Origin of the sequence: Parahoeflea alexandrii (assembly GCF_027214025.1) — a bacterium.
In the GTDB taxonomy this organism is placed as follows: domain Bacteria; phylum Pseudomonadota; class Alphaproteobacteria; order Rhizobiales; family Rhizobiaceae; genus Hoeflea; species Hoeflea alexandrii_A.
Window position 1 is genome coordinate 415,615 of sequence record NZ_JAPWHB010000005.1, and the last position, 114,284, is coordinate 529,898.

Here is a 114,284-nt window from a genome sequence, read left to right on the forward strand (position 1 = left end):
GGCCGATGCCAATTCCGGCAATACGGCCTACACATCCCCCTTGGCTAGGCCGGAAGTCGCAAAACGCAAGACAGGGCCCCGGTTGTTTGGCCGTGCGGCCGAAGCTGCGCCATCTATCAACGATGCGGTGCAGCAGCGCCAAGCTTATCAGCAAGCGCGGAAAATCCAGTCGGGCGCCTATTCAGATCGTCGCCGGTTCCTGTCCGATCCGCCCCTGGCCTATCGCCAGCCGGCAGAGACCGCCCCGATAGGCGAACTCGGTGAATCCGAGCGCGCGAAGGAGAAGCGTTGGAAGGAAGAGGCAGAGAAGGCCGGAACCGGCAAGCGGAAATGGTGGCCCTGGTAAGCTGCCAATAACCTTTTCAGCGGCGATCCCGGAAAAAGCCTTTCAGCAGTTGCATGGCGTCGTCCGAAGCGATGTCAGGATAGATCTCCGGCGTGTGGTGGCACGTGGGCTGGTTGAAAAACCGCACGCCGCTCGTCACTGCCCCGCCTTTTTCATCTTCTGCTCCGAAATAGACCCGTCTCAACCTGGCAAACGAGATCGCGGCCGCGCACATGGTGCAGGGTTCCAGCGTGACGTAGAGATCGGCATCGGTCAGACGTTCGCTTCCCAGCTTGGTTGCCGCCTCTCTGATTGCAAGGATTTCGGCGTGCGCCGTGACGTCGTTGAATTCGCGCGTGCGGTTGCCGGCGCGCGCCAGCACAACGCCGTCGCGCACGATCACTGCGCCGACCGGAACCTCGCCACGCTCTGCCGCTGCCCGCGCTTCTTCAAGCGCCAGATCCATATATCCATTGCTGATCATCGAAAGTTCCGCCGCGACGAGACCATGCATGAAACCCCTTAACCCGGCACGTCCAACCTGCTAGACAGCGATCTAGGCGGCCATACCCCATGACAACAGAACCGATCTGTCGAACGACGTATCGCCAAACCAAACATGTTACAGTGCCCGTGCGATCCCGGAAGGAACGCGGAACGCGCTGCAGAGGCAGGCAAACAACAAATGACAGAACAAGACAAGCCCAAACGCGGCAAGCCGAAGTCGGACAAGACAATACCGGAAGCGGCAGACAGCGCCACCGAAAGCGGCCGCATTGCCAAGATCCTGGCGCGTGCCGGCGTCGCATCGCGCCGCGATGCCGAGCGCATGGTTGCCGAGGGGCGGGTCAAGGTCAACGGCAAGACGCTCGATTCTCCGGCAGTCGTGGTTTCGCTGTCCGACCGCATTGAAGTTGATGACGAGGAGATCGCCGGCATCGAGCGCACCCGGCTGTGGGTCTATCACAAGCCTGCCGGGCTGGTGACGACCAACAAGGATCCCGAGGGCCGCGAGACGGTGTTTGACAGGCTGCCCAAGCATCTGCCGCGCGTCATGACCGTTGGTCGTCTCGATATCAACACCGAGGGCCTCCTGCTCCTGACCAATGATGGAGGTCTCGCCCGGACGCTTGAACTGCCGCAGACCGGCTGGCTGCGGCGCTACCGGGTTCGCGCCTATGGCGACATCGATCAGGCAAGGCTCGATGAGCTGAAGGACGGTATCGCAGTCGAGGGCGTGCTCTACGGCGCCATTGAAGCCACGCTTGACCGCAAGCAGGGTCACAACGTCTGGATCACCATGGGGTTGCGCGAAGGCAAGAACCGCGAGATCAAGAATGTGCTCGGTGCGCTCGGCCTCGACGTGAACCGTCTGATCCGCATCTCGTTCGGACCTTTCCAGCTGGGCGATATCCGCGAAGGCGAGGTTGTCGAGATCAAGAGCCGGACGCTGCGCGAGCAGCTTGGTGAGCGCATGATCGAGGAATCCGGCGCCAATTTCGATGCGCCGCTGAGCGAGCATATGGCCCCGCCCAAGGCCGAAGCCAAGCCCAAGCCCGCCGCCAAACCGGCGCAGCGCGAATGGATCTCGAGTTCGGAGAAAACCGAGCGCGCCCGCGCCCGCCTGGACACCAAGCCGGGGCGTCCGGCCCGCGACGGCAAGCCGTTTGGCAAGGATCGGGATCGGGCTCCTGACCGGGAGCGCGCAGACCGCAAGCCGTTTGGCGCGCCAAAGGGAGAACGGCCCGCGGCAGGCCGCAACGAGGAGCCCGGTGGCAAGCCCGCCAAGCGCAGCTTTGTGCAGCGCAGCCGCGCCTCCAATGTCTGGATGGCGCCGGGCGCGCGCCCGGTCAACGAAAAGAACAAGGCCGACGCCGAGAGCGGTCCGGAACAATCCGCGCGCAAGCAGGGCCGCGCCGATGAACGTGCAGACAAACGCCGCGGCAGCTTTCCCAAGGGGCGCGCCAAGCCGCGCCCGCCAAGAGAGGCTGACGAGGCCGCTCCGGCGCGCGAGTTCAAGAAGCCCGGCGGCAAGCCGGGCATGAAGCCAACCGGCAAATCATCCGGAACCAGGGCCTTCGATGGTCCGTCGAAGACCAAGGGCAAGCCTTCATCGGGCGGACGTCCATCTGCAGACAGCCGCTCGGGCAAGCCCGCCTCCGGCAAGGGACGTGGACCCGGTGCGGATCGTCGGCGGTGAATTCCGCGGCAGAGCACTTGCCGCACCGAAAACGATAACCATCCGGCCGACGACCGACCGGAGCCGCGAAAGCCTGTTCAACATCCTGAGCCACGCCTATCCCGAAGCCCTTGCCGGGACCCGCGTGCTGGACCTGTTTGCCGGCACCGGGGCCGTGGGGATAGAGGCGTTGTCACGGGGATGCCGGAGCGCGCTGTTTGTCGAGAGCGGCGTCGAGGGACGTGGGCTGATCCAGAAGAACATCGAGACCCTCGGACTGCAGGGCCGGGCGCGGATCTTTCGCCGCGATGCCTGCAAGCTCGGCGCGGCCGGCACGATGGGCCCCTTTGATCTCGTTTTTGCCGACCCGCCCTATGGCAGGGGTCTTGGCGAGCGGGCGCTGCAATCGGCGGCGCGCGGCGGCTGGATCGGCGATGGCGCCGTTGTCGTGCTCGAGGAAGAGGCCGCCGCGGAACCGGATCCGGGACAAGGATTTCAGCTTCTCGACAGCCGCGCATTCGGTGACACGGTGATGCGGTTCTTCCGCTATGATGTCGCCGCGACCCTGTCTGATGATCGAGCGCCACCGCACCGGCCTTTGGAAAGCAGTTTCGACAATGAGCAAGACCAAGACAGCTGACCCTGACCTGCCAGCCCGTTTTTCCGAGCCAACGGTTGCCATCGCCTTTGGCGGCGGCGGCGCGCGCGGAATAGCCCACATCCATATCATCGAAACACTCGATGCGATGGGGGTCAGGCCGGTGGCGATTGCGGGATCCTCGATCGGCGCGATCATGGGTGCGGCCATGGCCTCGGGGTTGTCCGGCGAGGAAATCCGCGCCCACACCCTGGAGACCATCGGAAAGCCGACAAAGGCCTTCAGCCGCATGTGGCAGGCGGCCCGTCCCCGCGGCGTCAAGGACGCCATGGAAGGCGGAATGCGTCTCGGGCAATTCAACGTCGAGCGGATCCTTGAGGCGTTCCTGCCCGATACGGTGGCGCGGACCTTCGAAGACCTGATCATCCCCGCAAGGATCATGGTCACCGACTACTACGGGCATTGCGAAGTGGTGTGCACCAAGGGTGAACTGCGCCCGGCGATTGCCGCGTCCGCCGCCATACCGGCGGTGTTCCGGCCGGTGATGCTTGACGGGACGATCATGATCGACGGCGGTATTTTCAATCCGGTGCCGTTCGACCAGCTGGCCGGGCTCGCAGACATTGTCATCGGCGTGGATGTGGTCGGCCTGCCATCCGGAGTCCCCGGGCAGGTCCCGACAACCATCGACATGATGTTCGGCGCAAGCCAGCTGATGATGCAGTCCATCATCGAAATGAAGCGCCGGGCGCACCCGCCGCAGATTCTGCTCAGGCCGGAAGTCCACCAGTTCCGCGTTCTCGATTTCCTCAAGGCCCGGGAAATCCTTGCTGAATCGCAAGGCGTCGCAGAGCAGCTCAAGCGCGATCTCGACGCCGCCTTCGCATTCTTCAAATAACGTCCTACAGCGTCGAAGCCTTGCCGCTGGTAAACGCCGACTGCCCTGCCGGTGGCGTATGCACCACCGGTTCGTCGGGTCCGCCGCCGTCCCTGTCTTCGATTTTCGCAATCACCCGGAAGCAGACGATGATCGAGGCGAGGCCGAACACCACGGCGCCGAGGCCGTATCCGGCCAGTGCGCCTTGCGCACCGTACCAGAGCGATCCGAGCCAGACGAATGGGATCACCCCGAGGGTGGAACGGCTCCAGTTGAACACCGTCGAGTAGAGCGCATAGCCCAGATTGTTGAAAGCCGCATTGGCCACGAACAGCATGCCGTTGAACAGGAAGCTGCCCGCCACGAACAGGCAGAAGAATACGATCACCTCCCGGGCCTCTCCGCTTGCGCCGAAGATATCGGCGATCTGGTTGCGAAACAGCGCCAGAACCGCCCATGTGACAAGCGTATAGATGCTGATGAACACCAGGCTGTCGCGCATCGTCGAGATCAGCCGGTCATAGCGCTTGGCGCCATAGTTCTGGCCGAGGATCGGGCCCACGGCGCCGGAGAGGGCGAACAACGCTCCAAAGGCCACGGGGATCAAGCGTCCAACCACCGCCCAACCGGCGACCGCGGCATCACCGTGCTCTGCCATGGTGGTGGTTACGAAGGTGTTGCCCACCGGAGTGGCGATCTGGGTCATCAACGCCGGCAGTCCGATTGCCAGGAACGGCCGGATTTCGCGCCTGATGATTGTAGCCGAAGGCATGGCGACAAGATTATGGATCCTCAGCAGCGAATAGAGACCTATGCCTACCAGTGCAAAGCGCGAGATCACGGTGGCGATGGCAGCACCATGGATGCCGAGGTCGAGGCCGAAAATGAACACCGGATCGAGCACCGCGGTCAACGCGCCTGCGCCGAGCGTCACGTACATCGCCCGTTTTGCATCGCCAACGGCGCGCAGCAGGGCCGACAGGCACATCCCGATCCCCAGAACCGGCAGCGACGGCAGCACGATCTGCATGAATTCCGTTGCGAGCTTCGCAGTCTCGCCTTTCGCACCCATCATCAGAACCAGATCGCCAAGGAAGGGATAGGTGAGCGCCACGGTGCTGGTCATCAGGATGATCATGTAGACGATCGAGGCGCCGGCGATCTCGCGCGCCTCGGCCCGGTTGCCGCGTCCAAGCGCGCGTGCAGTCAGGGCGGTCGCCGCGATCGACAGGCCGATAGCGATGGAGGTGCTGAAGAACAGCAGCGTTCCCGCGTAACCGATCGCAGCCGCAAGCTCCTGCTGACCCAGCAGCGAGATGTAGAACAGGTTGAGCGCGTCGACGATGAACACCGCCACAAGCCCGATCGAACCGGTGGCCGTCATCACCACGACATGCCGCATGGTCGAACCGGTGACGAATTTCGCCTGCTCGCCGCGCCGGGGGGGCTGTCCCCCGGCTGGCACCGGCTTTTCGGCCGTCACGAGGCGAACACCTGTCCCAGGTCGGCAAAGCCCTTGAATTCGAGCGCGTTTCCGGATGGGTCGCGCAGGAACAGCGTCGCCTGCTCTCCCGGCTGACCTGCGAACCTTATGGTTGGCTTCATGATCCAGTCGATGCCGTCCGCGGCCTCGAGCTTGGCCGCGAGATCTTTCCAGTCCTTCATCTCGAGCACTGCGCCGAAATGCGGGATGGGAACCGAGTGGCCGTCAACCGTGCCCGATGCGGCGCCGGTGCCGGCATCCGCCCGGACGTGGCCCGACATCTGGTGACCGAACAGGTCGAAATCGATCCAGCTGTCGGTGAAGCGCCCCATCGGGCAGCCGAGCACGTCGCCGTAAAAGCGGCGCGTCTCTTCGATATCTCTGATCGGGAAGGCGAGATGGAATGGCGTCATGATGCTTCTTTCGTTCAACCCGTCACGCCGGGTCCGATAAAGTGATATCGTCTTTGAGCGGTTTGTCCAGCCGCTCGGATTCGCGTTTCGGCTTGATCAGCGGTTCGGGCGTGACCGGTCGCGTGTGCAGCTTTTCCCTGCCGGCAAGCAAACCTTCCACGGCCTGGATTGCCAGCCGCTCCTCGTCGCGGTGGCGCACATCCTCGCTGATGGCGGCAGCCCGGTCTTCCGAGGTTCCGAGCGCTTCGAGTGTCTTGCGGCCGAAAAGCATGCCGGATTCGAACGTCTCCCGCGCCTCGTAATCCACGCCCCGCGCGCGCAGCGACAAGGTATGGGTTCGGTCATAGGCGCGGGCAAAGATCCGCGCTGTCGGGAAATCGGCCTGGATCATGTCGACGATCCTGTCGGTGATTTCCTGCTTGTGGGTGCAAACGGCAACGATCTTCGCCCGCTCGATGCCGGCTGCCACCAGCACCTCCTTGCGGGTGCCGTCGCCGAAATAGATCTTGAAGCCGAACTTCGAGGCCGATCTGATCCTGTCGGCCGATTGATCGATGATGGTTACGTCGGAGCCGCCGGCAAGCAGGATCTGCGAGGCGATCTGGCCAAAGCGCGAGAACCCGATCATCAGCACATCTGAACCGGCGCCGGCGAAATCCTCGTCCATCTGCTCGTCGGCGGCCTCCCGCATCAGCCGGTTGGCCAGAAGCGCGGCAAGCGGCGTCAGCGCCATGGAAATGGTGACGATGGCGACCAGCAGCGAGGCCGTCGACTGGGCGAATACGCCCGCCGCCGCCGCGGCGCTGAAGATGACGAAGCCGAACTCCCCGCCTTGCGGCAGCAGTCCCGCGATCTGGACGCTGTTGTTGTGGGTGGAGCCAAAGGCCCGGCATGCGCCGTAGATCACCAGGGCCTTGATGATCATGAGCACCGGCACGGAGATGAGGATGACGACGATGTTGTCGGCGATGACACTGAGATCGAGCGACAGGCCGACCGCCATGAAGAACAGCCCGAGCAGGATGCCGCGGAAAGGCTCGATATCGGCCTCAAGCTCATGCCGGTAGGAGGATTCAGCCAGCATGACGCCGGCGATGAACGCGCCGAGCGCCATGGAAAGGCCGGCAATCTGCATCAGCGTCCCCGACGCAAGTACGACAAACAGTGCGGCGGCGATCATCGCTTCCTTGGCGCCGGTCCCGGCAATCAGCTGAAACAGCGGATTGAGCAAATACCGGCCGGCGACCAGCAGGGCCACGATCGCCCCGATCGTGATGGCGACATCCGTGAGCATCGAGCCGCCGCCATTGTCGGATCCCGGTGCGACAAGCGGCACGAGCGCCAGGATCGGCACGATTGCGATGTCCTGAAACAGCAGGATCGAGAAGGATTGCTGGCCGTATCGCGTGTTGAGATCGCCACGTTCATTCAGGATCTGGACGCCGAACGCGGTGGATGAGAGCGCCAGTCCGAAACCGATCACGATGGCCGCCGTCCAGGGTTGCCCGCCAAGCGCCACCGCCACGCCGAGGATTGCCAGCGCCGAGACCACGACCTGCCCCAGCCCGAGCCCGAAAATGTCGCGCCGCAATTGCCATAGCCGCGATGGCTTGAGCTCCAGCCCGATGATGAACAGGAGCAACACCACGCCAAGTTCCGCGAAATGCAGGATCTCCTCGCCGTCGGTAATGACCCTGAGCAGCGGGCCGATGACAATGCCGGCGGCAAGGTAGCCAAGAACCGTTCCGAGCCCGATTTTCTTGAACAGCGGGGCGGCGACAACCGCTCCGCACAAGAGGACGAGGCTTTCGGTATACAGGGTGGCTTCGACTGCAGCCATTCATTGCGCTCCTTTGTCGTATAAAGGCCGGCTCTGACCATGTTGGGCTTGATGCTTGACCGCCGGGACAATACATGAGAGCCAAGCGAAAGGCCAAAAAACATGAGTGATACACAACAATCCGAAGGCTTGCTGGCGACTGCCGAACGTCTTATCGGGCGGGCTCGGTCCGCGGGTGCCGATCAGGCCGATGCGCTGGTGGTTCGCAGCCGCTCCCGGTCGGCTTCGGTGCGCAATGGCCAGGTCGAAAACACCCAATCCTCCGAATCAGATGATTTCAGCCTCCGGGTGTTCGTCGGCCAGAAAGTCGCGACCGTTCACGCCGGGCAGGGAGCCGATGAGGCAGCTCTGGCCGAACGCGCCGTGGCCATGGCGCGCGTGTCTCCCGAAGATCCGCACGCCTGCCTCGCCGATGCGGAGATGCTCGCCAAGACCTGGCCCGACCTTGATCTCTACGATCCGACCGAGCCGTCCGCCGAGAGCCTCATCGAAGCCGCCACCGCGGCCGAGGCGGCTGCGTTGTCGGTGCCGGGTGTTTCAAGTTCTGTCGGTGCGGGTGCGGGAGCCGGCCTTTTCGGCATGGTGCTGGCCACCTCGCATGGTTTTTCGGGCGCCTTCGAGCGCTCCGGCTTCTCGCGCTCCGTCAGCGTTATTGCCGGCGAGGGCGTCAGGATGGAGCGGGATTACGATTTCGACAGCCGCGTTTTCTTTGCCGATCTTGATGAGGCCGGGGACATCGGACGCCGTGCCGGCGAACGCGCCGCAGCGCGCGTCAATCCGCGCAAGGTCAAGACCGGTTCGAACGTCACCGTGGTCTTCGATCCCCGGGCTGCGCGCGGCCTGATCGGCCATCTGGTGTCCGCCATCAACGGCGCCTCCGTCGCCCGCAAGACCTCCTTTCTCAAGGACATGATGGGCAAGAAGGTGGCGATTGACGGCCTCACGCTGGTCGACAACCCGTTTGTTCGCCGCGGTTCGGCCTCTCGTCCTTTCGACGGCGAAGGCGTTTCTGTCGGTCCCTTGACCATGGTCGAGGACGGCGTACTCCAGCAATGGTACCTGACAACGTCTGTGGCGCGGGAACTGGGGCTCAAGAGCAACGGCCGCGCAAGCCGCGGTGGCGGCGTGTCTCCGTCTTCGACCAACGTCATCGTCAATCCCGGTTCGCAAGGCCCGCAGGATCTGATCGCCTCGGTCGGCACCGGGTTCTATGTCACCGAATTGATCGGCCAGGGTGTCAATGCGGTAACCGGCGAATACAGCCGCGGAGCATCCGGCTTCTGGATCGAGAACGGCAAGCTGAGCTTTGCGGTGTCCGAAGTCACCATCGCATCCAATCTCAAGGACATGTTCAAGCGCATGACGCTGGCCAACGACATCGACGCCAAATACTCGGTCGCCGCGCCGACCATCGCCGTTGAAGGCATGACCCTTGCCGGTGACTGAAGCGCCCGGCTCCAGACCGTATGTCGAGGATCTGGCGCTGATGCTTGAGGCGTCGCGCCTGGCGTCAGACATAGCCATGTCCCATTTCCGTCAAGATCCGGAAGTCTGGTTCAAGAACGGCGGCCGTTCCCCGGTCAGCGAGGCGGATATAGCCATCGATGACCTGCTGAAGAAACTGCTGCTGGAAGCCCGGCCCGACTATGGCTGGCTCTCGGAGGAGGCGGAAGATACCGAACACCGGCTCGCCCACAGGCGGGTGTTCATCGTCGATCCGATCGACGGGACCCGGGCCTACGTCGCCGGGCGGCCGGACTGGTGCGTGAGTGTAGGCCTTGTCGAGGACGGCAGGCCGGTTGCCGGGGTGCTCGCCGCCCCGGCACGTGGCGAAATCTGGCGCGCATGTGCGGGCGGTGGGGCCTTTCTCAACGATGTCCGTCTCGCCGCCGGCGAACCTGAGCGACCGGAGGCGCCGTTGCGGGTCGCGATTCCCGATATGGTTGCCAGTCAGATGCATCCCGGTGCGGATGCCGGCCTGAAGAAGGTCGCAGGCGGCCCCTCTTTGGCGTTGCGGGTCGCGGCCGTGGCGCGGGGCGAACTCGACGGTGTGTTCGTCCGTCCCCAAGCCAGCGAGTGGGATCTGGCCGCAGCCGATACCCTGCTGGCCGAGACCGGTCACGTCCTGGTCGACCGGACCGGCGCGCGCATGCTTTACAATGAGCCCGATCCTTCGCGTGGCCTTCTGCTGGCGGCGTCGCGCGGGCAGGTGCCGGGATTGCTGGCATTGTTGCACTCATCCGACGGGCATTGACCTTTTAATCGAATTGCCGCAAACCGCGCTCTGATCAATGACACCGTTTATTCTTGGAGTGGTCCCATGGCTGATGGCAACAACAAACAGCTTTTGCACCTTGTATTCGGCGGCGAGCTTGAGAGCCTGGAGTCGATGAACTTCAGGGACCTAGATGCACTGGATATTGTCGGCATATTTCCAAATTACGCCTCGGCCCTCGAGGCATGGAAATCGAAGGCGCAGATGACGGTGGACAATGCCCATATGCGGTATTTCATCGTTCACATGCACCGGATGCTTGATCCGAACAGCGAAAGCAAGACCGCGTCTTAAGGCCCGGGCGAAAGACGAGATGATAAAACCGGACGCTGACACGGCGCCAGAGTTCAAACAGCTTGGCGAGAAGAGGAACAGGCGGCGTCTGGGCAAGAGGCTGTTGCAGTCCGAATTCGTGCAGAGAACCGGTTCGGCCCTGATCGGCTGGGCATTGAGCTGGATCTGGCGCACCAACCGCGACAATGGAACCTCGACGGACTGGGCAGAGCTGTTGAAGGGGGAAGGGCCGATTATCGTTGCGCTGTGGCATGGCCAGCACCTGCTCGTTCCCTATGCCGCGCCTGCAGACCGCAAATTCACCTCGCTCGTATCGCGCAGCACCGATGCCGAGATCAATGCGCGGGTTCTTGAACGCGCCGGGATCGAGGTGATCCGCGGATCGGGAGGACGGGAACGCCGCGTCGTTGCGGGCAAGGGCGGAATCAGGGCTCTGTTCGCCATGCGTGACGCTCTCCAGCGTGGCGTCAGCGTCGTCATGATTGCCGATATTTCAAAAGGCGAGCCGCGCCTGGCGGGCGAGGGGATCGTCACCCTGGCACGCATCTCCCGCTGTCCGATCGTGCCCGTGGCGCTGGCAACCAGCCGCCGCCACGTGCTTGAAAAGACCTGGGACAAGACGACCATCGCGCTTCCCTTCGGTGTTCGCAGCATGAAGGTGGCCCCACCCATCCATGTTCCGCCCAAGGCAAGCAAGGAAGAGATTGCGCAGGCGCGCGCCAAGGTGACCGCGGAACTCAATCGCGTTACCGAAGAGGCGATGCGCGCCGTCGAGGAGAGCAAATGAGCCGTGGCTGGGCACGAGCGGCGTTGGTCGGCTACCGCTGGTTCGGAGCGGCAATCTATCCGCTGCTTGGACCTTACCTCGCCATTCGCGCGGCCAAGGGCAAGGAAGAGCGTTCCCGCCGCAACGAGCGCTATGGCCGCTCCAAGATAGACCGTCCCGACGGTCCTCTGGTCTGGTTCCATGCCGCCAGTGTCGGCGAAACCACCGCCGTGGTTCCCTTGATCAACGAAGTGCGCCGCCGCGGAATCGCCGTAGTGCTGACCACCGGGACGGTGACTTCGGCTGGCGTCGCGCGCGAACGTCTCGGCAACAACGTCATTCATCAGTACGTTCCCCTGGATCTCAAGCCTGCGGTATCCCGGTTTCTCGATCACTGGAAGCCCGATCTGGCGATCATTGCCGAGTCCGAAATCTGGCCGATGACCATCCTCGAACTGGGCGCGCGGCGCACGCCCCAGGTGCTGGTCAATGGCCGCCTGTCGGACCGCTCGTTTGCACGCTGGAGCAAACGCCCGAGCCTTGCCGATGCGTTGTTCGAGAATCTCTCGCACGTTGTCGCCCAGTCGGACCTCGATGCGGAGCGCTTCGTGGCGCTCGGCGCGCGTCCGGTTTCGGTCTCGGGAAATCTCAAGGTCGACACGACTGCGCCACCCTGGGATGCCGAAGAACTCGCCAGGCTCAGGGACCAGATCCGCAGTCGGCCGACATGGGCGGCAATTTCGACATTCGAGGGCGAGGACGAGATCGCGGCCGCGGTGCACAAGGCCCTGTCCCCGCGTCACAAGCAATTGACCATTCTGGTGCCCCGCCACCCGGATCGGGCGGATGCGATCGAAGCCATGCTGGCCGCAAGGGGGCTGAAGGTTGCGCGCCGCTCGCGCGGTGACCTGATCGACCCGTCGACGGATGTCTATCTCGGCGATACGATCGGCGAGATGGGACTCTACCTCAACCTCACCGACATCGCCTTTGTCGGAAAGTCGCTCAAGGGCGGTGGCGGACAGAACCCGCTCGAACCTGCCATGCTCGGCTGCGCGGTTCTGTCCGGCAGCAATGTCGAGAATTTCCGGGAAAGCTACGCGCGGCTGCTCAAGAATGGCGGCGCGCGCTATGTTCGTGACGGCGAGATGCTGGCAAAGGCCGTTCATTTCCTGCTGTCCAACCCGCAAGCACGCCAAACCATGGCGGAAGGGGGCGACAAGACGTTGCAGGACATGCGCGGCGCATTGAAGGCCACCATTCGCGCGCTTGAGCCCTACATCAACCCCCTGACGGTCAAGGCCCGGCTGCTGCCCCGCGAAAACGAGAACACGGAGAGCCGCGGAGGGGGGCAATGGTGAGCGAAGCCCCACCGTTCTGGTGGCAAGGTCCCGGCATCCAGTCCGCGCTCCTGTCCCCGTTTGGCTGGGTCTACGGACGCGTTGCGCGCCGCATCTTGGACCGCCGTGTCCGCAAGGCTGTCTCCGTTCCGGTCATCTGCGTCGGTAATTTCACTGTCGGCGGCTCTGGCAAGACGCCCACCGCCCTGGCGCTGGCGGAGGCGGCGATCATCCGCGGACTGAAGCCCGGATTTCTCTCGAGAGGCTATGGCGGCGGCGTGCACCACGCCAAGGTCGTGGACCTGTCCAAGGACACCGCCCGCCTCGTCGGTGACGAGCCGATGCTGCTTGCTGCCAGGGCTCTGACCGTGGTCTCCCCAAACCGGATCGAAGGCGCCGAATTGCTGGTCCGCGAGGGGGTCGATCTCATCATCATGGACGATGGCTTCCAGAGCGCCCGGCTGGTGTTCGATCAGGCGCTTCTGGTGGTCGATGCCCGCCGCGGCGTCGGCAATGGCTGCGTCTTTCCCGCCGGCCCGGTTCGTGCCCCGGTGATCGATCAGGTGCGCCACGCCGACGCGCTGATCGTGGTGGGCGAGGGGGATGGCGCCAATCCGATGATCCGCTTGGCTGCCCGCGCCGCAAAACCGATCCATCTGGCCCGGTTCCAGCCACGCAACGCGGCCCAGTTCCTTGGCCGGAATTGCCTGGCGTTCGCGGCCATCGGCGACCCGGAGAAATTCTTCAAGACACTCGAGGATGCGCATGTCCGGTTGGCGCGCTGCCAGAGCTTTCCCGACCATCATCCTTTCACGGAAGACGAGATCAATGATCTGCTGGCGGAAGCCGAGCTGTATGGTCTCGATCTGATCACCACCGGCAAGGATTACGTCCGCCTGCAATCGGGACACGGCCGGGCGCAGGAGCTTCTGGAAAAGACCTCCGTTCTGGAGATCGATCTGAGGTTCGACAGTCCCGATGTGCCAGATGCGATCATCCAGGCCGCCCTGACCGCTTTCGGCAGACGCCGCGCCGGGCGTTGACCGGTTATCTCACCGGCAATTGACCGGCGCGTTTTTCGGCAGCAACCGAGGCATGGACGTCGACATAAGGTTCCTGCCGCGCCACGCTCCAGTATTTCAGCTCTTCGATCGGGATGATTTCGCCGGTGACCGCGCACACCACGTGATTGCCCGGCATCAGTATCTGAAAATCGCCGTCCAGGTAGCGTATCTTGGCCGGTCGCTCGCCGGGGCCTTCAAAACGGTTCATCGGGAACTGCTCCGGTTTCGGTGTTGGCTGCTCTATGCCGTCTTGGCGGCCAAATTGCAAGATTTGACGCTCACGGCGCCGGCCGGAGCGTCCGCTCAGCGGCGGGAGAACAGTTTCTCGATGTCGCCGAGCTTCAGTTCGATATAGGTCGGACGGCCATGATTGCATTGCCCCGAACCCGGTGTCCGTTCCATTTCGCGCAGCAACGCGTTCATCTCTTCCGGCACAAGCCGGCGTCCCGATCTGACGGATCCATGGCACGCCATCGTCGAGGCCACCGCCTCGAGTCGGTCGCGCAAGGCACTGGAACTGTCCCATTCGGCGATTTCGTCGGCCAGATCACGTACCAGTCCCGCAACATCGGTGTCGCCGAGCATGGCCGGCGTTTCCCGCACCGCGATCGCGCCGGGGCCGAAGCGCTCGAGCACCAGCCCGAGCCCGGCAAGATCCTCGGCTCGTTCCGCCAGGCGGTCGCAATCGTCCTCCGGCAGGTCGACGATTTCCGGCAGCAGCAGGATCTGCGAAGCGACCTTGCCTGATCTGAGCGCCGTCTTGAACCGTTCGAAGACCAGCCGCTCGTGCGCGGCATGCTGGTCGACGATCACCAGCCCGTCGCGGGTCTGCGCCACGATATAATTCTCGTGGATCTGCGTCCGCGCGGCGCCGAGCGGATGCTCGATGACAGACGGGTCGGCTTCGGCGTGCTCCATGCGCGCCGAGGGCGTGGCGGCACCGCTGATCTCCGGCTGCGAGGATTCCGAGAAGCCCGGTCCGAATCCATCCAGTGGACGCGAGGGAGAACTTCCGGCTTGCCAGTTCCCTGCATGAAGCCCGCCGGAGGGTTGAAAGTGGGGAGCACGGGGTTGCGCAGCCATCGTGGAGAATTCCGGTGATCGGAATGCCTGGGCCAGCCCGGCGCTGGCAGAGGGCGAGGCGCGGTCTCCACCGGAAATCAGCGCCTGGCGGATGGCTCCGACGATAAGCCCGCGCACCAGCCCCGGATCCCGGAACCTGACATCGGACTTGGCCGGGTGCACGTTGACATCAACCAGGGCCGGATCAAGCGTGATCCAGAGCACGGCCACCGGATACCGGCCGCGCGGCAGGGTGTCTGAATAGGCGGCCCGGACTGCCGACAGGATCTGCTTGTCCTGCACCGGACGGCCATTGACGAAGGCATATTGCGACAGCGAATTGGCCTTGTTCCAGGTCGGCAACCCGATGTGGCCGGCAAGGGCGACATCCTCCCTGAAGGCGTCGAGTTCGATCGTGTTGGCGGCAAATTCCTCGCCCAGGACCTGGGCAATGCGCGCCAGCCTGTCTTCGCCCGTTGCCGGAAGATCGAGGGTCGACCGGTCCGGCCCCGAGAGCGTGAAGCGGACAGACGGAAAGGCGATCGCGATGCGCCGGACGGTTTCGGTGATCGCGGCGGTCTCGGCGCGGTCCGACTTGAGGAACTTGAGCCGGGCCGGTGTTGCGAAAAACAGATCGCGGACTTCAACCGTGGTTCCGTGATTGGCCGCCGCCGGTCTCAGCTCCGCCGGAATGCCGCCCGCCAGCGACACTTCATTGGCGTGTGGCGTATCTTTCGGGCGGGACCTGATGGTCAGGCGCGCCACCGAACCGATCGAGGGCAGGGCCTCGCCGCGAAATCCGAGGGTGCATATGTCATCGAGCCGCTGGTCGATCTTCGAGGTGCAATGGCGACGGATGGCAAGCTTCAGATCCTCGGCGTCCATCCCCAGGCCGTCATCGATGACCCGGATGAGCGCCTTGCCGCCGGCGGCAGTAGCGATCTCGATCCGGCGTGCGCCTGCATCGATGGCGTTTTCGACAAGTTCCTTCACAACGCTTGCCGGACGCTCGATGACCTCACCGGCGGCGATCTGGTTGATCAGGGTCTCTGGCAGTTGGTGGACGCGCATGGTGTCATGTTCAGGGATTCGGGCTTCAGCGCAATGTGTGTCAGGCAATTGAAGCAGGAAAAAGTCGATCCAGCACAACCCTGAATCCTCAGCGTTCGCATCTGCAGACATGATCATGTGCTATTTGCAGCAATTCGCGGTCTTGGTTAAGCGGGGCTTAACTCTCCATTGCGATAGTCATTTCAAGTTTTTGGCAGCAATTCCGCCGCGCGGTCGCAGGGCTGCTCAATGATGGTCGGAAGGGGCGCATCGTGCGGCCTTCAGCATGATCCCGCTCATCAGGTCGGGTATCGGATCGAAGTAGAATGGCGTTGAACGAAACCGAAGCACGACGATATTGCGAGGATGCCCGAACGATCGAGGCCCTGGCTTCCGCGCTTGATATCGGCATCATGATCTACGATCGAAACGACACGCTGATCGCCGCCAGTTCCCAGTTCCTGGATTTCTTCGATATCCCCCCTGATCTGCTGCAGCCCGGCGCCCGGCTGCGGGATCTCTTCAACGCGACATTCGATGCCGGCGCCCGGGTCCTGGGCTCATTGAATGGCAAGGCGCGTTACATTTCGCGCGAGGACTGGATTGCCGAAAGGATAGCCATCCATTGGCGTGAACGTTACGAAAGCGTCGAGAAACTCGCCGATGGCCGCTGGGTACGGCTGTGCAAGCGTCGGATGCCCGACGGTATTCTGATTTCCACCATCCAGGATGTAACCGAGCGGAAGCGCAAAGACGAGGAATTGGCCGAGGTCTTGAAAAAAGCGGAGCTGGTCCAGGTTATCCTCGACAATCTGGCGACCCCGGTGGTCGTCAAGGATTCCGAGTTGCGTTATGTCATGGTCAACGATGCCTTTTGCCGGATCCCGGCGCTGCATCGCAAGGAGATCGTCGGAAAGAAAGCCGCCGATCTGGTCGGCCCGGAACTTGCAGCGCGTTTCGAGAAAGTCGAAGGCGATGTCCTCAAGACCGGCATTCCCTACGAGGTGCTTGAGAATATACACAAATCCGACGGCACGGTTATGCATGCCGTTACGCGCGTAGGTCGCTCCGGTACGCCCGGGAATTACCACGTCACCATCTCATTCGATGACGTCAGCGCCTTGGCGGAAGGCGAAAAGGTCTCCTCTGACTACCGCAGGGTGAAAGAACCGGCGGCAGCGGTTGTCCGGGACAGTGCTGCTACGCCAGCCCCTGGGGAACCCAAGGGGCGCATTCTGGTTCTCGATGCGGATCGCCAGCGTTCGGCTGAACGTGTGATGGTCCTGAAAGAGGCGGGATATGATGCCGTGGCGACGGGGAGTGCAAGCGAAGCGATAGCCCTCCTGGATACCGCCAAATCGTTGAAACTCGATGTCGGCAAGGTCGAAGTAACGGCTGAACTGGCAAGGCTAATGTCGGGACAAGCCGATTCCGGCAAACATGCCCTGCTCAGGCAGGCGATAGAAGAACAAATTGCCAAGGAATCGATCGCCCGATCGGAAATAGCCTCTGCGTCAACTTTCGCAGAAGCTTCTCAAGCCCCGCTTCTCTCCGTCGTCGCCTCCTCACCATTGCCGGAAGCGACACGTTCTGCCGGCGCCGCAGCAACCACCCCGGCAGGTTCACTTGCCGGAGGCCATAACACCAACGCCGGGTCGACACGTGATCGTGTCCGGATCCTTGTCGCTGAAGACAATGACGTCAACCAGATCGTTTTCGAACAGATCCTCGAAGGAATTGGTGTGGACTTCCGCATTGTCGGCAATGGAAAGGAAGCCGTTACCGCTTGGAGTGCGGCGGCGCCGGATCTCATCCTGATGGATGTCTCGATGCCGATAATGAACGGCCTTCAGGCGACGCAGGCAATCCGCGATTCAGAGGCAATGGATCCGGACCGCGCCCTGCATGTGCCAATCATCGCCGTCACTGCGCACGCGATGACCGGGGATCGTGAACGCTGCCTGGCTGCGGGAATGGACGACTACCTGTCCAAACCGGTCAGTCCGGAAAAGCTCGAGGCGATCATTCAGAAATGGGTTGGCGGCTCGGAGCGGCTGCTGGCTGCCGGATAGGCTGTCAATGGCCGCAAGAATCGCGAGTGTTTTCTAGTCGGTGCCATTATAGGACAATGTTAAGACATCTCCCGCATTTTGTTTGAAAAAGTTACATTCTTTCCTGCGGACCTGCTTTTATTGATGACTCCTGAAGATTCAAATATGGACGCTTTGTCCCCTAACCCGAATGCCGTGGCCTACACGGACCCTTTGACGGGGCTGGGCAACCGTCGCCGTCTGATGGACAAGATCCGCAAGCTTGCTGCCGAACGCGCCGACGATCCTGCGCCCTTTACAATCGGCATCGCCAATATCGATGGCTTCAAGCCGATCAACGACCTCTTCGGTCACGCCGCGGGTGACGAAATATTGTGCCAGGTGGCGCACCGGTTGCGGGCCTGCTTGCCCGATGGCGGCTTTGTCGCCCGCATCGAAAGCGACGAATTCGCCTTCATCCTGCCGCTGGTTTTCGAGAAGAAGGGTGCCGAGAAAATCGGCCGCATGTTCAAGGACGTCCTGTCAGCCCCTTACGATCTGGGCGATCGCAATGTCCGCCTGTCGGCGTCTTTTGGCTTCGCCGTCTATCCGTTTGCCGGTGAGCAGTTCGCCGAATTGCTCAAGAGCGCCGATACCGCGTTGTATCGCTCCAAACGGCGCGGCCGTGGACAGATCACCGTCTATTCCGAGGAAATCGCAGAAGAAATGCGCCGCGGCACGCAGATCGAACAGGCGCTTCGCCGGGCGATCATTGCCGATGAGGTGGCGGTTCACTTCCAACCGATCGTTGATCTGGCCGATGGATCGATCCAGGGCTTTGAGGCACTCGCACGCTGGACCGACAAGGAACTGGGCTTCGTATCTCCCGCGGTGTTCATTCCGCTTGCCGAGGAACGCGGATTCATCGACTCGCTCACCGAAACGCTTCTGAAGAAGGCAGCGGAAACTGCCAGGCACTGGCCTTCCGGGATCTTCCTCTCGTTCAACCTCTCTTCCGCCCAATTGATCGACCCTGCAACGGCCTTCAATGTCCTTGCCGTGATCAATCGCGTTGGCCTCGACCCCCATCGCCTGGAGCTGGAGATCACCGAAACGGCGATGATGAGCGATCCGGAAGTTGCCGCCAAGGTGGTCACCGAACTCAGCAGCGTCGGAATCCGGGTGTCGCTTGATGATTTCGGCACCGGCCAGTCGAGCCTTGGCCGCTTGCGCGACTTTGCCTTCAACAAAGTCAAGATCGACCGCAGTTTTGTCAGCGAGATCACGGTCGACAAGTCAGCCGAACATATTGTCCGGGCCATCCTGGCCATGTGCGAAGGGCTCAATCTCAAGGTTATCGCCGAAGGCATTGAAACCGAGGAACAGGCCGCCAAGCTGAGGGAACTCGGCTGCAAGTCGGGGCAGGGCTGGCTCTATGGCAAGGCTGTCGATTCAACGGCGACCTTTGCTCTCCTTGAAGCCGAGGAAATTTCCCGCGCCCGCCGGGCAGGTCAGACCCAGCCTAACCGTTGACGTCCTGACCCTCTTTTGTCAGCCAGTTCAAAACCAGTTCCGTTTGCGCGGAGAGTGGGCGGCCTTTCGGCCAGATGACATGAAAGGCGGCGCCTGTGACCAGCCGGTGACCGGTCACTTTCTTGAGTAGTCCCGATGTCACCAGCCGCTCGGTCAGGTGCTGCCAGCTCAGCGCCACGCCTTGCCCCTCCATGACGGCCTGGATGACCAGAACGTAATCATTGATTGCCAGCCCGCGGTTCGCCGTTACCCCGTTGACGCCCGCGCTCATGAACCATTGCCGCCAGTCGCACGCGGTGCGAAACGGCTCCTCGAGATGGATCAGCTTGTGCTGCGTCAGGTGGGCGACGCTTTCCGGCATGCCGTGCTTTTCGAGATAGGCAGCACTTGCCACCGCCTCGATCACTTCCGGTGCGATCAGCGCGCTGTCATAATCGGCCCAGTCTTCCGGCCGTCCGCCGCGAACGCCGAGCTCGATGTTCTCGTTGCGAATGTCGAGATCCCGGTCGGCCGTCTGGATACGCAAGTCGATATCGGGCAGCTCGTCGCGCAGCCGGTGCAACCGCGGCAGCATCCACAGCGAGGCAAACGCGGTCGACGCCGCGAGCGTGACGGCGTTGGCCCGGCCACGCGCCCGGATGTCTTCCGCTGATTTCCGGATGTGGCTCAACCCCAGCGTGACATCCGCGTGGAACCGCCGCCCTGCCTCCGTCAGTGATACCGCCCGGTGCGCACGGTGGAACAGCGACGTGCCGAGTTGGCCTTCCAGCGACCGGATTGCGTAGCTCACCGCGGCCTGCGTCATCCCCAGCTCCTGCGCGGCCCTGGTGAAGCTGATCTGCCGTCCGGCCGCTTCGAAAACGATGAGATTGCCGGCAGAGGGCAACAGGTGGCGAAGGTTATCCATAAGCCCAGCTTATCCCAAGCCATGGAATTTTCCAGCATTACATCCGCTCGCGATGCTCCTAGACTTCTTCATCGGAGGACACGCCATGGACACCGCAGATATCACCGAAGCACGAGGTTCACAGGGGCGCAGGCGGGAACGGGCGGGCGGTCGCGACGGGCGCCGGTCCGGGCAGGGTGCCGCGCCGCCGCACCGCTCGGCCCCCTATATTGTCCGCAATATTCCAACCTACGACATTCTCGGCGAGGAGAACCTGGTCAGGATCGAGGCCGCCGCAGACCGCATCCTGGCCGAAGTCGGCATAGAATTTCGTGACGACCCGGTGGCTCTCGAGCACTGGAAGAGGGCCGGCGCCACGGTCGATGGTCTTCTCGTCCGGTTCGAACCGGGGATGTTGCGCGAGATCCTCAAGTCCGCGCCGTCGACCTTCACCCAGCATGCCCGAAACCCGGCCAACAATGTCGAGATCGGCGGCAAGAGCGTTGTCTTCGCCCCCGCCTATGGATCGCCCTTCGTCATGGATCTCGACAGGGGGCGCCGCTACGGTACGATCGAGGACTTCCGCAATTTCATCAAGCTGGCGCAATCGAGCCCCTGGCTGCATCATTCCGGCGGCACCATTTGCGAGCCTGTCGATGTGCCGGTCAACAAGCGCCATCTCGACATGGCCTATGCGCACCTGAAATACTCCGACCGGGGTTTCATGGGATCGGTCACGGCGGAAAGCCGCGCCGAGGAATCCATTGAAATGGCCCGGATCGTCTTTGGCCGCGATTTCGTCGACCAGAACTGCGTGATCCTCGGCAATGTCAACGTCAACTCGCCGCTGGTCTGGGACGGCACCATGACCAATGTGCTCAGAGCCTATGCCCGGGCCAACCAGGCTGCGGTCATCGTGCCGTTCATCCTCGGCGGCGCCATGGGGCCGGTGACCAATGCCGGCGCGATCGCGCAGTCGCTGGCCGAGACCATGGCCGGCTGCGCGCTGACCCAGCTCGAGCGCAAGGGCGCGCCGGTGATCTTCGGTAATTTCCTCTCGTCGATGTCGCTGCGCACCGGTTCCCCCACCTTCGGAACTCCCGAACCGGCCATCGGCTCGATGGTGATCGGGCAGCTGGCACGGAGGCTCAACCTGCCTTTGAGGTGCGCCGGCAATTTCTCCAATTCGAAACTGCCCGATGCACAGGCGATGAACGAGGGCACAATGTCGATGCTTTCGGCGGTGCATTGCGGGGCTAACTTCATCCTGCATTCCGCCGGATTCCTCGACGGGCTGCTGTCGATGTCCTACGAGAAATTCGTCATGGACGCCGATTTCTGCGGCGCGTTGCACTCCTATCTGGCCGGCGTCGTCGTCGATGACAACACGCTGGCCATCGACGCATTCCTCGAGGTTGGCATCGGAAAGCATTTTCTCGGTTGCGCCCACACGATGGAAAACTACCAGACCGCGTTCTGGGATTCCGAGATTGCCGACAACGAGCCGTTCGAAAAGTGGGACACGCTGGGCCGCACCGATGCGGCGACCCGCGCCAATCTGCGCTGGAAGCGGATGCTGGCCGACTACCAGGCCCCGCCGCTCGACGTGGCGCTCGACGAGGCGCTTGTGGATTATGTCGACCGCACCAAGGCGGGAATGTCCGACGCATGGTATTGAGAAGCAAAGTCCCTGTTGGAGCCGCTCAATGCTGAAATACCTTGTTGTCTTGTCCATGTTCGTAGCAGCCACCGCTCCTGCCGCCGCAGGCGATGCGAGCGACGTGGTGAGGGTCTTCTATGACGATCCGGCAGCCTTGTCTGACCCGGGCAAGCGGGCCTTGTTCACCGGGCCTGCACTCAATTTCCTCAATGCGGCGGACGCAGCCTGGGACCGGGATGAAACCGTCTGCATCGACTTCGGTTTCGCGGTCGACGCCCAGGATTATGATGACGCGGAAATCCTCAGGACGCTCCAGCTTGATGAAACCGTCAGCGGGAATACCGCCAGCGTGATCGCGCAATTCGACAATTTCGGTCAGCCCACCCGTATCGAGTGGACGCTCAGCAAGGACGCAGGCAGCTGGCTGGTATCCGACATCGCTTCAGAAGCCAATCAATGGCGTGTCTCGAACATGGTCTGCGAATGAACTGACAACGCTCCGGGGCTGGGATTTGCCGTCCCCGGACAATCCAATCCCGAGGAGCCGTCACCGATGGTGCAAGTCAACGATCCGCTGCTGCAACCCTATCAGCTCAAGCATCTGACGCTGAAGAACCGGATCATGACCACCAGTCACGAACCGGCCTATCCCGAAGACGGCATGCCCAAGGACCGCTACCGCGCCTACCATGTCGAACGTGCCAGGGCCGGCATCGCCATGACCATGACGGCAGGCTCTGCTGCGGTCTCGAAAGACAGCCCGCCGGTTTTCAACAACGTGCTGGCCTACAAGGACGAGGTCGTAGGCTGGATGAGGAAGCTCACCGACGAGTGCCACGAGCACGGCTGCGCGGTGATGATCCAGTTGACCCATCTCGGCCGCCGCACCCACTGGAACAAGGGCGACTGGCTGCCGGCGCTCTCGACCAGCCACCAGCGCGAGCCGGCGCACCGGGCCTTCCCGAAGAAGATGGAAGACTGGGACATCGCCCGGGTGATCACCGATTACGCCGACGCCGCCGAGCGCATGGCCGAGGCCGGTCTCGATGGCGTCGAGCTCGAATGCTACGGCCACCTTATGGACCAGTTCATGTCGCCGCTGACCAATGAGCTCGATGGACCCTATGGCGGCAGTCTGGAAAACCGCGCCCGCTTCGCCCTCGATGTGGTTGCGGCGATCAGGGCGAGGGTCGGCGAAAAGCTGCTCGTCGGCATCCGCTACACCGCCGATGAGACTGCGAAGGGCGGGATCAACGAGGAAGAAGGCGTCGCCATTGGCCACATGTTCAAGGCATCGGGTCAGGTCGATTTTCTCAATGTCATCCGGGGCCAGATCCACACCGATCCGGCGATGACCGATGTCATCCCGGTTCAGGGCATGCGTTCGGCCCCGCATCTCGATTTCGCAGGCCGCATCCGCGCCGAAGTCGGGTTGCCGACATTCCATGCAGCCCGCATCCCGGATGTGGCCACGGCCCGGCATGCCATCTCCGAGGGCAAGCTCGACATGGTCGGAATGACCCGCGCCCACATGGCCGATCCGCATCTGGTTCGGAAGATCATGGAAGGCCGCGAGGATGACATCCGCCCCTGTGTCGGCGCCACCTATTGTCTCGACCGGATCTACCAGGCGGGGGACGCGCTCTGCATCCACAATCCGGCCACCGGCCGTGAACTCACCATGCCGCACACGATCCCGCGCGCCGAGACGTCGAAGCGCGTCGTCATCGTCGGCGCCGGGCCTGCGGGCCTCGAGGCGGCCCGCGTCGCCGCCGAGCGCGGGCACCGGGTCACGGTGTTCGAGGCGCAGCCCGACCCGGGCGGCCAGATCCGGCTGACCGTGCAGAACCAGCGCCGCAAGGAAATGATCGGCATCATCGAGTGGCGCATGGCGCAATGCGCCGCCCGCGATGTCGAGTTCCGTTTCAACACATGGGCTGAAGCCGAAGATGTGCTGGCCGAGAACCCCGACGCGGTGATCATCGCCACCGGCGGCCTGCCGCACACCGAGGTTCTGGAAGCAGGCAACGACCTGGTGGTCTCAAGCTGGGATCTGATCTCCGGCGACGTCAAGCCGGGCAAGCAGGTCCTGATCTATGACGACGCCGGCGATCATGCCGGACTGCAGGCCGCTGAGGTGGCCGCTGCCGCCGGCGCCTCGGTCGAGATCATGACGCCCGACCGCAGCTTCGCGCCCGACGTGATGGCGATGAACCTGGTGCCCTACATGCGGTCGCTGCAGGACAAGGACGTGACCTTCACCGTCACCTACCGGCTGACCTCGGTCGAGCGCGATGGCAATCGGTTGAAGGCCATCATCGGCAGCGATTACATGCCGCTCGCCAAGACGCGCCATTTCGACCAGGTCGTCATCAACCACGGCACTTTGCCGCTCGATGAGCTCTATTTCGAGCTCAGGCCGCAGTCGTCCAATCTCGGACAGGTCGATTATGACGCGTTCATTGCAGGCAGGTCGCAGACCCTGAACGGCGGGCCCACGGATGGCCAGGGTTTCCAGCTGTTCCGCATCGGCGACGCGATTGCCGCGCGCAACACCCATGCCGCCATCTACGATGCGCTGAGGCTGATGAAGGAGATTTGACTTATAACGCATTGCGTTATGTAACGTGTTGCGTTATGCTGCTTCATGATCCTTGGGTTCGATGATCCGGAAGCTGAGTTGATTTGGGCAGGCACTCGTAGCCGTCGCCTTCCTTACGATATTCAAGCCACGGCCTTGCGAAAATTGCGTTTGCTCAATCAGGCCATGGTCCTGACGGACCTCCGAATACCGCCGGGCAACCGCCTCGAAGCGTTGAAGGGGAACTGGTCGGGTTGGCACAGCATCAGGATCAACAGCCAATGGCGCATTTGCTTTGTATGGGAAGATAGAGGACCCAGAGATGTCAAAATCGTCGACTATCACGACTGATCTGCTGCCCAACCCGCATCCGGGCGAAATCCTTCTTGAGGAGTTTCTCAGGCCTATGGGGCTTAGCCAGAATGCAGTGGCGCGTGCCGTTCATGTACCGCCGCGGCGGATCAACGAAATAGTCCTGGGCAAGCGCGCCGTCACGGCTGACACGGATCTGCGTCTTGCCCGGTTTTTCGGAATGTCCGAAGGGTTCTTTTTGGGACTTCAGGCGGATTTCGACATGATGGAACGCCGAAGGGTGATCGGCAACGAGTTGAAGCAGATCGAGCCTTACGCAGCGTGATTCTCATCCGCATGGCTGCTGCATTCGCACCTGTATGGGCCCTTTGTCCTCAATGCCTGTAGGTTTGGTCTGTTCCTAACTCCCAGTCCCCGAAGCAGGCATGATCGCAACCCCGGAAGGCTCCAGCACACGCTTGCCTAGCAGCAATTCTCCGCTCCAGCCCAGTTCCGCCAGGTCGAAGACCGTTTCGCCGTAATTAAACGCGAACACATGCCCGCCATGCCGCCTGAGCCGCACGCCTTCGGGGAGATCCGTGGTCGTCAGGCCAGCGTCGACCGCCATGCGCTGCAGGATGGTGCGCATCAACTCCGGATCCGGCCAGCCGCCAAGATAGTGGCGGTTTCCCCTGGCCACCAGCGCCGGCACGCCATCCTCGGCGATCAGGACCGTCCCGGTGTCGGCGCCAACCTCGAGATATTCGCGCCAGAACCGGATCGTGCCGCCGCCCTTGACCGGCACCGGCGTATCCGCGCGCAGCGTTTCGATCCGGGACACCCGTACGTCGAGTACGCCCTCCGGCAACGCCGGCGGCAGGGCCTCGGGAATGACGAAATCGGCGGTCTTCGAGCCTGAGCGCGGGCCGATCAGCACATGGCCTTCATGCGACCTGATCGCTTCGATCAGCGTTTGCGACCAGGTGAACAGGCCGGGGATCACGACCAGCCCGTAGCCTTCGAGACTCGGCGTATCGGCGGCAACGAAGTCCACCGAAAGGCCAAGCCGCCGCAGCGTGCGGTAGAAGTCGAACACCAGCCGGAAATAGTCGAACTCGCGGCCCTGCGGCTGGATCTCCCAGGCCCAGGCGGAAGCGTAGTCGAAGACGATCGCCACGTCTGCGCGCCCGATTTTGTCGTCGAGTTCGCCGCCAAGCTTTGCAAGCTCCTTCGCCACCTGCGCCGCCTCGAAATACCCCTCGGCCTCGACGGAGTCCGGGCGCAGCAGGCCCGCATGCATCTGCTCTTGCGCGAACGGCGCCTGCCGCCAACGGAAATAGCTTACCGTTTCGGCCCCGTGGGCGAAGGCCTCCCAGCTCCACAGCCGCACCATGCCGTCGCGTGGCGCGGGATTGTGCGGCGCCCAGTTCACCGGCCCGGGCTGCTGTTCCATCACCCACCAGCGCCCCTTCGAAGTAGCGCGGTAGAGATCATGGTGGAAGGCCTGGAAATCAGGATCGCCGGCGCGCGCGAACTGCCGCTTCCAGGCATCGTCCTGATCGGAGCGGTCTTCGAGAAAACCGAGCGGATAGGAATCCCAGCTTGAAATATCGAGATCGGCCCCGACTGCGAAATGATCAAACGCCAGCGTCCGGCCCATGAAATTGTGGATCACGTCGCGGCCCGGCGAATGCGCCCGGATGATATCGGCCTGCGCCTTGTTGAAGCGCACCACCATGTCAGAGGCGTAGCGGCGGAAATCCATCACATGTGCCGGATTGGCTTCCGTCACCGTCAGGTTCGGCAGCTCCACCTCGCCGAAATCAGCCACCTCCATCGACCAGAACACCGTACCCCAGGCACGGTTGAGCGCATCGGGGGACTGGTATTTCCGTTGCAGCCATTGCTGAAACCCGGCGCGTGCCGCGGCGGAATAGGACAGCGTGGTGTTGTGGCAGTCATATTCATTGTCGGTCTGCCAGGCGCATACGCCCGGATGCTCGCCAAAGGCCCTGGCCAGCTTGAGTGTGATGCGCTTGCTCTCTTCCAGATAGCCGTCATGGGAAAAATCATAGTGGCGGCGCGAGCCGAACCCGCGCACCGATCCGTCGACCCCCACCGGCAGCATGTCCGGCATCTCGTCCACCAGCCATTTCGGCGGCGTCGCCGTCGGTGTCCCGAGCACCACTTTCAGACCGGCGCCATGCAGGGTGTCGATGGCGCGGCGCAGCCAGTCGAAATCGTAGGCGCCGCGTTTGGGCTCAAGCCGCGACCAGGCGAATTCCCCGACCCGCACATGGGTCAGGCCGAGCCCCGCCATGCGCTCCGCGTCTTCCGTCCACTGGCTCTCCGGCCAGTGTTCCGGGTAATAGCACACACCGAGCGTACGGTTCATTTGGGCAGGCTCCGGACAGGGTCAGAGAATGTAGTCGGGCTCGAACCGGCCCTTGACCGGGTGATCGAGCAGGAAGATCGATCCGGCCTCGGGGTCGGCGGCAAGCGCTGCATCCGAGAGGCCTTCGCGTGCTGACGTCACCAGTAGTCTGTCAGCCTCGGCGCCGACGAAGGCGGGGCAGCTCGATTGGCTTGCCGGCACCTTGAGCGAGATGACCCGCTCGCCATCCGCCGAGTATCCGTCGATGCATCCCGCGCCCCATCTTGCATTCCAGATCATCCCGTCGTGGTCACACACCGCGCCATCGATCCCGCCGTCGCCGCCACGGTGATCGAAGAAGATTTCTGGCGAACCGGCGGGAAGGGCGGTTGTGGGATCGATAGCGACACGCATCAGCTTGCCCGCCATCGTGTCGGTGAAATAGGCGGTTGCGCCGTCGGGCGAGAAGCAGATCGCGTTGGGAATGGTGATGTCTGGGAACAGCGTTGTCACGTTGCCGCGCGCCACATGGTAGATTGCGCCGGCATGTTTTTCAGCACTCTTGCCCATGGTGCCGAACCACAGCGCACCGCAGGGATGCACCCGTCCGTCATTCGAGCGGGTTGCTGCGTTGTCTGCCTCGATCGCGGTGATGAGCTCCAGCTCACCCGTCGCCACGTGCCTCAGATGCAGCCCGGTCTCGGTGACAATCACCTGCCGGCTGTCATCGACCCGCGCACAAACGCTGCCCATCAGCGGCAGATCGTGAACTTTCACGGCATCGATGGCCAGTTCGTACTGGTAGAGCTTGCGGCCGAGGATATCGAACCACCAGGCCGTGCCGGTGTGCGGATCGTAGCTCGGCCCCTCGCCAAGCGTGCAGGCAGGGGCGTTCAGCTTGCGTCCCGAGAATGCGGTTGGTTCAGTGGTCAAGACCCGTCCTCCTTGAGCTGATCGAAGGCCGCAATGGCAGCAGCGCCTCGGCGCGTAACTTCTTCGGCCGGCATCCCGGCCTTGTAGAGACTGGAGCCCAGCCCGAAGGTTCTTACGCCGGCCTTGGCATAGGCGGCGAAATCCTCGTTCGAAACGCCGCCGACCGCACCGACCGGCACATCCTTTGGCAGGACCGCGCGAATGGCGCTGATGCCAGAGGGGCCAAGAACGCTGGCCGGAAAGAATTTCAGCGCCGAGGCGCCCGCGGCACACGCGGCCAGGGCTTCGGTCGGCGTGAACACGCCGGGCATGGTCACCATGCCATGCGACGCGGCCTGGGCAATGACTTCCCGCTCGACATTGGGGCTGACCATCAACCGCCCGCCGACACTTTCGAGGCGGTCGACATCATCCACCGACAAGACTGTCCCGGCTCCGATCAGCACCTCTTTCGGCGCGCGCTTGACCGCGATCTCGATCGACCGGAACGGGTCGGGCGAATTGAGCGGTATTTCGATCGCCGTGAAGCCCGCCTCGATAAGGCCGTCGACAATCGCGGCGGTTTCATCGGGCTTGATGCCGCGCAGGATGGCCACTAGGCTGCGCGTCATCGCAGGAAACTTGATCCGCATCATTGGTCTTGCCGATCCCCGTTGGTGTTGGAAAAACGCTGCCAGGATTCCAGTAGCCCGCGGCGGACGGCCACGTCGGCTTCAATGCCGCGAACCTTGACCCCGCATTCGGTGAGTGCCGCGTGGTATAGCCGTTGCAGTGCCCCGCTCGCCACCAGCCCGACTTGCTCGTCACCGCTGATCCCCGCGCCGGCGAACTCCGCACCGATCAGCAGCCCCGACAGCCGGGCCCGGTTGTCACTGGCCTGATGGTCATGGAGCAATTGTCCAGCCCGGATCGAAAACAGGTGGTGCGTGGTCTTCGCCGGCTGGTTCCAGCCATCGCGGACGCCGGTCAGAAAGGCCGGGTCATTGGCGTCGACGCTGCCGTCGCCGGTGGAATGCCTGAGGATGGTCTTGCCGCTGATGACGGAAAACAATTCTCCCGTCATGAAGGTCTCGAAGGCGGTGACCGTCGCGCCGTCCATGCTGACCCACTTCGAATGCGTCCCCGGCATGCAGTAGCGCTCGCCACCGGGCATTTCCAGATGCGCGCCAAGCAATTGCGTTTCCTCGCCGCGCATCACGTCGGGTTCGGCTTCCGAGCGCACGGCCAGCCCTGGAATAATGATGATCCGCCGCGCCGTGCCGGGCACGATGGTCGCTGTCTCGCCGATTGTGGTGACGTCGGCCGGGGTGTCGATGTAGCCGGCTTCGACCCACCCCTGGCGAGATCCTGCCATGCCGCAGATGACCACCGGCAGGTGATCGGCGGCAGAGAGAGCGGCGAGATGGGTTTCGAGCACCGGCTCAAACCCGCGCTCGGCAACCTCGCTCATGCCCTCGTGGCTGCGGTGTTCGGCGAGCACAGTTCCGTCCGCCGACATCAGCCAGAGACGGAAGCTCGATGTCCCCCAGTCGACGGCAACAAGGGCGGGTGTTTTGCTCACATCATGCCTCCATCGGCAATCAGCACCTGCGCGGTAATCATCGCCGAGGCGCCGGATGCCAGGAACAGGCAGGGCCCGACCATGTCTTCCGGTTCGATCGCCCGCTTGAGGCATTGCCGGTCGATCATCGCCGCAAGACCTTCTTCGGTGACCCAGAGCTCCTTCTGCCGCTCCGTCATCACCCAGCCCGGCGCGATGGCGTTGACGCGGATGCCGTCAGGACCAAGCCGCCCGGCAAGCCCCTTGGTCAGCCCGACGATCCCCGCCTTGGCGGCGGTGTAGGCGGGCATTGAACCGATGTTGAGCATGTAGGATGTAGAGGTGAAATTGACGATCGTGCCGCCGCCCGCCGCGATCATTCCCGGCGCCACGGCCTTGGCGGTAAAAGCCACCGGCCGCAGGTTGATAGCGTGGTTTTCATCCCAGTACTCGCCGGTCATGTCGAGCAGTTCATGCCGGTCGTCGAGCGCCGCATTGTTGACCAGTACCCGCGTTGGGCCATGCGCGGCTTCGGCCTGCGCAACCGCCCGGCTGATCGCCTCGAGATCCTTGAGATCGGTATGAATGAACAGGGGCGCGTGCCGGCTTGTGCCCGCCAGACGGTCGGCAAGCGCCCGGCTTGGCGCCTCGGCGATATCGATGAACGCAACCCGGGCGCCCTGTGCGGCAAAGCCCTCGGTCAGTGCCGCGCCGATGCCGCTGCCGCCGCCGGTGATCAGCACCGCCTTGTCCTTGAGGTCTGGAAATGTCGCTGTCTGCTCGCTCATCAGTTGTTCTCCGGATCGATTCGCTGCCCTTCGAGAACCGTCATGGAGGCAGGCACCGCGTTGGGCAAGCGGATACCTTGGTCCATCAGGAACGTACCGGATAGTCGCATCGTTTCCCCCTCGGCCAGAGTATTGACCATGCGGCGGTTGGCGAGCGGGCTCACATCTTCCGGGTTGACCAGGCGGATCTCGTAGATTGCCTCGGGATCGAGCCCTGCAGCGCGCAACGGCCTTTGGAAAATTTGCGCCGAAGCGCCGGCCTGGCCGGCAAACAGGATGAACCGGTCAGCCGCGCCGTCGACCGTCATCTCCGCGAACACCTCGGCGTCGTCGCTTTCCAGGCGGTGCAGTGCGCCCGAAAACAGGAAATCGCGGTTCTGCTTCCACCATGAGGTGACCCGGCGCAGCGTCCCGCCTTCTTCCTCGGTCAGTTCGCGGGGATCCATCTCGAAACCCATGTGCCGCTGTGCCGCCACCCAGGCCCTAAACGGCATCGACAGAACCCGGCCCGAGGTATGGCAATGGCGCGGGCCGACATGCGAGCCCTGAACCTCGGGCGCGATCCAGCGGCTGGCCTCGTGCTGCATCCGCAGGCGCTCCAGCGCATCGTTGGAGTCTGACAGCCAGACCCGGCTTGCCAGTTCCAGCACGCCGAAATCGATGCGCCCGCCGCCAGAGGAGCAGCTTTCGAAATCCAGGTCCGGGTGCGCGCGCACCAGGTCTGACAGCAGTGTCATGAAGCCGCGTGCCTGGTCCGGCCCGCCGCCGGTCAGCGGCCGGTTGTGGTCCCATTTGACATAGTCGATATCGTGTGAGGACAGGATCGCGTCGATCTGGCGGAACAGATGCGCCCGTACCTCGGGCCTGGCCATATCGAGCACATGCTGGTTGCGGCCGCTCGGCTGGTCGTCGGGGCCGAGCATGTAGTCGGAATGCGCCCGGAACAGCTCGCTGTCGCGGTTGACCATCTCCGGCTCGAACCAGAGCCCGAAGCGCATGCCTTCGCCGTGGACATGCTCGATCAGGGGGGAGAGCCCGTCGGGGAATTTCGCCCGGTCGATCTCCCAGTCGCCCAGACTCGAAGTGTCGTCGTTGCGGCCGCGGAACCAGCCGTCATCGAGCACGAAGCGCTCGGCGCCCAGTTTCGCGGCGAGCGAGGCGATGGATTTGAGCTCCTCGAGATCGTGCCGGAAATAGACCGCCTCCCAGCAATTGTAATGCACCGGACGCGGCTCGCGCTTGCGCCGCGCGTTGACCGGCGCCTGGATGGCGCGGAGGTGCCGGTGAAATGCATGGGACAATCCGTTGAAGCCCTGGTCCGACCAGAACAGGTGCAGGGTGGGCGAAGCAATTTCGCCGCGCGCCAGTCCGTCATCAAGTACGCCGAACTGCACCTGCCGCCGCCCGTCGGGCAGCTCCTCGGCCAGCATCCTATGCCCGCCGCTCCAGGCAAGCGTGGCGGCGAGGCAGGCGCCGCCGTGTTCGCCTGTGGCGCCGGTCGCCAGCGTTACGCCGGGAAAATGCGCGTGCCCGGTCCGCCCCTCGCGGCTCTCCCGGCTGTGCGCGCCGGTTCTGAATGGCACTTCCTGCCGCCGGAACTCCCCGCACCAGCGCCCGGAATGGTCGATGATACGGTCCATGCCGGCCGGTGCCGGGATAGCCGGGGCGGCAAGCCAGCTGCAGCTCCAGCCCTTGGGTATGGTCACCGTCTGCGACAGTTTGAGGATGCCGGTTTCGGGATCGAGACGGGCCGAGATAACGAGCCTGACGCCGTCCGGCTTGCCGCGATCGAGCAGCGTGAAACTTGTCCCTTCAGCGCCGTCGCTCTCGGTTTCGGCAAGCTTCGGATTGGCCAGGTAGTTCCGGCCATCAGCCGTCTGCAGGATCATGCCCGGGTGGCCTTGCCAGCCGGTGATTGCCAGCGGGCACAGTGTGAGCGGCAGGAACGGATCGATCTGTCCGGCGCCGACATTGGGTATGGTGGCGATCGCCAGCGCCGCGAGGTCATCTGTCGCGGGCAGGGACCGGCCGAAATGGATGAGGCATGGCGCGCCCTTGTTGAAGCTGGCGAAGACGGCTGTACGACCGCCTCCGTCAAGCCGGGTCACATCGATGACGGCAAAATCTGGCATGTCGGGGCGTGTCATCTTATCCCTTTGTCGCGCCGAGGGTCAGGCCGGCGATGAAGTGTTTCTGCATCAGGAAGAACATCAGCACCGGCGGCATCGCCGCGATGATCGATCCGGCCGAGACCAGTTGCCACTGCGCGATCCATTGTCCGTTGAGCGAATAGAGGCCGGCGGTGACCGGCTGGGTTTCGGCGCTGGTGGTCAGCACGGTGGCCCAGAAGTAATCGTTCCAGATGAAGGTGAAGACCAGCACCGAAAGTGCCGCGATCGCCGGACGCATCAGGGGCAGAACGATGTACCAGAAGATGCGGAACTCGGAGACGCCCTCGACGCGCGCCGACTCGATCAGCTCGAACGGCAGCCCCTTGATGAAGTTGCGCATGAACAGCGTGCAGAAACCGGACTGGAAGGCGATATGGAACAGCGCGAGTCCGGTGATCGTGTTGTAGAGCCCGGTCGAGACGGTGAGATCGCGCACCGGCACCATCAGGATCTGGAACGGCACGAAATTGCCGGCCACGAACAGGAAGAAGATCAACAGGTTCATCCGGAACCGGTAGACCGCCAGCGCGAAACCCGACAGGCAGGAAATCGCCACCGCTCCAATGACGGTCGGAATCGTAACCTTGAACGAGTTGAGGATGTATTTGGCAATCGGCGAATTGGTGAACACGTCGGCATAATTCGAAAACGCGATATAGCTCGGCAGCCCGAAATAGTTGCCGGCGGCAAGGTCGCTCGACGGCTTCAGAGACGTCATCGCCACCCCGAGCAGAGGCAAGAGCCACAGGATCAGGGCGACCGGCAAGGCCACCTTGTAGAGGACCTGGGTCGACGGCGCGGCGTGTTCGATGGGTTTTGGGACCATCACAGGCCCCTTTCGTCGCGGACCATCTTCCAGATGAACCCGGAGATGAAGACCATCATGATGGCGAACAGGATGACGGCGATCGCTGCGCCATAGCCCATGCGGAAACCGTATTCCGACAGCGCCTGCTCGAACATGTAGAACGACAGCACCCGGCTCGAACCGTAGGGACCGCCATCCGTCATGATCGAGACCAGGTCGAACGACCTCAGCGCGCCGATCACGGTGACCACGACGGCGATAAAGGTCGCGGGCCTGAGCTGCGGCAGGATGATGTGCCAGAGCATCTTCCAGCCCTTGGCGCCATCTAGCCGCGCCGCTTCGATCTGGTCGGGCGCGACATTGTTGAGACCGGTCAGGTACAGGATCATGCAATAGGCGATCTGCGGCCAGAGACCGGCGGCGATGATGCCGTAGGTCACGTAGCGGTCATCGGCCAGAACGGCGACGCCGGTGCCGGTCAGCCACTCGATCAGATTGTAGAACAGGCCGAAATTTGGCGCATAGAACCAGGAGAAGATCAGCCCGACCACGACCTGGCTGATGACGAAAGGGAAGAAGAACAGCGATTTGTAGATGCGGATGCCGGTGACCGTCTGGTTGAGAAACAGCGCCACGAACAGCCCCGCCGGAACGGCCAGCATGTAGAGCACCAGCCAGATGATGTTGTTGTAAAGCGAGGTGTAGAAGGCGTCATCGTCAAACAGCTCGACATAGTTTTCGAGCCCGAGCCATGTCTTGGCGCCGAGCCCGTCCCAGTCGTAAAAGCTCAGCCACATCGAGGCGACGATCGGGTAGATGACGTAGAGCGCGAACATCGCGATGCCCGGCGCCAGAAAAAGCCAGGGCGCCAATGCGCGCTGGTTCCGTTTCCAGATCCCCGGCCTTTGCGTTCGTGTTCCGGCGATGGCTGTGGTCGCTGAACCCGTCATGGCTGCCCTCCCGAGTGCGCCAGCGGCAGGCGGAGACATCGGTCTGCTCGCGCCCGGTTGTCAGGTCGTCGTGAAATGGCCGGGCAGCCGATAAAGCCGCCCGGCCATCACGCTTACTTGTAGATGCGCTGGCGGGCTTTCTCGAGCCGCTCCAGGATCTTGTCGACATTCTCCGGCTTGACCATGAATTCCTGGAAGCCTTCCATGCCGACCTTGGCCATTTCAGCCGGTGCATCGCGGTCGAAGAACTGGGCGATGCCGCCGTCAGCCGTCGAGAGCATCTTGAAACCGGCCTGCAGGAACGGATCGTCGCCGACCTTGGACTGGTTGTTGATCGGCAGCTGGCCCAGCGCTTCGTTCAGCTTGGTCTGGACGTCGGCAGTGGCGATGAAAGCCAGGAACTTCTTGGCGTCATCGACATTCTTGGCGCCCGACGGAATGTGGATCGTGTCGGTCGGCGCCTCTTCCCCGCGTGCAAGGCCCGGCGTGATTTCGGGGAACTGCATGAAGCCCAGCGTGTCGTTGGTCATGCCGCCGTCCTTGAACACGGCCACGGCGAAGTTGCCCATGACGTAGTTGGCGGCCTTGCCCTGGATCAGCAGCGATGCGGCATCCTGCCAGTCGAGCGCCGCATGGTTGGCCGTCACGTAGCCGGGTTCCACCAGCTTGGCCCACTCGGCGAAGGTGTTCTTCACCTTGTCGTCGGTCCAGGCCACCTTGCCGGCGGTCAGATCCATGTGGAAGTCGTAGCCGTTGGTGCGCAGGTTCATGTAGTCGAAGATGCCGGCTCCGGGCCACAGCGCCTTGGTGCCGGTGGTCACACAGTCGATGCCGGCTGCCTTGAACTTGGCGCAATTGTCGATGAACTGCGCCCAGGTGGTCGGCACTTCAACGCCGGCCTGCTTGTAGGCGTCCTTGTTGTAGTAGATGCCCCACTGGTAATAGGTGTAGGGTACGCCCCACTGCTTGCCGTCGATGGTCATCGAGCCCTTGGCCGAGGCCAGCGTTTCTCCGAGATTGTTATCGGTCCAGACATCGGAGACGTCCATGAACTGACCGGAGTTGACGAAGGGCGCCATGCGGTTGCCGGCGTACCAGTTGGCCAGATCCGGGGAATCCGCCGACAGGAAGTTGCGGATCGCGGTCTTGTATCCTTCGTGGTCGAAATTCTGCAGCACCACGTCGATGTCGGGATTGGCGGCTTCGAACTCCGCGATCGCGGCTTCGAAGGCAGCCAGCGGCGCCGGATCGAAATCGGCGTAATATTTCAGCGTGCGTTGCTCGGCCATGGCCTGCGTTGCCATCAGGGCAAATGCAGCCGTGCCGAGGAGCACGGATTTGCGTGAAAGCTTCATTGCGTAGTCCTCCCGGTTGTTGACGTCCCTGCCGTCCCGTTGGCGTGCCGGCCATATGGCGGGCGGTCCACCTGCTGGGCGGGCAATCCTCCAAGACCGCCCCGGCAGCATCAATTGAAGTTCCACTATATGGAATTCAATTTGACTATTTAGAATTATCGATCTATGGTGTAGAGCTTGTCAAGCTGGAAAAGCACCGCATCAGCCGCGGGCTTTGTCAGCAAAATGCGGACGAGTGGCGAGCGGGAGAGCCAACCGTTTGAAGCAAAGACGGTTTTCCGGACGCATTGGCAGCGGGCGTTAAAGCAGCGAGGGGAGGAGTAATGGACAATCCGGCAGACCATGAGGATGAGGCGCGCAGCGGGATCGGCCGCGAGGCGGTCCGAGGCCGTGCCGATACCGGCACGCTCGGCAAGGCCATAGCGGTACTCGATATCGTCGCGTCTGCTGACCAGCCGATGCGCTTTACCGATATCCTCGCCCGCTCCGATCAGCCGCGCGGAACGCTGCATCGCCAGCTTTCCAATCTGGTCGAGGAGGGTCTGCTGTCGCTCGGCCGCGATCATTCCTATTCGGTCGGAATCCGGCTCCTCAAGTTTGCCGCCAAGGCCTGGGCCGGCAACCAGTTCCGCGTCATTGCCGAGCCGCATTTGCGAAGGTTGCACGATCTCACCGGCGAAACGGTGCATCTCGGCGTGCTGCGCGGCAACGAGGTGATCTATCTCGACAAGGTCGAAAGCCGCCAGGCGGTGCGCATGTATTCGCAGATCGGCAACGCCTCGCCGGTCTATTGCACCGGCGTCGGCAAGGCCGGTCTTTCAGCGTTGCCCGACGCCGAGCTCCAGGCTGTTGTTGCCAGCATCAGGTTTCGCCGCTTCACCGACAGCACGCTGGTGACGCCCGAAGCGCTGTTGCGCGAGATCGAGGAGATACGCGCCAGCGGCAATGCCTATGACCGGGAGGAGCATGAGCCCGGCATCCGCTGCGTCGCCGCGCCGCTCCATTCGGCAGACCGAAGTTTCGTCGGCGGGCTTTCCGTGACCGGACCAGCGTACCGGATCTCTCCGGAATTGCTGGAAAGCTGGGCGGTGCTGGTCCGCAACGCGGCCGGCGCGATCATGGAAGATATGGGCGCGCGGCTGGGTCCGCGCACCTGATTTTGGGAGCGGCGCCCGCACGGACGCCGGGAGTGTGAGAGGGAATGTCATGGCAGGCCTTGAACTGCATCAAGTGAAGAAGTCTTTTGGCACTGTTGACGTCATCCACGGTGTCGATCTGACCATCGAAGATGGTGAATTCACCGTGTTTGTCGGCCCCTCCGGCTGTGGCAAGTCCACCTTGCTCAGGCTGGTCGCCGGGTTGGAAGCCACAACCGGCGGCACCTTGTCAATCGGCGGCAAGGATGTCACCCATGTCGAGCCGGCCGATCGCGGGGTCGCCATGGTGTTCCAGTCCTATGCGCTCTACCCGCACATGACGGTTGAGGAAAACATGGGCTTCGGCCTGAAGATGACCGGCCATCCCGCCGGCGAAATCAGCGAGCGGGTCAGCCGCGCGGCCTCCATCCTGCATCTCGAACCGCTGCTGCAGCGCAAGCCGAAAGCCCTCTCCGGCGGCCAACGGCAGCGCGTCGCCATCGGTCGTGCCATCGTCCGGCAACCCGACGTCTTCCTGTTCGACGAGCCTCTGTCCAATCTTGACGCCGAGCTCCGTGTGCAGATGCGGCTCGAAATCGCCAAGCTGCACAAGGAACTCGGCGCCACCATGATCTACGTGACCCACGACCAGGTCGAGGCCATGACGCTGGCCGACAAGATCGTCGTGCTGCGCGCCGGTGTCATCGAGCAGGTCGGCTCGCCGCTGGCGCTTTACGATGATCCGGACAACGCCTTCGTCGCCGGCTTCATCGGCTCTCCGCGGATGAATTTCCTTCCCGCGTCGGCCGTCGCTTCCAATGGCGAAACGCTGAAGGTCCGGCTCGATGACCTTGATGGCATCGAGGTGCCGATGACGATAAGAGGCGACCATCCGAAGCCGGGCACACAGCTGCAACTCGGGATCCGTCCGGAGCATTTTGATGCTGCCGGCAGCGTTCAGATGTCGATGCCGATCGATGTCATCGAGCATCTCGGCGGCTCGTCCTTCGCCTATTCCCGATCCCACCTGGAATTGCCGCTGACCATTGAGATTCGCGAAAACCGTGAAGTGCGCGAAGGCGACACGCTCAGGACCGGCTTCAACCCGGAACGGGCCTTTCTCTTCGACGCGCAGAGTGGCGCGCGCCTGCGCTGACATTTTCCCTCGCACAAGACAAAGGCCCGGACGCCATAGGCGTCCGGGCCTTTTTTCAGGCGTCGCTGCCGGCTCAGGCGGTTGGCAGGCGATAATCCTTGAGGGTTTCGCGCAAAGCCGTTTTCTGGATCTTGCCGGTTGCCGTGTGCGGGATCTCGTCAACGAACATCACATCGTCCGGCATCCACCATTTGGCGATCTTGCCTTCGAGGAAATCGAGAATGGACTGCTTGCTCGGGGAGCGTCCCTCCTTGAGCACAACGACCAGCAGCGGCCGCTCGTCCCATTTCGGGTGAACGACGCCGATCACCGCGGCTTCCGCCACATCGGGATGCCCGACAGCCAGGTTCTCGATGTCGATCGAGGAAATCCATTCCCCGCCGGACTTGATGACGTCCTTGGCGCGGTCGGTGATCTGCATGTAGCCGTACGGGTCGACATGGGCGACGTCGCCGGTGTCGAACCAGCCCTCGGCATCGAACTGCTCGGCGCCGCGGCCCTTGTAGTACGAGGACGAGACCGCCGGGCCGCGAACCTTGAGCCGGCCGAAGGTCTTGCCGTCCCACGGAAGTTCCTTGTTCTCGTCATCGGTGATCTTCATTTCGACCGTGAACGGAGGATGACCCTGCTTGGCCTGCAGATCGAGTTTCTCTTCCCCGGTAAGGTGGCTGTATTCCGGCTTGATGGAACACAATGTCCCCAGCGGGCTCATTTCGGTCATGCCCCAGGCATGGATGACCTCGACGCCGTAATCATCCTGGAACGCCTTGGTGATGGCGCGCGGGCAGGCCGATCCGCCGATCACCACGCGCGAAAGGTCCGGCAGGTTGCCGCCATGTTTTTCCATGTGCTGGAGAAGCATCAGCCAGACGGTTGGCACCGCAGCCGTGATCGTCACCTTCTCCTGCGTCAGGATTTCATAGATCGATGCCCCGTCCATGCCTGCGCCGGGCATGATCATGGAGCAGCCGGACATCGGGCCGGAAAAAGCCGTCGACCAGCCATTGGCGTGAAACAGCGGGACAACCGGCATCAACCGGTCGCGTGAGGCGAGGTTGAGCATGTCCGGCTGCAGTGCCGCCATCGCGTGAAGCACATTGGAACGATGCGAATAGACCACGCCTTTCGGGTCGCCGGTGGTGCCTGAAGTATAGCACATCCCTGCTGCCGTCCGCTCGTCGAACTCTTTCCAGGCGAAATCTCCGTCGGCTTCGGCGAGATAGCTTTCGTAGGACACCGCGTTTTTCAGCGAGGTTTCCGGCATGTGCGCGTCGTCGGTCAGGATCACCACTCGCTCGAGGCTCGGAACCTTGGGCGCGATCATCTCGACCAGCTTGACGAATGTCAGGTCGACGAACAGCATCTTGTCTTCGGCATCGTTCATGATCCAGGCGATCTGGTCGGGAAACAGCCGCGGATTGAGCGTGTGATAAATCGCCCCGATCCCGAGGATCCCGTACCAGGTTTCCAGATGTCGCCAGGTGTTCCAGGCCATGGTCGCGATCCGGTCTCCGATACCGCAGCCGTCACGCTCGAGGCGTTGCGCCAGCTTGAGAGACCGGGCGCGAATCTCCGCGTAGTGGGTCCGGTGGAACGGTCCTTCGACGGAACGCGAAACAACTTCTCTCTGGCCGTGATAAATCGCCGCATGGTCGATGACCTTGTGACAGAGAAGCGGCCATTCCTGCATCATTCCAAGCATATGATCCCCTTTGGATTTTTTCCTCTTCCTGCGCCGACAGTAACGCTTCGGAGGGAGTGGAGACAACATCAAATTGTCGCCGAATTGAGGTTTTGCATCCGTATGAATTTAGTATAATCTTAAATATACCAAAGCTCAGATTTTGGTGTTGAAGCCGGACTGCATGACCGCATTCTGGTTCGATGCGGGGTTGTTTGGGCCGGACTGGGGATTGGAACGGGGATTTGAAGCTGAGCGATATCGTCACAGCATATCGATACGGAAAAGTTGTCTTTCCGTTTCTAGCGGAATTCCGCGTTGCGCAAATGGAACGCATATGACCGCGCAGGGTCAGAAGAAGACGGAAGTTTTCAGCGTTGCCCCGCAACTGCAGGACTGCAAGACACAGTTTGATGTTCTCAGGCTGCTGCGGGAGATCTGCACAGCATTTGGCTACCAGTTTTTCTTTGTTGTCAAAGGGCCGACGACGGAGGCCAAGTCCTTCTCGCAGGCGATCGTCATTACCTCCGCGCCCTCCGAACTGGTTCAGGCCCATGAAGCCAGGGAACCCGTTTCAAGCAACCCGTTGGCGGACATACTCCGCCAGACCAGTGCGCCATTCGAATTCCGGCTTGACGATCCCGCATCGACTGCGCCAGCCGATTTCAGGTCGTTCGCCGAGGGGATCTCAAGCGCCTACAATCTGGATTGCGCGTTCATTGTCCCGGTCTATCATCCGGATCACGGGCCGGCTGCCGTGCTCTTCGTTGGCAAGCGCGCGCCCATGAGCATCGCGGAGACCGCCGAGTTGGCGCTCTACGGGCATCTGGTGCATGAGAAGCTGCATCACGTGTCGGCCAAGCCGGCAAAGCCCGATTCGCCGTTGACCGAGCGTGAACGTGAGTGCCTGATCTGGACCTCGGTGGGCAAGACCTCGGTCGAAATTGCCCAGATCCTCGGCTTGTCCGAACATACGGTCAATCACTATCTGAACAACGCTGCCCGCAAGTTTGATGCGGTCAACCGGACGCAGGCGGTCGCCCATGGCTTGCGGTTCGGTTTCATCGACTGATCCGCCGCCGGAGGCGTCATGGTGACTGGACTGCGCTCTATTGCGCCGCCGGATACCAGTAGCGCGCGTTGGCCTCTCCCCGGATTATCCTGACATGCTGGTTGGCGAAGACCCGGTAGGGATGGCTCCACTCGCCGTCCGGCCATTGAACCCGGATGGTCGCGCGCTCCGATACCCCGAGTCCGACATGGACGAAGCCGGTCCGCCCGGAGGCATGTCCGCCACCAATCTGGATACGGCGGGTCTGGGTGCGCGTCCCGGTGCGAACAGAGATCAGCGATCCCACCGCGGCAGGATTGATCTTGCCGTTGTCGAGTTCGATCTTCACCCAGTTGCCCAGCGGTCTGTGCCCCCAGTCCGTTGCGGCGCCGAGGTTCCGGAACAGGCTTGCCGGATGCTCGCGATTGACCACAAGCAGGTCGAGCATGCCGTCCATGTTGAAGTCCTCGACGACTGCGCCGCGGCCACGCGTGTTCAACGCGATCCCGGCCTCTGCGCCCTTTTCATGGAAGGTGTCGTCGAAACCGCCAAGCAGCAGATTGTCCGGATCGTAGCTGGCAAAATCCGGCATCGCCTGCACATTCCCCTTGGCGATGAAGAGGTCGGTCATGGTGTCATTGTTGAAATCGGCAAACGCGCTGTGCCAGCCGGTCGAGGGTTTCGGATCTCCGCCTGAATAGGGCCGGTGCGCGGTGGCGCCCTTTTCGAAGGCGATGTCGCGGTAGGTCGGCCTGTCTTCGCCGGCCTCTTCGTCGAGCTTCTGCAGCTTCGTGTCGCCCATCGAGGTCAGCGCGTATTCGGGCAGGCCGTCGGCGTCGAAATCGGTTTCGGCGATTCCCATTCCCCAGACGGTCAGCCGCTGCCATCCCTGCGATGCGGTGTAGAGCCGCGGGGCGCGTCCCTCCGACATCTCCCACAATTGCTCCTCACCTCCGCGGTAATACTGCCGGTCGTTGGTAATCCTGAGATCCGGCTGGCCGGTGCGGTTCCAGTCGGTGAACAACAGCGACAGGGCGCAGTAGCCGGGTTCGAGGGTGAGGGGGTCCGAGTAGTCCGGCGCATCGCCAGCCCGGGGGCGAAGCAACTGATTGGGCTCGCAGGTTCCAAACGGCGTCCCCGGCGCCGAGCGGTCGACATAATTGCCGATCGCGATGGTCGGGAATCTGTTGCCTTTTTCCCATATCGCCGACATGGCGGTCGACCAGGCGCGCCCGCCATCGATCGAGAAGCTGCGGTTGGCTTTTTCGAATTGGCAATCGGGTCCGCCTTTGAGCACGAGGTTGCGGCCGAGCCGCAACAGCACGAGGTCCATGTGCCGGTCGTTGTCGATATCGAGCGGATAGGCGCCCAGCACGCCGGTGAGATCCTCGGGCTTCAGTCCGGTATCGAGAGGCCTGAAGTCCAGCGCGCCGCCGGTCTGGCTCTCATTGACAAAGAACTTGGCCGGACCTGATCCGCCGGCAATCAGCAAGTCCGGAAGGCGGTCGCCGTTGCAATCAAAACTCGCGGCGCCGCCGCCGACAAAAAATTCCCACCCGCCGGTGTAGCTTTGATCGATGCCTGCAGTTGTCGCCTCCTCGTGCAGGATCGGGACATCTGCGGAAAAGCCGGTCTCTGCGTTAACGCCATGGCCTGACGTGACCAACCAGAGCGCGCCAAACGCAAGGAGTGAAAGCAATTTCATCATGGGACGATCACCAGGGTCTTGAGGAACGCGATCAGGGCGGATTTCTCCGCGTCCGATGCTGCCGCATAGGCATCGCGTGCCTCCCGGCCATTGCCGCCATGCGCAAGAATGATCTCGTCGAGGGTGCTGAAATCGTTGCGATGGCCAAAGGGCTGGGTCGAGCCCACGCCCCAGAGCTCTGCGGTCTGAAAGATATTGCGGTCGACAAACCGTTGCGACAGCAGTTCGTTGCCAAGGGCATCGATCTGGTTGTCGGTCATGGCGTGTCGCTTGAGGTCACCGTAAAGCGGCACCAGAACCCGTCCCTTCTCGTCGCGGGGCAGGGAGCCGGCCCAGTCCAGCAGCGCGATGTCGTAGACTGCCTTTGAGGAGACCTGCCGCTCGTTGAGCGTGCCTGCCAGATCGAACGGGCCGGGGTCGGCAAACGAGAGGCTTTCAAGCGGCAGGGCAGGGCGGTGGCAAACCGTACAGCCGAAGTCGGTGAAGCTTGCTTCGCCGCGATCTGCAGCTTCGGCCCAACCTGAGGCTTCGGGGATCATCTGGACCGGAGCCGGCAGCGTTGCCTGCCATGCCACCATGGCGGAAATGTCGGCCGCGGAGATCTCCCCGGACTTGCCATCGCCATCAAAGTCGTCCGTTCCGGTCCAGCGTGCGCCGAAGCGTTCGTCGGCCTGCATGCCATGGTGCTGGTTGAGCGCGTTGACCGTGAACTGCCTGAGCGAGGTCATCACGCCTTTCTGGCTGAACGGCCGGATCACAAGGTCCGTATCGACGCCATCGAGTTCATCCAGGTTGACCGAGCCATCAGGTTCGGCGGTTATGTATCCGAAATCCACCCCCTTGGCTTCAAGCGGCAGCCGCACCGCCGATCCTGCCGCCCGCGCCTGTGAAAGTGCCTTGCTGCGGACCGATTGCAGCTCAAGGCTCATTTCCCGCGCCAGCAGTTCGACCAGACCGGCGCCGAAGAGATGGTTGGTGCCGCGCTCACTGGAAAACTGTGGGTCGAGCGAATCGAAGTCGGCACTTTCGAACCCCTCGGAGGCAAACACGTTGGCGACAAAGTCGCCGGCGCCGCCGATGGCTGGCTGGTTGTGGCAGGCAGCGCAAGATCCGGCATCCGGGCCGGCGGTCCTGAAGAACACCTGCTCGCGCGGATGCTTGCGCCGCGTCGGGTCGATGGCCTGCGTTGCCCGCGGCCGGCCGACACCATCCAGTGTGGTGAAATGCGCGCCAAACAATGCCTCACCGTTCGTAATCAGTGTCTCGAGGTCGTCCTTTGACAGGACACCTGCAGGCATCTCCGCGATCGCACCCAGCGCCTGGGTGCGTTCAGCCCACGGCTCATCGGCTAGGGCAGGCGACGCCAACCCGCACATCACCAGCGCCGCAATCGATCCGAAGCGGCGCCTCCGTCGCCCCTTGTGTGATGAAGTCATCATGGCGTTCCTCCCTGCCCAAGGATCTTGGGCGCAATGACATCGCGGTCTATCGCCGACATCGTGTGGTTGAGATGGCCTTCGAAGACGAGGCGTTCCTCATCGAGCGAGGTCGACATCTCCGGCGGCCCCTCGATCTGCACGCCGAGTGAAGCCGAAAGGCCTTCATCGATACCCGGCCGCATCAGGTCGAAAAAGCGCACGCCCGGTCCCGTGAACACGACCGGCATCTTGCCGTGCAGGCTGATCAACCGCGCCAGGCCGTTGCCGATGGCGGTGCCCGCCTCACGGAACGCGGACTTCGCCAGCCGATCGCCCTGCCGTGCCTGAACCGCAATCTTCTCGATTTCGATGAACGGTACGAAGTTGGCGGGAAGTGTGCTGGGCGGGACTTTGAACGCAGATCGCAGGATGGCGTAGGACCCGGCATAGGCCTCGATGCAGCCATAGGAGCCGCACCGGCAAAGCGCGCCGCCATGGCTGTGGATCATGTGGCCAAATCCGGGCGCGCGGGCGCGCGGGGATTCATAGCTGTCGGCATGCACGACCCCGAGCCCGATCGAATGGCCGAGCGACAGGGCTGCAAGGCGCGGGATCGACTTTCCCTCCTTGCGGCTCAGCGACGTGTGCAGGGCGCTGGCCACCAGCAGGCTCTCGTGGTTCAGGGTGATCTTGGCCTGCCAGTCCGGCGCCAGCGTTTTGCGCATGTTGATCTGCTGGCTGCCCAGCACCGACGACCAGAGCAATGTGGTGTTGTCGTCTGCGACCAAGCCCTTTGATGAGATTGATATTGCCTTCAGGTCTCTTGGCGAGACGCGCGACTTCTCGGCCAGCCGGCCGAGCGCGGCGCGGATATCGGCGGCGAATGCCTCGACTTTCTGCCCGGCATTGTCGCGCTTCTCCTCGATCCGGTAGATCAGGGTCCCCGAATAGTCGACCATGGAATATTGCAGCACATCGGACGATATCCGGACAAAGGCCGCATAGGCGGCCGACCGGCGCTGCTTGAACAGGATTCGCGGCCGCCCCCGTCCGCCGGCTGGCGGCGCAACTGTCCGTTCGATGATATTCTCGTTCTCCAGTTCCTGCGTGATCGCCGTCACAGTCGCCGAAGCAAGCCCGGTCTCGAGTCCGAGATCGGTATGCGACTGGCCATTCCGTCGTCGCAGCGCCACCAGCACAAGTGCTCTGTTCTGCTGGCGAATGAGTTCTGTACTGGACTTCGTCAGCATTTTCGCCGCCGCCAGTTCATCGCTGCAATTCCACTCTCGTTCCTCACCGCATGATGGCCAGGCTCTGACAGCCTGTTCCTTTCATGCCTCTCTCCCCGTGCCGGACAAGACCCCAATTTATCGCCCGCCGGTTCGTCTGTCTTCATGACAACGCGGGTTTTCCCCTGCTGGCGAAAAACCGCGAAAACGCCGCCCCCGCCCGATGGCCGGCGCGAGTTGACAGCCTGACGGAAGCCTGACATTAATTTTCTCGACTGTCGAGAAAAAGCTCGCCATTGGGCTGCGGGTCGTGCAGTTGAACAGTGACCGGACAGAAAGCTCCGTCCGGCTGATACATTCCTTGGGAGGACTACATGAAATCGATTATCCATCTTCTGGCCGGATCGGCCATTGCGCTCACCATGTCGACCGCGGCTTTCGCCAAGGACATGAAGATCGGCGTATCCTGGTCAAACTTCCAGGAAGAGCGTTGGAAGACCGACGAGGCCGCAATGAAGGCAGCCATCGAAGCGGCGGGTGATACCTATGTTTCGACCGATGCACAGTCGTCTGCCGCCAAGCAGCTTTCCGATATCGAAAGCCTCATGGCTCAGGGCGTCAACGCGCTCATCGTTCTGGCCCAGGACACGCAGGCAATCATTCCCGCCGTTCAGGCCGCTGCTGACGAAAGCATTCCGGTTATTGCCTATGACCGCCTGATCGAGGACAGCCGCGCCTTCTACCTGACCTTCGACAACGTCGAAGTCGGCCGGATGCAGGCTCGTGCGGTATTCGCCGCCGCACCGAAGGGCAACTACGTCATGATCAAGGGGTCGCCGACCGATCCGAACGCCGACTTCCTTCGCGGCGGTCAGCAGGAAGTTCTGCAGGCTGCCATTGATTCGGGCGACATCAAGATCGTCGGCGAGGCCTACACCGACGGCTGGCTGCCGGCCAACGCTCAGCGCAACATGGAGCAGATCCTGACGGCTGAGGACAACAAGGTTGATGCCGTCGTCGCCTCCAATGACGGCACTGCCGGTGGCGTCGTCGCGGCGCTGACCGCACAGGGCATGGAAGGTATTCCGGTCTCCGGTCAGGACGGCGATCATGCCGCGCTGAACCGCGTTGCCAAGGGTACGCAGACCGTCAGCGTCTGGAAGGACGCCCGTGCGCTGGGCAAGGCTGCCGGCGAAATCGCCGCCCAGCTGGCCGGCGGCACCGCGATGTCCGGCATTGAAGGTTCGGTAGAGTGGACTTCGCCCGCCGGTACCACAATGACCGCGATGTTCCTGGCGCCTGTTCCGATCACCAAGGACAATCTGGCCACGGTCGTCGACGCCGGCTGGATCAGCAAGGAAGACCTGTGCCAGGGCGTTTCCGGCGGTCCGGCCCCCTGTAACTAAGACGTCACCTTTGTTACAAAACATGCAAAAAGTGTCTCCACCCTTCGGGGTGGGGGCGCATATTTGCATCTATTCGGAAGACGGCCATGACCGATACGCCAACTGCTGCGAGCTCGCCGCCTAAGCCGCGAACTTTTTTCTCTGCCCTGGAAATTGATACACGTCTGCTCGGAATGATCGGCGCTTTCGTGGTGATCTGCCTTGTCTTCAATTTCCTCACAGACGGGCGTTTCATGACGCCGCGAAATCTCTTCAATCTGACGATCCAGACCGCCTCGGTCGCCATCATGGCGACGGGCATGGTGTTCGTCATTGTCACGCGCAATATCGATTTGTCGGTCGGCTCGCTGCTGGCGACCTGTTCGGCGATGATGGCGATGACCCAGACATGGTTCGTTCCCGACTGGCTAGGCTTCGGGCTCAACAACCCCGCCACCATGCCCATTGCAGTTGTTGTCGGCATCCTGACTGGCTTGCTCATCGGCGCCTTTCAGGGCTGGCTGATCGGCTACCTGGCCATACCGGCCTTCATTGTCACACTTGGCGGCTTTCTGATCTGGCGCAACGTTGCCTGGCACCTGACCAAGGGGCAGACCATCGGGCCGCTCGACGAAAATTTTCAGCTGTTCGGAGGCATCAACGGCACGCTCGGCGAGACCTGGAGCTGGATCTTTGCAGCCCTTGCCATAGCGGGCTCGTTATACGCCCTGATCCAGTCGCGCCGCACGAAGCTGGCACACGAGTTCCCGGTGAAGCCGGTTTGGGCCGAAGCTCTCATCGGCGCGATCATCGCGGCAACCATTGTCGGTTTTGTTGCGATCCTCAATGCCTATGAAATCCCCACGGCGCGATTGCAGCGCATCTACGAGGCGCGCGGGGAGGTGCTGCCGGAAGGCCTCATTGAGGGGTATGGCATCCCGATTTCGGTGCTGCTGCTGATCCTGATCGTCATTGCCATGACCATTGTTGCGCGGCGCACCCGGCTCGGACGCTATATCTTTGCCACCGGCGGCAATCCGGAAGCCGCGGCGCTGGCGGGCATCAACACCCGTTTGCTGACGGTCAAGGTCTTCGCCATCATGGGCATGCTCTGCGCCGTCGCAGCCATTGTCGCCTCATCCCGCCAGACCTTTCACTCCAACGATATCGGAACGCTGGACGAATTGCGGGTGATTGCAGCGGCGGTGATCGGCGGCACGGCGCTTGCCGGCGGCATGGGCACAATCTACGGAGCGGTTCTCGGCGCGTTGATCATGCAGAGCCTGCAGTCCGGCATGGCTATGGTCGGCGTCGACGCACCCTACCAGAACATGGTGGTCGGCTCCGTGCTTGTTCTCGCCGTCTTCATCGATATCCTCTACCGCCGACGGACGGGAGACAAGACATGACCGCACCGCTAGTTGAAATGCGTGACATGGTGAAGTCCTTCGGCGGCATCAAGGCTGTCGATCACGTCACCATCGATCTGTATCCGGGTGAAGTGGTTGGCGTTCTCGGCCACAACGGTGCCGGCAAATCGGTGCTGATGAAGATGCTCTCGGGCGCGCTGCAGCGCGATGGCGGCGAGATCTATATCAATGGCGAGAAGGCAACGATCAACAATCCGCGCGACGCGCGCAATTACAAGATCGAGACCATCTACCAGTATCTCGCCCTTGCCGACAATCTGGATGCGGCCTCCAACCTGTTCCTCGGACGCGAGTTGATGGGCCCGACCGGTTTTGTCGACGACGCCCAGATGGAAGCCGAAACCCGCAAGATCCTTGCCCGTCTCAATCCTAACTTCCGGCGCTTCCACACGCCGGTGGCAGGGCTGTCGGGCGGACAAAGGCAATCGGTGGCTATCGCCCGCGCGGTCTACTTCAACGCCAAGATCCTGATCATGGACGAACCGACTGCGGCTCTGGGTGTTCAGGAAACGCGGATGGTTGCCGAGCTGATCGAACAGTTGAAGTCGGAGGGCATCGGCATTTTCCTGATCGACCACGACATTCACCAGGTCAAGATGCTGTGCGACCGGGCGAATGTGATGAAGAACGGCCAGCTCGTGGGCACTGTCAAGGTCGACGAGGTCAGCGAGGATGACATGCTGGGCATGATCATCGCCGGCAAATGTCCGCCCAATGCGATACCGGGACCAGGGGCCCTGCAGACCGCCTGACACAACGAGAACCGGGGCCTTGCGCCCCGGTTTTTTGTTGCGTTGCCACATCGTTTCGAAGGGTTTGGTTTCCGCTGAGAGCGTGCGCGAAAAAAACACGAAACATTACAAAGGGTTCGGCAAGTTTATCAGATGATAAATTTTTTCGAATTTTCCTATTGCAATGCAGCATAAACTGTTCCATATATCAATCAACGCCACGCCGAACTCCTCCTCCTCCCAATTCGGCATGGCAGTAGTCGGGGCGATAAAGGCCGGGATCCTCCTCCCAAGCACCGGTCCGAACGTCACGACGAAGTACAAACGCCTGTCAGGTTTTGCCTGGCAGGCGTTTTGTTTTTCACCTGCTGCAAAGTGGCGCTTGGCCATTCACGACCAGCACGGTGGTTGCATTGGCGGGTGCGCCTGTTAATCGTTGCATGAGGGTGGAGACAGGCATGGCAATCGGCAAACAGAAAGCAATCGACGATACCGAGGAAGTCAGCGACTTCGGTCCGCTGCTGGCGCGTGCGTCCATACTTGTGGTCGATGACGAACCGGGAATGCGGAATTTCCTTCTGCGCACCATCGGCCCGCGCTGCCAGAAAATCGATGAAGCGGGCGATGTGCGCGAAGCCGAGGCCAAGCTCGATGCCCACCAGTATGACATCGTCATTCTCGACAATGTCATGCCGGGCCGCAACGGTGTCGACTGGCTGGCCGAGCAGCGCGACGTCGGATTTTTCTCCGACGCGATCCTGATGACCGCATTCGCCGATCTGGAAACCGCCATTCAGGCGCTGCGCGCCGGCGCCATCGATTTTGTGCTCAAGCCCTTTCGATCAAACCAGATCCTCAACGCGATCTCCCGTTGCCTCGAACGCCGGCGGCTGCAGCGTGAGAACCACGTCCTGCGCTACGAGCTTACTGTTGCGTCAGACCACCTCCTGCTTCGCGACCGTCTGATTGGCGGGTCACCGCTGATCCAGAGAGTAAGGGAAGCAATCTCACGGGTCTCTGCAGTCCCGTCATCAGTGCTCATCTGCGGGGAATCGGGCACAGGAAAAGAAGTGGCCGCGCGCTCGATCCATGAATTGTCCGACCGGGCCGGCAAGCCGTTCGTGCCGGTCAATTGCGCCGCCATACCGGCAGACATGATCGAAGCCGAACTCTTCGGCCATGTCCGCGGTGCTTTCACCGGGGCCAATTCATCGCGCGAGGGTCTTTTCCTGCATGCCCATGGCGGAACGCTGTTCCTGGACGAAATCGGCGACATGCCATTGCCGGTACAGGCCAAGATGCTGCGCGCCATCGAGGAGCGCAAGGTGCGACCGGTCGGCTCGGAACGGGAAGCTTCGGTCGATCTGCGGTTCGTCTTCGCAACCAACGCCGATCTCGAGGAAAAGGTTGCTGACGGCAGTTTCCGATCCGACCTGTTCTACCGCATCAATGTCATGCGCATCGATATGCCTCGCCTGGCCGAACGTGATGATGATGTGATCGATCTGGCAAGGCTTTTCGTCGAGAGACTGTCTCAGCAGCTTGGCCTGCCAAAGGTCGAGCCGGGAGAGGCGGCCATCCAGGCGATGCGTGACTATTCCTGGCCGGGCAATGTCCGTGAACTGCGCAATCTGGTCGAGCGTTCACTCATACTCGGCGGGTTCCCGGACTCGATTGGGCCCGGGTCTGGCTTGGCCGAGAGCGCAGGCGGTACCCTTGCGGAGGTCGAGCGGAGGCACATCCTTGCGGTGCTCGAGGCTTCAGGCGGCAACCAGGCGGAAGCGGCGCGCACGCTCGGGATCTCGCGCAAGACGATCGAACGAAAATTGGCAGCCTGGAAAAGCAAGTGATCGAGGACCGGCAAGCCGCGCCCGCAGCATGGTCGATCAGGCATCGCCTGCTGGCCATCGCCCTGCTGCCGATGCTTGTCATTCTTCCGCTGCTGCTGGGCGCGACCATGTGGCGCTGGAACTCGAAGTTCGATGCGGCGCTGATTTCCAAGGTCAATGGCGATCTCACCATCGCTCATCAGTACCTGACCCAGCTGCTCGTCAACACCGGCGACCACATCACGGCGCTCGGGGACTCCATTCCGTTTGCCGAAAGCCTGGAATCCGCCGATCCGGAAGCCGTTGCCGGATTGCTGTCAGACGCTGCGATGAAGCGCAGTCTGGACTTCCTCTATCTGGCAGACAGCGATGGCCGTCTTCTCGCGGCAGCGGAAGGACGCGGTCCGCGGCTCACTGATGTTGCAGAACCGGTGTTCGCCTCCGCCCGCAACGGCACGCCGGGGACAGCGATCGACGTGCTCACCTCCGGTCAACTGGCGGCAATCGATCCGGCGCTGGCAGAGCGCGCGGCCTTCTCCCTGATTCCCACTCCCAATGCGGCGCCGAAGGCGACTTCTGAAAGCACCAGTGGAATGGTGGTGCATTCCGCCAGTCCCGTCACATTGCCGGGGGGCAGCCGGGGCGTACTGGTTGGCGGCGTGCTGCTCAACCGCAACCTCGATTTCATCGATACCATCAATGACCTGGTTTATCAGGAGGCAAGCCTGCCCGAAGGCAGCCGCGGAACGGCGACGCTTTTCCTCGATGACGTGCGGGTGAGCACCAATGTACGGCTCTTCGAAGGCAGCCGTGCGCTCGGCACTCGGGTTTCCGATGTGGTGCGCGCGACTGTTCTGGGAGAGGGGCGAACCTGGCTGGACCGGGCCTTTGTCGTCAACGACTGGTACATCTCCGCCTACGAGCCGATCGTCGACAGCCATGGAGAGCGGGTCGGCATGCTCTATGTCGGTTTCCTGGAATCACCGTTTCGCCAGTCCAAGCTGGCGACGCTCGTTGCCGTTTGCGCCGCCTTTCTTGCCGTCACCGTATTCAGTATCCCTCTGTTCCTCAGATGGGCGGGCAGCATTTTCAGGCCGCTTGAGAAAATCGTCGAGACCATAGGCGCGGTCGAGAACGGCGACATGGGCGCCCGAACAGGAACACGGCCGGCTAACGACGAGATCGGCCGCGTGGCAACGCATCTTGATGGTCTGCTGGACCGGATCGAGCAGCGCGACGCCGAGCTTCGCGCTTTCAATGAGGAACTCAACGACCGGGTCGAGGCGCGGACCTCGGAACTGAAGGCCACCAACAAGCAGCTCGAAGAGATGACGCGGCAACTGGTCATGTCGGAGAAGCTCGCGGCAATCGGCGAGATCACGGCAAGCGTCGCCCATGAGATCAACAATCCCATCGCGGTCATCCAGGGTAATCTCGAAGTGCTGCGGGCCATCATCGGCGACCGGGCGAAAGACGCTGAAACCGAGTTGCGGCTGATCGACGAGCAGACCGATCGGGTCAGCCAGATCGTGACCCGCTTGCTCCAGTTCGCCCGCCCGGACGAATATTCCGGCTCCGAGGCGTCGAGCCTGCCCGGAGAAGCCGTCAAGAGCTGCATGCCGCTGATCCGGCACCTGCTCAACAAGAACGAGATCAGCTTCCACTTCGAGGATCGCGCCTCTTTTCAGGTCGCAATCAGCAGGACGGAATTGCAGCAGGTGCTGATCAACCTGATGGTCAACGCCATTCACGCCATGCCAGAGGGCGGCCAGCTGACCGTGCTCATAGAGGATTGCAGGCTTGCGGGACGCGACGGCGTCGAAATCACCGTCTCAGACACCGGGGGCGGCATTCAGGCGACGGAACTTCAGCGGATATTCGACCCGTTCTACACCACGAAAAAAGGCAAGGGCACCGGCCTTGGCCTGTCCATCACGCAAATGCTGGTGATGCGGCAGGGCGGAACCATTTCGGTTGAAAGCGAACCCGGCCATGGGACCCGGTTTCTGATCAGGCTGCCCACCGTGTGACATCAGAGACAATTTGACCCGGCTGCGACATTTTGACCGGACAGAATGTTCTGGACGAAGTCTCCGGGAACGAAAAAGCCAGACAAAACAGACAAACAGACGCAATCCCATCTGGCATGGCTCTTGCGAAGCCTTTCCCAACCGGTGGGTGCATGGAGGTGCATCGCCGGTGTTCGTATCCGGTAGGCCCTGGCCTCCGGTCTTTGCGCTCAGGCGCGTTTCGGGAGGGAATTGCATGTTTGACAGTCTGAAAAAGGAACACATCGTCGCCCCCGACGGTTTCAACCGCTGGAAGGTTCCGCCGGCATCCATCGCCATCCATCTCTGCATCGGCTCGGTCTATGCCTGGTCGATCTTCAATCCGCCGCTGGTCAAGGAATTCGGCGTTGTTGCGGCCTCGTCCAGCGACTGGAGCCTGCCTTCGGTGGTGTGGATCTTCTCCGTCGCCATCGTCTTTCTCGGTCTGTCGGCGGCCTTTGCCGGCAAGTGGCTCGAGGAAGTCGGCCCGCGCATGGTAGGCCTCGTTGCTGCCATCTGCTGGGGCGGCGGCTTCATCATCGGTGGCCTCGGCATCATGACCCATCAGCTCTGGCTTCTGTATCTGGGCTACGGCGTGCTTGGCGGATGCGGGCTCGGGCTCGGCTATGTCTCGCCGGTGTCGACCCTGATCCGCTGGTTTCCCGACCGTCGCGGCATGGCCACCGGCATGGCCATCATGGGTTTCGGCGGCGGTGCGATGATTGCAGCGCCGATCAAGGAATGGCTGCTGGGTCTCTATTACCAGGCGCCGACCTATCTCGGGCTTGAAAGCGCAGTCAACATGGTGACCGAAGGCGGCAAGCGCATGGCCGAGGTCAACGGCCAGATGGTCGAAGTCGTCGTCGCCACCGCCAAGCAGCTGGCCTCCGCCCCGGTGCCGCTGCAGGAAGGCGTCTACGTGGTCGGAACCGGCAACACCGGCGCTGCCTCGACCTTCTTCACCCTCGGCGTGGCCTATTTCATCGTCATGGTGATCGCGGCCTTCTCCTACCGCGTTCCGCGCGAAGGCTGGCTGCCCGCCGGCTGGACCCCGCCGGCCGCCAATGCCAACAAGATGATCACACATGCCCATGTCCACATTGACCAGGCGCTCAAGACACCGCAGTTCTGGCTGCTGTGGATCGTGCTCTGCTTCAACGTGACTGCCGGCATCGGCGTCATCGGCGTGGCCAAGACCATGATGAGCGATATCTTCGGCACCACGCTGCCGTTGATCGTCAACTCGGCCTTTGCCGCGACCTACGTGTTCATGATCTCGGTGTTCAACATGGTCGGCCGCTTCTTCTGGGCCTCCACGTCGGACTTCATCGGGCGCAAGAACACCTATCATATCTTCTTCGTCCTCGGGATCATTCTCTACATCTCGATCCCGTTCGCGGCAGGACAGGTTTCCGTCAATCCGGCAGTCACCTGGCTGGTGATGTTCTATGCGGCGACGATGATCATCTTCACCATGTATGGCGGCGGTTTCGCCACCATCCCGGCCTATCTGGCCGACATCTTTGGCACCAAATATGTCGGGGGCATCCATGGGCGCTTGCTGACGGCCTGGAGCACGGCAGGGGTTCTCGGACCGCTCGCCATCACCAAGCTGCGTGAAGCCTCGGTCGGCAACTCGATCAGCAATCTCGCCTCCAAGGTGGATCCGGCGGCTTTCACGGAGAAGTTTGGCGCCGGTATCGATCAGCTCAACCAGCTTGTTGCGGCCAAGACCGTTACGATCGCCCGGTTGATGGAAATCGCGCCTGCCGGCACCGTGGATCCGACCTCGAGCCTCTACAACACCACCATGTATGCCATGGCGGGGTTGCTGGTGATCGGGCTGATCTGCAACTCGCTGGTCAAGCCGGTGCACGCAAGCCACCATATGGAGCCCGCTGACGCGGCGCCTTCCAAGGCCTGATGAAACCTGCCTCTCCGCGGGTCAACCGCGGGGAGGCATCACTTCCGCTCCGGAAAGAAGTGAGCCTTGTGCTCCTGCGCCACCGTCGAGATGAAATCGGCGACGGTGCGCACCCGCGCCAGATCGCGCGCCGATTCATGATAGACCATGAAATAGGATCGCCCGATGCAATGGTCCGGCATCACCCGTACCAGCTCGGGATAGAGAGCGGCGATATAGTCGTGCAGCACGGCGATGCCCGCGCCCGAGCGCACCGCTTCCGTCTGCCCGGTGGCGCTCGAGATTTCGAACTGGGCCGTCCAGTTGCGCAGGATCTCGCGGGTGAACTGCAGCGACGGCGAGAAGATCAGATCCTCGACATAGCTGATCAAACGATGCTGCTTGAGATCGTCGGCGGTCTCGGGCGTGCCGTGTTCGTCCAGATAGGATCGCGACGCGTAGAGCGAGAGCGAGTAGTCGACGAGCTTGCGCGCCACCAGCCGCCCTTCCGCCGGCCGCTCCACGGTGATGGCGATGTCGGCTTCGCGCTGCGGCAGCGAAAAGCTGCGCGGCACCGGCACCAGTTGCAATCTGAGATCGGGATGTCGGGCAATCAGCGCGCCGAGCCGAGGGGCCAGGAAGGACACCCCGAAACCGTCCGGTGCGCCGATCCGGACCGTGCCCGAAATGGCGCTGTCGGTGCGGCCCAGATTTGCCTGTGCCGCCAGCATTTCAGCTTCCATGCGCTCCGCGTGAGCCAGGAAGGCCTCGCCTTCGCCGGTCAGCCCGCAGCCATTGGTGCGGCGGACCACCAGTTGCGCCCCGAGCGCGGTTTCGAGCGATGTGATCCGCCGCGCGGCGGTGGCGTGGTTGATCCCCAGCCGCCGGGCGGCGGCGAGGATCTGGCCGGAGCGGGCGACAGCAAGAAAGACCCTGATGTCGTCCCAGTTCATCGGCAATTACCCGAAGACCACGGTCTTGTGGCCATTGAGCATGACGCGCGATTCAAGGTGCAGCTTCACCGCCCGCGCCAGCACCCGCGCCTCGATGTCACGCCCGGCGGCGACGAAATCATCCGCCGTCATGGCGTGGGTCACGCGCTCGGTTTCCTGCTCGATGATCGGACCTTCGTCGAGGTCGGCGGTGACATAGTGGGCGGTCGCACCGATCAGCTTGACGCCGCGCTCATGCGCCTGGTGATAGGGCTTGGCGCCCTTGAAGCTCGGCAGGAACGAGTGGTGGATGTTGATCACCTTGCCGAACAGGCGGCGCGACAGGGTGTCCGACAAGACCTGCATGTAGCGCGCTAGGATCACCAGGTCGGCGCCGCTCTTGGTGGCGAGATCGAGCAGCCTTGCCTCCTGCTCGGCCTTGTTGTCCTTGTTGACGGGCCAATAGTGGAAGGGGATGCCCTCGATCTCCGCGGTTCTGCGGCTGTCCTCGTGGTTGGAAACGATGGCGACCACCTCGGCGTCGAGCCACCCGACGCGGATCTGGTAGATAAGATGCAGCAAAGCATGGTCGAATTTCGATACCATGATGATGATCTTCGGCCGCTTGGCGACCGTGTTGATATCGAGCCGCATCTCGAACCGTGCCACCGGCGCCTGAAGCGCCCGCTTGACGGCCTCTGCGTCGACCCCGTCCGGTGTTTCGATCGCGATCCGCATGAAGAAGCGGTTGGTCTGGCGATCCCAGAACTGGCTGGATTCAGCAATATTGGCGCCGATCGCCGCTAGTTCGGTGGTGATCGCCGCGACGATGCCGGGCTGGTCGGCACAGGCGATGGTGATGACAAAATGCGGATGCGCCATGACAGTCTCCGGTTTCAAGTGACCCAGGTTTTCGGCCACTCGCAGGAGGCTTTGCAGCATCCTCCCGGGACGGTCAAGCCCGTCCCGGGATTGGGTGTCCGGCCGTTCAGCCGTGGGCGATCATTACATGCCGCACTGCAGTGTAATCCTCAAGGGCATAAAGCGACATGTCCTTGCCATAGCCCGACTGCTTGATGCCGCCATGCGGCATCTCGTTGACCAGCATGAAGTGGGTATTGATCCAGGTGCATCCGTACTGCAGCCGCGCAGCACACGTCATCGCCTTGGAAATGTCCTTGGTCCAGACCGAGGAGGCGAGACCGTATTCTGAATCATTGGCCCAGGTCACGGCTTCTTCCGCGTCCGAGAAGCGGGTGACGGAGACCACCGGGCCGAACACCTCGCGGCGGACGATCTCGTCCGACTGCAGTGCGCCGGCGATCAGCGTCGGCTGGTAGTAGAAGCCGTTGCCGTCGCCGGGCTTGCCGCCGGTGGTGATCTCCATGTGCTTCATTTCGGAGGCGCGTTCGACGAAGCTCGCCACCCTGTCGCGCTGCCGCTTCGAGATCAGCGGGCCGATCTCGTTGTCGGCGTCATCGCCCTGGTCGTACTTGATGGTCGACACCGCGCTCGACAGCTCGGCAACCAACTTGTCGTAGATCTTCGGCCCGGCATAGATCCGGCAGGCGGCGGTGCAGTCCTGTCCGGCATTGTAGTATCCGAATGCGCGCAATCCGTTGACGACGGCATCGAGATCGGCGTCGTCGAACACGATGACCGGTGCCTTGCCGCCCAGTTCGAGATGCGTGCGCTTGACCGACTTGGCAGCCGCCTGCAGCACCTTTTTGCCGGTGGCGACATCACCGGTGATCGAGACCATGTTGATCTTGGGGTGATTGATCAGCGCGTTGCCGACGCTCTCGCCGCGACCGAGAATGACGTTGACCACGCCTTCGGGCAGGATGTCGGCGAGGATCTTGGCGAATTTCAGCGCCGTCAGCGGCGTCTGCTCGGACGGCTTGAAGACAACGGTGTTGCCGCCGCCGATCGCTGGCGCCAGCTTCCATGCCATCATCATCAGCGGGTAGTTCCAGGGCGCGATCGAGGCGATGATGCCGACGGGATCGCGGCGGATCATCGAGGTATGGCCTTCCATGTATTCGCCGGCCGCATTGCCGGGCATGCAGCGCACGGCGCCGGCGAAGAACCGGTAACAATCGACGATGGCCGGGATTTCGTCATTCCGGACCGAATTGATCGGCTTGCCGCAATTGAGCGCCTCGAGCGCTGCGAACCCGTCGGCTTCCGCCTCGATCCGGTCGGCAATCTTCAGAAGATAGGCCGAACGTTGCGCAGGCGTGGTGCGCGACCAGGTTTGAAACGCCTTCTCGGCTGCGTTGACCGCAGCCTCGATCTGGATCGAGGAGGCTTCGGGAAGATTGAGGATGGTCTCTCCGGTGCGCGGATTGAAGATCTTCTCTTCCGCCTCCGTGCCGGCCTCGAAGCGGTTGCCGATCAGCATTTGGGTGTCCATGGCATTTCTCCCGTAGGTTATTTGCCCTGTCCGGAAATCTGGTCTCCGTCCCGGGTCAGGTGATAGGCGGCAAGGATGGGCAGGAAAGTCACCAGCACGACGACCATCGCCACCACGTTGGTGACGGGGCGCTGGCGCGGCCTGACAAGTTCCTCAAGCATCCAGATAGGCAGCGTGGCCTGCTGCCCGGCAGTAAAGGTGGTGACGATCACCTCGTCGAACGACAGCGCGAAGGCAAGCATGCCGCCGGCCAGCAGCGCCGTGCCGATATTGGGCAGGATCACGTGCCGGAAGGTCTGGAACCCGTCGGCGCCGAGATCCATCGAGGCCTCGATCAGCGATCCCGACATTCGCCGGAACCGGGCGACCGCGTTGTTGTAGACCACGACGACGCAGAAGGTCGCGTGTCCGAGCACGATGGTCCAGAACGAAAACGGGATCTCCGCCAGGTTGAAGGCCGAGCGCAGCGAGATGCCGGTGATGATGCCGGGCAGGGCGATCGGCAGGATCACCAGAAGCGAAATCGCCTCGCGTCCGAAGAATTTTGTCTGCGAGATCGCCGCCGCACACAGCGTTCCGAGCGTCAGCGCGATCACCGTAGAGATCGAGGCGACGCGGACAGACAGGCCGAGCGCCTCCCAGACATCGGGCCGGTTCCAGGTCACCGCGAACCACTTGAGCGTCAGGCCGGGGGGAGGGAACTGGTAGCTCTTCTCCTCGGTCGTGAAGGCATAGAGAAAGATCAGCAGGATCGGCAGGTGCAGGAAGGCGAGGCCGATACCTGCCGCGATCTTCAATCCCATCGGGGTGCTGTTTTGCTTGTCAGAGCGCATTGAAGGCCCCCGCGCGTTTGGCGAGCCACAGGTAGATCCCCATGATCACCACGGGCACCACGGTGAAGGCTGCCGCCAGCGGAATGTTGCCCGCGGTTCCCTGGTGCGCGTAGACCGCCATGCCGATGAACAGGTGCGACGTGCCGACGATCTGCGGAATGATGTAGTCGCCCAGCGTCAGCGAGAACGTGAAGATCGAACCGGCGATCACGCCCGGCAGCGCCAACGGCAGCAGCACATTGCGGAAGGTCTGGCTCGGCGAGGCGCCGAGATCGGCGGAGGCTTCGAGCAGGTTGCCCGGCACGCGCTCGAGCGCCGCCTGCACCGGCAGGATCATGAACGGCAGCCAGACATAGACAAATACGAGGAAGGTGCCCGTCGGGCTCACAGAAAGGGAGTTGCCGCCGACAACCGGCAGCGCCAGCCAGCCGTCGATCAGGAAGGTCAGGTGGAGCTTCTCGAACACCCAGGTGAGGATGCCTTCCTTGGCGAGGATCAGCTTCCAGGCGTAGACCTTGACCAGATAGCTCGACCACAAGGGCAGCATCACCCCGAGATAGAACACCGCCTTCCAGCGGCCGCGGGCATAGCGGGCGGCGAAATAGGCGATCGGAAAGGCGATGATCGCCGAGGCGATGGTCACCAGTCCGGCCATGGTGACGGTACGCACGATGATGTCGAGATTGGAAGGGCGCAGCAGTTCGCCATAGGTCTTCAGCGTGAACTCACGCACCACCAGTCCGGAAAACTCGTCGATCGAAAAGAAACTCTGCAGCAGAAGCGCGAACAGGCTGCCGAGATAGATCACGCCGAGCCAGAGCAGCGGCGGCGTCAGCATCAGGAACAAAAGCAGTTTCGGGCTGCGCCAGAAGGCATCCGACAGCGCACCGCCGATGCCGCCGCGGCCGGGCAGTATGGCCGCCGCCGCCGGGGCTGCCGCGATGCTCATGCCTTGGCTCCCATCAGGTGCAGGGCGTCACTGTTCCAGGAAAAGCGGACGCCTTCGCCCTGTGCCGGCACGCGCGTGCCGGAAGGCAGCAGCACGTTGATTTTCTCGCCTGCCACATCCAGGGTCAGGCGTGTGGCGCTGCCGAGGAAACTTGTCCCGGTGACGGTGGCTTCATGGCCGCCGTCCGTGACAAGCCGGATGTCTTCCGGCCTGAGGCTCGACCATTCCGCCACGCCTGCCAGTTTTTCGGTGAGCTGCGGCGAAAGCACGTTGGAGGACCCGACAAAGTCGGCGACAAAACGGGTTTTCGGACGGCGGTAGATCTCTTCGGGTGTGCCGGTCTGCATGATCCGGCCGTCGTTGAACACGGCAATCCGGTCGGCCATCGACAGCGCTTCGCCCTGGTCATGGGTGACGAAGACGAAGGTGATGCCGAGCGCCTTCTGCAGGACTTTCAGTTCTTCCTGCATCTGCTCGCGCAGCTTGAGGTCCAGCGCGCCGAGCGGCTCGTCGAGCAACAGCACTTTCGGCTTGTTGACGAGCGCGCGCGCCAGCGCCACGCGTTGCCGCTGGCCGCCGGACAATTGCCCGGGCTTGCGCGCGCCGTAGCCGGGCAGCTTGACCATCTCGAGGGCTGCTTCCGCCTCACGGGTGCGTTCGGCCTTGCCGACGCCACGGATCATCAATCCATAGGCGACATTGTCGGCGACGTTGAGATGCGGAAACAGCGCATAGTCCTGGAACACCGTATTGACGTTGCGCCGGTAGGGCGGGACGCCTTCCGCGGTCTCGCCGAAAATCTCGATATGCCCGGAGGTTGGTTGTTCAAATCCGGCAATCAGCCGCAGGCATGTCGTCTTGCCCGAACCCGACGGCCCGAGCATGGCGAAAAATTCGCCCGGTTCGATCTCCAGGTCGACGGCATCGACAGCGCGAACAGATCCGAAATGTCGGGAGACCTGTTGGAATGAGACAGCATACGGCATGGAGAATCCAAATCAGTCCTGATGTGCCCATTGGGCAAGCGCTTCAGGGAATAAGTGCATCACGGCAATGTGGTGCGGTGGTCTCCCTCCCTTGATCAGGGAGGGAGACACGGGTTTGGCTACGATCGCCGGATCAGCGGCCGCCGATGACGCCGATATAGTCGGAGACCCAGCGATAGTAGGGAACGCATTCGCCCTGGCTTTCGCACTTCGACACCGGAGTGGTCCAGAAGTTGATCTTGTCGAAATCATCCAGCCCGTTGGCGGTGCAGCCTTCGGCGGTCTGCATGCCGCGGCCGTCGGTGCAGGCAGCTGGAACCGACGGGTTGGCGCCGAACCAGACCGAAAGATCGGACTGCAGGTTGGAAGCCAGCGAATGCTCCATCCACATGTAGGCGCAGTTCGGGTTGGCGGCGTCCGCATGCATCATGGTGGTGTCGGCCCAGCCGGTGGCGCCCTCCTGCGGGATGACCGATGCCACAGGCACGTTGTCAGCCTTCAAGAGGTTGACCTGGAAAGGCCAGGAGCCCGAGGCCACGACACCCTCGTTCTTGAAGTCATCGATCTGGATAAAGGCGTCGTGCCAGTAGCGGCCGACCAGCGTGCGCTGCACCCGGAGCAGGTCGAGAGCCGCCTTGTACTGGTCCTCGTTGAGCTCATAGGGGCTCTTGATGCCGAGTTCCGGCTTGTGGAACATCAGGTATTGCGCCGCGTCTGCGATGTGGATCGGGCCGTCATAGGCCTGGACGCGGCCCTTGTTGGACTTGCCGTCCGGCAGGTCCATTTCCTCGAACACGACGTTCCAGGATGTCGGTGCGGCGTCCTTGAAGGCTTCGGTATTGTACATCAGCACGTTCGGGCCCCACATGTAGGGTGTGCCGTAATGCACGCCGTCGACCGTGTGCCAAGGGGCGTTCTTGAGCCGATCGTCGACTGTCGACCAGGACGGGATCAGATCGGTGTTGATCGGCTGCACGCGCTTGCCGGCGATCAGTCTGAGCGATGCGTCGCCGGACGCGGTGACAAGGTCGAAACCGCCTTCGTTCATCAGCGCCACCATCTCGTCGGAGGTGTTGGCGGTCTTGACGTTGACCTTGCAGCCCGAGGCTTCCTCGAACTTGGTCACCCAGTCGAATGCCTTGTCGGTTTCCCCGCGCTCGATGTATCCGGCCCAGGCAACGATGTTGACCTGGCCTTCGCCGGGTCCGACTTCTTTCATCATTTCCGCCGATGCAAATCCCGGCGCCATCACCGAAAGCGCCATTGCCATCGCCGTGCACATATTCAAGATTTTTTTCATTGCTTGAGCTCCCACCGTTGGTGGCCGCCAAAATAGCGACCAGCGTCGGGAGCCAACATTGATGCGGGCCCGCAAGCTACGCAAATTCTTTTATCAGAATTGTGATATCGGAAAAACCGATAGCCAAGGCGGCAGGGCAACCGTCCTGATCGCAGCGATCATGCCTCCGCGACTGCATTTGAAATGGTTGATCAGGCGGCGCCGTCCATGTCGGATGTCCGGCCGATGGCATCAAGCCGTTTTTGCAATGCAAGCCGATCGATGCTTTGCAATGGCAGGCTGGTGAAAATGGAAATTCGTGCATTGAGCATCCGGTACGCGTCTGCGAACGCCAGACGCCTTTCGGCTTCGGTTCCCTCGGCCGCGGCCGGGTCGGGTACCCCCCAATGGGCGGTCATCGGCTGACCGGGCCAGACCGGGCAGCTTTCGTTGGCAGCGTTGTCGCAGACGGTGAACACGAAATCCAGTTCCGGCGCGCCGGGCAGGGTGAATTCATCCCAGTCCTTCGAGCGTGCGAAGCCGGTGTCGAAATTCATCTGCCGCAGCAAGTCGAGCGTGTAGGGGTGGACTTCCGCTTTCGGCTGGGAGCCGGCCGAGTAGGCCCTGAACCGGCCCTGTCCGACCCGGTTCATGATCGCTTCCGCAAGGATCGAACGGGCGGAGTTGCCGGTGCAGAGGAACAGAACGTTGTAGACCTTGTCTGCCATGATTTTCTCGCTTGTCCGATAACCGTGATCTTGAAGTGCAATCTCGTCGCAGGCTGGTGAGCATGCATGTCACATCTATATATCAAGAATACTAGATTAAATAGTTTTGGCAAGGCTGCTGTTCGACGGACAAGTTCAAAGCCAGCCGGGACGCTGGATAACGTGCATCAAGTCTATCGTCTGTTCAGTCGCCTATCCAGGTCGAGACCGAATCCGTGATCACACGGCAGTCCCCGGAGATGTTCAGCGTCTTCTGCGCGATCTTGGGCAGCGATACCTTGACCGAGCCGGATTGCCGGATCTCGGTGTCCGAGACCAGTTCCATGGTCAGGCGCACATCCGTCTTCTGTGCTCCCTCCGCACCGAAATTAACGCCTTGCGAGAAGATCGACGCGGTCCAGCGGTTGTCGCCTGCCGCACTCCAGCTGTGGCCGGGATTGAAATCCCGCGGCAGCTTGTTGGGATCAAACGGCTTGGGAAAGCTGACCCGCCGCGTGGTTGTCTGTGGTCCCTTGTTTTGAGCCGCCATCGCGCTTGCCAGCATTTCCGGACATCCTTGCATGCGCGTGGCCTTGACCACCGTGCGCCAGTTCCCGTCGCGCGGCTGCAGCCCGCCGGGAAACAACTCGACTTCCTCCTGGCCCGGCCCGCCGCACTCCCTGTCGATCTGCCGGCGGGAGGCATTTGACCATTCCGGCTTGCGTCCTGCGCCAATGATCAGGATGCCGCCGGACGTGGATGGAAGTTCCGTCCCGGCCGCAACCGACGCCTCGTCGATGGTCAGGTCGGAGAGAAAGAAGCGCGCGCCGTTTCCGGTGCATTCGGCGACCAGCGCCTTTTCATCGGCCATGGCCTGAGAAGCCAGGCCGCAAGCAATCGCGGCCGTTGCAAGGAGAATTCTCTGCATGATCTTGTCCTCAATTGGCGGGTTTGCGGTCGGGAACGAGCCGGTCGAGCAATTCGCTGGCGCCTTCCTCGGTCAGGGGGCCACCGGGGTCCGATCCGGGTTCGGTCACAAGCCCGATCTCGAACACATTCGGGCCTTCCGCGCTGATCTCGACATCGCCGAGAAACTGCATGTCGCCGGCGTCTCCGGTCACCCGGTAGCGGCCCGGAAGGAAGGAGCCGCTCATGCTGGGCGCGAAGTCGCTGGGCGCCCAGGCATCGAGCGGCAGGTTTTCATCCAGCGGGATCGCCGACCATTGAACCTGAAGGCTATCGAATGCCTCTCCAACCTTGAACGTTGCCTCGACCTCGCCCTGGGACCCGCTTTGCGGCAGGCCTTGCGCGTCGGTCTTCTCTGCCGGTTGGGCAGCTGGCGTGCCGGCTTGACTGACCTGAAAGGAGACGCGTGCCTTTTCCACCTGCCCGTCACCCATTGCATAGACGAGGTCGTAGGTTCCTTCCTCTTCCGGCGCCTTGAGCGGATTGCCTTCGGCTATGCTTCCCAGGGTGAGCGCCCAACCGACGTCGGCGCCGTCTTTCTGGATCCTGACAAGATCGTTTGCACCCTGTCCGCCGAAGCTTTCGAAATCGATTTCAGATCCGGGCGTGACGACCGAGGGCACGACGAGACGAACCGCGGGATCGGCCTGGCTTTCAATGCGTGTCGAGCCGACGATCGTGCCGTCGCCGCGTTCCAGCGTGACAATGAATTCACCCGGCTCGGGCGGCAGGGCCAATGCATTTGCCTTCCGCCCGGCGCTGCCGCTGACATAGGACCAGGTGATTGCCGCGCCGTCGGGGTCGCCGTTGGGCTTCGCCTTGTAGAGCGTCAACTGGAAATCGGCGCCGCCGACGTTCAGGCCCTCCCGGTTGATGGTGAGGTCGAACAGGGCGTTGTGCCCGGCAAGATAGGGCCCGCGATTGATCAGCGTGATATCCGGCAGGTCACCCGCCAGAGCCACCTGGATGGATTTCTCTTCAGAGTCCCTGATCTCGAAACTCGTTTCCCCCGAGCCGCTGGCGGTTGAAAGCAGCGCCGTGTAACGGCCCTCGTCAAGATTGAGAGGGAAGGGCGAGTAGCGCGCATCTCCGGTCATTTCTGCGAGTTCGGTCACTGTGCCGGTGTCATCGTTGCGCAGCGACCAGCTGTATCGCTCCGGCATGCCGTTGTTCCCGAGCAGGATGAGCAGCTTGACCTCGGCCGATACCGACGGATCCTCGGCTGGCGCCTGGGTTTCCGTCTGCCTGAGCGCATCGGCCAGCTCCTGTCCGGTGCCTGGCCGCAGCAGCTTGCCCCCGGTCCGCCCGGGGATGCAGGCAAGGGTGTCGGCCTCGGCTTCCGACAACCCGAACCCAACCACGTGGGCCCTGATCTTGATGCCTGACTCCGCAAGCTCATCGGCAATTGTGCACACATCGGGCACGCAGGTTTCGATGCCATCGGTGATGAGAACGATATCGGCCTCTTCAGCGGTGCGCGGGATCTGCCTGGCGGCTTCCCGCAACGCGTCACTGATCGGTGTCTTGCCTTTCGGATTGAGCGCGTTCAGGCGGGCGGAGACCTCGTCCGCGCCATGAACGCCTGCGGCAAACAGCGTCTCGATATCCGCACAGTCGCCGCGCCGCCGGTGACCGTAGGCGATGACGCCGAGCGGGCGGCTCATGTCGCGGCCAGCCAGATACTCCGAAAGCACGTCGCGGGCGACCTCAATGCGGGTGCGGCCCTCAAGCTCCGCCCACATGGATCCCGATCCGTCGAACACCAGGATAGTCGCAGCGCCATCATCTGCGGCCATGGCCGGCTGACTGAGCATCAGTGTAACCGCAGCCGTCAGCCCGAGGCCGTGTCGAAACAATTGATTAAGAAGCATGAACTTATCCGGTCCTAATTGAGGCGCGGATGGTTGCCAAGCTTGGACCGCTTGGCAATATATGGATTTCCTTAGGTCCATCCCGTGTGCGGCCTGCGGCAACAGGAGCATCGAATGCAGGCCAATGCCATCGAAGACCTGCTGACATCGATCCAGACTGCGGACGGCCCGTCGTCTGTCTGGGACACCGCCGCCGCCTTTTTCGGCTCCTTCGGTCTCGACCGGATCATCTATCTCGATGTGGGGCCGGTGCGCGAACGGGTCTTGACGACAATGCCGGCGGCCTGGATGGCGCATTACACCGAGCGCAATCATTCACGCATCGATCCGTTCATCCGCTACTGTGCCGCTTCGCTGACGCCTGTTGGCACCGGGATCGATTATCTTGACGAGCATTCCTACCTCGACGCGCGTGAACGCGGCTTCATCCGTAAAGCGGCGGAGACCGGATTTCGTTCGGGCATGAGCTGCATGATCCGCGTGAGGGGGCCGATGGGCGCGGCCGGATGGAACCTGGGATCCACTATGCCACGCCAACAGCTTGAGAAATTTCTTGCACGGCACGGCGATATCGTCCGGCTTGCAGCGCATCTGAGCCATGAAAAGCTGGCGCAGTCAGGCAATGATGCCGAGGTGGCCGCTCCCGTTCTGTCTCCCCGCGAGACCGAATGCCTTCAGTGGCTGGCGGCCGGGTTGCGCACCAAGGAGATCGCCGACCGGATGGGCATCAGGCCGATCACCGTGGAGCTGCATCTTCGCAACGCGCGCAACAGGCTCGGCGCCCAGACCCGCGAGCAGGCGCTCGCCCGCGCCATCGCATCAGGCCTCCTGCCGGTCTGATCATCTGTTCAGCGCTGCCGGATGGCTCTCTGGGCCTGCGATAGATCGATGAAATCCCGCGCGGCCTGTGTCATCTGGCTGCCGCGCCGCCAGGCAACGCCGACCTGCACCATCGGCAGGCTTCCCGACACATCGCGGCTTTCGATCCGGTCGCCTTCAAGCGACCAGGGCCGGTAGACGAGATCGGGAAGCAGGGCCACGCCGGCACCGGTGGCGACAAGGCTGCGCACCGCTTCGACCGAACGCGTCCGGAAGGCGATCTTCGGGCGTGAGCCGATGGCATTGAGCAGTTTGGCCGTGCTTTCCTCGATTTCGTCGATCGTCAGCATGATCACCGGCTCTTCGGCCACGTCGGCGACATTGATGCTGTCCGCGGACGCCAGGCGGTGGCCGAGCGGCAGCCACAGCCGGTACGGGGAAACCTCGAGAATCTCGGTCTGCAGCGCCATGCGGTTTCGCAGGTTGGAGATCACGATCACAGCGACGTCGAGTTCGCCGCCGATCAGCAGGTGTTCGAGATAATCGCCATTGTCCTCGATTGCCGAAACGGTGACGCCCGGAAAGGCGCGCCGGTACCGAGCAAGCAGGTCCGACAGCACATAACCGGCGACCAGCGAGGTCACCCCCAGATTGAGCGTGCCCGTCACGTTTTCCTTGTCGTCGGAAAAGGTTCGCCGCGCGTCCGAGACGTCCGACAGGATCTTGGTCGCATGGCGCAGAAACTGGTGGCCCTTGTGGGTGATGGTCAGTCCGCGCGAGTGGCGGTCGAACAGCTCCACCCCGAGATCGCCTTCGAGCTCCTTGATCGCCTCGGTCACCGCCGACTGCGAGATCGACAGGTTCTGCGCCGCCCCCGAGACGGTGCCCTGGGCGGCGACGGCGACAAAATACTGCAATTGGCGAAGCGTGAAGGCCATGGCGCATAACAACCAGCATTCTGCGCCGCTGACAACAGGGACCCACGGCCTGATCCTTCAGCTGCATCAACGCGCGGACCGGTGTTGCAAGCCTCGTTGAGCAAACCGTCACGGCTGCGGAGAAGGTTGGCCGCGCTGGCTTACAGTCCCGCCATGTCAACATGCTTGAGGCACTCGGCCGGGTAATAAGGCCAGTAGGCTGCCTCGCAAGATCTCACCGGCGCAATGCCGGGTGACACCAGGCGGATCTTGCGGTCAATCACTTGCTTCGAGTGCTGGGCATCGCGAAAGGTGGACGAACGACCTGCAACTGGCGTGTTGGAAGCTTCCGCGGCGAGGCTCGCCGTTGCCGGAAGCAGGGAGATGCTGTCCGCGTCGGCGGCGATGGAGGCCGCGCCCAGAGCAAGGACAGATGCGGATATGATGGCGATCTTTTTCATGCCATACCAACGCCGCAAGAACGCCTTGGTTCCCGCCGCGGGATTTCGCGTGCCGGTTCATTGATTGAACTGCGAGCGGTGGGAAGTCTGTCATCCGACTGTTGTCATTACTCGATAGTTTAGACCGGATGGTCTGGCGGTTCTGCAGCGATCCTGTTTGCTGTCGTGCGGACATGGCAAGATTGCCGCTGCCAAATGCCTTCCCTTTTTTCATATTCGGCCCTACGTCTTCCTCACCTGAGTCGGAGCGAATGTCCTCATGAGCATGGAAACAAAGACTGACGGCAGCCGTCATGAGCACCATGAGCGGCGCTGGATTGCCATGGCTGTCTTGCTCATTGCCGGCTTCATGAACCTGATCGACGTCACCATCGTCAATGTGGCGCTGCCCAGTCTGCAATCGGGCCTCCGGGCGACAAGCTCGGAGATTGAGTGGGTGGTTGCAGCCTACATCATGACCTTCGCCGTGGGGCTTCTGCCGTTCGGACGCCTGGGCGACATGCTTGGCCGCCGCAGGATCTTCCTGCTGGGCGTCGGCGCCTTCACCATCGCCTCCGCCCTGTGCGGACTGGCACCCGGCATCGACACGCTGATCGCCGCCCGCGTGTTGCAGGGCATCGGCGGAGCCATGATGACGCCGCAGACGCTGGCCATCGCCCAGGTGATCTTCCCGCCGAAGGAGCGTGGCATCGCCTTTGCGCTGTTCGGCGTCACTGCGGGACTTGCGACCGTTTCCGGGCCGTTGATCGGTGGACTGCTGATCAATGCCGATATCTTTGGGCTGACCTGGAGACCGATCTTTCTGGTCAATATCCCGGTCGGCCTCTTCGCCATTCTCGCGGGCCTGAAGTTCATTCCCGCCATGGAAGGCAACCGGGACGTCGGAATCGATCTCGGCGGCATCGCGCTGGCGGCGCTTACCCTGCTTCTGATCGTTTTCCCGCTGATCGAGGGGCGTGAACTCGGCTGGCCGGCCTGGATCTTTGCATTGTCGGCCGCCGCAATTCCTGCGGGTTGGTTCTTCGTCCGTTGGCAGCATCGCCAGGCGGATGCAGGCGCGCCGCAACTGCTGCCGGTCACCTTGATGACCAATGCCAGCTTCATGGGCGGGGTCCTGACGGCAAGCCTGTTCTTCTCCGCCGTTCCCGGTTTCTTCATGGTGTTTGCGGTTTTCCTGCAGACCGGTTTCGGGCTCACACCGCTGCAGTCCGGTCTGACCACCGTGCCGTTCTCCGCCGGCGTGTTCCTGGCGTCGATGCTGTCGGGCAGGCTGGGGCCGCGTTGGCAGCGCCAGCGAATTTTCATGGGGTCGGCGATGCTGTTTTGCGCCATGCTGTGGCTGCAGGCGATCGTCGGCGGATTGGGCACGGCGGTGCAGTCGATCATGTTCCTGCCGCCGTTCCTCATCGCCGGTCTTGGCCTCGGCACGGCGGTGTCGCCATTGTTTCAGCTGGTGCTTGCCAATGTCCCGAACCGGGATGCCGGATCTGCATCGGGCGGCGTGCAATCCTTCCAGCAGGTCGGCGGGGCGCTCGGCGTGGCGATCACCGGACAGCTGTTTTTCGGCCACCTGGCGACCGGAACCGGGCCGGATGGCGGTTACACGACCTATATCGACTCGCTCCACCAGGCTCTTTTCTACCCGGTGTTCGCGTTTGGCCTGACGGCACTTGCAGTGTTTTTCCTCAGACCGCAGGCTTCTCCCGGAAAAGCCAGATAGAAAGCAGCGGCCAAAAGGCTGGTTTACGCTAAAGCAACTTTCTTGCTTGGCCCCGTTTCTTATTGCTTCAATGTGCTTTATGAGAACCACAAAGCCGTGGCTGGACATCCGCCCGCGCATGGCGCCCGCCTGAGCGGGCTCAAACACGAAGTCCGAAAGATCCGACATGACAGACCTTGCGACCATCCAGCCGGCGATAGCCCGGGCTCTGGCAAAACGCGGCTATGAAAAGCTCACTCCGGTGCAGGAGGCAGTGCTTGCGCCCGAGTTGCGGGATGCCGACCTGCTGGTCTCCGCCCAGACCGGATCGGGCAAGACCGTGGCCTTCGGGATCTCGCTTGCGCCGACCTTGCTGGGAGACGAAGAAACCCTGCCGCAAGCCGAAGTGCCGCTGGCCCTTTGCATCGCGCCAACCCGAGAACTTGCGCTGCAGGTCGAGCGCGAACTGTCCTGGCTCTACGGCGAGGCCGGCGCGCGCATCGCCACCTGCGTTGGCGGCATGAACATGACCACAGAGCGCCAGAACCTGCGCCGCGGTGCCCATATCGTTGTCGGAACGCCGGGCCGTTTGCGCGACCACATCGATCGCGGCTCGCTTGATCTTTCGGCCATGCGCGCCGTCGTGCTCGACGAAGCCGATGAAATGCTCGATCTCGGGTTCCGTGACGATCTGCAGTTCATTCTCGATGCCGCTCCCGATCAGCGCCGCACATTGATGTTTTCAGCCACCGTGCCGTCAGGCATCGCCAACCTGGCAAAGCGTTACCAGAACAAGGCGGTCCGCGTTTCCACCGCCGGCGAGCAGAAGCAGCACCTCGATATCGAATACCGGGCGCTCTCCGTTGCGCCGAATGATCGCGAGAACGCCGTCATCAATGTGCTGCGCTACTATGACGCCAAGAATGCCATCGTGTTCTGCAGCACCCGCGCCACCGTCAATCACCTGACCGCGCGCTTCTCAAACCGCGGTTTCTCGGTCGTGGCGTTGTCGGGCGAGTTGAGCCAGAACGAGCGCACCCACGCCCTTCAGGCTCTGCGCGATGGCAGGGCCAGGGTCTGCGTCGCAACCGATGTGGCGGCCCGCGGGCTTGACCTGCCCGACCTCGAACTGGTCATTCACGCCGATCTGCCGAAGAACCAGGAAGGTCTGCTGCACCGGTCCGGCCGCACCGGGCGCGCCGGGCGGAAGGGTGTTTCCGCTCTCATCGTTCCCTACAACGCCCGCCGCCGCACCGAACGCCTGCTGGCCGATGCCCGCATCACCGCCACCTGGGCCCGCCCGCCATCGGCCGAGGAAATTCTCGCCCGCGACGATGAGCGGCTGATGGCTGATCCTTCCTTTGAAGCGGATATCGGTGACGATGAAAAGGCCATGGTCGCTGCTTTGCTGGAACGGCATGGCCCCGACAAGGTCGCCGCCGCGCTGGTGCGCATGCATCGGGCCGGCCGCTCGGCGCCCGAAGAACTGAACGACGCCGGGCCTGTTGCAGCGCCGGGCGGAACCTATGCCGAGCGCGCGCCGCGCGGCGAACACACCCCGATCAAGGATGCGGTCTGGTTTTCGCTCTCGCTGGGCCGCAAGCAGTCTGCCGAGCCGCGCTGGCTTCTGCCGATGATCTGCCGCGCCGGCGATATCACCAAGGCCGACATCGGCTCGATCAAGATACACGATCTTGAAACCCATGTCGAAATCTCGGGTGCCGCCGCCAACCGGTTGCAGGCCGCCATCGGCCCGACGGGCAAGATCGAGAAGAATGTCACGGTCACCCGTCTCGACGGTGTTCCGGAGATGCCCGCGCGCTCGCCGCGGCCACCCAGAGCGCGCGATGAGTTTGCATCGGCACCCGTACGCGAGGCCAGGACAGACTGGCCATCCGATGAGGGCCGCCGCGAGAAGCCGAAGCCGGATTACGCCAAGAAGCGTCCGTTCACCGGTGGCAAGAAGCGCGATGACCGTCCACCACGCGACAATGCCTATGCCGACCGCAAGCCGGTTGCTCGCGACGACATTCCGGCAAATGCGACACCCGGTGTCTGGCCCTATGACGACGTGCCTCCGGCGCCAAAGCCTGACTTCGACAAACCCAGGGCCAAGTCTGCCAAACCCGGCAAACCGGGCAAGGGAGCTGCTCGGTCGGATGCAGGCGAGGCCAGGCCCGCCTTCGCCAAGGACAAGAAGCCCAAGCGCGACAAACCCGATTTCAAGGCGGCGGCGAAACCTGCCAAGCCGCACCGCAAGGGTCCGCCCGCCGATGCCGCCAGGCCCGGCGGCGGATCGGATGCCGGCAAGGGCGGATTGACGCGCAAGCCCAAGGGCTGACGCGGTATACCGGATTCCGTCCCCTTCGGGGGATGGCCTTCGAAGCAAGGGGTTTCAGGTCCGGTTGGTTGGCTGGCTTGTTTACCTCGCGCCCGGGGCTCCGGCACCAAGATTTGTTCCCGACGGTCGACCGGCGATGAAGCAGCGCGTATCAAAGACCTGCCTGCTTGACTGAAAAGTCTCTTATCGCGGCAAGCAAAGAACAGTACCAGGTGGTTTACTGTGGTGACCCGTTTCCATATTCTTAACGAAAGCGTGTTTATTGTCGAATATGGGAAGGGGCCTTGCCCCAGGCATGATGCGTTTCCCTCAGCGGCCTGGTTCCGCGAACGGCACATGGCTTCTCGTCGAAGGTGCCGCTTTCCAAACAGATTAACCGGTTCGGCCGGTCTCGAAGACTGATGACGTCGCTGCGTCCGGTCACGGGGAGGCCAACTTGACGCGAGGACAGGATGAACGAGACTCATACCGGCAATAAGACCTCAGGTCTTGAAATCATTTCGTTTTTCCTCGGCGAGCAGGTGTTCAGCGTGAACATCATGTCGGTCAGGGAAATCCGCGGTTGGGCACCCGCCACCCCGCTGGCTCATGCACCGAAGCATGTCCTGGGTGTGATCAACCTGCGCGGAACGGTCATCCCGGTGATCGACATGGCGCTGCGGCTTGGACTTGAAGCCATTGATCCGACCGAGCGCTCCGCGATCATCGTCGCCAGCATCCGCGGTCAGCTGGTCGGCCTGCTGGTCGACAATGTTTCCGACATGGTCACCGTCACCGAAGACGAAATCCAGTCGGTGCCTGAAGTGGGCGCCACCGAAGTGCAGCGGATGACCACGTCGATCATCGCCAAGGACAAGCAGATGATCTCTCATCTGGACCTGGACTCCCTGCTCGACGAAGAAGGCGAACTCGCCGCCTGATATCAGTCGGGTTCATCGCTCCAGCCTGTGAACAACGGGACGCGTCGGTTCATGCCGAGGCGTCCTTTTCGGCGTTTTTCATGTCATCGCCATGCTGCTTGCCGGATAGCGGCGGCAGCCGAGCGGTCGATCGCCGATTTTGTGTGCACCGCATCATCGAAGGTGGACATGTCCGCCCGCGCCATGCATGCTGACGGACGCCGAAAGGCCGCCCGATCAACGGATATCTCTCATGGCGATTCTGGCACGTGTCCATCACCTGACCCACTACAAATATGACCGCCCCGTCACGCTTGGGCCCCAGGTCATCCGGCTCAGGCCGGCGCCGCACAGCCGCACACGGGTTGTGTCGCACTCGCTCAAGGTCAGCCCGAAACAGCACTTCGTCAATTACCAGCAGGACCCTTACGGCAACTGGCTGGCGCGCTATGTGTTTCCCGATCCGGTGATGGAACTGAAGATCGAGGTGGATCTGGTCGCCGACATGACCGTCTACAATCCCTTCGATTTCTTCGTCGAGGAATCGGCGGAGAAATGGCCTTTCGCTTACCCCGAAGACATCGCCCCCGATCTGGTCATCTATCAGACGCCCGAACCGGCCGGTCCGCGGCTGCAGGCGTTTCTCGATACCGTCCCACGCGATGAAACCGGGACGGTGGATTTCGTTGTCGGCCTCAATGCACGTCTGGCAAACGAGATCGGCTACGTCATCCGCATGGAGCCGGGTGTGCAGACGCCGGAGGAAACCTTCCAGACAGGCAAGGGGTCGTGCCGCGACACCAGCTGGCTGCTTGTTCAGACGCTCAGGCATCTTGGCTTCGCCGCCCGGTTCGTCTCGGGCTATCTGATCCAGCTCAAGCCGGATCTGGTGGCGCTCGACGGACCTCCGGGCACCGATCATGATTTCACCGATCTGCATGCCTGGGCCGAGGTCTACCTGCCCGGCGCCGGCTGGATCGGCCTCGATCCGACATCGGGTCTGCTGACCGGTGAGAGCCACATTCCGCTGGCCGCCACGCCGCATTACCGCAATGCCGCGCCGATTTCCGGTCTTGCCAGTTATGCCGAGGTCGACTTTGCCTTCGACATGCGGGTCGACCGCATGGCCGAGCATCCGCGCATCACCAAGCCGTTCAACGAGGAATCCTGGGCTGCACTCGATGCGCTCGGCCACGACATCGATACCAAGCTCAAGGCCGGCGACGTAAGGCTCACCATGGGCGGCGAGCCGACCTTTGTCTCGATCGACGATTTCGAGAGCGAGGAGTGGAACACCGCCGCCGTCGGCCCGCAGAAACGCGAAGCCGCCGACAAGCTGATCCGCAGGCTGCGCAAGCGTTTCGCGCCGGGCGGTTTCCTGCATTACGGCCAGGGCAAGTGGTACCCGGGCGAGACCTTGCCGCGCTGGACCTTTTCGCTTTACTGGCGACGGGACGGCAAGCCGATCTGGTTCAACCCCGAACTCATCGCCGAAGAGGGCAAGGACACAGGCCAAGCGACGCCCGAAACCGCCAGGGATCTGCTCGCCGCCATCGCCGATAATCTCGGTATAGAAGATGATCACGTGGTTCCGGCCTATGAAGATCCGGCGGAGTGGATTCTCAAGGAAGGCAACCTTCCCGACAATGTGACGCCGGACAATTCAAAGCTCGAAGACGCCGAGGAGCGCCACCGCATTGCCACCGTGTTTTCTCGCGGGTTGGCGACCCCGTCGGGCTTCGTGCTGCCGGTGCAACGCTGGCAATCGAAGGCCGCCGGTCGTGGCTGGCGCTCGGAGAAATGGAAGACCCGGCGTGGCCATGTCTTCCTGGTCCCGGGTGACAGCCCGGTCGGCTACCGCCTGCCGCTCGGCTCCCTGCCGCATGTTCCTGCGTCCTCCTATCCCTTCGTCAACCCGTCGGACCCGACAGAACCGAAGGATGATCTTCCGGATCCGGCCCGCAAGGCTCTCGATGATGCCTTGGCGGACTCCCGTGCCGCAGACGCCGCATCGCAGGCACGGGCCCAGTTCACTGCTGCCGAGGCCACCCAGCAGCGGGTCGAGCAGAGCATCAGCGATCTTGATGGCGCCGTCCGCACCGCGATTTCCGTCGAGCCGCGTGATGGCCGCCTCTGCGTCTTCATGCCGCCGGTCGAAAAGGTCGAGGACTATCTCGAACTGGTTTCGGCTGCCGAGGTTGCCGCCGACCGGCTTGGCCTGAAAGTCCACATCGAAGGCTACGGACCACCGCATGATCCGCGTCTCAATGTCATCCGGGTCGCCCCCGATCCAGGCGTGATCGAGGTCAATGTCCACCCGGCCACCAGTTGGGAGGAATGCAAGGCGATCACGGAAGGGGTTTACGAGGAAGCCCGCCAGACCCGGCTCGGCGCCGACAAGTTCATGATCGACGGGCGCCACACCGGCACAGGCGGCGGCAATCACGTGGTCGTCGGCGGCGCTACCCCGCTCGACAGCCCGTTCCTCAGGCGTCCTGACCTTCTGGCCAGCCTAATTCTGCACTGGCAGCGGCACCCCAGCCTGTCTTATCTGTTTTCCGGCCTGTTCATCGGGCCGACCAGCCAGGCGCCGCGCATTGACGAAGCCCGCCATGACGGCCTGTACGAGCTCGAGATGGCGCTCGAGCAGATTCCTGCGCCCGATGCCGGCAATCCGCCCTTGCCCTGGCTCGTCGATCGTCTGCTGCGCAACCTCCTGACCGATGTCACCGGCAACACCCACCGCGCCGAGATCTGCATCGACAAGCTCTATTCGCCCGATGGTCCGACGGGCCGGCTTGGACTGGTCGAGTTCCGTGGCTTCGAAATGCCGCCCGAGCCGCGCATGAGTCTCGCCCAGCAGGTGCTCATCCGCGCTCTCATCGCCCGGTTCTGGCAGAGCCCGGCCACGGGACGCTTCACCCGCTGGGGTACCAGCCTCAACGACCGCTTCATGCTGCCGCATTTCATCTGGGAGGATTTCCTCGACGTGCTGCGCGACCTGCGCGACCACGGCTTTGACCTGCGCTCGGAGTGGTACGAGGCGCAGGCCGAGTTCCGGTTCCCGTTCTGCGGCGAGGTGAGCTATGAGGGCGTCCGGCTCGAATTGCGCCAGGCGCTCGAACCCTGGCACGTTCTGGGCGAGACCGGAGCCATCGGCGGCACCGTGCGCTACACCGACAGCTCGGTCGAGCGTCTGCAGGTCAAGCTCGAAACCGCCGATCCGTCGCGCTACATGGTCGCCTGCAACGGCCGTCCGGTGCCGCTGGCAAACGCCGGAAAGGCCGGCACCGCCGTGGGCGGCGTGCGCTACAAGGCATGGCAGCCGGCGCTGGCGCTGCATCCGGTGCTGCCGGTCGATGCGCCGCTGACCTTCGACATCTTCGACACATGGTCGGGCAAGCCGCTGGGCGGCTGCGTCTATCACGTCGCCCATCCCGGCGGCCGCAGTTACGATACGTTTCCCGTCAACGGCAACGAGGCCGAGGCCCGGCGGCTGGCCCGGTTCGAGCATCGCGGCCATACGCCGGGCGCCACGACGCCCGTGCCGGAAACGCCGCACCCCGAGTTTCCGTTCACGCTCGATCTGCGCCGCAAGCCGGGGATCTGACCGGTGCCCAACTCCGCCCAGGCCCAGGCACCCGGCCGCCCGTCCATTTTGACCGGTTACACGGCCCTGCCGGGCGTGCCGGATGAATTGCTGCGCGAAGACGGGACGATCAGGCCAGAATGGGTCAGCCTGATTGCCCATCTCGATGGATTGAGCCCGGATGAGCGCGAGCGCGCCTTCGCCCGCGGTGCGCAGTATCTTCGCGACGCGGGGGTCTTCGTCAGGCATTACGGGGAAGAGAAAAGCCCGCGCGACTGGCCCTTGAGCCCTGTGCCGGTGATCCAGCCCGCCAGCGAATGGCAGGATTTGGCCGAAGGCCTGGCCGAACGGGCGGACCTGCTCGAAACCATCGTCGCCGATCTTTATGGTGAGAACCATCTGGTCGAAGACGGACACCTTCCCGCGGGCTTGATTGCGTCCAATCCCGAATGGCTGCGCCCGCTCATCGGGGTGAAGCCTGCCTCTGGGCATTTCCTGCATTTCCTGGCTTTCGAGATCGGCCGCGGGGCCGATGGTGGCTGGTGGGTGCTGGGCGATCGGACCCAGGCGCCCTCTGGCGCCGGATATGCGCTGGAAAACCGGGTCGCATCCGTCCGCGCCTTTCCCGGCTATTACAGCGGTTCCAATGTCGAACGCCTGGCGAGTTTCTTCCGCAGTTTTCGCGACGGACTCAATGCGATGCGCCGCGAGGAAGGCAGCAGGGCAGGGATCCTGACGCCTGGTCCGATGAACGATACCTATTTCGAGCACGCCTACATCGCCCGGTATCTCGGCATGATGCTGCTTGAAGGCGATGACCTTGTGGTCGACGACGGCCGGCTGATGGTTCGCACCGTCTCCGGCCCCAAGCCGATCAGCGTGCTCTGGCGCCGCATGGACGCGGCGTGGTCCGACCCGCTCGAACTGGAGTCAAGCTCGCGCCTTGGCACGCCGGGCCTGCTCGGTGCCGTCCGCTCGCAGGGCGTCACGATGATCAACGCGCTCGGCGCCGGCGTTCTTGAAAGCCGCGCCTTCCTGGCCTTTCTGCCGCGCCTGTCGGAAGTCCTGCATGGCAAGCCGCTTGCGATCCCCAATATCGCGACATGGTGGTGCGGGAGTGAGACCGAGCGCGCCCATGTCCGCGCCAATGCCGATACGATGCTGATCGGTCCGGCCAACTCCACCCGCCTGCCGTTGGAGTTCGAACCCGGCGCGGTTCTGCGTGGAGACATGTCGGGGATCGGCCTCGATCTCGACACCTGGCTCGGGAGGGAAGGCCGCAACCTGATTGGCCAGGAACTGGTTTCCCTGTCGACCACGCCGACTTGGGAGGATGGCCGCCTGAAGCCGAAGCCGATGCGCATCCGCGTCTTTATGGCCCGCACCCGCGACGGTTGGCAACTGATGCCCGGAGGCTTTGCCCGGTTGGCAGCCACCAGTCAGGACCCGTCCGCCGTTTCCTTGCGCAGTGGCGGCACGGTGGCCGATGTCTGGGTTGTCTCCGACAAGCCGGTGTCCGAGGACACCATGCTTGCCCACACCGACGAAGTCTTCGTGCGGACCTCGCCCGGGCTGCTGCCAAGCCGCGCCGCCGACAACCTGTTCTGGCTCGGCCGCTACGTCGAGCGGGCTGAAGGCCAGATGCGCCTGACCCGGGCCTATATGAGCCGGCTGCCGGAAACGCCGGCCAGTGGCACGCCGCTGATGAGCAGGCTTGAGACCTATCCCGAAGATCATGGTCTCGACATCGCTGAAGGCGTGCCCGCAACTCTCGAACGGACAATCGCCATGGCGGTCAACGCCGCCAACCAGGTGCGAGACCGGTTTTCGGTCGACGCCTGGGCATCGCTGGCTGACCTGGAGCGGACCGTCGGCAAGATGCGCAAGACCGTGGTCCCGGGCGATGATGCAGCTTCGGCCATGGGCGTTCTGTTGCGCAAGATCACCGGCTTCTCCGGTCTGGTGCATGAGAACATGTACCGTTTCAGCGGCTGGAGGTTCCTGACCATCGGCCGGTCGCTTGAACGCGCCATCGCCATGGCCGACCTGCTGGCGGCTTTTGCGGAATGGTCAGGCCCGCATGGCGGTTTCGAACTGTGCGTTGAAGTCGGTGACAGCGTCATGACCCATCGCAGGCGCTATCCGGTTGCGGCCAGCCGTGACACGGTTGTCGACCTCCTGGCGCTCGATCCGCTCAACCCGCGCTCGATCGCCTTCCACATTGATGAAATCCGCGACCAGGTCAGCCTTCTGCCCGGCGCGGATGTCAACGGGCAATTGTCCCAGCTTTCCCGTGCGGTGCTCAGGGTGCAGGCAGATCTCTCCGTCAACACGCCGCAAAGCCTTGATCAGTCCAGGCTGGTGGAGTTGCGGCAGGCGATCGGGTTGCTGACCAACGATCTGCACGCCCAGTTTCTCGAGTGACGATGCTCTACGACATCAAGCTTGGCATCAATTACATCTTTCAGGCGCCGGCTGCCGGCGCCCGCCAGATCTTGCATGCCATGCCGTTGACCATCCCTGGCCGCCAGCGCCTGATCGCCGGCAGCATCGATATCGATCCGGCGCCGGCCATGCGGCGCGAGCGCAGCGACTTTTTCGGCAACCGCTTGACCGAGATCGCGTTCAACGAACCTCACAGCAAGGTTGTGATCGGGCTCAAGGCAAGGGTGGAAGTGACGGGCGGAGCCGAACCGGCGGCAGCCTCGGTCGACCTCCGGGATCTGGCGGGGGCGCTGGATGCCGAGAGGGATCTCGGCCCCCGCTCGCCGCTGCATTTCCTGCCGGCGTCTCCCTACGCCAGGCCCGATGCGGCGATTGCCGATTGGGCACTGACGCAGGCCCGGCCCGAACAGCCGGTCGGGGAGATTGTTGAGGATCTCGGGCTGGCGTTGCATCGGGAGATGCGGTTCGATGCCGAAGCGACAACCGTCGACACGCCTGCCGCCGAGGCCTTCGCCGCACGGCATGGGGTCTGCCAGGATTTCACCCACATCATGATCATTGCGCTCAGAGCCCTTGCCATCCCGGCCGGCTATGTCAGCGGTTATCTCAGAACCCTGCCGCCGCCCGGACAGGAGCGTCTCGAGGGTGCGGACGCCATGCATGCCTGGGTGTCGGCCTGGTGCGGTCCCGGTGTCGGCTGGGTCGAGTATGATCCCACCAACGCGGTATTTGCTGGAACCGATCACATCGTGGTCGCCTACGGACGTGACTATTCTGATGTCGCGCCGGTGCGCGGCGCCATGCGCACTGCCGGCGGGCAGACCAGCAATCAGTCGGTCGATGTGGCGCCGGTCGGATCGTAGAATCGGAGCCGCGGTTCAGCGTCCGCGGATGCGCGGATCGAGCGCGTCGCGAAGTCCGTCGCCGATATAGTTGACGCTCAGCACGGTCAGCGAGATCGCCAGGCCCGGCCAGAACACCCGCTCCGGATATTGCTGCAGGTAGTCGATCGCATCGAACAACAGCCGTCCCCAGGTCGGGAAATCCGGCGGGAAGCCTAGACCGAGGAACGACAGCGCCGATTCGGTGATGATCGCGGTGGCGATCCCCAGCGTGGCCGAGACCATGATCGGCGAAAGCACGTTGGGAAGGATGTGGCGCAGGATCATGCGCCGGGACGGCGTGCCGATAGACCGCGCAGCGAGCACGAATTCCCGTTCCTTCAGCGCCAGCACCTCGCCGCGGACGATGCGGGCGGTCTGCATCCAGCTTGTCACGCCGATGGCGGACACGATCAGGATGAAGGTGCCCATTTCCGGTCCGAAGCTGCGCGACAGGGTCTCGCGGAACAGCATCACCATGACCAGCAGAAGCGGCAGCAGCGGCAGTGCCAGGAACAGGTCCGTCAGCCCCATCAGCAGACCGTCAAGCTTGCGGAAAAATCCGGCCACCACGCCGATCAGGGTTCCAAGCAGGACGCTGATCAGCATTGCGGTGAGTCCGACTGCGATCGAGACCTGTCCGCCTGCCATCATCCGCGCCAGGATGTCCCGGCCCAGCTGATCCGTGCCGAACGGGTGAGCCAGGCTGGCTCCTGAGTTTCGGGCGCGGATGTCGATGAAGGTCGGCTCGATGGTCCACAGCAGCGGGCCGATGGTCACGGCCAGCACGATGAACAGGAACACCGCCGCGCCGAACAGAGCGCCCTTGTGTGTCTTGAACTGGTCCCAGACGTCCCACCATTGCGAGCGTCCCGACGTGTCGGCCTTTGCCGGTTCCAGCATGGGAGCGTCAGTCATAGCGGATCCTCGGATCAAGCAGGCCGTAGAGCACGTCGGCGATGAGATTGCACAGCACGATCAGCACGGCGAAGATGAAGGCCAGCGTCTGCACCATCGGCAGGTCGTTGGCGTAGATCGCCGTGATCAGCAACTGACCCAGCCCGTTCACCTTGAAGATCTGCTCGGTGATGATGGCGCCGCCGAAGATAGACGGGATGCCGAGCGCGATGACGGTGACCACCGGGATCATCGAATTGCGCAGCACGTGCACCAGCAACACCACCTTCTCGGTCATGCCCTTGGCCCTGGCGGTCCGCACATAGTCGTGATTGAGGTTGTCGAGCATCGAGGCGCGCATGAAGCGGGACAATTGCGCCGTTGTCTGCAGCGCCAGCACCATCACCGGCAGCGTCATCTGGCGGATCTGCTGGCCGAAGCTCTCGAAATCGTTGACCACCAGTGTGGTGTCGTAGATCGACGGAAACCACGGCAGCATGATCGCGAAGAACACGATCATCAGCACGCCGGAGAAGAACGGCGGCACCGAAAACCCGATCATGGAGACGAAGGTTCCGATCTGGTCGAACCAGGAATATTGCTTGTAGGCCGAGATGATGCCGATCGGCAGCGCGATCAGGACCCCGATCACGTAGGCAAGTCCGACCACCCAGAGAGTCTGCGGCAGGCGCTGGATGATGATGTCGAAGACGGGTGCGCGGAACTGCCAGGAGAGGATGCGCTGCATGCCTTCGGAGAAGCTGGTGCCGGCCACCCAGTCTACGAAGACGAGCGGCTCGACCCAGAAGAACTGCTTGGCCCACAACAGGTAGCGGACATAGGCGGGGGAATCGAGACCCAGTGCGTCGCGCATCTTCTGGCGCACTTCGGGCGGGATGCTCAGCGGCTGGTCGGCGAGCGGATCGCCCGGCGCCAGGTCCAGGAGCAGGAAGATGATCAGACTGATGAGCACAAGCGTCGGTATCGCCAACAACAATCGTCGGAATGTAAAGGTCAGCATGGGCGACGCCTCGGTTCAGCAGTTTGGCGCAGGAAATGTGCAGGAGAGGGGAATGGCCCCGCCGGAGCGGGACCATTCATTGCCTGCATTACTTGATGCGGTACCAGTCCGCGGCATTCCACAGCTCGGAATCCCAAGTGTTGAGGACAACACCGCCGAGGCTGGTGGAATGGGCCGAAACGCGGCCGCGATCGACCAGCGGCACGATGGTCATCGTGTCCTTGGTGATCATGTCGTTGAGCTTCTTGGCGATTTCGGCGCGCTTGGAGATTTCGCCGGTCTTGCCGAGTTCGGCAACCAGTTCATCATAGGCCGGATCGCAGAACCGGTTGATGTTCTCGCCCTGCCACTGTGTTTCCGGCCGGGGAGCCTTTTCGCAGGTGTACTGGCCCAGATACTGCTCCGGATCGGTTCCGTCGAAGTTGTTGGCGTACATTTCAACGTCCGCATAGAACTTCTGGAAGGTGTCAGGCGATGCGGGATCACCACCGAAGAACACGGATGAGTCGATGTTCTTGAGTTCGGTCTCGACGCCGACATCGGCCCACCACTGCTTGATCAGCGCCTGGAAGTCCTGGCGAACTGCGTTGGTCGAGGTCTGGTAGAGAAGCTTCAGCTTCTTGCCGTCCTTTTCACGCACGCCACCGGCGCCAACGGTCCAGCCGGCTTCGTCAAGCAGAGCCTTCGCGCCTTCCACGTCCTGCGTCAGGCATTCGGTGTTGTCCGATGCAAACAGTTCCGGTGCGGGAACCAGGTTGCAGGTCGGGCGACCGGCCTGGCCGTAGCCGATCTCGACCAGCAGGTTGCGGTCGATCGCCATCGAAAGCGCCTTGCGCACCTTGAAGTCCGAAAGGATCGGATGTGGGTGCTTGGCGGTCGCGCGCTCGCCTTCCGGCAGGTCCGGCGACGGGTCGGTCATGTTCATTTCGATACGTTCGACCAGCGTGCCGAAGCCCGAGACCGGCATACCCTTGCCGCCTTCTGCCATCTTGGCGATGACGTCGGGTGCGAGCTGCAGGTTCCAGGCATAGTCGTACTCGCCGGTTTCCATGACGGCGCGGCCTGCTGCTGCCGCGTCGCCGCCGCCCTTGAAGGTCAGTGTCGCGAAGGCCGGCTTGGCCGGATCGCGGAAGTTTTCATTGGCCTTCATGGTGATCACGTCGTTCGGCTTGAAGTCGGTGACGACGAAAGGACCGGTGCCGATCGGGCCGAAGTTGGCCGAGGTGCATTCCTGGGCCTTGGCGCCGAGGCAGTTTTCGAACTGTGCCTTCTGGATCACCGGAGACTGCGCGCCGACAAAGGCTGCGTAAGGCACGGGCTTCGGACCGGTGAAGTTGACGATGATGGTCAGGTCGTCCGGCGTGTCGATGCTCTTGACGCCGTCGAACTTGGCGCTCTGCGCGCAACCGCCATCCGGCGCCATGCAGTATTCCGCGGTGAACTTGACGTCAGCCGAGGTTACCGGGGTGCCGTCAGACCACTTGAGGCCTTCCTTCAGCTTCCAGGTGATCGAGGTCAGGTCAGCGGATACGCCGCCGTTTTCAACTGTCGGAATCTCGTCGACAAGGAAGGGAACCAATGCGCCCTTCTCGTTGAAGCGGGCCAGCGGCTCGACGACCAGCGAGGAAGCTTCGATATCCTTGGTACCACCAGACAGATACGGGTTCAGGATCGAAGGCGCCTGCCAGTAGATAATCTTGACTTCGCCATCCGAGCCTCGTTCGGCGTGTGCGACAGGTGCGATCGCCATGGCGGCGACGGCACCCATCAGAATAGTTCTCAGTTTCATGGCTGTCTCCTTGTTGATTTTTCAGTTTTTTATGTCGCCGGCGGTTGGTTCCGCGGTCGTTGTCATGCTCTCGGAATAAAGATGGCAGGCCACCTGTCTTCCGCCTCCGAAATCCCGGACTTCCGGCTCAATCCGCCGGCAGATGTCCATGACCTTCGGGCATCGGGTTGAGAAGTTGCACCCCTTTGGAGGATTGGCCGGCGAGGGCACGTCGCCCTGCAGAACAATCGGTTTGCGGTGCCGTTCCAATTCTGGATCGGGTTCCGGCACGGCAGAGAGCAAAGCCTGTGTGTAGGGGTGAAGCGGCTCTGCAAACAGTGCTTCCCGCGACGCGACTTCGACAATCCGGCCCAGATACATCACCGCCACCCGGTCCGCGATGTGGCGAACCATCGACAAATCGTGGCTGATGAAAAGGTAGGTCAGGTTGAGCCGGTCCTGCAGCTCCTCGAGCAGATTGACCACCTGCGCCTGGATCGAGACGTCAAGCGCTGCAATCGGTTCGTCGCAGACAATGAACTTCGGGTTCAGCGCCAACGCCCGCGCAATGCCAATACGCTGGCGTTGCCCGCCCGAAAATTCGTGCGGATAGCGTTTGGCGAAGGCCCGGTTGAGCCCGACCCAGTCCATCAGTTCGTAGATCCGGGCAAGCCTTTCATCCGACGAGAGCTTCATGTGCTCGTCAAGCGGCTCGCCGATGATGCTGGCCACGGTCATCCGCGGGTTGAGGCTGGCCTGCGGATCCTGGAAGATCATCTGCATCATCGGCCGCTTCGAGCGCAGGCTGTCGCGGTCCACATGGGCGATTTCGGATCCGTTGATTTCCACGGTGCCGCCGGTGACATCATAAAGCCGCAGGATCGAGCGGCCGACGGTCGACTTGCCGCAGCCCGATTCTCCCACCAGGCCGAGCGTCTCGCCGGGCATGATGTCGAAGCTGATGCCGTCCACCGCCTTGATGTCGCCGACATGGGTTCTGAACAGTCCCGCGTGAATCGGGAAATACATCTTGAGATCCCGCACCTTGACGAGCGGGTTTGCGGATTCGGCATCAGCCATCGACGGCCTCCGGCTCTGGCGTTGAGGCCTTGTCCAGCAGGAAACAGGCGGCGCGGTGGCCCGGTGCCGAAATTCCGGTCAGTGTCGGATTCTCCTGCGAACAGCGGTCGAAGGCAAACTGGCACCGGTTGCGGAATGAACAGGCCGCCGGGGCTTCGTACATGATAGGCGGCTGGCCTTCGATGACCTGCAGCCGTTCCGCGCGCGGGCCGCGCACCGCAGGGACGGTCTTCAAGAGTGCCTGCGTATAGGGATGCTGCGGATCGCGGAAGATCTCGCCCACGGGCCCTTCCTCGACCACCTGGCCGGCATACATCACCATCACCCTGTCGGCGATGCCGGCAATGACGCCGAGATCGTGCGTGATCCAGATGATCGCCATGCCCAGCTTCTGGCGCAGTTCCTTTACCAGTTCGATGATCTGCGCCTGGATGGTCACGTCCAGCGCTGTGGTCGGTTCGTCCGCGATCAGCACCTGCGGATCGCAGGCGAGCGCGATGGCGATCATCACCCGCTGGCGCATGCCGCCCGAGAACTGGTGCGGATAATCCTTGAGCCGCCGTTCGGCGTCGGGGATGCCGACAAGCTGCAGAAGCTCGATCGACCGCGTCCGCGCTTGCGCCTTCGACAGGCCCAGATGCGCCCGCAACGGCTCGGCCAGCTGGAATCCGATCGTGTAGACCGGGTTGAGCGATGTCATCGGGTCCTGGAAGATGAAACCGATCTTGGAGCCGCGCACTTTCCGCAACTCCTCCGGGCTGATCTTGAGCAGGTCCTGACCGTCAAACATCACTGCGCCGTCCCTCATCTCCGCGGGCGGAGAGGGCAGGAGTCGAAGCAGCGACATCATGGTCACGGATTTTCCGGATCCGCTTTCCCCGACCACGCCGAGCAATTCGCCCGGACGCAGATCGAAATCGACGGAGTTGACCGCGTGAACTTCACCGCCGCGGGTGCGGAAAACCGTTTTAAGCCCTTTAACATCCAGAATTGGCATGGCCGTGTCTGGCATACTGTACCCCTCGGGAGATGTTTTCCCGTTATTTTTGTTGCCGGTCTGATCTCGCGATCGCCGGTGGCCCATACTATTGACCAATTTCTCTCTGGTTGACCAGTGGGCTTTTTCAATTTGACCGATAAGTATCCAAACGTGCTACGGCTCGAAATTAAATTTCCCGCAAAACCGGCGCTGGACAATGGCAGCCGTCGTGAACAAAAGTGTGGAAATCGGCACGAGACTGACGAATTCAACTAATTTGAGGCCCGTTAATGGAAGACAGTTCTAACACTCGCGAGATTCTGGCAAAACTGGTTTCGTTTCCCACAGTCAGCCGTGACACCAATCTGCCGCTTGTCGAGTGGGTTGAGTCCTATCTTTCAAGCCATGGTGTCAGCTCCGAACGGATCATGAGCCCCTGCGGCACGAAGGCACATCTCTACGCCCAGACCGGTCCGGAAATCGACGGCGGGGTCATCCTGTCCGGACACACCGACGTTGTGCCTGTCGATGGTCAGGCCTGGTCCACCGATCCGTGGACGCTCACGGAACGGGACGGAAAGCTCTATGGTCGCGGCGCCTGCGACATGAAGGGCTTTGACGCGCTGGCGCTTATGGCAATGGCGCGCGCGGCAAAACTCCCGCTCAAGCGCCCGCTGCAACTTGCATTGTCATTCGATGAGGAGGTCGGCTGCGTCGCGGTCGTCGATCTGGTCGAGGCGATGATGGGTAACCTGCCGCGTGCCCGCGACGTCATTGTCGGTGAGCCAACGATGATGCGTGTGGTCACCGGTCACAAGGGTGGCCTGGCCTATCATGTCCACGTCCGCGGCTTCGAGGTGCATTCGTCGCTTTTGCCTTACGGAGTAAGCGCCATCATGCAGGCGGCGAAGCTGATCGACTGGGCCAATCAGCGCAACGCGGAAAATGCTGCGCGGCAACCGTCCGAATTGGCGGCGCCCTTCGATCCGCCGTTTACCACCCTGCATGTTGGTAAGATTGAAGGCGGCACCGCGCACAACATCACCGCGAAGGATTGCCACTACTTCATGGAGTTCCGGTTTGTGCCCGGTGAAAGTCCTGAAGACTGGGCGAGGGCATTCGAGGCCAAGGCGGCCGAACTTTCAGCCGAGATGCAGAAGATCCATCCCGACACCGGGATCGATCTCACGCCGGGTTTCGCGTTGCCGGCACTGGCGCCCGAGACCGATGGCGCGGCCGAAACGCTGGCGCGCCGTCTGACCGGAGACAATGGCCGGCATGTCGTCAGCTACGGCACCGAAGGCAGCCAGTTCCAGGTCCGTGGCTATTCGACGGTGATCTGCGGTCCAGGCGACATCGCCCAGGCGCATCAGCCCGACGAGTTCCTGTCGCTCGAACAGCTGGCCGCCGGCGAGGCGTTTATCGACCGGCTGCTTGATTCGCTCTGCAAGTAGGCGATCAGTCAGAGCCAGTGTCGAGATACTCGATCAGGCAGGGTCGGGGCAGCTCCTTCAGCGCCGAAATCACTGCGTCGCGGCTGGTGACCCGGCATGAGGCAAGGCCATAGGCGGATGCGACCATTGAAAAGTCCGGCGCCGACGGGGTGACCCCGATCGGGGTGATGTTGGAGCCGGTCATCGAGGTTTCGATTTCCCGGTAGCCGGCATTGTTCCAGACCAGGAAGGCCACGTCGGCGCCGCAATCGCGCGCGCTGCCAAGCTCGGCAAGCGTGAACTGGAAACCGCCATCGCCGAGCAGCGCCACCACCGGGCGTCCGGGATGGGCCAGCGCCGCGCCGATCGCCGCCGGCGCCGCATAGCCGAGCGTGCCAAAGCCGGTGGCGGAATTGAACCAGGCGGTTTGCCGCGGCGCCTCGACATACATGTTGCCGGCATAGACCAGCTGGGTCGAATCCCCCACAAGCGTAGCCTCGGGCAAGGCCGTCCAGATGTTCTGCAGCAAGTCGACATGGCCGAGATAGGCTTCTCCGATTTCACCCTTGGCCGCCTCGCGCGCCTTGCCTGCGCGCGTTGCGCCGTCGTCCGTTTGCCCTTGCGCCCACGCGCCAGCATTGGCGAGCATGTCTTCGATGAAGGCTCCAAGTCCGGCCCTGATCGCCAGTTCCGGCCTTGGGCCGCGTGCCAGCTGGTCGGCGTCGATATCGACCCGGATCAGGTTTGCCGGAAGCGTAAATCCGCCATCCTCGTACATGTCGCAATCGGTCGGTCCCAGCTCTGTCCCAAGCGCCAGCACGAGGTCGGAGCCGGCAAGCATTTCGCGGACGCAAGAGAGACTTGGGCTGGCCGGAACATCGAGCGGGTGGCCCGACATGATCCCTCTGGCATTGGTAGTGCTGATCACCGGGGCGTCGAGCGCTTCGGCAAATCGCCGAACCGCATCGCCCAAGCGAACAGAACCGCCACCGATCAGGAGGACGGGCTTGCTTGCTGCCGCGCACATGCGGGCGGCGGAGGCGAGCTCGTTCGAGGACACGCGCGGCGGACTTGAGTCAGGCATCTCGAACGCCTGATCCGGCGCCGGCAGTTTCATCACGTCGGTGGGGATTTCGATATGGACCGGCCCGGCCCGCCCGCTGGTCATGATCGAAAAAGCCTGTTGCAGGACCTCGCCAAGCTGCGCCGGCTCCGTGAGCGTATGCGACCACAGCGCCACGCTGCTGGCGAGCGCTGCCTGGTCGGGCAGTTCATGCAGATGCCCGCGTCCCTTGCCCAGTGTCCGGGTGGCGTTGACGCCCGAGATCACCAGCATCGGGATGCTGTCGGCACGCGCCTGCGCCATGGCGGTCAGCGTGTTGGTCAGGCCCGGCCCGGTGATGACGAAGCACACGCCGGGCCGCCCGGTGACGCGGGCATAGCCGTCGGCCATGAAGCCCGCGCCCTGTTCGTGCCGCGGCGTGACATGGCTGATCGAGCTGGTGGCAAGACCGCGATAGAGCTCGATGGTGTGCACGCCGGGAATGCCGAACACGGTGTCGACGCCGGCCTGTTCCAGCATGGTCACCAGCGCTTCGCCGACGGTGGGTGATCGGGCTGTCATCACAGGCTCTCCACGAAACGCGCGATGCGGTTGCAGGCTTCGAGAACCGATTCATCCGGCACCGTCAGGCTGAGCCGCACCAGCTTGCCGGCATTGTCGCCGAAGGACGAGCCGGGCATCACCGCAACGCCAGCCTCGAGCAGGCGCCAGGCAAAGTCCTCGCCGCTGAGCCCGGTTCCGGAAACGTCGAGGACGATGAACATGCCGGCCTGCGGACGGAAAGCGGTGATTCCGTCGAGCTTTTCCAGCCTGTCCGCAAACACGCCGGCCCGGCGCTTGTAGGACTCCCGCATCCGCGCCGAAGTCGGCAGGTCCGAATTGAGCGCAAAAGCCGTCATGTCGGCGATGAACGGCTGGTTGCCGAACAGCATGGTTTCGGAAAACGGCAGCAGTTTCTCGCAGAATTCATGCGGCCCAACCGCCCAGCCGCTGCGGAACCCCGGGGCCGCGTGGGATTTGGAGATCGACGAGACGGCGATCACCCGGTCAGCGAGATCAGGATTGTCGAACGGCGAGGCGAAGGCGCCGTCAAAAACCAGCTCTTCATAGACCTCGTCGGCAATGATCCAGAGGTCGTGTTTCTTGCAGACTGCGCCGATCTTGGCGATTTCCCCGGCGGTCAGCACCGCGCCTGTCGGGTTGTGCGGCGAGTTGAGCAGAAGTACCCGGGACTGGGGTGTGATCGCCGCCTCGAGGTCGGCCGCATCAAGCCGGAACCCGTTCTCCGGCCTGAGCACGACCGATTCCCGGTGCGCGCCGCTGGCGGCGATGATGCCCTCATAGGTCGCGTAGAACGGGTCGCCGACAAGCACGCCGTCGCCGGGCCCCGTCAGTCCCATCATGGTCGCGAACAAGGCGGTCTGCGTGCCCGGAAAGCACAGCACGTTGTTTCCATCCACGCCCGGCCGCCGCCGCGCGTAACGGGCGGCAATCGCGTCCAGCAGTTCCGGTTCGCCCCGGCCGCTCGAGTATCCCGTCCGGCCGGCCAGCATCGATTGGTGGCAGACCTCGAACAATTGCGGATCGGGCGGCTGGTCCGGCTCCCCGATGGTCAGTTCGATGATGTCGGCGCCCTCAGCCCGCATCGCCCTGCAGCGCTGGTGGATGGCCCATTTCGCTCCGCCGGTATGTGCCAGCCGCTCGGTAATTGCCGCATATTTCATTCTGTTCATTCCCTGAATTCAGCCGGGTCGATGCCGAGCAGTGTCGCTGTTGAATCGAGTGCGATCCGGACCACGTCCATGCGGGAGAAATCATCGCCGCCCATGGAGATTTCGATCCACAATCCGTCGAGCAGCGCGTTCAGCACGATCGCGTGTTGCCGGATGGTCTGTTGTGAAGCATCTGTCCCGCGTTCCCGCAGGCATTCGCCGACCAGCTGTTCGATCAGGTCGCGGAAAGCCTGGTAGCCCTCGCGGTGCGCCTCGGCCATCACCGGGTCGGAGTTGACCGTTCCGATGAACGCCGCCCAGATCGACAGGGTCCGCCCGTCGGCCACCGGCGCGGTCACCGAGGCGCGGATCAGGCCGGCAAGCTGCGTGTGGGCCGGACCGTCACCGCAGCCTGCGGCGGCCATTTCGATCAGGTCGGCGATGAAGGTCCGGTAGGCTGCCGCGACAAGCCGTTCCTTGTTGTCGAAGTAGCGGCGGATCAGACCGGGCGTTACGCCGGCGCGGTTGGCGACTTCCCGCACCGTCGCGCCGGCCAGTCCCAGTTCCGCGACACTGTCGAGAGTTGCCGCGATCAGGTCGTTTTGCCGGACCGCCTCGGGTTCGCGATGAAACGTCCTGCGCGTCATTCCCGCCACACGGGGCGCGTCAGGCAGGTCGGACCGCCTTCGCACGGAATGCACAGCGCATCGGCGTTGAACGCGGTCACCTTGCAGCCGGCCTGTTCCATCAGCGCGCGGGTCTTCGGAAACCCGTCGACCATGACGACTTCGCCGGGCGTCAGCGCCAGCACGTTGAGATTGAGCCCGTTGGAAGCCGCGAACTCGTCGTCCGGGGCTTCGACCAGCGTATAGTCGCGCTCTTTGAGCAACTGCCAGAAGGCCACCGGCAGCATCGGCGCGTAGACCAGCGCCAGTTTCTCGTCGAGCGGTGAAATCACCGACATCAGGTGCAGGCAGGCATCCGCGCCGTTGCCGAGCGGAAGATCGAATCCGAGCACGCTGACGCCGAGCGGAGCGAGGATTTTTCCCAACTGCTCGATGCCGGCCTGGTTGGTGCGCACGCCACGACCGACCGCAAGAGTGGTCTTGTCGACCCAGACGCAGTCGCCGCCCTCGACCGAGCCGGGCGCTTCGATCCGCCCGAGGACCGGAATGCCGGCGGCTTCATAGGCGCTTGCATGCAGGTCGGGCTCCGCCATCCGTCCGGGCTTGCCCATCCTGAGAATGACCGCACCCTTGTCGGTGACAAGCGAAGGGTCGTGGGTGAACATCGCATCCGCGAGACCATCGCCCTTGTCCTCGATCCAGATGATCTCGGCGCCGCTTGCGGAGACGAGATCGGCGAAGATGCCGAACTGTTCGATGGCGCGATTGCCGTCGAAGCCGGGGCCATAATGCCAGTCTTCTGCCTTGGCCTGGCGCAGGCTGTCTCCGGGGGCGCGCATGATGACCCGCTTGAGCGGGGGAGTCATGGATTGAGATCCGTATGTCATGAAGGGGTCCGTTCTGGGGAAAGCAATTTTTGAAATTATACACTTGATTAATTACTGCGCAAGGGTCACGATTGCCCCGTACCGCTCCATGAGGAGCATCAGAGGAAGCGAATGAGCAGTCGACAATCCGGCGCAAAAACCGGAACCGCATCACCTCCGCCCGCTGTTGAAGTCTCAGGTCTTCACAAGAGATTTGGTGACCTTGAGGTGCTCAAGGGCGTGTCTCTGTCGGCCGCCAATGGCGACGTGGTCGCCATCATCGGCGGATCGGGGTCAGGCAAGTCGACGATGCTCCGCTGCATCAACATGCTTGAGCTTCCGACCAGCGGTGCCATCAGCATTCAGGGCGAGACCATCGAGATGAAGCCCGATCGATGGGGGGGGCTGCAGCCCGCAAATGCGGCACAGCTCCGCCGCATCCGCACCAGGCTTGCCATGGTGTTCCAGAGCTTCAATCTCTGGCAGCACATGACGGTGCTCGGCAATGTCATCGAAGCGCCAGTGCAGGTCATGGGCGTGCCGCGCGACGAGGCGATTGCGCGCGCCGAGAAACTGCTCGACCGCGTCGGTCTCTCCGACAAGCGGGATGTCTACCCGGCGTTCCTGTCGGGCGGCCAGCAGCAGCGCGCGGCGATTGCCCGTGCTCTCGCAGTCGAGCCGGAAGTCATGCTGTTCGACGAGCCGACCTCGGCGCTCGATCCCGAACTGGTAGGCGAGGTGCTCGCCGTGATTGCCGATCTGGCGCGCGAAGGCCGCACCATGCTCTTGGTGACACATGAAATGAAGTTCGCCCGCGAGGTCGCCAATCATGTGGTCTTCCTTGCGGACGGGGTGATTGAGGAGGAAGGTCCGCCGGACGTGATCTACAGCGCGCCAAAGTCGGAGCGTCTCAAGAAATTCCTTGCGACCGTTCAATAGTCCAAGGTTCAATGGGCAAAGCCCGAACTCTTTAACAGGGGAAAATCATGAAGAACAAAATCATCACCGCATTCGCAGCCCTCGGCATGACGCTGGCGGCCCACGCCGCATCCGCTGAAACCGTGCGCGTCGGCGTCGCCGCCGAACCCTATCCGCCTTTCACCGAACCGGATGCCGCCGGCAACTGGACCGGTTGGGAAATCGACTTCATGAACGCGGTCTGCACTGAGGCCAAGCTCGATTGCGTGGTCACCCCGGTCGCCTGGGACGGCATCATTCCGGCGCTGACCTCGAACAAGATAGACGCGATCGTCGGTTCGATGTCGATCACCGAAGAGCGGATGAAGACCATCGATTTCTCCGACAAGTACTACAACACCCCGTCCGTCATCGCGACCGCCAAGGGCTCGGGCATCACTCCTGATGCCGCCGGCCTGAAGGACAAGATCATCGGCGTCCAGGTCTCGACCATTCACCAGGATTACGTCACCACCCACTTCGGCGACGTGGCTGCCGAGGTGAAGGAATACCAGACCCAGGACGAGGCCAACCAGGATCTCGCCGCCGGTCGCGTTGACGCCATCATGGCGGATTCGCTGGCGCTTGATGCCTTCGTCAAATCCGACGCCTGCTGCGAGATCGTCGGTGCAGTCGAAGATGACCCGGCTATTCTGGGTGCCGGTGTGGGCGTCGGCCTGCGCAAGGGCGATGATGCGCTGCGCGAGAAGTTCAACACGGCGATCGCCACCATCCGCGAGAACGGCACTTACGACGAGTTCTCCAAGAAGTATTTCGACTTCGACATCTACGGTAAGTAACATGCCGGTCACGGCGCATTGCGCTCTAACCGGCCCGGCGGGTAATCTCCGCCGGGCCGGCAAGGTCGTTTTCCATGCTTGAGTGGATTGCGGGCCTCGCTTCCTGGGAGCTGCTGGCGCTCGAACCGCCGGGCTGGGGAGGCGTGCTGCTCGGAGGCCTCGCCATCTCGCTCCAGGTCGCTGTCGGCGGCTATCTCCTGGGCTTTCTGATTGGCGTCGGCGGCGCCACGGGCAAGCTCTATGGAGGCCCGATCCTGCGCGATCTTCTCGACGTCTACACCACGCTTGTTCGGGCCGTCCCCGAACTGGTTCTCATCCTGCTGCTCTATTACGCAGGTACCGATGCGCTCAACCAGCTGATGCTGCTGATCGGCGCCGAGCGTGTCGATATCAGCGGTCTTGCCGCCGGCATCTTCGTCATCGGCGTGGTCCAGGGCGCCTACCAGACCGAGGTTCTGCGCGGCGCCTTCAAGGCCGTACCTCATGGCCAGATCGAGGCGGCGCGCGCCTATGGCATGTCGTCGCTGCAGGTGCTCAGGCGCATCACGCTTCCCGGCATGCTGCCCCATGCCGTTCCCGGTCTCGCCAATCTCTGGCTGATCGCCACCAAGGATACAGCGCTGCTGGCGGTGGTCGGCGTCGCCGAACTCACGCTGGTGACCCGCCAGGCCGGCGGCACCACCAAGTCCTACTTCCTGTTCTTCTGCGCTGCTGGCCTGCTCTATCTGCTGGTGACGTTGATCTCCAATGTCGGCATCCGCCGCGTTGAACGCTATGCCCGCCGTGGCATGCCGGCGGTGCGCTCATGAGCCCCGAAATCCGAAGCTGGCGTGAGCCACACCGGCTGGTGCTGCTGGCCATCGGCATCGGCATCATCGTCTTTGCCGCAATCAACATGCGATGGGATTGGCTGCCGCGCTATTCCGGCCGGCTCGTCGAAGGCGTCGGCACCACGTTGTGGCTGTTGTTTCTGACCAGTGCCCTCGGCTTTCTGCTCGCCGTGCCGCTTGGACTGGCCCAGGCCGCAGGACCGTTCTGGCTGTCGGGACCGGCGCGCATGTTCTGCACGGTCATCCGGGGCACGCCATTGCTGTTGCAGCTCTGGCTTCTCTACTACGGCCTCGGCTCCCTGTTCGCCTACTGGCCCGAGATCCGCCAGTCCTGGGCCTGGCCCTACCTTCGCTCCGCCTGGCCCTACGGCGTGCTGGCGCTGACGCTCTCCTTTGCAGGCTACGAGGGCGAGGTGATGCGCGGGGCATTTGCCGGCGTGCCCAAGGGAGAACTCGAGGCGGGCCGGGCTTATGGCATGTCGCCGTTGACAGTATTCCGGCGGATCTGGCTGCCGCGCGCCATCCATCGGGCGCTGCCGACGCTCGCCGGCGAAACCGTGTTGCAGCTCAAGGCCACTCCGCTGGTCGCCACCATCACGGTGGTCGATGTCTACGCCATCATCTCACGGGTACGCCAGGACACCTACCTGACCTATGAACCGCTGCTGCTGCTGGCCTTGATCTACATGATCCTGACCGGGATCCTGGTGCTCGCTTTCCGCTGGCTGGAGGCAAAGGTTCCGGTCAAGGGTGGTTGATCAGTGGTGGTTGATCAACCGCGGTTGACGCCGGCCGCCTTGCGGGCAGTGGAAGGCTGTTTCCGGCTTGCGCTCGGCGACAGGCCGAACTGGCGGCTGAAGGCGCGAGAGAACGAAGATTCCGAGGAGAAGCCGGTCCGCGACGCGATGTCGGTCATGCTCAGCCGCGTATCGTTGACCAGCCGCCGGGCCGCAGCCAGCCGGAGCGACAGGAAGTAGGCGCCGGGGGTCTCACCCAACTGCCGGGAAAACAGCTGTTCCAGGCCACGCGCCGACATCGACACCCGCCGGGCGATCGCCGCGATGCTGACGGGCGTGTCGATATGGGCTTCCATCAGCCGGATCGACCGCACCAGCCGCGGATCGTGATTGGCGTCGCCGAGGGTGACGTTCACCTGCGGGTCGCCCGCAGCCCTCTGGTCGTCGTGAACGAAGCTGCTCGCAACATCCAAAGCTGCTGGGTGGCCGAGCACCTGGCGCACGATGTCGACCATCATGTCGAAGGTAGGCGAGGCGCCCGATGTGGTGATGAAGCGGCCGTCCGTCACGTAGCGGTCGGGCCTCAGATCGACATTCGGAAAGGCTGCGGCGAAGTCCTCGAAATCCTCCCAGTGCGTGGCGGCGCGATGCTCGTCGAGCAGTCCTGCGCGCGCCAGCAGCCAGGGACCGGATTCGATCCCCATGACGATCATCGCGTTGCGTGCCGCCCGGTAGATATGTCCGATGAGCCGCCGGTCGGTCATTTGCGCCGCGCCAAACCCCGCCACAATGCCGAGGACATCGCACCGCGATGAGGGATCATGCCTGCCGGATACCGGCCAGCCGATACCCGAGGACGTCGCCGGCGCGTCTCCGTCGACCGAGACGAAGCGCCATTCGAACACGAGGCGGCCTGATTGCCGGTTGGCAGCCCGCAGGGGCTCGACAGCGCTTGCAAGTGTCAGCAACGAGCATCCGGGCAGCACCAGCAGGTCGACCGTGATAGGTCGCCCGCTTTCCGAAATCCCCGGCAGGATTTTGTTTTGTGTCATGTTTCCTTCGTAAATGGAAAGGCATCGAGCCGCAAGCCGGTCATCATTACCGGACCATCAAGAGGAGGATTGCTGAATGCCATTGACCATGAACCGCGAGGTCTTCATCACCTGCGCCGTCACGGGCTCAGGCTCCACCCAGGACCGCAGCCCGCATGTGCCGCGCTCACCCGAGCAGATCGCCAATTCTGCGATCGACGCGGCCAGGGCCGGCGCCGCCATCGTCCATTGCCATGTCCGCGATCCCGAGACAGGTGCGCCCCGCCGCGATGTCGCGCTCTACCGCGAGGTCACCGAGCGCATCCGCGAAGCCGAAGTCGACGTGGTCTTGAACCTGACTGCCGGCATGGGCGGCGACATGGTGTTCGGCCCCACCGAAAAACCCTTGCCGCTCAATCCGGTCGGCACCGACATGGCCGGCGCGTCCGAACGCATGAAGCACGTTCTTGAGTGCCTTCCCGAAATCTGCACGCTCGATTGCGGCACCATGAACTTCGCCGAGGCCGACTACGTCATGACCAACACGCCGGGTATGCTGCGCGCCATGGGCGGCATGATGACCCAGCTCGGCGTCAAGCCGGAGATCGAGGCCTTTGATACCGGCCATCTCTGGTTCGCCAAGGAACTGGTCAAGGAAGGCGTGCTTAAGCCTGATGCGCTGGTGCAGCTCTGCATGGGCGTGCCCTGGGGCGCGCCGGACGACCTCAACACCTTCATGGCAATGGTCAACAACGTGCCTGCCGACTGGAACTGGTCGGCCTTCGCGCTCGGCCGCAACCAGATGGCCTATGTCGCGGCCGCCGTGCTGGCTGGCGGCAATGTCCGGGTCGGGCTCGAGGACAATCTCTGGCTCGGCAAGGGCGAACTCGCCACCAATGCCCAGCTTGTCGAGCGTGCCGTGACCATCGTCGAGAATATGGGCGCACGCGTCATCGGTCCCGCCGAGGTGCGCGAGCGGCTGAACCTGACCAAGCGCGCGCCTGCATCCGCCTGACAACGTTCCCGGGGAGGGGATCATGGAGAAGGTCAAGTTTACCGCGATGAAGGACGGTGACCGGGAGGACTACGAGTTCCTCACCGAGCACGAAATCGAATACGCTTCCAAGACCGCCGAGCGGCTTCTTGGCGCGATGGTCGAACTTGATGAAAGCCTGTCAGGCTATCAGGTCACCCGGCTCGGCCATTCGCTTCAATCGGCCACCCGCGCCTGGCGCGACGGTGCCGATGTCGACTGGGTGGTCTCGGCGCTGCTGCACGACATCGGCGACATCTACGCGCCCTACAATCACGATGAATATGCCGCAGCCATTCTCCGTCCCTTCGTGCGCGAACAGTGCTCCTGGGTGGTCGAAAAGCACGGCGATTTCCAGAAGCTCTACTATGCCCACCATCTCGGCGGCGACCCGAATGCCAGGGATGCCTACAAGGGCCATGCTTATTACGACGACTGCGCCACGTTCTGCGAGCGCTGGGACCAGTCGAGCTTCGATCCCGACTACCCGCATGAAAACATCGACTTCTTCCGCTTGATGGTCGAGGAAGTCTTTGCCCGCAAGGCCTATGACCCGGCCGTCATCCGTGCCGGCGAACGGGTTCCCCTGACAGATTCAACGACAGCCGAAGGGCGAAACGCATGAGCGAAATCAAGAAGGCCGCCATCATCGGCGGCGGTGTGATCGGCGGCGGCTGGGCTGCCCGGTTCCTTCTCAATGGCTGGGACGTGATCATCTCCGACCCCGATCCGGAAGCCGAGCGCAAGGTTGGCGAAGTGCTTGCCAATGCCCGGCGCTCGCTGCCGGCCCTGTCCGATGTCAGCGTGCCGAAGGAAGGCAGACTGAGCTTCGCCTCTTCAATCGCAGAAGCGGTCAGCGATGCCGACTGGATCCAGGAGAGCGTGCCCGAGCGCCTCGACATCAAGCACACGATCCTCGCCGAGATCCAGAAGCACTGCCCCGCCGACGCGTTGATCGGCTCCTCGACGTCAGGCTTCAAACCCTCCGAATTGCAGCAGGGTGCGGCCCGTCCCGAGCAGATCTTCGTCGCCCACCCCTTCAACCCGGTCTACCTGCTGCCGGTGATTGAACTGGTCGGCGTCCAGGCGACGCTGGAGCGCGCCCGCGACGTGCTCGACGGCATCGGCATGAAGCCGCTGATCGTCCGCAAGGAAATCGACGCCCATATCGCCGACCGCTTCCTCGAAGCCGTCTGGCGCGAGGCGCTGTGGCTGGTCAAGGACGGCATCGCCACCACCCAAGAGATCGACGACGTCATCCGCTTCGGCTTCGGCATGCGCTGGGCGCAGATGGGTCTGTTCGAGACCTACCGCATCGCCGGCGGCGAAGCTGGCATGCGCCATTTCATCGCCCAGTTCGGCCCGTGCCTTTCCTGGCCCTGGACCAAGCTGATGGACGTGCCGGAACTCACCGATGAGCTGACCGACATGATCGCCGATCAGTCCGACGCGCAGTCGGGCATGCATTCGATCCGGGAGCTCGAGCGCATCCGCGACGACAACCTGGTCGCCATCATGCGCGCGCTCAAGGGCCGCAACTGGGGCTCGGGTGAATTGCTCAACACCCATGACGCGCGCAACAAGCCGGCCTTGCCGACCGCCATCGATGCGCCGTTCACGACGCTCGAGCGCGTTATCCCGGTCGACTGGATGGACTACAACGGCCACATGAACGAAAGCCGCTACGGCCAGGTGTTCTCTGATGCCGGCGACGTGGTGATGCAAATGGTCGGCGCCGACCAGGACTATATTGCCAGCGGCCTGTCCTATTTCACCGTGTCCAACGAGATCGGCTATCTCAACGAAACCCATCTGGGCGACGCGATCCATGTCCGCACCCAGGTGCTCGAGGCACGCGGCAAGAAGCTGCGCATGTATCACGAGATGATCCGCACCGCGGATGGTGAACTGCTTTCGACCTGCAACCAGCTGCTCATCCACGTCTCGCTTGAAACCCGCCGTGCTTGCGAGCCCGAAGGCGAGGTTCTGGCAAAGATCACGGCACTTGGCGAGGCGCAGTCGAAACTGCCCAAGCCCGCCAGCATGCGGGATTGAGGGGCGTAACCATGAGCCAGCGCGTCCTCATCACCGGTGGCGGATCGGGCATCGGCAAGGCCATGGCCGAGACCTTTGCAGCCCAGGGCGCGCGTGTGCTGGTCACCGACATGGACCAAGCGGCGCTCGATCAGTGTCCCGGCGGTTGGCTGAAAGAGCAAGGCGATGCCAGCGATCCCGCTCATATGCGCGCTGTGTTCGACCGCATCGCGACCGAGTGGGGCGGGATTGACGTCGTCTGCGCCAATGCAGGAATTGCCGGGCCCACGGCCCTTGTCGAAGACGTCGAGCCCGAGGATTTCCGCCGCTGCATGGCGGTCAATCTCGAAGGCGCGTTCCTGGCGGCCAAATATGCCGCGCTGATGATGAAGGCGCAGAAATCCGGCGTGATCCTGATCACGTCTTCGAATGCCGGTCTTTATGGCTTCCCCAACCGGGCACCCTACGCGTCGGCAAAATGGGCGGAGATCGGGCTGATGAAGACCTTGGCCATGGAACTCGGCCCCTACGGCATCCGCGCCAACGCGATCGCGCCGGGCTGCGTCGAAGGCCCGCGCATCGACGGCGTCATCGAGCGCGAGGCGAAGGCCAAGGGAACCACGCCGGACGTGATCCGCGCCGGTTACGAGGCGGGCGTGTCGATGCGCTCCTTCGTGACCGCCCAGGACATCGCCAACATGGCGGTCTTCCTCGCCTCCGACGGGGCAAGGCTGGTCTCCGGCCAGGTAATCGCCGTTGACGGCCATACAGAAAATCCAGACCCAAAGGTTTAAGCTCATGGACTTCGGACTGACACAGGAACAGGAGATGATCGTCGAGACCACGCGGTCCTTCGTCGAGAACGAACTCTATCCGCACGAAGCCCAGGTCGAGCGCACCGGCCATCTCGATATCGATCTGGTGCGCGAGATCCAGCAAAAGGCGATCGCCGCCGGTCTCTATGCAGCCAACATTCCGGAAGAATTCGGCGGCGCCGGTCTCGATACGCCGACATGGCTTCTCTACGAGAAGGAACTTGGCCGCGCCAATTACGCGCTGCACTGGACCTGCGTCGCGCGTCCCTCCAACATCCTCTGCGCCGGAACGCCCGAGCAGCGCGCCCGCTATCTCGAGCCTTGCGTGGCGGGCGAGAAATGGGATTGCCTGGCGATGACAGAGCCAGGCGCCGGCTCCGATCTGCGCGGCATGAAGGCCAGCGCCAGGCAGGACGGAACCGACTGGGTCCTCAACGGCACCAAGCACTTCATCTCTCACGCCGACATCGCCGACTTCACCATTGCCTTCATGGCCACGGGTGAGGAAGACACGCCGCGAGGCAGGAAGAAGCTGATCACTGCCTTCTTCGTTGACAAGGGAACGCCCGGATACGCGGTCCGCGACGGCTACCGCAATGTCTCGCATCGCGGCTATACCAACGCCATTCTCGAATTCGACAATTGCCGCGTTCCGGCTGAAAACGTACTCGGCGAAGTCCACAAGGGCTTTGAGGTCGCCAACACCTGGCTCGGCGCGACGCGTCTGCAGGTCGGCGCCACCTGCCTTGGCCGCGCCGACCGTGCCTTCAGACATTCCGTCGAATGGGCGGCGACGCGTCAACAGTTCGGCCAGCCGATCGGCAAGTTCCAGGGCGTCTCGTTCAAGCTCGCCGACATGGCGATGGAAATGAAGGCTGCCGAACTTATGATCCTCGAAGCCGGCTGGAAATTCGATCGCGGCGAGGCGTCGGACGCCGACATGGCAATGGCCAAGCTCAAGGCCACCGAAATGCTGGCCATGGTCGCCGACGAGGCGATCCAGATCCATGGCGGCATGGGCCTGATGGACGAACTGCCGCTCGAACGCATCTGGCGCGACGCCCGGATCGAGCGCATCTGGGAAGGCACGTCCGAAATCCAGCGCCACATCATTTCCCGCGCGCTGCTGCGTCCGTTCGGGGCATAAGCGATTTCGGCGCAATATTGGAGCCTACAGGCATGAAACCGGCCGTCACAATCACCTATTGTCGCCAGTGCAACTGGATGCTGCGTGCCGGCTGGATGGCGCAGGAACTGCTATCGACCTTCTCGGAGGAGCTCGGCTCCGTTACGCTGGTGCCGGGCACCGGCGGCATCTTCACCATCGAGGTTGATGGTGAACTGATCTGGGACCGCAAGGCCGAAGGTGGCTTCCCGGACGTCAAGGCTCTGAAGGGCAGGGTGCGCGACCGCATCGATCCGGACCGCGATCTCGGCCATCTCGAGCGTACGAAGGGCGACGAATGACCCGCGATCTCTCCCGCCTGCTGCGGCCCCGCTCCATAGCGCTGTTCGGCGGCGGCTGGGCCGTCAATGTCGTCGCGCAGCTGAAGAAATCCGGCTTCGACGGCGAGATCTGGCCGGTCAATCCGAAGCGTGCCGACATCTTGGGCGTGCCTTGCCTCGCCTCCATCGACGATTTGCCGTCAGCGCCCGACGCCAGTTTCATCGGCGTCAACCGCGACGCGACCATCGAGGTGGTGGAACGGCTGAGCGCCATGAGCGCCGGCGGGGCGACGTGCTTTGCCTCCGGATTTCTCGAAAGCGAGGCCGAAACCGCGGGCGGCGCCGATCTTCAGGCGCGGCTGATCGCGGCTGCAGGCGACATGCCGATCCTCGGGCCCAACTGTTACGGGCTCCTGAACTATCTCGACAATGTCACTCTGTGGCCCGATCAGCACGGCGGGCTCAAGGTCGAAAGCGGCGTGGCGATCGTCGCGCAATCCTCCAATATCGCCATCAACATGACCATGCAGGCCCGCGGCCTGCCGATCGCCTATGTGGTGGCCGCCGGAAACCAGGCACAGGTCGGTGCGAGCGACATCGCTGCGGCACTGCTTGATGACGACCGGGTCAGCGCCATCGGTCTCTATCTCGAAGGCTTCGGCGACATACGGGCGCTGGAAGCCTTCGCCGCCAAGGCCCGTGCCAGGGGCAAGCCGGTCGTCGCCATCAAGATCGGCCGCTCCGACAAGGCCCGTGCCGCGACCATGACCCACACGGCCTCCCTCGCAGGCAACGCCGCGGCGGGCTCCGCCCTGCTCAAGCGGCTGGGGATCATCGAGGTCGAAACCATTGCGGTGTTCCTGGAAACGCTCAAGCTGCTGCACAGCCTCGGCCCCTTGCCCGGCGCGTCCGTCTGCTCGGTCAGTTGCTCGGGTGGTGAGGCGAGCCTGATGGCCGATCTGAGCAGCGGCAGTGCGCTGGATTTCGTCGAATTCGCTCCAGCCCAGCGGGCAGATCTGAAGGCCGAGCTCGGTCCGATCGTCACCATCGCCAATCCGCTCGACTACCACACCTTCATCTGGGGCGACACGCCGCGCATGACCCGGGTTTTCTCGACGGTCATGGCCGATACCTTTGATCTGAGCGTTTTTGTCCTCGACATGCCCCGCGCCGACCGCTGCGATCCCGCAGGCTACCAGTGCGCCGTCGATGCGATCATCGCCGCGAAGGCTCAGACCGGCGCCCGCGTTGCCGTGCTGGCGAGCCTGCCTGAAAACATGTCGGATCATTTTACCCGTGAGTTCATGCGGGGAGGGGTCGCTGTCCTTCACGGCATGAGTGAGGGCATCGCCGCAATCGGCGCCGCCATTGCAGCGGGGCGGCTCAGGGAGGCGGCTTCCGAACCACTGGTGCTCGCAGCCAACGGTGCGAATGCTACATCCATCCTCAGCGAGGCCGCCTCGAAAGAGGCCCTGTCGGGGTTCGGCCTCAGAATCCCGAAATCGATCCAGGCGCAATCCATTGAAGAGTTGATCGAGGAGAGTGCCGCTCTGTCATTCCCGGTCGTGCTTAAAGGCACCGGCCTGGCGCACAAGAGCGAAGCGGGTCTCGTTGCGCTTGGTATTGCCGACGAGCCGAGCCTCAGCGTCGCCGCCCGGAAGATGCAGGGCGTCACCTCCGAGTTCCTGGTCGAGGAAATGGCCGTGGGCGGCATTGCGGAAGTGCTTGTCGGCATTACCCGCGACCCGACCGGCACCTTCCTCCTCACTCTCGGCGCCGGCGGAGTGCTGACGGAGCTGCTGGCTGATACCGCCAGCCTGTTGCTGCCGGCCAGCCCCATCGAGATGGAAACGGCGCTCAACAGCTTGCGGATCGGACGCCTGTTGCAGGGCTATCGCGGCAAGCCCGCCGCCGACATGCAGGCCCTGACCGATGCCGTGATGGCCATCTGCCGCTATGCTGTGGCTCATGCCGATCGGCTGGTCGAACTCGAAGTCAATCCGCTGATCGCCCGGGTGGGTGACGCCATCGCCGTCGATGCGCTGATCCGCCTCCATGACGCTGAATAGGAAAAGGAGTCCGCTCATGACCGGACCTGTGAAAACCCGTATCGTCGGCCACGTGCTCGAAGTCACGCTCGACCGGCCCAAGGCAAATGCCGTCGACCTCGCCACCAGCCGCATCATGGGCGAGGTGTTCCGCGATTTTCGCGACAATCCGGAGCTTCGGGTGGCGATCCTCACCGCCGCTGGCGAGAAATTCTTCTGCCCCGGCTGGGATCTCAAAGCCGCCAATGATGGCGATGCAGTCGATGGGGACTATGGCGTCGGCGGTTTTGGCGGATTGCAGGAACTGCCGCATCTCAACAAGCCTGTGATCTGCGCCGTCAACGGCATCTGCTGCGGCGGCGGGCTCGAGATCGCGCTCTCCTGTGACATCATTCTGGCCGCTGAACACGCCACTTTCGCGCTGCCGGAAATCCGATCAGGCACGGTGGCCGATGCGGCGTCGATCAAGCTGCCCAAGCGGATCCCCTATCATATCGCCATGGAAATGCTGTTCACCGGGCGCTGGCTTGATGCTGAGGAGGCCCATCGCTGGGGCTTCGTCAACCAGATCCACAAACCCGATGAATTGATGGCCAAGGCCTGGGAGATGGCGGAACTGCTCGCCTCAGGTCCGCCGCTGGTCTTTGCCGCGATCAAGGAAGTGGTGCGCGAAGCCGAGGGCGAAAAATTCCAGGACACCATGAACAAGGTCACCCGCAGACAATTGCGCACGGTCGACACGCTCTATGGGTCCGAAGACAATCTCGAAGGCTTCAGGGCATTCTCTGAAAAGCGCGATCCGGTCTGGAAGGGCAAGTAGGCTCCCTTCGGACCGAGGACTCAGATTTCCGTATGCATCCGGTAGCCTGGCGCAAAAGTCAGCCGCACCGAGGTGATGACATGGGTCTGGTTCCAGGTGCTGCGGTCGATGACAAACAATCCTTCGCCTTCCTTGCAGGCCAGGATCTCGGCTTCCCGCGGACCAGCCGTCATGGCGGAGAACGAGAAGTCGCCGCCCTCGAACGGGACATTCACCACCAGCCATTCATTGGCGCTCTTGGCGGTAAGGTCTGCCGATTCGATGCCGGGCACGGCCTCCGGATTGATCCAGCGGTCCCCGAACACGTAGGGCTTGCCGTCGGCCAGATGCAGTGTGACGAGGTGCACCAGCTTGACGCCGGGCTCGGTTTGCATGCGGGCACGAATGCCGGATGGAGGCACTTCACGCTGTCGTAACAGGACGATGTGGCGGTAGGTCTGGCCCTTGCCCTCGATCTCATAGCGGATGACGGGAATGTCGAGCGTTGCCTTGCGGACCGGGTGCAGCGCGACCCGGGTTCCGGCCTTGCGGCGCCTGTCGAGCAGGCCGGATTCGGCGAGGTTGCGCAGTGCCCGGTTGACGGTCGCCCTGGCGCAGCCGAATTCGACAGAGAGTTCCGCCTCGTTGGGGATGAAGTCTCCCGGCTTCCATTCACGGGCATTGATCCGGCGCAGAACTTCCGCCTGCACCGTTTGCCAACTGTTGAATTCGCCGCCGCTCAAATGGCCCCTCCAAGCTCCCGCATCGTCCTGGCATAGGCCGAGACGATGGCCTCGCGTCTGACATGCCGGCCACCTTGCACCATGTGGCGGCCCGCCGACCAGACATGCTCTACCATGCGATCGTCGCCGGCGAACATATAGCAATCCAGAATCGTGTCGCCCTGCCTCCCGATCAGATCCACGGCATTGCTGTCGAGCGCCATCATGTCGGCGAGCCTGCCGACCGCCAGGCTTCCGTTGTTGCGCGCCGAAGCTCTTGCACCACCGGCGTTGATCGCATCGAGCAGGCGTCTTCCGGTGGATTTGTCCGGTGTCGCCAGCGCCGCGCGGGAATGATCGCGCAGCCGTTGCGAGTAATCGAGAGTCCTCAGTTCTTCAGACAGCGAGATGCGGATGTTGGAATCCGAGCCGACGGCAATCGCGCCACCATTCTCGAACCAGCGCACGCCGTCGAAGATGCCGTCGCCAAGACTTGATTCGGTAATCGGGCAAAGCCCGGCGATCGCACCGCTCCGGGCAAGGCCTTCGGTTTCATGCGGCAGCATCTGCGTGCAGTGGATGAAGCAGCGCCGCGCGCTGAGCTCCATCGTGTCGAGCACGAATTCCACCGGCCGCCTGCCATGGGCGGCTTCGACTTCCTCGACCTCGGCGATCTGCTCGGCCAGATGCATGTGCAGCGGATTGGCCCCGGCAATCTCTGCATGGTGGACCAGGTCTTCGGGCGCGATCGCTCGCAGGCTGTGTGGAGCCACGCCGATCCGGCTGTCTGAGGGCAGGTGGGCAAGCGCCTCCGCTGACTTGGCATGCAGCGCCGCGTAGGCATCAAGCGTGTTGCCGAAGCGGATCTGCCCCGGACCGAGCGGACGCTTGTCGCATCCGCCATACTGGTAATGCACCGGCAGCAGCGTCAGACCCATTCCTGTCGTGGCGCTGGCCGCGGCAATCCGCTCCGCCATCTCCGCGATATTGGCGTAGGGAACACCGCCCGGCTGGTGATGCAGGTAATGAAACTCGACATTGGCGCCGTATCCGGCTTCTAGCATTTCCATCTGCACGAAGGCGGCAATTGCCTCGACATGATCCGGCGTCAGCCGGTCGAGAAACCGGAACATCAGCTGCCGCCAGGTCCAGAACGAATCCGAGGCGTCGGGCCCTCGCTTTTCGGTCAATCCCGCCATCGCCCGCTGGAAGGCATGACTGTGGCAATTGGCCGGGGCCGGAAGCAGGATGCCGGCGGTTTCACCCGCAGAGGGTTGATTGGTTTCAATGCTTTCAATCAGCCCGTCCGGACTGATCCCGATGAGCACGTTTTCCGCCCACCCGTTCTCCAGCAACGCTTTTTCAGCCCAGACAGATACCATCGCTCCACGCCTCTTGACAGATTTTTATGTATATACTTATAATTCAATAATGCGGACATAACAACGGCGAAATCATGCTTCTTCTCAACGCGACAATGGCGACGATGGACGGTTCGCCAGCCTACGGGCTGGTGGAGCAGGGGGCTATAGTGGTTCACGGCGATCGCATCGTCTGGGCCGGCGCTTTCGGCGACCTGCCTGCGGAAATGAAGGGTCAGGAAACGATCGATCTGGGCGGACGGCTGGTGACGCCGGCGCTGATCGACTGCCACACCCATGTAGTTCATGGCGGCAACCGGGCCCGGGAATTCGAGATGCGGCTCGAAGGGGCGACCTACGAGGAAGTCGCCCGCGCCGGCGGCGGCATTGTCTCGACGGTCGCCGCAACCCGCGCAGCCACCCAGGACGAACTGGTCGCAGGCGCGCTGATCCGCGTCGACGCGATGATTGCCGAGGGTGTCTCGACCATCGAGATCAAGTCCGGCTACGGCCTCGACATCGAAAACGAACTGAAGATGCTGCGCGCGGCGAAGGTGGTTGCGGAGCGGCGCCCGGTCAGGGTCAGGACCAGCTATCTCGGCGCCCATGCGGTGCCGCCGGAATACAAGGGCCGTGCCGACGCCTATATCGACGAAGTCTGCATTCCCGGGCTTGAGGCCGCCCATGCCGAAGGTCTTGTCGACGCGGTGGATGGCTTCTGCGAAGGCATCGCCTTCTCGCCGGACCAGATTGCCCGCGTCTTCGACAAGGCGAAGGCGCTCGGCATTCCGGTCAAGCTGCATGCCGAACAGCTTTCCAATCTTGGCGGTGCCAGGCTTGCGGCAGGGTATGGAGCGCTGTCCGCCGATCATCTCGAATATGCCAATGCCGCCGATGCTCAGGCGATGGCCAAAGCCGGCACTGTCGCGGTCATCCTGCCGGGCGCATTCTACACTCTGCGCGAAACCGCAGCGCCGCCGATCGGTGCGTTCCGCGAGCACGGCGTGCCTATGGCGGTTGCTACCGACTGCAATCCGGGCTCGTCGCCGATGTCGTCTCTGCTTCTGAGCATGAACATGGCCTGCACCCTGTTCCGGATGACGCCGGAAGAAGCGCTCGCCGGTGTCACCAGCAACGCCGCGCGCGCGCTCGGACTCGCCGACGCTGGCCAGATCAGGCCGGGCCTGCGTGCCGACCTTGCCATCTGGGACGTCGAACACCCCGCCGAACTGGCCTATCGAATTGGATTCAACCCGCTCTGGAAGCGGATTCATGGAGGCGTGTTGTGACGCTGACGCTATTGCCTGGTCAGGCGACGCTTGGCCAACTCGAAGAAATCTGGCGCACCGGCGCTGCGGTGGTGCTCGATGAGAGCGCGCTTCCCGCGATCGAGGCAGCCGCGGAACTCGTCCGCAAGGCCGCCGCGGGCGACGAGGCTGTCTATGGCGTCAACACCGGTTTCGGCAAGTTGGCCAGCGTCCGCATCAAGCCCGGCGATACGGCGCAGCTGCAGCGCAACCTGATCCTGTCCCATTGCTGCGGTGTCGGCGAGCCGCTCGATGTGGCAACCACCCGGCTGATGATGGCGCTGAAACTGCTGTCCGCCGGGCGCGGCGCATCCGGCATCACCTGGAAGACCCTGTCGGTGATCCAGGACATGCTGCGCGAAGGCGTGACCCCGGTGATCCCGAGCCAGGGCTCGGTCGGCGCCTCCGGAGATCTCGCGCCGCTTGCTCACATGGCCGCGGCGATGATCGGCGAGGGCGAGGCGATCTATGGCGGCGAGCGCATGCCCGCATCCCGGGCGCTTGAAAAGGCCGGGCTGAAGCCTGCGGTGCTGGCCCCGAAGGAAGGCCTTGGCCTGATCAACGGCACCCAGTTCTCCACCGCCTGTGCGCTCACCGGTTATTTCTCCGCGATCCGCAATCTCGAGGCGAGCGTCGTTTCCTCCTGCCTTTCCACCGATGCGATCATGGGGTCGACCGCACCTTTGGAAGCGGGCATCCACGCGTTTCGTGGTCATCGCGGCCAGATCGATATCGCCCGGGCCATGCGTTCCGTCATGGCGGGCTCGGTGATCCGCGAAAGTCACCGCGAAGGCGATACAAGGGTGCAGGATCCCTATTGCATCCGCTGTCAGCCGCAGGTCGCAGGCGCGGCGCTCGACCTCTTGCGTTTTGCCGGCCAAACACTCGAGGTCGAGGCCAACGCCGTCTCCGACAATCCGCTGGTGCTGGTGGCCGAGGGCAAGATCGTCTCGGGCGGCAATTTCCACGCCGAGCCGGTGGCCTTCGCCGCCGATCAGGTGGCACTTGCCATCGCCGAGATCGGCGCCATCGCCCAGCGCCGCGTAGCGCTGATGGTCGATCCGACGCTGTCCTTCGACCTGCCGCCGTTCCTGACGCCGGCGCCGGGCCTGAATTCCGGCCTGATGATCGCCGAAGTCACCACCGCAGCGCTGATGAGCGAGAACAAGCATCTGGCCAATCCCTGCTCGACCGATTCCACCCCGACCTCGGCCAACCAGGAAGACCATGTCTCAATGGCTGCCCACGGTGCGCGCCGGCTCAAGCGTATGAATGAGAATTTGAACGTCATCATCGGCGTCGAATTGATGTGCGCGGCGCAGGGCGTCGAGTTCCGCGCACCCTTGACCACAAGCCCTGTTCTGCAATCAGCCCTCAAGCTGATCCGCTCCGAGATCGCCACACTCACCGATGACCGCTTCATGGCAGGCGACATCGCACAGGCCGCGGCCCTTGTGGCCGAGGGCAGGGTGCAGGGCGAATGCGATGTTGCTCAACTGCTTGCCGGAGACGCGGCATGACCCCGGTCGAAGTCAAACGCGGCACAGGTCCGCTGGTTCTCGGCCTGCCGCACACCGGCACATATGTTCCCGACGACATCTTCGCGCGGCTGACGCCGCTCGGCCAGACGCTGTCCGATACCGACTGGCACATCCACCGGCTCTACGATGGCCTGCTGGATGGCGTCACCACGGTGCGCGCCACCTTCCATCGTTACGTCATCGACGCCAACCGCGATCCCTCCGGCGCGAGCCTTTATCCCGGCCAGAACACCACCGGCCTGGTGCCGATGACCGATTTCGACGGCAAGCCGCTCTGGCTTGAAGAGCCCCGTGCGGACGAGATCGAGGAACGCCGGCTGGCCTGGCATGCGCCCTATCATGCGGCGCTGGAAGCCGAGCTTGAAAGGGTACGGGCAGAGCATGGCGTGGCGATCCTTTACGATTGCCATTCGATCCGCTCCAACATTCCGTTCCTGTTCGAAGGCACGCTGCCCGATTTCAACATCGGCACCAACAATGGCGAAACCTGCGCCCCGGTGGTGGAGGCGATCGTCTCAGGCATCTGCGCCGGAGCCGAGGATTACTCCAGCATCGTCAACGGCCGCTTCAAGGGCGGCTGGACCACGCGCCATTACGGCCGGCCAGCAGACAACATGCACGCCATCCAGATGGAGCTTGCGCAGAGCACGCATCTTGTCAGCGAGACCCTTCCTTTCGACTACGACCCCGAAAAGGCCAGCCGGCTGCGGGTTCATCTCTCGACCATTCTGAATTCACTTGCAGACATCGCACCTTCACTGGGAGCCCGATCATGACCAATCCGAGACACAATCAGCGCGACGTCTACCCGCCGACCGGCACCGAGATCACCGCCAAGAGCTGGCTGACCGAAGCACCGATGCGGATGCTGATGAACAACCTGCACCCTGACGTGGCGGAAAATCCGCATGAGCTGGTGGTCTATGGCGGCATCGGCCGGGCGGCGCGGACCTGGAAGGATTTCGACCAGATCGTCGCTTCCCTCAAGAGCCTCAATGATGACGAGACGCTGGTCGTGCAGTCGGGCAAGCCGGTGGCCGTAGTCCGCACCCATGCGGACGCGCCGCGGGTGCTGATCGCCAATTCCAATCTCGTGCCGCACTGGGCCAACTGGGACCATTTCAACGAGCTCGACAAGCGCGGCCTTGCCATGTACGGCCAGATGACCGCGGGCTCGTGGATCTATATCGGCACGCAGGGAATCGTCCAGGGCACGTTCGAGACCTTTGCCGAGGCCGGACGCCAGCATTACGGCGGCGACCTCAAGGGCAAGTGGATCCTGACTGGCGGCCTTGGCGGCATGGGCGGCGCCCAGCCGCTGGCAGCCGTCATGGCCGGCGCCTGCTGTCTCGCCGTCGAGTGCGACGAGACCCGCATCGATTTCCGCCTGCGCACCCGCTATGTCGACGCCAAGGCCAAGTCTCTCGATGAGGCGCTCGCCATGATCGATCAGTGGACCAAGGCCGGCGAAGCAAAGTCTGTGGGTCTTCTCGGTAATGCGGCCGATGTTTTCATCGAGCTCGCCGCCCGCATGAAGGCCGGCGGTCCGCGTCCCGACATCGTCACCGACCAGACCTCCGCGCACGATCCGCTGCACGGCTATCTGCCGCAGGGCTGGAGCGTGGCGGAATGGCGCGAGAAGCAGGAGAGCGATCCGAAGGCCGTCGAGAAGGCAGCCCGCGCCTCGATGAAGGCCCATGTTGCCGCCATGGTGGATTTCTGGAACGCCGGCGTGCCGACACTCGATTACGGCAACAACATCCGCCAGGTGGCGCAGGACGAGGGCCTGGAAAACGCCTTCGCCTTCCCCGGCTTCGTGCCGGCCTATATCCGCCCGCTGTTTTGCCGCGGCATCGGCCCGTTCCGCTGGTGCGCATTGTCTGGCGATCCGGAGGACATCTACAAGACCGACGCCAAGATGAAAGAGCTGTTCCCCGAGAACGCCCATCTGCACGCCTGGCTCGACATGGCGCGTGAGCGCATCGCCTTCCAGGGCCTGCCGGCGCGCATCTGCTGGATCGGGCTCGGCGACCGCCATCGTGCCGGTCTCGCCTTCAACGAGATGGTGGCCTCGGGCGAACTTAAGGCGCCGATCGTCATCGGCCGCGATCACCTCGATTCCGGCTCCGTCGCCTCGCCCAACCGCGAGACCGAAGCGATGAAGGACGGCTCCGACGCGGTCAGCGACTGGCCGCTCCTGAATGCGCTGGTCAACACCGCCTCCGGCGCCACCTGGGTGTCGATCCATCACGGCGGCGGCGTCGGCATGGGCTTCTCCCAGCATTCGGGCATGGTCGTCGTTGCCGACGGCACCGAAGCAGCTGCCAAACGCCTGGAGCGCGTTCTCTGGAACGACCCGGCTTCAGGTGTCTGGCGCCACGCCGACGCCGGCTACGAGATCGCGCTCGATTGCGCGCGTGAGCACGGGCTCAATCTGCCCGGCATATTGGGGTGAAGACAACAAGGTTAACTTGCAACAGAGAGGAGTCGACATGCAAAGACGAAAATTCCTGAAAGCCGGCGTCGCCGGAGCCGCCGCGGCCGCAACGCTCGCCACGCCTGCCATTGCCCAGGACAAGCGCGAATGGAAGATGGTCACCGCCTGGCCGAAGAACCTGCCCGGCCCGGGCGTCGCCGCCCAGCTTCTGGCCGACCGCATCACCACGCTTTCGGGCGGGCGCATCGAGGTCAAGCTCTATGCCGCCGGCGAAATCGTACCCGGCCCGGGCGTTTTTGACGCGGTCTCCGAAGGCACCGCGGAGCTCTATCATGCGGTTCCCGCCTATTGGGGCTCAAAGTCCAAGGGTATCCTGCTGTTCGGCTCCCAGCCTTTCGGCCTGCGCGCCGACGAGCAGTTCGGCTGGATGCAGCATGGCGGCGGTCAGGCCCTCTACGACGAAATGTATGGCCGCTTTGGCGTAAAGCCGTTCCTGTGCGGCAACTCAGGTCCGCAGTGGGCCGGCTGGTTCCGCAACGAGATCAACTCTGTCGAGGATCTCAAGGGCTTGAAGTTCCGCACAACCGGCCTCGCCTCGGAAATGGCGACCAAGCTTGGCATGGCCGCCGAAGCCATGAGCGGACCGGCGATGTTCCAGGCGCTGCAGACCGGCGCGCTGGATGCGGGCGAGTTTATCGGTCCCTGGAGCGATTCCGCGCTCGGCTTCTACCAGGTCGCCAAGAACTACTATTGGCCCGGCGTCGGCGAGCCGTCCTCGGCCGAAGAGTGCGGCGTCAACGCCACGGCCTATGAGGAACTCCCCGACGACCTCAAGCAGGCGGTCGCGCTTGCCTGCGAAAGCCTCTACAATCCGGTCTGGACCGAATACACCACCAAGCACGCCCAGTCGCTCAAGACGCTGGTCTCCGAGCATGGCGTCATCGTCCGCAAGCTGCCCGACGATGTGATCGTGGCCATGGGCAAGGCGGCCGAAGAGGTCGTTGACGAGCTGCGCCAGAATGACGATGAACTGGTCAAGCGCATCACCGAAAGCTACGTCGCCTATCGTGATCTGGTGGGCAACTACATGACCTATGCCGACAACGGGCAGATGAACGCCCGCGCCTCGGTCATGGGTTACTGATCATCAACCGCCGGCGCGGGCCTTGCCGGGTCCGCGCCGGTGTCTCGTTTCGGGCGGAGGGGAACCCATGCAGCGACTGGCAGATTTTCTCGACGGCATCGCCCGCGTCACCGCGAGCATCGTGTGCTGGCTTGCGCTGTTGATGGTGCTGGTCCAGTTCGGCATCGTCGTCGGGCGCTACGTCTTCGGCGTCAATTCGATCGCCGCCCAGGAAAGCGTCCTCTACATGCATGCGACACTGTTCATGCTCGGCGCTGGCTACACTCTGCTGGTAGACAAGCATGTGCGCGTCGACGTCTTTTATGCCAAGGCCAGCGCCGCCGCCCGCCGCCGGATTGATATCTTCGGCCACCTGCTCTTGCTGATGCCCTCGATGCTGGCGCTCGCCTACTGGTCCTGGCCCTCGGTGCGAAACTCCTGGAAGATCCTCGAAGGCTCGATTTCCGTCGGCGGCATCGAAGCGGTGTTCCTGCTCAAATCACTGATCCCGGCCTTCTGCGTGCTGGTGATCGTGCAATCGCTGTCGCTGTTAATCCGGCTGATGCTTCCGGTTTCCTCATCCGGGAAGGCCGGGGCATGAGCGCGTATCTCGATCTGATCATGTTTGCGGCGCTTGTCGGCGCCATCCTTCTGGGCTTCCCGGTCTCGTTCTCGATTGCCGGCGTGGCGATCCTCTTCGCCTATCTCGGCTGGGCCATGGGCGTCATGGACATCTCGCTGCTGGGCGCCACCGGCCAGCGTGTCTTTGGGCTCATCTCCAACCAGGTGCTGATCGCCATCCCGCTGTTCGTGCTGATGGGCGCGGTGCTGGAGAAAAGCCGCATCGCCGAGGAGCTGCTCGACACCATGGGCAGGCTGTTCGGTCAGTTGCGCGGCGGCCTCGGCATTTCCGTCGTGCTGGTCGGCGCGCTGCTGGCCGCCTCCACCGGCATCGTCGGCGCGACGGTGGTGGCCATGGGCATGATTGCGCTGCCCACCATGCTGCGCGCCGGTTATGACCCGCGCGTGGCCTCGGGCATCGTCTGCACCGCGGGTACATTGGGCCAGATCATCCCGCCCTCGACACTTCTGATCATCCTCGCCGACGTGATGTCGAACGCCTATCAGCAGGCGCAGTACGAGCAGGGCAAGTTTTCGGTGGAAGCGCTCTCCGTCGGCCAGTTCTTCGCCGCCGCCATTCTGCCCGGCTTCATGCTGGTGTTGCTCTACCTGATCTACATCCTCGTTCGCGGCGTGATCCGCCCGCAGGACATGCCGCCCGCGGCATTCGATCTGCCCCGGCCCGATCGCAGCGAAGTACTTGCCGCCATCGTGCCGCCGGTGCTCTTGATCATTGCCGTACTCGGCGCGATCCTGGGCGGCGTCGCCACTCCCACCGAAGCCGCCTCCGTCGGCGCCATCGGCGCGCTGCTGATGGCTGGCCGGCGCATCGGCCTCAATCCGAAGATCATCGTCACGGGCGCCGCGGCGCTGGTGGCTCTGGGCGTTCTCGCAGGCCTGTTTCCGGTCAGGCTGCAGCGCAGCGATCTGACGCTGCTCTCGCAGGCTGCCGGCGGCGTCTATGTCGTGCTCACGATCATCGGCGCCGTTGCGATCATCTATGCGCTCAGGGCCGCATTCCGCGAGAAGGTGATCCATGCGGCGGTCAATTCGACGCTGACCATGACCGCGATGATCTTCGCCACCATCCTGGCCGCCGGCATGTTCTCGCTGGTCTTCATCGGCCTTGGCGGCGAGGAGCGGGTGGCGGAGATCCTCACTCAAATGCCCGGCGGGCCGATGGGTGCGCTGCTGTTCTGCATGGCGCTGGTCTTCGTGCTCGGCTTCTTCCTCGATTTCGTCGAGATCTCGGTCATCGTGTTGCCGCTGATCGCCCCGACACTGATCCTGATGGGGCACGACCCGATCTGGCTTGGCGTGCTGCTGGCAATCAACCTGCAGACCAGCTTTCTGACGCCGCCCTTCGGCTTCTCGCTGTTCTACCTGCGCGGTGCTGCGCCGAAGGAGATCACCACCGGCCAGATCTATGCCGGCGTCATTCCTTTCATCGGCCTGCAGATTGCGGGCATAGCCGTGGTCTGGTTCTGGCCGTCAATCGCCACATGGTTGCCGGCTGCTTTGTTCTAGGAGGCTTGCCGTGCATCGCGAGCGGACGTAGATGCCTCGGTAAGTTCATCCGGCGCTTGCCGGATGAGAGGACCTACTTCAACCCAGAGGTCCGGGATTGCTGAGGGCCGCGTCAGACCCCGCATCTACAGCGTCCTTTGAAATGATGCATGTTCGTTATCGCTCAATTGAATCCAATTGAGCGCGACATGCATTAGCGCGTCTGGAAATCCGGGCTCGGTTCCTTCCGGATTACTTCATCCAGAGATTGTCGTCGCAGCCGTATGTCGAGCCTTCGCGGCCCTGGCCGGATTTCCTGACGCCGCCGGACAGTGCCTCTCGGCGGGGTCGGCTTGCGCTAGCCGCCGAAGCGCTGGTCCGTCTTCGCTTCCGCTGCGACCGGAGTGCCGGGCGGCAGGTGCAGCGCGCGCGCACGCCCGGGACTCCCGATCCGGTTGGTTTTCTCAAGCCCGAAATGCCGCCAGTCACGGCTTCCGGTCTTCCGGCCGGGCCATGACGGCGGCAATCCA

Annotated in this window: 97 protein-coding genes and 1 pseudogene (1 of these 98 running past the window's edge); 53 read left to right on the plus strand and 45 right to left on the minus strand. The window is 62.9% G+C overall.

Annotated features, from left to right (window positions below; genetic code table 11):
- Positions 1–346 carry the 3' portion of a hypothetical protein gene (locus O4H62_RS18355; RefSeq protein ID WP_269390051.1) on the plus strand. The gene continues 236 nt to the left of window position 1, outside the view, so the window shows 346 of its 582 coding nt (coding positions 237–582); the start codon falls outside the window, past its left edge; it ends in the stop codon at positions 344–346.
- Positions 347–362: 16 nt separating this feature from the next.
- Here O4H62_RS18355 and O4H62_RS18360 read toward each other — a convergent pair whose 3' ends face one another.
- Positions 363–791, minus strand: a complete 429-nt coding sequence (locus tag O4H62_RS18360) for a nucleoside deaminase (RefSeq protein WP_430538468.1) — start codon at positions 789–791, stop codon at positions 363–365.
- Between the two features lie 219 nt (positions 792–1,010).
- Between O4H62_RS18360 and O4H62_RS18365 the strand changes: the two genes are divergently transcribed.
- The 3 genes and pseudogenes from O4H62_RS18365 to O4H62_RS18375 all read left to right on the plus strand — a co-directional run bounded on the left by O4H62_RS18365 (position 1,011) and on the right by O4H62_RS18375 (position 4,000).
- On the plus strand, positions 1,011–2,525 hold the full coding sequence (locus O4H62_RS18365) for a pseudouridine synthase (protein ID WP_430538469.1): 1,515 nt from the start codon (positions 1,011–1,013) through the stop codon (positions 2,523–2,525).
- A pseudogene (rsmD, locus tag O4H62_RS18370) lies at positions 2,506–3,054 on the plus strand (16S rRNA (guanine(966)-N(2))-methyltransferase RsmD); the annotation flags it as partial. The gene O4H62_RS18365 and the pseudogene rsmD, both read left to right, overlap by 20 nt.
- Positions 3,055–3,121: 67 nt before the next feature.
- A complete protein-coding gene (locus O4H62_RS18375; RefSeq protein ID WP_269390054.1) occupies positions 3,122–4,000 on the plus strand; it encodes a patatin-like phospholipase family protein in 879 nt (292 codons plus the stop codon).
- Positions 4,001–4,004: 4 nt separating this feature from the next.
- Here O4H62_RS18375 and O4H62_RS18380 read toward each other — a convergent pair whose 3' ends face one another.
- Genes O4H62_RS18380 through O4H62_RS18390 form a run of 3 tightly spaced genes read right to left on the minus strand, consistent with a single transcriptional unit; the run spans position 4,005 to position 7,715 of the window.
- The gene (locus O4H62_RS18380) at positions 4,005–5,462 is read right to left on the minus strand and encodes an MATE family efflux transporter (RefSeq protein ID WP_331284472.1); all 1,458 of its coding nucleotides are present in this window, start codon (positions 5,460–5,462) and stop codon (positions 4,005–4,007) included.
- Positions 5,459–5,875, minus strand: a complete 417-nt coding sequence (locus tag O4H62_RS18385) for a VOC family protein (RefSeq protein ID WP_269390056.1) — start codon at positions 5,873–5,875, stop codon at positions 5,459–5,461. The genes O4H62_RS18380 and O4H62_RS18385 overlap by 4 nt, the downstream gene beginning before the upstream one ends.
- A 22-nt stretch (positions 5,876–5,897) precedes the next feature.
- Entirely contained in the window at positions 5,898–7,715 is a 1,818-nt protein-coding gene (locus O4H62_RS18390; RefSeq protein ID WP_269390057.1) for a monovalent cation:proton antiporter-2 (CPA2) family protein, read from the minus strand.
- 102 nt (positions 7,716–7,817) lie between these two features.
- Here O4H62_RS18390 and O4H62_RS18395 point away from each other — a divergent pair, with 102 nt between their 5' ends.
- The 6 genes from O4H62_RS18395 to lpxK all read left to right on the plus strand — a co-directional run bounded on the left by O4H62_RS18395 (position 7,818) and on the right by lpxK (position 13,433).
- Positions 7,818–9,161 carry a TldD/PmbA family protein gene (locus tag O4H62_RS18395; RefSeq protein WP_269390059.1) on the plus strand — a complete coding sequence of 448 codons (1,344 nt, stop codon included), beginning with the start codon at positions 7,818–7,820 and terminating at the stop codon, positions 9,159–9,161.
- Positions 9,154–9,969 (plus strand): 3'(2'),5'-bisphosphate nucleotidase CysQ, encoded by an 816-nt coding sequence (locus O4H62_RS18400; protein ID WP_269390060.1) that lies wholly within the window; start codon positions 9,154–9,156, stop codon positions 9,967–9,969. Before O4H62_RS18395 ends, O4H62_RS18400 begins: the two co-directional genes overlap by 8 nt.
- A gap of 66 nt (positions 9,970–10,035) precedes the next feature.
- On the plus strand, positions 10,036–10,284 hold the full coding sequence (locus O4H62_RS18405) for a DUF4170 domain-containing protein (RefSeq protein WP_269390061.1): 249 nt from the start codon (positions 10,036–10,038) through the stop codon (positions 10,282–10,284).
- Positions 10,285–10,303: 19 nt separating this feature from the next.
- Positions 10,304–11,071, plus strand: a complete 768-nt coding sequence (locus tag O4H62_RS18410; protein WP_269390062.1) for a lysophospholipid acyltransferase family protein — start codon at positions 10,304–10,306, stop codon at positions 11,069–11,071.
- A complete protein-coding gene (gene waaA, locus O4H62_RS18415) occupies positions 11,068–12,411 on the plus strand; it encodes a lipid IV(A) 3-deoxy-D-manno-octulosonic acid transferase (protein ID WP_269390064.1) in 1,344 nt (447 codons plus the stop codon). Before O4H62_RS18410 ends, waaA begins: the two co-directional genes overlap by 4 nt.
- Entirely contained in the window at positions 12,405–13,433 is a 1,029-nt protein-coding gene (gene lpxK, locus O4H62_RS18420; RefSeq protein ID WP_269390065.1) for a tetraacyldisaccharide 4'-kinase, read from the plus strand. Before waaA ends, lpxK begins: the two co-directional genes overlap by 7 nt.
- Positions 13,434–13,437: 4 nt before the next feature.
- On the opposite strand, the gene O4H62_RS18425 is transcribed toward lpxK, so the two are convergent.
- Positions 13,438–13,662 (minus strand): DUF2093 domain-containing protein, encoded by a 225-nt coding sequence (locus tag O4H62_RS18425; protein WP_269390297.1) that lies wholly within the window; start codon positions 13,660–13,662, stop codon positions 13,438–13,440.
- A 95-nt stretch (positions 13,663–13,757) separates the two neighbouring features.
- Positions 13,758–15,587, minus strand: coding sequence for a DNA mismatch repair endonuclease MutL (gene mutL, locus O4H62_RS18430; RefSeq protein WP_269390067.1), 1,830 nt, complete (start codon positions 15,585–15,587; stop codon positions 13,758–13,760).
- Between the two features lie 305 nt (positions 15,588–15,892).
- Between mutL and O4H62_RS18435 the strand changes: the two genes are divergently transcribed.
- Positions 15,893–17,638, plus strand: a complete 1,746-nt coding sequence (locus O4H62_RS18435; protein WP_269390069.1) for a response regulator — start codon at positions 15,893–15,895, stop codon at positions 17,636–17,638.
- A gap of 144 nt (positions 17,639–17,782) precedes the next feature.
- A complete protein-coding gene (locus O4H62_RS18440) occupies positions 17,783–19,129 on the plus strand; it encodes a putative bifunctional diguanylate cyclase/phosphodiesterase (protein ID WP_269390071.1) in 1,347 nt (448 codons plus the stop codon).
- Here O4H62_RS18440 and O4H62_RS18445 read toward each other — a convergent pair.
- Positions 19,119–20,036 (minus strand): LysR substrate-binding domain-containing protein, encoded by a 918-nt coding sequence (locus tag O4H62_RS18445; protein ID WP_269390072.1) that lies wholly within the window; start codon positions 20,034–20,036, stop codon positions 19,119–19,121. The genes O4H62_RS18440 and O4H62_RS18445 overlap by 11 nt on opposite strands.
- Before the next feature lie 85 nt (positions 20,037–20,121).
- Here O4H62_RS18445 and O4H62_RS18450 point away from each other — a divergent pair, with 85 nt between their 5' ends.
- The 5 genes from O4H62_RS18450 (at position 20,122) to O4H62_RS18470 (ending at position 24,893) form a co-directional block, all read left to right on the plus strand.
- Entirely contained in the window at positions 20,122–21,693 is a 1,572-nt protein-coding gene (locus O4H62_RS18450; RefSeq protein WP_269390074.1) for a trimethylamine methyltransferase family protein, read from the plus strand.
- 28 nt (positions 21,694–21,721) lie between these two features.
- Positions 21,722–22,162, plus strand: coding sequence for a hypothetical protein (locus O4H62_RS18455; RefSeq protein ID WP_269390075.1), 441 nt, complete (start codon positions 21,722–21,724; stop codon positions 22,160–22,162).
- 66 nt (positions 22,163–22,228) lie between these two features.
- The gene (locus O4H62_RS18460) at positions 22,229–24,277 is read left to right on the plus strand and encodes an NADH:flavin oxidoreductase (RefSeq protein ID WP_269390076.1); all 2,049 of its coding nucleotides are present in this window, start codon (positions 22,229–22,231) and stop codon (positions 24,275–24,277) included.
- 45 nt (positions 24,278–24,322) lie between these two features.
- Complete coding sequence (locus O4H62_RS18465) at positions 24,323–24,607, plus strand: type II toxin-antitoxin system RelE/ParE family toxin (RefSeq protein ID WP_269390077.1); 285 nt, start codon at positions 24,323–24,325, stop codon at positions 24,605–24,607.
- Positions 24,579–24,893, plus strand: a complete 315-nt coding sequence (locus tag O4H62_RS18470) for a HigA family addiction module antitoxin (protein ID WP_269390079.1) — start codon at positions 24,579–24,581, stop codon at positions 24,891–24,893. Before O4H62_RS18465 ends, O4H62_RS18470 begins: the two co-directional genes overlap by 29 nt.
- Before the next feature lie 75 nt (positions 24,894–24,968).
- Here the strand turns inward: O4H62_RS18470 and O4H62_RS18475 are convergent, their stop codons facing one another.
- The 9 genes from O4H62_RS18475 to O4H62_RS18515 form a co-directional block, all read right to left on the minus strand.
- Positions 24,969–26,942: a beta-galactosidase gene (locus O4H62_RS18475; protein WP_269390081.1), complete on the minus strand. Its 1,974-nt coding sequence runs from the start codon at positions 26,940–26,942 to the stop codon at positions 24,969–24,971.
- Positions 26,943–26,963: 21 nt separating this feature from the next.
- A complete protein-coding gene (locus O4H62_RS18480) occupies positions 26,964–27,854 on the minus strand; it encodes an SMP-30/gluconolactonase/LRE family protein (protein WP_269390082.1) in 891 nt (296 codons plus the stop codon).
- Positions 27,851–28,489 carry a 2-dehydro-3-deoxy-6-phosphogalactonate aldolase gene (locus tag O4H62_RS18485; RefSeq protein ID WP_269390083.1) on the minus strand — a complete coding sequence of 213 codons (639 nt, stop codon included), beginning with the start codon at positions 28,487–28,489 and terminating at the stop codon, positions 27,851–27,853. Before O4H62_RS18485 ends, O4H62_RS18480 begins: the two co-directional genes overlap by 4 nt.
- Positions 28,486–29,415, minus strand: a complete 930-nt coding sequence (locus O4H62_RS18490) for a 2-dehydro-3-deoxygalactonokinase (protein WP_269390085.1) — start codon at positions 29,413–29,415, stop codon at positions 28,486–28,488. Before O4H62_RS18490 ends, O4H62_RS18485 begins: the two co-directional genes overlap by 4 nt.
- Positions 29,412–30,182, minus strand: a complete 771-nt coding sequence (locus tag O4H62_RS18495) for an SDR family NAD(P)-dependent oxidoreductase (protein WP_269390087.1) — start codon at positions 30,180–30,182, stop codon at positions 29,412–29,414. The genes O4H62_RS18490 and O4H62_RS18495 overlap by 4 nt, the downstream gene beginning before the upstream one ends.
- A complete protein-coding gene (locus tag O4H62_RS18500) occupies positions 30,182–32,314 on the minus strand; it encodes an alpha-galactosidase (RefSeq protein ID WP_269390088.1) in 2,133 nt (710 codons plus the stop codon). Before O4H62_RS18500 ends, O4H62_RS18495 begins: the two co-directional genes overlap by 1 nt.
- 16 nt (positions 32,315–32,330) lie before the next feature.
- Positions 32,331–33,179, minus strand: a complete 849-nt coding sequence (locus tag O4H62_RS18505; RefSeq protein WP_269390089.1) for a carbohydrate ABC transporter permease — start codon at positions 33,177–33,179, stop codon at positions 32,331–32,333.
- Positions 33,179–34,111 (minus strand): carbohydrate ABC transporter permease, encoded by a 933-nt coding sequence (locus tag O4H62_RS18510; protein WP_269390091.1) that lies wholly within the window; start codon positions 34,109–34,111, stop codon positions 33,179–33,181. The genes O4H62_RS18505 and O4H62_RS18510 overlap by 1 nt, the downstream gene beginning before the upstream one ends.
- Before the next feature lie 113 nt (positions 34,112–34,224).
- Positions 34,225–35,466, minus strand: a complete 1,242-nt coding sequence (locus O4H62_RS18515; protein ID WP_269390092.1) for an ABC transporter substrate-binding protein — start codon at positions 35,464–35,466, stop codon at positions 34,225–34,227.
- Positions 35,467–35,789: 323 nt separating this feature from the next.
- Here O4H62_RS18515 and O4H62_RS18520 point away from each other — a divergent pair, with 323 nt between their 5' ends.
- Both O4H62_RS18520 and O4H62_RS18525 read left to right on the plus strand, forming a co-directional pair.
- Positions 35,790–36,623, plus strand: a complete 834-nt coding sequence (locus O4H62_RS18520; RefSeq protein WP_269390093.1) for an IclR family transcriptional regulator — start codon at positions 35,790–35,792, stop codon at positions 36,621–36,623.
- A gap of 49 nt (positions 36,624–36,672) precedes the next feature.
- Entirely contained in the window at positions 36,673–37,758 is a 1,086-nt protein-coding gene (locus O4H62_RS18525) for an ABC transporter ATP-binding protein (protein WP_269390094.1), read from the plus strand.
- A 73-nt stretch (positions 37,759–37,831) separates the two neighbouring features.
- Here O4H62_RS18525 and O4H62_RS18530 read toward each other — a convergent pair whose 3' ends face one another.
- Entirely contained in the window at positions 37,832–39,460 is a 1,629-nt protein-coding gene (locus tag O4H62_RS18530; RefSeq protein WP_269390095.1) for a fatty-acid--CoA ligase, read from the minus strand.
- A gap of 316 nt (positions 39,461–39,776) precedes the next feature.
- Between O4H62_RS18530 and O4H62_RS18535 the strand changes: the two genes are divergently transcribed.
- A complete protein-coding gene (locus O4H62_RS18535; RefSeq protein ID WP_269390096.1) occupies positions 39,777–40,511 on the plus strand; it encodes a helix-turn-helix transcriptional regulator in 735 nt (244 codons plus the stop codon).
- A gap of 37 nt (positions 40,512–40,548) precedes the next feature.
- Here the strand turns inward: O4H62_RS18535 and O4H62_RS18540 are convergent, their stop codons facing one another.
- From O4H62_RS18540 to O4H62_RS18550, 3 genes are read right to left on the minus strand one after another with little or no spacing between them, the layout of a single operon-like run.
- A complete protein-coding gene (locus tag O4H62_RS18540) occupies positions 40,549–42,198 on the minus strand; it encodes a CRTAC1 family protein (protein WP_269390097.1) in 1,650 nt (549 codons plus the stop codon).
- Positions 42,195–43,637 carry a di-heme oxidoredictase family protein gene (locus O4H62_RS18545; RefSeq protein WP_269390099.1) on the minus strand — a complete coding sequence of 481 codons (1,443 nt, stop codon included), beginning with the start codon at positions 43,635–43,637 and terminating at the stop codon, positions 42,195–42,197. Before O4H62_RS18545 ends, O4H62_RS18540 begins: the two co-directional genes overlap by 4 nt.
- Positions 43,634–44,866 carry an ROK family protein gene (locus O4H62_RS18550; RefSeq protein WP_269390100.1) on the minus strand — a complete coding sequence of 411 codons (1,233 nt, stop codon included), beginning with the start codon at positions 44,864–44,866 and terminating at the stop codon, positions 43,634–43,636. Before O4H62_RS18550 ends, O4H62_RS18545 begins: the two co-directional genes overlap by 4 nt.
- A 353-nt stretch (positions 44,867–45,219) precedes the next feature.
- On the opposite strand from O4H62_RS18550, the gene xylF reads away from it, so the two are divergent.
- The 3 genes from xylF (at position 45,220) to O4H62_RS18565 (ending at position 48,412) form a co-directional block, all read left to right on the plus strand.
- Positions 45,220–46,251: a D-xylose ABC transporter substrate-binding protein gene (xylF, locus tag O4H62_RS18555; protein WP_269390101.1), complete on the plus strand. Its 1,032-nt coding sequence runs from the start codon at positions 45,220–45,222 to the stop codon at positions 46,249–46,251.
- 86 nt (positions 46,252–46,337) lie between these two features.
- On the plus strand, positions 46,338–47,639 hold the full coding sequence (locus O4H62_RS18560; protein ID WP_269390102.1) for a sugar ABC transporter permease: 1,302 nt from the start codon (positions 46,338–46,340) through the stop codon (positions 47,637–47,639).
- The gene (locus O4H62_RS18565) at positions 47,636–48,412 is read left to right on the plus strand and encodes an ATP-binding cassette domain-containing protein (protein WP_269390103.1); all 777 of its coding nucleotides are present in this window, start codon (positions 47,636–47,638) and stop codon (positions 48,410–48,412) included. The genes O4H62_RS18560 and O4H62_RS18565 overlap by 4 nt, the downstream gene beginning before the upstream one ends.
- A 105-nt stretch (positions 48,413–48,517) precedes the next feature.
- Here O4H62_RS18565 and O4H62_RS18570 read toward each other — a convergent pair whose 3' ends face one another.
- A complete protein-coding gene (locus O4H62_RS18570; protein WP_269390104.1) occupies positions 48,518–48,781 on the minus strand; it encodes a hypothetical protein in 264 nt (87 codons plus the stop codon).
- Positions 48,782–48,849: 68 nt separating this feature from the next.
- Here O4H62_RS18570 and O4H62_RS18575 point away from each other — a divergent pair, with 68 nt between their 5' ends.
- The 3 genes from O4H62_RS18575 to O4H62_RS18585 all read left to right on the plus strand — a co-directional run bounded on the left by O4H62_RS18575 (position 48,850) and on the right by O4H62_RS18585 (position 54,192).
- Positions 48,850–50,241 carry a sigma-54-dependent transcriptional regulator gene (locus tag O4H62_RS18575; RefSeq protein ID WP_269390105.1) on the plus strand — a complete coding sequence of 464 codons (1,392 nt, stop codon included), beginning with the start codon at positions 48,850–48,852 and terminating at the stop codon, positions 50,239–50,241.
- A complete protein-coding gene (locus O4H62_RS18580; RefSeq protein WP_331284473.1) occupies positions 50,238–52,250 on the plus strand; it encodes a sensor histidine kinase in 2,013 nt (670 codons plus the stop codon). Before O4H62_RS18575 ends, O4H62_RS18580 begins: the two co-directional genes overlap by 4 nt.
- A gap of 235 nt (positions 52,251–52,485) precedes the next feature.
- A complete protein-coding gene (locus O4H62_RS18585; RefSeq protein WP_269390106.1) occupies positions 52,486–54,192 on the plus strand; it encodes an OFA family MFS transporter in 1,707 nt (568 codons plus the stop codon).
- 38 nt (positions 54,193–54,230) lie between these two features.
- Here the strand turns inward: O4H62_RS18585 and O4H62_RS18590 are convergent, their stop codons facing one another.
- The 10 genes from O4H62_RS18590 to O4H62_RS18635 form a co-directional block, all read right to left on the minus strand.
- Positions 54,231–55,124 (minus strand): LysR family transcriptional regulator, encoded by an 894-nt coding sequence (locus O4H62_RS18590; protein ID WP_269390107.1) that lies wholly within the window; start codon positions 55,122–55,124, stop codon positions 54,231–54,233.
- Positions 55,125–55,130: 6 nt separating this feature from the next.
- Positions 55,131–55,985 carry a formyltetrahydrofolate deformylase gene (gene purU, locus O4H62_RS18595; protein WP_269390108.1) on the minus strand — a complete coding sequence of 285 codons (855 nt, stop codon included), beginning with the start codon at positions 55,983–55,985 and terminating at the stop codon, positions 55,131–55,133.
- 106 nt (positions 55,986–56,091) lie between these two features.
- Positions 56,092–57,519, minus strand: coding sequence for a gamma-aminobutyraldehyde dehydrogenase (locus tag O4H62_RS18600; RefSeq protein WP_269390110.1), 1,428 nt, complete (start codon positions 57,517–57,519; stop codon positions 56,092–56,094).
- Positions 57,520–57,536: 17 nt separating this feature from the next.
- On the minus strand, positions 57,537–58,352 hold the full coding sequence (locus O4H62_RS18605; protein ID WP_269390111.1) for an ABC transporter permease: 816 nt from the start codon (positions 58,350–58,352) through the stop codon (positions 57,537–57,539).
- Positions 58,342–59,301, minus strand: coding sequence for an ABC transporter permease (locus O4H62_RS18610; RefSeq protein WP_269390112.1), 960 nt, complete (start codon positions 59,299–59,301; stop codon positions 58,342–58,344). Before O4H62_RS18610 ends, O4H62_RS18605 begins: the two co-directional genes overlap by 11 nt.
- Positions 59,298–60,287, minus strand: coding sequence for an ABC transporter ATP-binding protein (locus tag O4H62_RS18615; RefSeq protein ID WP_269390113.1), 990 nt, complete (start codon positions 60,285–60,287; stop codon positions 59,298–59,300). The genes O4H62_RS18610 and O4H62_RS18615 overlap by 4 nt, the downstream gene beginning before the upstream one ends.
- Before the next feature lie 133 nt (positions 60,288–60,420).
- Positions 60,421–61,587: an ABC transporter substrate-binding protein gene (locus O4H62_RS18620; protein ID WP_269390114.1), complete on the minus strand. Its 1,167-nt coding sequence runs from the start codon at positions 61,585–61,587 to the stop codon at positions 60,421–60,423.
- A gap of 191 nt (positions 61,588–61,778) precedes the next feature.
- Positions 61,779–62,294 carry an arsenate reductase ArsC gene (locus tag O4H62_RS18625; protein ID WP_269390115.1) on the minus strand — a complete coding sequence of 172 codons (516 nt, stop codon included), beginning with the start codon at positions 62,292–62,294 and terminating at the stop codon, positions 61,779–61,781.
- 184 nt (positions 62,295–62,478) lie between these two features.
- Positions 62,479–63,201 (minus strand): hypothetical protein, encoded by a 723-nt coding sequence (locus O4H62_RS18630; RefSeq protein WP_269390117.1) that lies wholly within the window; start codon positions 63,199–63,201, stop codon positions 62,479–62,481.
- A gap of 10 nt (positions 63,202–63,211) precedes the next feature.
- Complete coding sequence (locus O4H62_RS18635; RefSeq protein ID WP_269390118.1) at positions 63,212–65,110, minus strand: vWA domain-containing protein; 1,899 nt, start codon at positions 65,108–65,110, stop codon at positions 63,212–63,214.
- A 114-nt stretch (positions 65,111–65,224) separates the two neighbouring features.
- Between O4H62_RS18635 and O4H62_RS18640 the strand changes: the two genes are divergently transcribed.
- Complete coding sequence (locus O4H62_RS18640) at positions 65,225–65,950, plus strand: LuxR family transcriptional regulator (RefSeq protein ID WP_269390120.1); 726 nt, start codon at positions 65,225–65,227, stop codon at positions 65,948–65,950.
- Between the two features lie 8 nt (positions 65,951–65,958).
- On the opposite strand, the gene O4H62_RS18645 is transcribed toward O4H62_RS18640, so the two are convergent.
- Both O4H62_RS18645 and O4H62_RS18650 read right to left on the minus strand, forming a co-directional pair.
- Positions 65,959–66,867: a LysR substrate-binding domain-containing protein gene (locus O4H62_RS18645; protein WP_269390121.1), complete on the minus strand. Its 909-nt coding sequence runs from the start codon at positions 66,865–66,867 to the stop codon at positions 65,959–65,961.
- Between the two features lie 140 nt (positions 66,868–67,007).
- Positions 67,008–67,307 (minus strand): hypothetical protein, encoded by a 300-nt coding sequence (locus O4H62_RS18650; protein WP_269390122.1) that lies wholly within the window; start codon positions 67,305–67,307, stop codon positions 67,008–67,010.
- A gap of 259 nt (positions 67,308–67,566) precedes the next feature.
- Here O4H62_RS18650 and O4H62_RS18655 point away from each other — a divergent pair, with 259 nt between their 5' ends.
- From O4H62_RS18655 to O4H62_RS18680, 6 genes are all read left to right on the plus strand, one after another.
- A complete protein-coding gene (locus tag O4H62_RS18655) occupies positions 67,567–69,027 on the plus strand; it encodes an MFS transporter (protein ID WP_269390123.1) in 1,461 nt (486 codons plus the stop codon).
- A gap of 166 nt (positions 69,028–69,193) precedes the next feature.
- Positions 69,194–71,347: a DEAD/DEAH box helicase gene (locus O4H62_RS18660; protein ID WP_269390125.1), complete on the plus strand. Its 2,154-nt coding sequence runs from the start codon at positions 69,194–69,196 to the stop codon at positions 71,345–71,347.
- 452 nt (positions 71,348–71,799) lie between these two features.
- Complete coding sequence (locus O4H62_RS18665) at positions 71,800–72,267, plus strand: chemotaxis protein CheW (RefSeq protein ID WP_269390127.1); 468 nt, start codon at positions 71,800–71,802, stop codon at positions 72,265–72,267.
- A gap of 232 nt (positions 72,268–72,499) precedes the next feature.
- Positions 72,500–75,856 (plus strand): DUF2126 domain-containing protein, encoded by a 3,357-nt coding sequence (locus O4H62_RS18670; RefSeq protein WP_269390128.1) that lies wholly within the window; start codon positions 72,500–72,502, stop codon positions 75,854–75,856.
- A gap of 3 nt (positions 75,857–75,859) precedes the next feature.
- Complete coding sequence (locus O4H62_RS18675; RefSeq protein WP_269390129.1) at positions 75,860–78,259, plus strand: circularly permuted type 2 ATP-grasp protein; 2,400 nt, start codon at positions 75,860–75,862, stop codon at positions 78,257–78,259.
- 2 nt (positions 78,260–78,261) lie between these two features.
- A complete protein-coding gene (locus O4H62_RS18680) occupies positions 78,262–79,143 on the plus strand; it encodes a transglutaminase family protein (protein WP_269390130.1) in 882 nt (293 codons plus the stop codon).
- Between the two features lie 15 nt (positions 79,144–79,158).
- On the opposite strand, the gene O4H62_RS18685 is transcribed toward O4H62_RS18680, so the two are convergent.
- The 5 genes from O4H62_RS18685 to O4H62_RS18705 all read right to left on the minus strand — a co-directional run bounded on the left by O4H62_RS18685 (position 79,159) and on the right by O4H62_RS18705 (position 84,924).
- Positions 79,159–80,079 carry an ABC transporter permease gene (locus tag O4H62_RS18685; RefSeq protein ID WP_269390132.1) on the minus strand — a complete coding sequence of 307 codons (921 nt, stop codon included), beginning with the start codon at positions 80,077–80,079 and terminating at the stop codon, positions 79,159–79,161.
- Positions 80,072–81,079: an ABC transporter permease gene (locus O4H62_RS18690; protein ID WP_269390134.1), complete on the minus strand. Its 1,008-nt coding sequence runs from the start codon at positions 81,077–81,079 to the stop codon at positions 80,072–80,074. Before O4H62_RS18690 ends, O4H62_RS18685 begins: the two co-directional genes overlap by 8 nt.
- Positions 81,080–81,167: 88 nt before the next feature.
- Positions 81,168–82,868 carry a peptide ABC transporter substrate-binding protein gene (locus tag O4H62_RS18695; protein ID WP_269390136.1) on the minus strand — a complete coding sequence of 567 codons (1,701 nt, stop codon included), beginning with the start codon at positions 82,866–82,868 and terminating at the stop codon, positions 81,168–81,170.
- A 21-nt stretch (positions 82,869–82,889) separates the two neighbouring features.
- Complete coding sequence (locus O4H62_RS18700; protein ID WP_269390137.1) at positions 82,890–83,927, minus strand: ABC transporter ATP-binding protein; 1,038 nt, start codon at positions 83,925–83,927, stop codon at positions 82,890–82,892.
- The gene (locus O4H62_RS18705; RefSeq protein ID WP_269390139.1) at positions 83,920–84,924 is read right to left on the minus strand and encodes an ABC transporter ATP-binding protein; all 1,005 of its coding nucleotides are present in this window, start codon (positions 84,922–84,924) and stop codon (positions 83,920–83,922) included. The genes O4H62_RS18700 and O4H62_RS18705 overlap by 8 nt, the downstream gene beginning before the upstream one ends.
- 272 nt (positions 84,925–85,196) lie before the next feature.
- On the opposite strand from O4H62_RS18705, the gene argE reads away from it, so the two are divergent.
- Positions 85,197–86,360: an acetylornithine deacetylase gene (argE, locus tag O4H62_RS18710; RefSeq protein WP_269390140.1), complete on the plus strand. Its 1,164-nt coding sequence runs from the start codon at positions 85,197–85,199 to the stop codon at positions 86,358–86,360.
- A 4-nt stretch (positions 86,361–86,364) separates the two neighbouring features.
- Here argE and O4H62_RS18715 read toward each other — a convergent pair whose 3' ends face one another.
- From O4H62_RS18715 to O4H62_RS18730, 4 genes are read right to left on the minus strand one after another with little or no spacing between them, the layout of a single operon-like run.
- Positions 86,365–87,963, minus strand: coding sequence for a 5-guanidino-2-oxopentanoate decarboxylase (locus O4H62_RS18715; RefSeq protein ID WP_269390141.1), 1,599 nt, complete (start codon positions 87,961–87,963; stop codon positions 86,365–86,367).
- Positions 87,963–89,126, minus strand: coding sequence for a pyridoxal phosphate-dependent aminotransferase (locus tag O4H62_RS18720; RefSeq protein ID WP_269390143.1), 1,164 nt, complete (start codon positions 89,124–89,126; stop codon positions 87,963–87,965). The genes O4H62_RS18715 and O4H62_RS18720 overlap by 1 nt, the downstream gene beginning before the upstream one ends.
- A 5-nt stretch (positions 89,127–89,131) precedes the next feature.
- Positions 89,132–89,761, minus strand: coding sequence for a TetR/AcrR family transcriptional regulator (locus tag O4H62_RS18725; protein WP_269390145.1), 630 nt, complete (start codon positions 89,759–89,761; stop codon positions 89,132–89,134).
- Complete coding sequence (locus O4H62_RS18730) at positions 89,758–90,606, minus strand: dimethylarginine dimethylaminohydrolase family protein (protein WP_269390146.1); 849 nt, start codon at positions 90,604–90,606, stop codon at positions 89,758–89,760. The genes O4H62_RS18725 and O4H62_RS18730 overlap by 4 nt, the downstream gene beginning before the upstream one ends.
- Before the next feature lie 132 nt (positions 90,607–90,738).
- Here O4H62_RS18730 and O4H62_RS18735 point away from each other — a divergent pair, with 132 nt between their 5' ends.
- The 4 genes from O4H62_RS18735 to O4H62_RS18750 all read left to right on the plus strand — a co-directional run bounded on the left by O4H62_RS18735 (position 90,739) and on the right by O4H62_RS18750 (position 93,951).
- Positions 90,739–91,545, plus strand: a complete 807-nt coding sequence (locus tag O4H62_RS18735) for an ABC transporter ATP-binding protein (RefSeq protein ID WP_269390147.1) — start codon at positions 90,739–90,741, stop codon at positions 91,543–91,545.
- 47 nt (positions 91,546–91,592) lie between these two features.
- On the plus strand, positions 91,593–92,363 hold the full coding sequence (locus tag O4H62_RS18740; RefSeq protein WP_269390149.1) for a transporter substrate-binding domain-containing protein: 771 nt from the start codon (positions 91,593–91,595) through the stop codon (positions 92,361–92,363).
- 74 nt (positions 92,364–92,437) lie between these two features.
- On the plus strand, positions 92,438–93,172 hold the full coding sequence (locus O4H62_RS18745) for an ABC transporter permease (RefSeq protein WP_269390151.1): 735 nt from the start codon (positions 92,438–92,440) through the stop codon (positions 93,170–93,172).
- Positions 93,169–93,951: an ABC transporter permease gene (locus O4H62_RS18750; protein ID WP_269390152.1), complete on the plus strand. Its 783-nt coding sequence runs from the start codon at positions 93,169–93,171 to the stop codon at positions 93,949–93,951. Before O4H62_RS18745 ends, O4H62_RS18750 begins: the two co-directional genes overlap by 4 nt.
- 14 nt (positions 93,952–93,965) lie before the next feature.
- On the opposite strand, the gene O4H62_RS18755 is transcribed toward O4H62_RS18750, so the two are convergent.
- Entirely contained in the window at positions 93,966–94,982 is a 1,017-nt protein-coding gene (locus tag O4H62_RS18755; RefSeq protein WP_269390154.1) for a GlxA family transcriptional regulator, read from the minus strand.
- A 76-nt stretch (positions 94,983–95,058) separates the two neighbouring features.
- On the opposite strand from O4H62_RS18755, the gene O4H62_RS18760 reads away from it, so the two are divergent.
- From O4H62_RS18760 to O4H62_RS18795, 8 genes are read left to right on the plus strand one after another with little or no spacing between them, the layout of a single operon-like run.
- A complete protein-coding gene (locus O4H62_RS18760; protein WP_269390155.1) occupies positions 95,059–95,976 on the plus strand; it encodes a 3-keto-5-aminohexanoate cleavage protein in 918 nt (305 codons plus the stop codon).
- Between the two features lie 22 nt (positions 95,977–95,998).
- A complete protein-coding gene (locus O4H62_RS18765) occupies positions 95,999–96,619 on the plus strand; it encodes an HD domain-containing protein (RefSeq protein WP_269390156.1) in 621 nt (206 codons plus the stop codon).
- A complete protein-coding gene (locus tag O4H62_RS18770; protein WP_269390158.1) occupies positions 96,616–98,049 on the plus strand; it encodes a carnitine 3-dehydrogenase in 1,434 nt (477 codons plus the stop codon). The genes O4H62_RS18765 and O4H62_RS18770 overlap by 4 nt, the downstream gene beginning before the upstream one ends.
- An 11-nt stretch (positions 98,050–98,060) precedes the next feature.
- Entirely contained in the window at positions 98,061–98,822 is a 762-nt protein-coding gene (locus O4H62_RS18775; RefSeq protein ID WP_269390159.1) for an SDR family oxidoreductase, read from the plus strand.
- 4 nt (positions 98,823–98,826) lie between these two features.
- Positions 98,827–99,990 (plus strand): acyl-CoA dehydrogenase family protein, encoded by a 1,164-nt coding sequence (locus O4H62_RS18780; RefSeq protein ID WP_269390160.1) that lies wholly within the window; start codon positions 98,827–98,829, stop codon positions 99,988–99,990.
- Positions 99,991–100,022: 32 nt separating this feature from the next.
- Positions 100,023–100,310 (plus strand): SelT/SelW/SelH family protein, encoded by a 288-nt coding sequence (locus tag O4H62_RS18785; protein WP_269390161.1) that lies wholly within the window; start codon positions 100,023–100,025, stop codon positions 100,308–100,310.
- The gene (locus O4H62_RS18790) at positions 100,307–102,358 is read left to right on the plus strand and encodes an acetate--CoA ligase family protein (protein WP_269390162.1); all 2,052 of its coding nucleotides are present in this window, start codon (positions 100,307–100,309) and stop codon (positions 102,356–102,358) included. Before O4H62_RS18785 ends, O4H62_RS18790 begins: the two co-directional genes overlap by 4 nt.
- A gap of 16 nt (positions 102,359–102,374) precedes the next feature.
- On the plus strand, positions 102,375–103,157 hold the full coding sequence (locus O4H62_RS18795) for a carnitinyl-CoA dehydratase (protein ID WP_269390163.1): 783 nt from the start codon (positions 102,375–102,377) through the stop codon (positions 103,155–103,157).
- A gap of 20 nt (positions 103,158–103,177) precedes the next feature.
- Here the strand turns inward: O4H62_RS18795 and O4H62_RS18800 are convergent, their stop codons facing one another.
- Both O4H62_RS18800 and O4H62_RS18805 read right to left on the minus strand, forming a co-directional pair.
- Positions 103,178–103,879 carry a GntR family transcriptional regulator gene (locus tag O4H62_RS18800; RefSeq protein WP_269390165.1) on the minus strand — a complete coding sequence of 234 codons (702 nt, stop codon included), beginning with the start codon at positions 103,877–103,879 and terminating at the stop codon, positions 103,178–103,180.
- A complete protein-coding gene (locus tag O4H62_RS18805; RefSeq protein WP_269390167.1) occupies positions 103,876–105,240 on the minus strand; it encodes a formimidoylglutamate deiminase in 1,365 nt (454 codons plus the stop codon). Before O4H62_RS18805 ends, O4H62_RS18800 begins: the two co-directional genes overlap by 4 nt.
- A gap of 74 nt (positions 105,241–105,314) precedes the next feature.
- Between O4H62_RS18805 and hutI the strand changes: the two genes are divergently transcribed.
- The 7 genes from hutI (at position 105,315) to O4H62_RS18840 (ending at position 113,775) form a co-directional block, all read left to right on the plus strand.
- Positions 105,315–106,508, plus strand: coding sequence for an imidazolonepropionase (gene hutI, locus O4H62_RS18810; protein ID WP_269390169.1), 1,194 nt, complete (start codon positions 105,315–105,317; stop codon positions 106,506–106,508).
- A complete protein-coding gene (gene hutH / locus O4H62_RS18815; protein ID WP_269390171.1) occupies positions 106,505–108,046 on the plus strand; it encodes a histidine ammonia-lyase in 1,542 nt (513 codons plus the stop codon). Before hutI ends, hutH begins: the two co-directional genes overlap by 4 nt.
- Complete coding sequence (gene hutG, locus O4H62_RS18820; protein WP_269390173.1) at positions 108,043–108,843, plus strand: N-formylglutamate deformylase; 801 nt, start codon at positions 108,043–108,045, stop codon at positions 108,841–108,843. The genes hutH and hutG overlap by 4 nt, the downstream gene beginning before the upstream one ends.
- On the plus strand, positions 108,840–110,522 hold the full coding sequence (gene hutU / locus O4H62_RS18825) for a urocanate hydratase (RefSeq protein WP_269390175.1): 1,683 nt from the start codon (positions 108,840–108,842) through the stop codon (positions 110,520–110,522). Before hutG ends, hutU begins: the two co-directional genes overlap by 4 nt.
- Before the next feature lie 37 nt (positions 110,523–110,559).
- Positions 110,560–111,648 carry a TRAP transporter substrate-binding protein gene (locus O4H62_RS18830; protein WP_269390177.1) on the plus strand — a complete coding sequence of 363 codons (1,089 nt, stop codon included), beginning with the start codon at positions 110,560–110,562 and terminating at the stop codon, positions 111,646–111,648.
- A 67-nt stretch (positions 111,649–111,715) separates the two neighbouring features.
- On the plus strand, positions 111,716–112,228 hold the full coding sequence (locus tag O4H62_RS18835) for a TRAP transporter small permease subunit (RefSeq protein WP_269390179.1): 513 nt from the start codon (positions 111,716–111,718) through the stop codon (positions 112,226–112,228).
- Entirely contained in the window at positions 112,225–113,775 is a 1,551-nt protein-coding gene (locus O4H62_RS18840; RefSeq protein WP_269390180.1) for a TRAP transporter large permease, read from the plus strand. Before O4H62_RS18835 ends, O4H62_RS18840 begins: the two co-directional genes overlap by 4 nt.
- Positions 113,776–114,284 lie beyond the last annotated feature (509 nt).

What these genes read in the sequence shown, in the direction of transcription:
- O4H62_RS18360 (WP_430538468.1), bottom strand. Translation starts at nt 791, where the DNA reads ATGGATCTGGCGCTTGAAGAAGCGCGGGCAGCGGCAGAGCGTGGCGAG.
- O4H62_RS18365 (WP_430538469.1), top strand. Translation starts at nt 1,011, where the DNA reads ATGACAGAACAAGACAAGCCCAAACGCGGCAAGCCGAAGTCGGACAAG.
- O4H62_RS18375 (WP_269390054.1), top strand. Translation starts at nt 3,122, where the DNA reads ATGAGCAAGACCAAGACAGCTGACCCTGACCTGCCAGCCCGTTTTTCC.
- O4H62_RS18385 (WP_269390056.1), bottom strand. Translation starts at nt 5,875, where the DNA reads ATGACGCCATTCCATCTCGCCTTCCCGATCAGAGATATCGAAGAGACG.
- O4H62_RS18390 (WP_269390057.1), bottom strand. Translation starts at nt 7,715, where the DNA reads ATGGCTGCAGTCGAAGCCACCCTGTATACCGAAAGCCTCGTCCTCTTG.
- O4H62_RS18395 (WP_269390059.1), top strand. Translation starts at nt 7,818, where the DNA reads ATGAGTGATACACAACAATCCGAAGGCTTGCTGGCGACTGCCGAACGT.
- O4H62_RS18405 (WP_269390061.1), top strand. Translation starts at nt 10,036, where the DNA reads ATGGCTGATGGCAACAACAAACAGCTTTTGCACCTTGTATTCGGCGGC.
- O4H62_RS18410 (WP_269390062.1), top strand. Translation starts at nt 10,304, where the DNA reads ATGATAAAACCGGACGCTGACACGGCGCCAGAGTTCAAACAGCTTGGC.
- waaA (WP_269390064.1), top strand. Translation starts at nt 11,068, where the DNA reads ATGAGCCGTGGCTGGGCACGAGCGGCGTTGGTCGGCTACCGCTGGTTC.
- lpxK (WP_269390065.1), top strand. Translation starts at nt 12,405, where the DNA reads ATGGTGAGCGAAGCCCCACCGTTCTGGTGGCAAGGTCCCGGCATCCAG.
- O4H62_RS18425 (WP_269390297.1), bottom strand. Translation starts at nt 13,662, where the DNA reads ATGAACCGTTTTGAAGGCCCCGGCGAGCGACCGGCCAAGATACGCTAC.
- mutL (WP_269390067.1), bottom strand. Translation starts at nt 15,587, where the DNA reads ATGCGCGTCCACCAACTGCCAGAGACCCTGATCAACCAGATCGCCGCC.
- O4H62_RS18435 (WP_269390069.1), top strand. Translation starts at nt 15,893, where the DNA reads ATGGCGTTGAACGAAACCGAAGCACGACGATATTGCGAGGATGCCCGA.
- O4H62_RS18440 (WP_269390071.1), top strand. Translation starts at nt 17,783, where the DNA reads ATGGACGCTTTGTCCCCTAACCCGAATGCCGTGGCCTACACGGACCCT.
- O4H62_RS18445 (WP_269390072.1), bottom strand. Translation starts at nt 20,036, where the DNA reads ATGGATAACCTTCGCCACCTGTTGCCCTCTGCCGGCAATCTCATCGTT.
- O4H62_RS18450 (WP_269390074.1), top strand. Translation starts at nt 20,122, where the DNA reads ATGGACACCGCAGATATCACCGAAGCACGAGGTTCACAGGGGCGCAGG.
- O4H62_RS18455 (WP_269390075.1), top strand. Translation starts at nt 21,722, where the DNA reads ATGCTGAAATACCTTGTTGTCTTGTCCATGTTCGTAGCAGCCACCGCT.
- O4H62_RS18460 (WP_269390076.1), top strand. Translation starts at nt 22,229, where the DNA reads ATGGTGCAAGTCAACGATCCGCTGCTGCAACCCTATCAGCTCAAGCAT.
- O4H62_RS18465 (WP_269390077.1), top strand. Translation starts at nt 24,323, where the DNA reads ATGATCCTTGGGTTCGATGATCCGGAAGCTGAGTTGATTTGGGCAGGC.
- O4H62_RS18470 (WP_269390079.1), top strand. Translation starts at nt 24,579, where the DNA reads ATGTCAAAATCGTCGACTATCACGACTGATCTGCTGCCCAACCCGCAT.
- O4H62_RS18475 (WP_269390081.1), bottom strand. Translation starts at nt 26,942, where the DNA reads ATGAACCGTACGCTCGGTGTGTGCTATTACCCGGAACACTGGCCGGAG.
- O4H62_RS18485 (WP_269390083.1), bottom strand. Translation starts at nt 28,489, where the DNA reads ATGATGCGGATCAAGTTTCCTGCGATGACGCGCAGCCTAGTGGCCATC.
- O4H62_RS18495 (WP_269390087.1), bottom strand. Translation starts at nt 30,182, where the DNA reads ATGAGCGAGCAGACAGCGACATTTCCAGACCTCAAGGACAAGGCGGTG.
- O4H62_RS18500 (WP_269390088.1), bottom strand. Translation starts at nt 32,314, where the DNA reads ATGCCAGATTTTGCCGTCATCGATGTGACCCGGCTTGACGGAGGCGGT.
- O4H62_RS18505 (WP_269390089.1), bottom strand. Translation starts at nt 33,179, where the DNA reads ATGGTCCCAAAACCCATCGAACACGCCGCGCCGTCGACCCAGGTCCTC.
- O4H62_RS18510 (WP_269390091.1), bottom strand. Translation starts at nt 34,111, where the DNA reads ATGACGGGTTCAGCGACCACAGCCATCGCCGGAACACGAACGCAAAGG.
- O4H62_RS18515 (WP_269390092.1), bottom strand. Translation starts at nt 35,466, where the DNA reads ATGAAGCTTTCACGCAAATCCGTGCTCCTCGGCACGGCTGCATTTGCC.
- O4H62_RS18520 (WP_269390093.1), top strand. Translation starts at nt 35,790, where the DNA reads ATGGACAATCCGGCAGACCATGAGGATGAGGCGCGCAGCGGGATCGGC.
- O4H62_RS18525 (WP_269390094.1), top strand. Translation starts at nt 36,673, where the DNA reads ATGGCAGGCCTTGAACTGCATCAAGTGAAGAAGTCTTTTGGCACTGTT.
- O4H62_RS18530 (WP_269390095.1), bottom strand. Translation starts at nt 39,460, where the DNA reads ATGCTTGGAATGATGCAGGAATGGCCGCTTCTCTGTCACAAGGTCATC.
- O4H62_RS18535 (WP_269390096.1), top strand. Translation starts at nt 39,777, where the DNA reads ATGACCGCGCAGGGTCAGAAGAAGACGGAAGTTTTCAGCGTTGCCCCG.
- O4H62_RS18540 (WP_269390097.1), bottom strand. Translation starts at nt 42,198, where the DNA reads ATGATGAAATTGCTTTCACTCCTTGCGTTTGGCGCGCTCTGGTTGGTC.
- O4H62_RS18545 (WP_269390099.1), bottom strand. Translation starts at nt 43,637, where the DNA reads ATGATGACTTCATCACACAAGGGGCGACGGAGGCGCCGCTTCGGATCG.
- O4H62_RS18550 (WP_269390100.1), bottom strand. Translation starts at nt 44,866, where the DNA reads ATGCTGACGAAGTCCAGTACAGAACTCATTCGCCAGCAGAACAGAGCA.
- xylF (WP_269390101.1), top strand. Translation starts at nt 45,220, where the DNA reads ATGAAATCGATTATCCATCTTCTGGCCGGATCGGCCATTGCGCTCACC.
- O4H62_RS18560 (WP_269390102.1), top strand. Translation starts at nt 46,338, where the DNA reads ATGACCGATACGCCAACTGCTGCGAGCTCGCCGCCTAAGCCGCGAACT.
- O4H62_RS18565 (WP_269390103.1), top strand. Translation starts at nt 47,636, where the DNA reads ATGACCGCACCGCTAGTTGAAATGCGTGACATGGTGAAGTCCTTCGGC.
- O4H62_RS18570 (WP_269390104.1), bottom strand. Translation starts at nt 48,781, where the DNA reads ATGGCCAAGCGCCACTTTGCAGCAGGTGAAAAACAAAACGCCTGCCAG.
- O4H62_RS18575 (WP_269390105.1), top strand. Translation starts at nt 48,850, where the DNA reads ATGGCAATCGGCAAACAGAAAGCAATCGACGATACCGAGGAAGTCAGC.
- O4H62_RS18585 (WP_269390106.1), top strand. Translation starts at nt 52,486, where the DNA reads ATGTTTGACAGTCTGAAAAAGGAACACATCGTCGCCCCCGACGGTTTC.
- O4H62_RS18590 (WP_269390107.1), bottom strand. Translation starts at nt 55,124, where the DNA reads ATGAACTGGGACGACATCAGGGTCTTTCTTGCTGTCGCCCGCTCCGGC.
- purU (WP_269390108.1), bottom strand. Translation starts at nt 55,985, where the DNA reads ATGGCGCATCCGCATTTTGTCATCACCATCGCCTGTGCCGACCAGCCC.
- O4H62_RS18600 (WP_269390110.1), bottom strand. Translation starts at nt 57,519, where the DNA reads ATGGACACCCAAATGCTGATCGGCAACCGCTTCGAGGCCGGCACGGAG.
- O4H62_RS18605 (WP_269390111.1), bottom strand. Translation starts at nt 58,352, where the DNA reads ATGCGCTCTGACAAGCAAAACAGCACCCCGATGGGATTGAAGATCGCG.
- O4H62_RS18610 (WP_269390112.1), bottom strand. Translation starts at nt 59,301, where the DNA reads ATGAGCATCGCGGCAGCCCCGGCGGCGGCGGCCATACTGCCCGGCCGC.
- O4H62_RS18615 (WP_269390113.1), bottom strand. Translation starts at nt 60,287, where the DNA reads ATGCCGTATGCTGTCTCATTCCAACAGGTCTCCCGACATTTCGGATCT.
- O4H62_RS18620 (WP_269390114.1), bottom strand. Translation starts at nt 61,587, where the DNA reads ATGAAAAAAATCTTGAATATGTGCACGGCGATGGCAATGGCGCTTTCG.
- O4H62_RS18625 (WP_269390115.1), bottom strand. Translation starts at nt 62,294, where the DNA reads ATGGCAGACAAGGTCTACAACGTTCTGTTCCTCTGCACCGGCAACTCC.
- O4H62_RS18630 (WP_269390117.1), bottom strand. Translation starts at nt 63,201, where the DNA reads ATGCAGAGAATTCTCCTTGCAACGGCCGCGATTGCTTGCGGCCTGGCT.
- O4H62_RS18635 (WP_269390118.1), bottom strand. Translation starts at nt 65,110, where the DNA reads ATGCTTCTTAATCAATTGTTTCGACACGGCCTCGGGCTGACGGCTGCG.
- O4H62_RS18640 (WP_269390120.1), top strand. Translation starts at nt 65,225, where the DNA reads ATGCAGGCCAATGCCATCGAAGACCTGCTGACATCGATCCAGACTGCG.
- O4H62_RS18645 (WP_269390121.1), bottom strand. Translation starts at nt 66,867, where the DNA reads ATGGCCTTCACGCTTCGCCAATTGCAGTATTTTGTCGCCGTCGCCGCC.
- O4H62_RS18650 (WP_269390122.1), bottom strand. Translation starts at nt 67,307, where the DNA reads ATGAAAAAGATCGCCATCATATCCGCATCTGTCCTTGCTCTGGGCGCG.
- O4H62_RS18655 (WP_269390123.1), top strand. Translation starts at nt 67,567, where the DNA reads ATGAGCATGGAAACAAAGACTGACGGCAGCCGTCATGAGCACCATGAG.
- O4H62_RS18660 (WP_269390125.1), top strand. Translation starts at nt 69,194, where the DNA reads ATGACAGACCTTGCGACCATCCAGCCGGCGATAGCCCGGGCTCTGGCA.
- O4H62_RS18665 (WP_269390127.1), top strand. Translation starts at nt 71,800, where the DNA reads ATGAACGAGACTCATACCGGCAATAAGACCTCAGGTCTTGAAATCATT.
- O4H62_RS18670 (WP_269390128.1), top strand. Translation starts at nt 72,500, where the DNA reads ATGGCGATTCTGGCACGTGTCCATCACCTGACCCACTACAAATATGAC.
- O4H62_RS18680 (WP_269390130.1), top strand. Translation starts at nt 78,262, where the DNA reads ATGCTCTACGACATCAAGCTTGGCATCAATTACATCTTTCAGGCGCCG.
- O4H62_RS18685 (WP_269390132.1), bottom strand. Translation starts at nt 80,079, where the DNA reads ATGACTGACGCTCCCATGCTGGAACCGGCAAAGGCCGACACGTCGGGA.
- O4H62_RS18690 (WP_269390134.1), bottom strand. Translation starts at nt 81,079, where the DNA reads ATGCTGACCTTTACATTCCGACGATTGTTGTTGGCGATACCGACGCTT.
- O4H62_RS18695 (WP_269390136.1), bottom strand. Translation starts at nt 82,868, where the DNA reads ATGAAACTGAGAACTATTCTGATGGGTGCCGTCGCCGCCATGGCGATC.
- O4H62_RS18700 (WP_269390137.1), bottom strand. Translation starts at nt 83,927, where the DNA reads ATGGCTGATGCCGAATCCGCAAACCCGCTCGTCAAGGTGCGGGATCTC.
- O4H62_RS18705 (WP_269390139.1), bottom strand. Translation starts at nt 84,924, where the DNA reads ATGCCAATTCTGGATGTTAAAGGGCTTAAAACGGTTTTCCGCACCCGC.
- argE (WP_269390140.1), top strand. Translation starts at nt 85,197, where the DNA reads ATGGAAGACAGTTCTAACACTCGCGAGATTCTGGCAAAACTGGTTTCG.
- O4H62_RS18715 (WP_269390141.1), bottom strand. Translation starts at nt 87,963, where the DNA reads ATGACAGCCCGATCACCCACCGTCGGCGAAGCGCTGGTGACCATGCTG.
- O4H62_RS18720 (WP_269390143.1), bottom strand. Translation starts at nt 89,126, where the DNA reads ATGAAATATGCGGCAATTACCGAGCGGCTGGCACATACCGGCGGAGCG.
- O4H62_RS18725 (WP_269390145.1), bottom strand. Translation starts at nt 89,761, where the DNA reads ATGACGCGCAGGACGTTTCATCGCGAACCCGAGGCGGTCCGGCAAAAC.
- O4H62_RS18730 (WP_269390146.1), bottom strand. Translation starts at nt 90,606, where the DNA reads ATGACTCCCCCGCTCAAGCGGGTCATCATGCGCGCCCCCGGAGACAGC.
- O4H62_RS18735 (WP_269390147.1), top strand. Translation starts at nt 90,739, where the DNA reads ATGAGCAGTCGACAATCCGGCGCAAAAACCGGAACCGCATCACCTCCG.
- O4H62_RS18740 (WP_269390149.1), top strand. Translation starts at nt 91,593, where the DNA reads ATGAAGAACAAAATCATCACCGCATTCGCAGCCCTCGGCATGACGCTG.
- O4H62_RS18745 (WP_269390151.1), top strand. Translation starts at nt 92,438, where the DNA reads ATGCTTGAGTGGATTGCGGGCCTCGCTTCCTGGGAGCTGCTGGCGCTC.
- O4H62_RS18750 (WP_269390152.1), top strand. Translation starts at nt 93,169, where the DNA reads ATGAGCCCCGAAATCCGAAGCTGGCGTGAGCCACACCGGCTGGTGCTG.
- O4H62_RS18755 (WP_269390154.1), bottom strand. Translation starts at nt 94,982, where the DNA reads ATGACACAAAACAAAATCCTGCCGGGGATTTCGGAAAGCGGGCGACCT.
- O4H62_RS18760 (WP_269390155.1), top strand. Translation starts at nt 95,059, where the DNA reads ATGCCATTGACCATGAACCGCGAGGTCTTCATCACCTGCGCCGTCACG.
- O4H62_RS18765 (WP_269390156.1), top strand. Translation starts at nt 95,999, where the DNA reads ATGGAGAAGGTCAAGTTTACCGCGATGAAGGACGGTGACCGGGAGGAC.
- O4H62_RS18770 (WP_269390158.1), top strand. Translation starts at nt 96,616, where the DNA reads ATGAGCGAAATCAAGAAGGCCGCCATCATCGGCGGCGGTGTGATCGGC.
- O4H62_RS18775 (WP_269390159.1), top strand. Translation starts at nt 98,061, where the DNA reads ATGAGCCAGCGCGTCCTCATCACCGGTGGCGGATCGGGCATCGGCAAG.
- O4H62_RS18780 (WP_269390160.1), top strand. Translation starts at nt 98,827, where the DNA reads ATGGACTTCGGACTGACACAGGAACAGGAGATGATCGTCGAGACCACG.
- O4H62_RS18785 (WP_269390161.1), top strand. Translation starts at nt 100,023, where the DNA reads ATGAAACCGGCCGTCACAATCACCTATTGTCGCCAGTGCAACTGGATG.
- O4H62_RS18790 (WP_269390162.1), top strand. Translation starts at nt 100,307, where the DNA reads ATGACCCGCGATCTCTCCCGCCTGCTGCGGCCCCGCTCCATAGCGCTG.
- O4H62_RS18795 (WP_269390163.1), top strand. Translation starts at nt 102,375, where the DNA reads ATGACCGGACCTGTGAAAACCCGTATCGTCGGCCACGTGCTCGAAGTC.
- O4H62_RS18805 (WP_269390167.1), bottom strand. Translation starts at nt 105,240, where the DNA reads ATGGTATCTGTCTGGGCTGAAAAAGCGTTGCTGGAGAACGGGTGGGCG.
- hutI (WP_269390169.1), top strand. Translation starts at nt 105,315, where the DNA reads ATGCTTCTTCTCAACGCGACAATGGCGACGATGGACGGTTCGCCAGCC.
- hutG (WP_269390173.1), top strand. Translation starts at nt 108,043, where the DNA reads ATGACCCCGGTCGAAGTCAAACGCGGCACAGGTCCGCTGGTTCTCGGC.
- hutU (WP_269390175.1), top strand. Translation starts at nt 108,840, where the DNA reads ATGACCAATCCGAGACACAATCAGCGCGACGTCTACCCGCCGACCGGC.
- O4H62_RS18830 (WP_269390177.1), top strand. Translation starts at nt 110,560, where the DNA reads ATGCAAAGACGAAAATTCCTGAAAGCCGGCGTCGCCGGAGCCGCCGCG.
- O4H62_RS18835 (WP_269390179.1), top strand. Translation starts at nt 111,716, where the DNA reads ATGCAGCGACTGGCAGATTTTCTCGACGGCATCGCCCGCGTCACCGCG.
- O4H62_RS18840 (WP_269390180.1), top strand. Translation starts at nt 112,225, where the DNA reads ATGAGCGCGTATCTCGATCTGATCATGTTTGCGGCGCTTGTCGGCGCC.